The organism is Bacillus sp. PAMC26543 (assembly GCF_014250375.1).
GTDB classification, from domain to species: domain Bacteria; phylum Bacillota; class Bacilli; order Bacillales; family Bacillaceae; genus Bacillus; species Bacillus halotolerans.
On sequence record NZ_CP060193.1, the window covers coordinates 7,501 to 122,843 of the forward strand.

Genomic DNA, 115,343 nt, shown 5'->3' on the forward strand with positions numbered 1-115,343 from the left:
CCAGGTTCGATTGGCATTTCACCCCTACCCACACCTCATCCCCGCACTTTTCAACGTGCGTGGGTTCGGGCCTCCATTCAGTGTTACCTGAACTTCACCCTGGACATGGGTAGATCACCTGGTTTCGGGTCTACGACCACGTACTCATGCGCCCTATTCAGACTCGCTTTCGCTGCGGCTCCGCATCTTCTGCTTAACCTTGCACGGGATCGTAACTCGCCGGTTCATTCTACAAAAGGCACGCCATCACCCGTTAACGGGCTCTGACTACTTGTAGGCACACGGTTTCAGGATCTCTTTCACTCCCCTTCCGGGGTGCTTTTCACCTTTCCCTCACGGTACTGGTTCACTATCGGTCACTAGGGAGTATTTAGCCTTGGGAGATGGTCCTCCCGGATTCCGACGGAATTTCACGTGTTCCGCCGTACTCAGGATCCACTCTGGAGAGAACGAAGTTTTGACTACAGGGCTGTTACCTCCTATGGCGGGCCTTTCCAGACCTCTTCATCTACCTCGTTCCTTTGTAACTCCGTATAGAGTGTCCTACAACCCCAAGAGGCAAGCCTCTTGGTTTGGGCTAATCCCGTTTCGCTCGCCGCTACTCAGGGAATCGCATTTGCTTTCTCTTCCTCCGGGTACTTAGATGTTTCAGTTCCCCGGGTCTGCCTTCTCATATCCTATGAATTCAGATATGGATACCACTCCATTACGAGTGGTGGGTTTCCCCATTCGGAAATCTCCGGATCAAAGCTTGCTTACAGCTCCCCGAAGCATATCGGTGTTCGTCCCGTCCTTCATCGGCTCCTAGTGCCAAGGCATCCACCGTGCGCCCTTTCTAACTTAACCGTTAAAAAGAATCACTATGTGATATCTTGTGTTACTAATTGAATGTGATGTCTACTGTTATCTAGTTTTCAAAGAACACGTTGGTGGAGCCTAGCGGGATCGAACCGCTGACCTCCTGCGTGCAAAGCAGGCGCTCTCCCAGCTGAGCTAAGGCCCCATTTGTATAAGATGGTGGGCCTGAGTGGACTCGAACCACCGACCTCACGCTTATCAGGCGTGCGCTCTAACCAGCTGAGCTACAGGCCCATCTTAACTTATTCAAGGAACAAAGTTCCTTCAAAACTAAACAAGACAGGGAACGTTCTGTTTATAAGACCCAAGGTCTTATATTCCGTAAATATCCTTAGAAAGGAGGTGATCCAGCCGCACCTTCCGATACGGCTACCTTGTTACGACTTCACCCCAATCATCTGTCCCACCTTCGGCGGCTGGCTCCATAAAGGTTACCTCACCGACTTCGGGTGTTACAAACTCTCGTGGTGTGACGGGCGGTGTGTACAAGGCCCGGGAACGTATTCACCGCGGCATGCTGATCCGCGATTACTAGCGATTCCAGCTTCACGCAGTCGAGTTGCAGACTGCGATCCGAACTGAGAACAGATTTGTGGGATTGGCTTAACCTCGCGGTTTCGCTGCCCTTTGTTCTGTCCATTGTAGCACGTGTGTAGCCCAGGTCATAAGGGGCATGATGATTTGACGTCATCCCCACCTTCCTCCGGTTTGTCACCGGCAGTCACCTTAGAGTGCCCAACTGAATGCTGGCAACTAAGATCAAGGGTTGCGCTCGTTGCGGGACTTAACCCAACATCTCACGACACGAGCTGACGACAACCATGCACCACCTGTCACTCTGCCCCCGAAGGGGACGTCCTATCTCTAGGATTGTCAGAGGATGTCAAGACCTGGTAAGGTTCTTCGCGTTGCTTCGAATTAAACCACATGCTCCACCGCTTGTGCGGGCCCCCGTCAATTCCTTTGAGTTTCAGTCTTGCGACCGTACTCCCCAGGCGGAGTGCTTAATGCGTTAGCTGCAGCACTAAGGGGCGGAAACCCCCTAACACTTAGCACTCATCGTTTACGGCGTGGACTACCAGGGTATCTAATCCTGTTCGCTCCCCACGCTTTCGCTCCTCAGCGTCAGTTACAGACCAGAGAGTCGCCTTCGCCACTGGTGTTCCTCCACATCTCTACGCATTTCACCGCTACACGTGGAATTCCACTCTCCTCTTCTGCACTCAAGTTCCCCAGTTTCCAATGACCCTCCCCGGTTGAGCCGGGGGCTTTCACATCAGACTTAAGGAACCGCCTGCGAGCCCTTTACGCCCAATAATTCCGGACAACGCTTGCCACCTACGTATTACCGCGGCTGCTGGCACGTAGTTAGCCGTGGCTTTCTGGTTAGGTACCGTCAAGGTACCGCCCTATTCGAACGGTACTTGTTCTTCCCTAACAACAGAGCTTTACGATCCGAAAACCTTCATCACTCACGCGGCGTTGCTCCGTCAGACTTTCGTCCATTGCGGAAGATTCCCTACTGCTGCCTCCCGTAGGAGTCTGGGCCGTGTCTCAGTCCCAGTGTGGCCGATCACCCTCTCAGGTCGGCTACGCATCGTTGCCTTGGTGAGCCGTTACCTCACCAACTAGCTAATGCGCCGCGGGTCCATCTGTAAGTGGTAGCCGAAGCCACCTTTTATGTTTGAACCATGCGGTTCAAACAAGCATCCGGTATTAGCCCCGGTTTCCCGGAGTTATCCCAGTCTTACAGGCAGGTTACCCACGTGTTACTCACCCGTCCGCCGCTAACATCAGGGAGCAAGCTCCCATCTGTCCGCTCGACTTGCATGTATTAGGCACGCCGCCAGCGTTCGTCCTGAGCCAGGATCAAACTCTCCGATAAAGTAGTTTGACTGACTACGCACATCGCTGTGCGATTTATATTAAAACTTGAATTAACAGGTACGTTTTGTCTTGTTTAGTTTTCAAAGAACTTTGTTGCCGCTCTTTAAGCGACTTTATAATCATAACATTTTACGCCGTTTCCGTCAACAACTTTTTTCGTAATTTCTTTAAAAAGCTTATCCGTCATCAGCGACGTATATTAGAATAACACCCTTACGTCTTAAAGTCAACATATAACATGAATTAAATAATAAAATGCTTAATCACTACTAATGCTGCTATTCCCGGTATGCCCAAGATTCCGCTTATGGCTGTTGTGACAATATTAATCGGCACATGGATGCCGAGGCTGCCTCCGAACATGTTCACACATACCAGCAACAAAGCACCCGCTACACATTTAACAGCAGTTATACCAATCCACTTTAAAGGCTTTGCAGGCGAACCTGATAAAAATAGAAGAACAACTAGTCCTAAAATAATCCCTATAATAAAAATAGGCTCCATGAATCTTCTCATCCCCTTCACTTGTTCTAGTACAAGCTTATGAGAAGATCCAGGAGTTTAGACCACTTACTTCCACCGGCTGATTTTCAAATTCCGCTGTTTCGCTTCCCTCAAGTAAAAAAAATACTTCGCTTCAGCTACCTTCAGCTCGCATAAAACTTCAGCTGATGGTTCAAGGCTTTTTTCAACCAGCTTCTTTTGCCTGTTCCACTCTTCCTTTTGCTTAAAAAGCTGCTCGATTAGTTTTTCATCAAACTCTCTTCTCAATGTTTTCTTGCGAAGAAAACCCATGGATCGCTTTTTCCTCCCTTACAATTCACGTCTTCCTTCAAGTGCCTTAGAAAGAGTGACCTCATCAGCATATTCCAAGTCACCGCCGACGGGCAGTCCGTGGGCAATACGGGAGAGCTTAATACCAGATGGCTTCAAGAGCCTTGATATATACATCGCTGTTGCTTCCCCTTCTATATTAGGGTTTGTTGCGAGAATCACTTCTGTCACTTGATCATCCTGTAATCGTTTTAACAATTCTGGTATTTTTATATCCTCTGGTCCGATGCCGTCCATTGGAGAAATGGCGCCGTGGAGAACATGATACTGGCCGTTGTATTCTTTCATTTTCTCCATAGCAATAACATCCTTAGGGTCTTGCACAACACAGATAATGGACTTATCCCTTCGTGAATCTTCACATATATAACAAGGGTCCTGGTCTGTAATATGCCCGCAAACTGAGCAATATGTCAGATTGCGTTTCGCATTTACCAACGCTTTCGCAAAATCTAATACCACATCTTCTTTCATACCTAGAACAAAAAAAGCCAGACGGACCGCTGTTTTCGGTCCGATCCCTGGCAATTTCATAAAGCTGTCGATCAGCTTTGATATTGGTTCAGGATATTGCATTTTCTTTTATCCCCCTAGAACAAACCTGGCATGTTCATTCCTTTTGTAAATTGACCCATTGTTTCGTTTGTGATCTCGTCAACTTTTTTCAAGGCTTCATTCGTTGCAGCAAGCACTAAGTCCTGGAGCATTTCGATATCTTCCGGGTCAACTACATCTTCTTTAATGATGACATCCAGAATTTCTTTTTGGCCGTTTGCTTTAACTGTTACCATACCGCCGCCTGCAGTTCCTTCAACTACCTGTTCTGCAAGCTCTTCTTGAGCCTTGGCCATATCCTTTTGCATTTTTTGCATTTGTTTCATCATTTTTTGCATATTTCCCATTCCGCCACGCATATTATCCACTCTCTTTCATTTTGTTAGTCTTTTATTTCAATTAAATCCGCTCCGACAAGCTTTTTTGCTTCTGCAATAAGCGGATCTTCTTCAGCCGGCTCATTTGATCCTTCATTTTCCTGCTGATGATCTACTAAAAATTCTTCTCTTATTTTACCCCATTGTGCTTCTGGAACGCCAATCAAATCCATTCTTTTTCCGAGCATAGATTCTAAAATCTGTTCAAGATTAGTCCGGACACCGTTGTTATCCTCGGCGACCATTTTACAATGTATTTCATATTTGAATTTCAGTACAAATGCCGAAGAAGCTGCAGCCACAGGTTCACTGTCATTCAGCAGCGCAGCATGTGATACTTTGTTTTGCTGTTTCAGGTGAGCCAGAAGCTTGCCCCAGCTGCTTCTGAGCTGATCAAGGTCCGTCCTCGTTGCTTCCTTCAAAATTTCATGAATTCTGCCTACCGGCGCTTTGTAATTGGATTTCCCGCCTTTTGGCGCACGCGGCGCTTCTTTTTTCGGACTTTCCGCCGCTGCTTTTACGCCGGTTGTTTTGAGCCGTTCTACTTCTTGCTCAAGCTGCTGGATTTTTTTCATCAGCATATCAACTTCAGGCAGGTCTGCAGCAGCTGGTTGATGAGACGTTTGGCAAATCTTCACCACAGCCACTTCAAAGAAGATGCGGGGATGGTTCGTCCATTTCATTTCCTGGTGACTCTTGTTCAGGATATCAATCATTTCATATATCGCCTGGGTCGGAATTTGTTCACTCAATTCACGGAACGTTTCATCGACTTTTACTTTTTCCAGTACACCCTCTAAGCCAGGAGCTGTTTTGAACAGCAGCATGTCCCTGAAATAGAAAATCATATCCTCTATCAGCTTCGCCGGGTCTTTCCCTTGCTGAAGCAGCTCATTCAATGTTTCCAAAGCTTCAGAAACATGTTTTTCATGCAGAGATTGCGCAAGCTTTCCTATATATAATTGAGAAACTGCTCCGGTAATCAGAAGCGCATCATCAACTTTTAGCTCGTCGCCGCTGAATGAGACTGCCTGATCAAGAAGGCTCAAAGCATCCCTCATACCGCCATCTGCAGCACTCGCAATAATGTCGAGCGCCCCTTCTTCAACCTGCAGCTCTTCAGCATCAACTATTTTGTTCATACGTCCGACAATCGCTTGGGATGTAATTCGCTTGAAGTCAAAACGCTGACATCTGGAGATAATGGTTAAAGGAATTTTGTGCGGTTCTGTTGTTGCTAAAATGAAAATACAATGCTCAGGCGGCTCTTCTAATGTTTTTAATAACGCATTAAAGGCGCCGATAGAAAGCATATGCACCTCATCTATGATATATACCTTATATGTGACGGCCGATGGGGCAAACTTCACTTTGTCGCGGATGTCACGAATTTCATCAACACCATTGTTAGAAGCGGCGTCAATTTCTATGACATCGGATATGGACCCGTTTGTTATCCCTTTACAGGCTGCACATTCGTTACATGGCTCATCAACAGGAGCGTGTTCACAGTTGACAGCTTTGGCAAATATTTTGGCCGCACTGGTTTTTCCCGTACCCCTTGGCCCGGAAAACAGATAAGCATGAGAAAATTTCTTTTGCAAAAGGGCATTTTGAAGCGTTTTTGTAATGTGCTCTTGTCCGACCACATCTTCAAAGCGCTGAGGCCTGAATACTCGATATAAAGCTTGGTAACTCACGGGTGCGCCCTCCTCCGTTATTCATCATTCCCATTATACATGAACCGTGTATCGATTCCAAAAGCTCTTTTACATAACAAAAAACTCACCTAATATTAGGTGAGTTTGAAAATTTGATGATTGATTTACCGTGCACCTTCTGTCGATTCGCTACCCTAAGCGTTACTTAAGCAGTTAGCTCGGCCCAGGCAACCCTGCGGCACATGAGAGGTTTCACTTAATGCTGCTTCCTTCCGGACCTGACATGGTTCATGAATTCCCATTGCGCAGGACCCAAACGTCAACACCACTTACTTAAGGCAGACCTTAAAGTAAACGAACCTCGAGAAGGGATTCGGCCCCGCTAGAGCGGATTGCGGGTACAGGGCACCGCTACCTCCCCGCTTAGCACGGCAAAATAAATATCAAATTTTATGTCGCATCTATGACGATGCACACATAAGTATATCCTTTTCCCCTAAAAATTGCAACCTTACTACTCAGACAAGTTTTTCCTAGAAGCTTTCTTCTTTTTTCTCAGATCTCTGAAAAACGCACTGAGCATTCCTCCGCATTCTTCCTCTAGCACACCGCTCACCACTTCAGCCTGATGATTAAAGCGTTCTTCCTGAAGAAGGTTCATTAACGTGCCTGAACAGCCTCCTTTTGGATCAAATGCGCCAAATACTACTTTCTCCACGCGTGAAAGCACGACGGCTCCGGCACACATCGGACAAGGCTCAAGGGTAACGTAAAGTGTTGCGCCTTCCAGTCTCCATGTTCCAAGTGACTTGCACGCTTCATCAATCACAAGCATTTCCGCATGAGCGATAGACCGCTGCTCTGTTTCTCTTAAATTGTGCGCGCGTGCCACGATTTTATCATTCACAACAAGCACGGCCCCGATCGGCACCTCGCCTTTCGCTTCAGCTTTTTTCGCTTCTTTTATTGCTTCTTTCATATAAAGTTCATCTTGATTCATCAGATTAGCTCTCTTTTCAAAGTTTTTTCCTTACCTAAAAAGGCTACATATTAACTATAACTTAAACAGAAAGGAGACTGTCGATGTCTAAAGCAGACACAGCTCTTCTCATTGTAGACATGATCAATAATTTTGAATTTGATATGGGAGAAAGTCTCGCCAACAAAACAGAAAAAATCGTTCCTCACATTTTATCATTAAAAAAGCACGCAAGACAAAATGACTGGCCGATTATATACATTAATGATCATTACGGGCTTTGGCAAGCGGATATCCAAAATATCCAGCAAGAATGTGAAAACGAGAAAAGCAAGGCCATTATTGAAAAGATATCGCCCGAGGATGCCGACTATTTTTTAATCAAGCCGAAACACTCCGCTTTTTATGAAACAGCCCTCCATACCCTCCTGACTGAATTACAGGTGAAACGCATTGTCTTAACAGGGATAGCCGGAAATATATGCGTGCTGTTTACTGCTAATGATGCTTACATGAGAGAATACAGCATTACAATACCTAAGGACTGCATTGCTTCTAACAGCGATAAGGACAATGAATTCGCTCTAACCATGATGGAAAATGTTCTTTTCGCAGAAATTACAACTGAAGAACAAATTACAGAAAAACAAACATGATTAGCGCTTTCCTTTCATACATTGTAGCGATATGAAAGGAGGCGTTTTTCATTCAAATTTATGTGGTGAAACAAGGAGACACTCTTTCTGCTATCGCTTCACAATACAGAACAACTGCAAACGAAATCACAGAAACGAATGAAATACCGAATCCCGACAGCCTTGTTGTCGGACAAACCATTGTTATTCCAATAGCTGGCCAGTTTTATGATGTTCAACAAGGTGATACCCTGACATCCATCGCACAGCAATTTAATACAACAGCAGCTGAGCTTGCCAGGGTGAACCGCATCCAGTTAAATACCGTACTGCAGATTGGTTTCCGTTTATACATTCCTCCAGTTCCAAAAAGAGACATTGAATCAAGCGCTTATTTGGAGCCACGCGGAAATCAAGTCAGCGAAAATCTCCAGCAGGCGGCCAGAGAAGCATCGCCCTACTTAACGTACCTTGGCGCATTCAGTTTCCAGGCACAGCGTGATGGAACCTTAGTCGCACCGCCTTTAACGAATTTAAGAAGCATTGCAGAGAATCAAGGCACGACATTGATGATGATTATAACGAACCTAGAAAACCAGGCATTCAGCGATGAGCTCGGCCGGATCCTTTTGAACGACGATACTGTGAAAAGAAGACTTTTGAATGAAATAGTCGAGAATGCCAGAAGATATGGCTTCCGTGCTATTCATTTTGACTTTGAATACTTACGGCCCCAGGATAGAGAGGCATATAATCAATTTCTCCGCGAGGCAAGGGATCTTTTTCATCAAGAAGGCTTAGAAATTTCTACGGCGCTTGCCCCTAAAACAAGCGCAACACAGCAGGGCAGATGGTACGAAGCCCATGATTACAGAGCACATGGCCAAATTGTAGACTTTGTTGTCCTCATGACATATGAATGGGGATACAGTGGTGGACCAGCTCAAGCCGTTTCTCCAATAGGACCTGTTCGGAACGTCATTGAATATGCTTTAACCGAAATGCCCGCCAATAAAATTGTCATGGGGCAGAATTTATATGGATATGACTGGACACTTCCTTATACAGCAGGAGGAACTCCGGCAAGAGCAATAAGCCCTCAGCAAGCCATTGTCATAGCCGATCAAAACAATGCCGACATCCAGTATGACCAAACTGCCCAAGCCCCCTTCTTCCGCTATACTGATGCAGAAAACAAAAGGCACGAGGTATGGTTTGAAGACGCCCGTTCGATTCAGGCCAAATTCAATCTGATTAAAGAGCTTAATTTAAGAGGGATCAGCTACTGGAAGCTGGGGCTTTCCTTTCCTCAAAACTGGCTGCTGCTTTCTGATCAATTTCAAGTTGTCAAAAAGACGTTCCGTTAATTTGGAAACGTCTTTTTTTCATAAGGGAATCCAAGGGTTGTGATACAATATGAAGGTCAGCAATTGACGGACGTTTTTTAGAAATAAGGAGGATTCCAATGAATACAGCCCCTTTTATCGCAGTTGAAGGTCCTATCGGGGCAGGAAAAACAACGCTCGCGACGATGCTTTCACAAGAGCTTGGATTCCCTATGATCAGTGAGATTGTTGAGGATAACCCATACCTTGATAAGTTTTATGACAACATAGAGGAATGGAGCTTCCAGCTTGAGATGTTTTTTCTTTGTCACAGGTACAAACAGCTTGAGGATACCAGCCATCACTTTTTAAATGAAGGACAGCCTGTGATAGCTGATTATCATATTTATAAAAATGTGATTTTTGCTGAACGAACGCTGTCTGAACAGCAGCTCAACAAATACAGAAAGATTTTTCATCTTCTTACCGATGATCTTCCTAAGCCAAATTTCATCATTTACATAAAGGCAAGTCTGCCCACATTGTTACACCGCATTGAAAAACGCGGGCGTCCCTTTGAGAAAAAAATTGAAACAAGCTATTTGGAACAGCTGATCGCAGATTATGACATCGCCATCAAGCAGCTGCAGGAAGCAGACCCATATCTTACGGTGTTAACAATAGATGGCGATTCAGAGGATTTCGTTTTGAATAAGAGCGATTTTGAACGTATTGCCGCCCATGTAAAGGAGCTTATAAAATGAAGGAACATCATATCCCTGAGAATTCAATCATTACAGTAGCAGGAACAGTAGGTGTCGGAAAATCTACTTTAACAAGAGCATTGGCTAAACGGCTTGGCTTTAAAACCTCTCTTGAGGAAGTCGATCATAACCCATACTTAGAAAAATTCTATCATGATTTTGAACGCTGGAGCTTCCATCTGCAAATCTACTTCTTAGCTGAACGATTCAAAGAACAGAAAAATATTTTTGAAGCCGGCGGAGGGTTTGTACAGGATCGTTCTATTTATGAGGATACTGGGATTTTTGCAAAAATGCACGCTGACAAAGGGACGATGTCAAAGATTGATTATAAAACCTATACAAGCCTGTTTGAAGCAATGGTCATGACACCGTATTTCCCGCATCCTGATGTGCTGATCTATTTAGAAGGCGATCTGGAAAACATATTAGCCCGGATTGAAGAACGCGGACGTGAAATGGAGCTTCAAACAGATCGGTCTTATTGGGAAGAAATGCACACGCGTTACGAAAACTGGATCAGCGGTTTTAACGCTTGCCCTGTCCTGAAAATCCGTATTGAGGATTATGACTTGAAGAATGATGAAAGTTCTATCGAGAACATTGTTGATCAAATCGCAACTGTCATTCATGAAACGAAAAAAAAGTGAATCTCATGACCTGAGATTCACTTTTTTATGATATTAAAAAATCCGTTGCGAACGATGCAACGGACAAAACAATCTCCAATATATGCTTGAGTTTCATTAGAATTAAAATCAATATGGCGGAGGAAGAGGGATTCGAACCCCCGCGGGCTTTGACACCCCTGTCGGTTTTCAAGACCGATCCCTTCAGCCGGACTTGGGTATTCCTCCGTATCGACAAGACTTACTATATCATGAATGTTTTATGATGGTCAAGCATTTTTGAAAACTTTTTTTGTTTTTATGAAAATGTTTAATTCAAATAGCGAAAAGGCGTGCCTTATCAGGCACACCTTTTCAGCTTTACGCTTTGATGACTTCTCTATTTCCCATATAAGGACGAAGCACTTTTGGTATAATGACGCTTCCGTCTTCCTGCTGATAATTTTCTAAAATAGCGGCAACTGTTCTTCCAACTGCCAAACCTGAACCGTTCAATGTGTGTACATGCTCTGGTTTGCCTTTCGCTTCACGTCTAAAACGAATGTTCGCGCGTCTGGCTTGGAACGCTTCGAAGTTGCTGCAAGAAGAAATTTCACGATATGTGTCTTGGCTCGGAATCCAAACTTCTATATCGTATTTTTTCGCAGCCGTAAATCCTAAATCTCCCGTACACATACTCATTACACGGTATGGAAGTTCCAACAGCTGGAGCACACGCTCAGCCTGGTTTGTTAGTTTTTCTAACTCATCATAAGAATCTTCCGGCTTTACAAACTTCACAAGCTCCACTTTATTAAACTGGTGCTGACGGATTAATCCGCGTGTATCGCGCCCTGCTGAACCAGCTTCTGAACGGAAACAGGCACTGAATGCCGCATAATTAATCGGCAGGCTGTCACCTGACAGAATTTCATCCCGATGCATATTTGTGATCGGCACTTCAGCAGTCGGAATCAAGAAGTAATCCTCTTCCCTGATCTTAAACGCATCCTCTTCGAACTTTGGAAGCTGTCCTGTTCCCGTCATGCTTGCACGGTTTACCATATAAGGCGGGATAACCTCAGTATAGTTATACTCATCCACATGAAGGTCAAGCATAAAGTTATAAAGCGCACGCTCCAAACGAGCACCTAAGCCTTTATAAAACACGAAGCGGCTTCCTGTTACCTTCGCAGCACGTTCAAAATCAAGAATGCCGAGCTCATCAGCAATATCCCAATGCGGTTTTGGCTCATGTGCAAATGAAGGTGTTTCGCCCCATTTCCGGATTTCTACGTTATCATCTTCCGTTTCACCGACTGGCACTGATTCATGCGGAATATTCGGGATTGAAAGAAGAATGGTCTCAAGCGCAGATTCTACTGTTCTTAATTCTTCATCAAGTTTTTTAATTTCCTCGCCGACTTCACGCATTTCTTTAATGATGTGATCCGCGTCTTTTTTCTCGCGTTTCAAAGCAGCTACCTGCTGGGATACTTCATTCCGTTTTCCTTTTAGTTCTTCTACTTTTCCGATAAGCTCTCTTCTTTTATCATCAAGCTCCTCGAACTTATCAAAATCTGTTAAGTCTTCGCCTTTGTGTACAAGCTTTGCTTTAATTTCTTGAAAATTCGCTCTCAGCATTTTCGTATCAAGCATGCGAAACACTCCTTTTTTCATTAAATTCATTGAATTATCGAAAATAAAAAGAGCCCTCATCCCCATGAAAGGGACGAGAGCTCTCGCGTTGCCACCCTGATTGAAAACAAGCCATAGACTTGTTTTCCGCTTTCACACATAACGGTTATCCCGTAAATGCCTACTTCATTCAGCATTTCGCTCAAGGATGGATTCAGACAGCATCTTTCACCGATTCGCACCAACCATCGGCTCTCTTAGAAAGAGAGACTTCCTACTAGTTCCTATCAACGCTTTTCGATCTTTATTTGTGTTTATAATGTACTATAAGTTTCCACAGCTTTCAACTGTTTTATACAAGGGCTTTCTGCTTGTATTCCTCTACCATTTGAACGAACAGCTTTGTCACTCGATGATCCTCTGTCAGCTCCGGATGGAACGAACAGCCTAAGAAATTACCCTGTTTAGCCGCAACAATGCGTCCGTTATGCTCAGAAAGCACTTCAACATTTTCACCGGCTTCCAAGATATGCGGCGCACGGATGAATACACCAGTGAAAGGTTCGTCCAGCCCTTTAATTGTTAAATCAGCTTCAAAGCTGTCAACCTGCCGGCCAAACGAATTCCGTTCAACAACTACATTCAGCAAACCTAAATGAGCGTTATCTGAACCGGCAATTTCCTTTGCTAAAATAATTAAACCGGCACATGTTCCAAACATCGGTTTTCCCTGAGCAGCAAACTCACGCAATGGCTCCATGAATTGATACGTATCAATTAAACGGCGCATTGTCGTGCTTTCTCCGCCCGGCAAAATTAAACCATCAATTTCGTTTAGCTGCTCTGGGCGTTTAATAACAAGTCCAGCTGCACCGCATGCTTCAATTGCATGGATATGCTCTCTTACTGCTCCTTGAAGTCCTAGTACACCTATTGTTAACATGTCGCAGCTCTCCTATATTCTTACCAGCCGCGTTCTTGCATACGCTGTTCTGGAAGTAAATTTGAGATTTCGATCCCTTTCATTGCAGTTCCAAGCTCTTTTGAAAGCTCTGCAATCAATTTATAATCAGTGAAGTGAGTTGTTGCTTCCACAATTGCTTTTGCAAATTTTGCAGGATTGTCTGATTTGAAGATACCAGAACCAACAAATACACCGTCAGCGCCAAGCTGCATCATAAGTGCCGCATCAGCAGGAGTCGCTACGCCGCCAGCCGCAAAGTTAACGACAGGAAGTTTACCGTCTCTTTTAATTTGTTGAAGCAGCTCATAAGGCGCTCCCAAATTTTTCGCTTCAGTCATCAGCTCATCATCGCTCATTGCAACTACTTTGCGTACTTGAGCGTTTACCTTGCGCATATGGCGAACAGCTTCAACGATATTACCAGTTCCAGGCTCACCTTTTGTACGAAGCATAGAAGCGCCTTCAGCAATACGGCGTGTTGCTTCGCCGAGGTCACGGCAGCCGCACACGAAAGGAACTGTATATTCATTTTTATTCAAATGAAATTCTTCGTCAGCCGGAGTCAGAACTTCACTTTCATCAATGTAGTCAACACCCATAGCCTCAAGCACACGCGCTTCAACAATATGTCCGATACGCGCTTTTGCCATTACAGGGATGGATACAGCATTCATTACTTCTTCCACGATTGTAGGGTCTGCCATACGGGCAACTCCTCCAGCCGCACGAATATCAGCTGGTACACGTTCTAGCGCCATTACAGCGACAGCTCCAGCCTCTTCAGCAATTTTCGCTTGTTCCGCATTGATGACGTCCATGATGACGCCGCCTTTTTGCATTTCTGCCATTCCGCGTTTTACACGTTCAGTACCTGTTTGAGCCATTTCTTGGTCCCCCTAATCAAGGTATAGTATATGATTTCTATTACTTATTGTATCCTAGAAATCCAATAATTCATATGGATATAACTTATTTTATTCGGTTTTTAGGGCTTTGAAAATCATTTTTTATTAAAAATTGGGTTTTTTCAGTATATTAAGCGAAAGAGCCCTAACATCAATCAGAGCTCTTTCCATTCATTAAAACCAGCCAGTTACTGTATCAACAATGCTTCCCCAGATACCAGCGAAAAATCCGCCGATGCTGCGCATTGTTAAAACAAACCAGTTTGCTTTATCTACATTTTCTTTCGTCACAAGGTCTACACCTGCCAGGCTGCTGTTAAGGAATCCATAGTCCTTTTCATCACCTGTATATTCCGCAGTCAGTTTCCCAACCTTCGTCCCTTTTTTCACAGGGGCAGTCAAAGTGTCTTTGTTTAAAGTGACTTTTGCTTTGTAATTCTTTTCTTCACCATTTTTGACAGGAAGAGAAAATGCCTTGCTTGTGACAATGCCTACTTCTTTCTCTTTACCTTTATCTACAGAAATGGTTTTATGGCCTTTTACCTGATCGCCTTCAGCATAAATTTCTTTCATAGAGAAATTGTTGAAAGCATAATCAAACATTTTTTTCGTTTCATCGAAACGGCCAGTGTGAATGTTGCCTTTTGCGTTTAACACCACAGTGATGACACGCATTCCGTTTCTTTCAGCAGTTCCTGTGAAACATGAACCCGCAGAGTCAGTAGAACCTGTTTTCAGTCCATCTACAGTTGCACCTTTGTACTCGCTGACTAGACCCTTCAGCATAAAGTTCCAGTTCGGCATGTCCATTTCATCATCTGTACCTTTTCTGAACTTCATTTTTGAGATGCTGGAAGTTTCTAAAATCTCAGGGTAGTCAGTAATCAGGTGATCTGCAAGAATAGCCATATCCTTAGCAGAAACTTCACTTTCTTCATCTACGCTTGTCCCTTCAGGCTGCTTGCCGTGAAGATCTTTGTTTTCAAGACCTGTTGCATTAACAAATTTGTAATTTGTTAATCCCAGTTCTTTTGCTTTTGCATTCATTTTTTCAACGAACTTTGTTTCAGAGCCTGCAATAACTTCTGCAATGGCAATCGCAGCCGCATTTGCAGAATAGATTGCTGTCGCTTGATAAAGTTCTTTTACTGTGTATTTTCCGTCTTTTCGAAGAGGAACGTTTGATAAACTGTTATCTTGGGAAATCTCATACACATAGTCATCAGGCGTATAGGTTTGATCCCATTTTACTTTGCCTTCATCAATTGCTTCTAATAACAGATACTCTGTCATCATCTTTGTCATACTTGCAATTGGCAGTCTTTTCTCTGCGTTTTTGCTGTAAAGAATTTTACCTGAAGAAGCTTCGATCATAATAGCAGCTGATGCGTTGATATCAATTGGATCGCTGGCAGCCTTTGCTTTTGACATTGGAGTCAGGCAAGTTACGGCCAGTGTTAAAACAACCAATGACATCAATAGCTGTTTACATTTCTTGATGTTCAATCGTACGACCTCCGTATTTCATTTTTCTTCATCTATAATTAAGCCGTTAAGGACATTTTCAATGCACAACAGTATAAATTTTATCATAATCGGTATAAAAAAAATAGACAGAGTCAGAGACCCTGTCAAATGTTTTTAATTTGTAACAATTTATTTATGAAATTGTATAGTTCGGTGATTCTTTTGTAATCTGTACATCATGCGGATGACTTTCACGAAGGCCTGCACCAGTCATACGAATGAACTGAGCTTCTTCTCTTAAAGCGCGAAGATCTTTAGATCCGCAATATCCCATACCAGAACGAAGACCGCCGACTAGCTGATAAACTGTTTCTTCAACTGGCCCCTTGTAAGGTGTGCGTCCTTCAATGCCTTCTGGAACGAATTTTTTATTTTCTTCTTGGAAGTAACGGTCTTTACTTCCTTTTTCCATTGCAGCCACAGATCCCATACCGCGGTATACTTTGAATCTTCTGCCTTGGTAGATTTCAGTTTCACCAGGGCTTTCTGACGTACCTGCCAGTAAGCTTCCAAGCATAACAGCATGTCCGCCGGCTGCCAATGCTTTTGCAATATCGCCAGAGAATTTAATTCCGCCGTCTGCGATAATTGTTTTGCCATGTTTTCTTGCTTCAGTCGCACAGTCATAAATCGCTGTGATTTGAGGTACACCAACACCTGCTACCACACGAGTAGTACAAATTGAACCAGGTCCGATTCCTACTTTGACAACATCAGCACCAGCTTCGAAGAGTGCTTTTGTCGCTTCAGCTGTTGCTACGTTTCCAGCAATAATATTTAATTCAGGATACGTTTCACGGATCTTTGTCACTGTGTTTAACACGCCTTGAGAATGCCCGTGTGCTGTATCGATAACAATGACATCCACATTGGCTTCTACAAGCTTTTTCACGCGTGTCATCGTGTCGCCAGTTACACCAACTGCCGCGCCAACGATCAAACGGCCGTGAATGTCTTTAGATGAATTAGGGAACTCGATAACTTTTTCAATGTCTTTAATCGTGATAAGACCTTTTAATTTATTTTGATCATCAACGAGTGGAAGCTTTTCAATTTTATGTTTCTGCAAAATCTTTTCAGCTTCGTCTAAAGTCGTTCCAACCGGTGCAGTGACAAGTTCTTCTTTTGTCATAACATCGCTGATTTTCATTGAGTAATCAGAAATAAAACGAAGGTCGCGGTTCGTGATAATACCGACAAGCTTTTGGTCTTCTTTGTTATCTACAATCGGAACACCGGAAATTCTGTATTTCCCCATCAAATGCTCCGCATCAAAAACTTGGTGATCAGGAGTTAAAAAGAAGGGATTTGTAATAACGCCTCGTTCAGAGCGTTTTACTTTATCAACTTGTTCAGCCTGCTGCTCGATCGACATATTTTTATGAATAATGCCCAAGCCGCCCTGTCTAGCCATTGCAATTGCCATTGCTGATTCTGTTACAGTATCCATACCTGCGCTGATGACAGGAATATTCAGCTTTAACGTCTTTGTAAGTTCAACAGATAAATCCACATCACGCGGAAGTACCTCTGACTTAGCTGGTACAAGCAGTACATCGTCGAACGTTAAGCCTTCTTTTGAAAATTTACTTTCCCACATTAGTAAATCCCCCTCTTTTCGGCAAAATATTATATGTAGATTATCAACAAGCCAAGAGCATGTCAAGGAACCGAAAAAGAGTTGAAATATTTAGATAACGGAAAGGAATTAGAAATACATATGACATATCATGATTGGAAAGACTTAGCGCTATTTTACTCCGTAGAATCAACCCAGAAATTTCTAGAAAAAGTCTATGTCTTAAATGGTGCAGATGAGGCGAAACGGAACTCTTTTAAAAACAGCGAGCGGTTTATTTTCTTCTTGAAGCATGCTGAATCATTTTATAAGCAAGCCTCTTGCTCGCCTTTAGAAATCAAACCGATTCTTTTATTTTACGGGATGTCACAGCTGATCAAAGCCTGTCTCATCACACAGGATCCTCACTACCCAAGCCATACATCAGTTCTCGCACATGGCGTCACAGCGCGTAAAAGAAAGAAGCAAAATTATTGTTTTAGCGATGATGAAGTGAAAATACAACGCAACGGTTTATGTATGCACTTCATGAAACACTTATTTGGTCAATCAGGTATAGAAGATGAACGGTATACTATGAAAAGGTTATTAGCCGCTATTCCAGAGTTAAGTGATATTTTTCAATTTCAGAAAAAGGAACGTTTTATTATAAAGGTTGAGAAGGAAAAGGACATGGTTTCTATACCAGAGGATATCGTGATTCATTATAAGATGTCTGATTCACGATTTATTGAATATATGTCTCACCATTTTAAATGGACCTTTTTGAAAAAAGATAAAGATAACCTGCTGTTCCACCTTTCACGGCAAGACATAAATCCATGGACGTCAATCAGCCTATTATTTGATTTGGACAAAAGACAATATTATATTCCTTCTAAACGAGATCAGTTTCTTAAACTTCCGGAAATAACAATCCATTATTTAATTTTGTACAACATAGGAATGATTGCGAGGTATGAAACAGAATGGTGGTATGAGCTGTTAACGCAGCATGTCAGTGATGATTACGTGTTCATTCAGCAGTTTTTAATGGTAACGGAAAACAAATTTCCTAAATACGTTTTGAAATTCCTGCAGCAATATATATAAACAAAAAACCCAGCTCAATGAGCTGGGTTTTACCCTTGCTTGGCGGCGTCCTACTCTCACAGGGGGAAACCCCCGACTACCATCGGCGCTGAAGAGCTTAACTTCCGTGTTCGGCATGGGAACGGGTGTGACCTCTTCGCTATCGCCACCAAACAATTGAGAGTGTTCTCTCAAAACTAGATAACAGGTGTGACATCATTAGAAATTAGGTTAAGTCCTCGATCGATTAGTATCTGTCAGCTCCATGTGTCGCCACACTTCCACCTCAGACCTATCAACCTGATCATCTTTCAGGGATCTTACTTCCTTGCGGAATGGGAAATCTCATCTTGAGGGGGGCTTCATGCTTAGATGCTTTCAGCACTTATCCCGTCCGCACATAGCTACCCAGCGATGCCCTTGGCAGAACAACTGGTACACCAGCGGTGCGTCCATCCCGGTCCTCTCGTACTAAGGACAGCTCCTCTCAAATTTCCTGCGCCCGCGACGGATAGGGACCGAACTGTCTCACGACGTTCTGAACCCAGCTCGCGTACCGCTTTAATGGGCGAACAGCCCAACCCTTGGGACCGACTACAGCCCCAGGATGCGATGAGCCGACATCGAGGTGCCAAACCTCCCCGTCGATGTGGACTCTTGGGGGAGATAAGCCTGTTATCCCCGGGGTAGCTTTTATCCGTTGAGCGATGGCCCTTCCATGCGGAACCACCGGATCACTAAGCCCGACTTTCGTCCCTGCTCGACTTGTAGGTCTCGCAGTCAAGCTCCCTTGTGCCTTTACACTCTGCGAATGATTTCCAACCATTCTGAGGGAACCTTTGGGCGCCTCCGTTACCTTTTAGGAGGCGACCGCCCCAGTCAAACTGCCCACCTGACACTGTCTCCCCGCCCGATAAGGGCGGCGGGTTAGAAGGTCAATACAGCCAGGGTAGTATCCCACCGATGCCTCCACCGAAGCTGGCGCTCCGGTTTCCAAGGCTCCTACCTATCCTGTACAAGCTGTACCAACATTCAATATCAGGCTGCAGTAAAGCTCCACGGGGTCTTTCCGTCCTGTCGCGGGTAACCTGCATCTTCACAGGTACTATAATTTCACCGAGTCTCTCGTTGAGACAGTGCCCAGATCGTTGCGCCTTTCGTGCGGGTCGGAACTTACCCGACAAGGAATTTCGCTACCTTAGGACCGTTATAGTTACGGCCGCCGTTTACTGGGGCTTCAATTCGCACCTTCGCTTACGCTAAGCGCTCCTCTTAACCTTCCAGCACCGGGCAGGCGTCAGCCCCTATACTTCGCCTTACGGCTTCGCAGAGACCTGTGTTTTTGCTAAACAGTCGCCTGGGCCTATTCACTGCGGCTCTCTCGGGCTTGCACCCTAACAGAGCACCCCTTCTCCCGAAGTTACGGGGTCATTTTGCCGAGTTCCTTAACGAGAGTTCTCTCGATCACCTTAGGATTCTCTCCTCGCCTACCTGTGTCGGTTTGCGGTACGGGCACCTCTCACCTCGCTAGAGGCTTTTCTTGGCAGTGTGGAATCAGGAACTTCGCTACTATATTTCGCTCGCCATCACAGCTCAGCCTTATGGGAAACGGATTTGCCTATTTCCCAGCCTAACTGCTTGGACGCGGATATCCAATACCGCGCTTACCCTATCCTCCTGCGTCCCCCCATTGCTCAAATGGTGAGGAGGTGGTACAGGAATATCAACCTGTTGTCCATCGCCTACGCCTTTCGGCCTCGGCTTAGGTCCCGACTAACCCTGAGCGGACGAGCCTTCCTCAGGAAACCTTAGGCATTCGGTGGAGGGGATTCTCACCCCTCTTTCGCTACTCATACCGGCATTCTCACTTCTAAGCGCTCCACCAGTCCTTCCGGTCTGGCTTCACAGCCCTTAGAACGCTCTCCTACCACTGTTCGAAGAACAGTCCGCAGCTTCGGTGATACGTTTAGCCCCGGTACATTTTCGGCGCAGAGTCACTCGACCAGTGAGCTATTACGCACTCTTTAAATGGTGGCTGCTTCTAAGCCAACATCCTGGTTGTCTAAGCAACTCCACATCCTTTTCCACTTAACGTATACTTTGGGACCTTAGCTGGCGGTCTGGGCTGTTTCCCTTTCGACTACGGATCTTATCACTCGCAGTCTGACTCCCAAGGATAAGTCATTGGCATTCGGAGTTTGACTGAATTCGGTAACCCGGTAGGGGCCCCTAGTCCAATCAGTGCTCTACCTCCAAGACTCTTACCTTGAGGCTAGCCCTAAAGCTATTTCGGAGAGAACCAGCTATCTCCAGGTTCGATTGGCATTTCACCCCTACCCACACCTCATCCCCGCACTTTTCAACGTGCGTGGGTTCGGGCCTCCATTCAGTGTTACCTGAACTTCACCCTGGACATGGGTAGATCACCTGGTTTCGGGTCTACGACCACGTACTCATGCGCCCTATTCAGACTCGCTTTCGCTGCGGCTCCGCATCTTCTGCTTAACCTTGCACGGGATCGTAACTCGCCGGTTCATTCTACAAAAGGCACGCCATCACCCGTTAACGGGCTCTGACTACTTGTAGGCACACGGTTTCAGGATCTCTTTCACTCCCCTTCCGGGGTGCTTTTCACCTTTCCCTCACGGTACTGGTTCACTATCGGTCACTAGGGAGTATTTAGCCTTGGGAGATGGTCCTCCCGGATTCCGACGGAATTTCACGTGTTCCGCCGTACTCAGGATCCACTCTGGAGAGAACGAAGTTTTGACTACAGGGCTGTTACCTCCTATGGCGGGCCTTTCCAGACCTCTTCATCTACCTCGTTCCTTTGTAACTCCGTATAGAGTGTCCTACAACCCCAAGAGGCAAGCCTCTTGGTTTGGGCTAATCCCGTTTCGCTCGCCGCTACTCAGGGAATCGCATTTGCTTTCTCTTCCTCCGGGTACTTAGATGTTTCAGTTCCCCGGGTCTGCCTTCTCATATCCTATGAATTCAGATATGGATACCACTCCATTACGAGTGGTGGGTTTCCCCATTCGGAAATCTCCGGATCAAAGCTTGCTTACAGCTCCCCGAAGCATATCGGTGTTCGTCCCGTCCTTCATCGGCTCCTAGTGCCAAGGCATCCACCGTGCGCCCTTTCTAACTTAACCGTTAAAAAGAATCACTATGTGATATCTTGTGTTACTAATTGAATGTGATGTCTACTGTTATCTAGTTTTCAAAGAACACGTTGGTGGAGCCTAGCGGGATCGAACCGCTGACCTCCTGCGTGCAAAGCAGGCGCTCTCCCAGCTGAGCTAAGGCCCCATTTGTATAAGATGGTGGGCCTGAGTGGACTCGAACCACCGACCTCACGCTTATCAGGCGTGCGCTCTAACCAGCTGAGCTACAGGCCCATCTTAACTTATTCAAGGAACAAAGTTCCTTCAAAACTAAACAAGACAGGGAACGTTCTGTTTATAAGACCCAAGGTCTTATATTCCGTAAATATCCTTAGAAAGGAGGTGATCCAGCCGCACCTTCCGATACGGCTACCTTGTTACGACTTCACCCCAATCATCTGTCCCACCTTCGGCGGCTGGCTCCATAAAGGTTACCTCACCGACTTCGGGTGTTACAAACTCTCGTGGTGTGACGGGCGGTGTGTACAAGGCCCGGGAACGTATTCACCGCGGCATGCTGATCCGCGATTACTAGCGATTCCAGCTTCACGCAGTCGAGTTGCAGACTGCGATCCGAACTGAGAACAGATTTGTGGGATTGGCTTAACCTCGCGGTTTCGCTGCCCTTTGTTCTGTCCATTGTAGCACGTGTGTAGCCCAGGTCATAAGGGGCATGATGATTTGACGTCATCCCCACCTTCCTCCGGTTTGTCACCGGCAGTCACCTTAGAGTGCCCAACTGAATGCTGGCAACTAAGATCAAGGGTTGCGCTCGTTGCGGGACTTAACCCAACATCTCACGACACGAGCTGACGACAACCATGCACCACCTGTCACTCTGCCCCCGAAGGGGACGTCCTATCTCTAGGATTGTCAGAGGATGTCAAGACCTGGTAAGGTTCTTCGCGTTGCTTCGAATTAAACCACATGCTCCACCGCTTGTGCGGGCCCCCGTCAATTCCTTTGAGTTTCAGTCTTGCGACCGTACTCCCCAGGCGGAGTGCTTAATGCGTTAGCTGCAGCACTAAGGGGCGGAAACCCCCTAACACTTAGCACTCATCGTTTACGGCGTGGACTACCAGGGTATCTAATCCTGTTCGCTCCCCACGCTTTCGCTCCTCAGCGTCAGTTACAGACCAGAGAGTCGCCTTCGCCACTGGTGTTCCTCCACATCTCTACGCATTTCACCGCTACACGTGGAATTCCACTCTCCTCTTCTGCACTCAAGTTCCCCAGTTTCCAATGACCCTCCCCGGTTGAGCCGGGGGCTTTCACATCAGACTTAAGGAACCGCCTGCGAGCCCTTTACGCCCAATAATTCCGGACAACGCTTGCCACCTACGTATTACCGCGGCTGCTGGCACGTAGTTAGCCGTGGCTTTCTGGTTAGGTACCGTCAAGGTACCGCCCTATTCGAACGGTACTTGTTCTTCCCTAACAACAGAGCTTTACGATCCGAAAACCTTCATCACTCACGCGGCGTTGCTCCGTCAGACTTTCGTCCATTGCGGAAGATTCCCTACTGCTGCCTCCCGTAGGAGTCTGGGCCGTGTCTCAGTCCCAGTGTGGCCGATCACCCTCTCAGGTCGGCTACGCATCGTTGCCTTGGTGAGCCGTTACCTCACCAACTAGCTAATGCGCCGCGGGTCCATCTGTAAGTGGTAGCCGAAGCCACCTTTTATGCTTGAACCATGCGGTTCAAGCAAGCATCCGGTATTAGCCCCGGTTTCCCGGAGTTATCCCAGTCTTACAGGCAGGTTACCCACGTGTTACTCACCCGTCCGCCGCTAACATCAGGGAGCAAGCTCCCATCTGTCCGCTCGACTTGCATGTATTAGGCACGCCGCCAGCGTTCGTCCTGAGCCAGGATCAAACTCTCCGATAAAGTAGTTTGACTGACTACGCACATCGCTGTGCGATTTATATTAAAACTTGAATTAACAGGTACGTTTTGTCTTGTTTAGTTTTCAAAGAACTTTGTGCGCCTCTCTCGAAGCGACTACTTAATAGTAACATTTTTAGTTAACTAGGTCAACACTTTTTTAAAAAATGTTTTCATCTAGTAATGTCTATGTCTTTTAAAAGACAACAGAAATGATTATACCATAAATCTTCTCACTGTAAAGAGTTTTTGATATAAAAAAGCGCAGCTGGTATAGCTGCGCTTTTTCTTAACTTTCTTGTGTCTCTTCTTGCTCATTTTCTTCATTATCATCGTTTTTCTCAACTAATGCGACTGTGGCCACATGCTCTTGTTCCGCCATTCTGATGAGACGTACACCTTGAGTTACGCGTCCGGTAGTTGAGATATCATTGATATCCATTCTGATCAGTACACCGCTGGCAGTAATAATCATCAGATCCTCTTCACCTTTGGTAGCTTTCACCGCTACTAAATGGCCGTTGTTCTCCGTGATTTTACATGTTTTCAGTCCTTTTCCGCCTCGGCTTTGAGTTCTATATTCTTCAGCCGGAGTTCGTTTACCGTAACCTTTCTCGGTCACGATAAGGACATCAGATTCTTCCTCTAATATTTCCATGCCGACGACAATATCGTCGTCAGTAAGGGTGATGCCTTTTACGCCTGCCGCTGTTCTTCCCATTTCCCTAACATCTGTTTCAGAGAAACGAATCAGCAAGCCGTTTTTCGTTCCGATGATGATTTGTTTTGTGCCGTCAGTAAGCCGGACACCCATTAATTCATCATCTTCACGCAGGCTCAGCGCAATTAAGCCGTTGTTACGGATATTAGCAAACTGAGACAGTGAAGTGCGTTTTGAAACCCCATGTTTTGTTGTGAAGAAGAGATAGAGATCTTCTTCGAATGCAGTGACTGGGATTATTGCGTTAATCCATTCACCTTTTTCTACCTCCAACAGATTGATAATCGGGATTCCCTTAGCGGTTCTACCGTATTCAGGGATTTCATACCCTTTTGAACGATACACTTTCCCTTTGTTGGAGAAGAAGAGAATCGTGTCATGTGTTGAAGTAGAAATCAGATGTTCAACGAAATCATCTTCGTTTGTCCCCATTCCCTGAACGCCTTTTCCTCCGCGCTTTTGACTGCGGTAAGTCGAAGCAGGCAGACGTTTGATATATCCGTTATGCGTCAGAGTGACAACGATGTTTTCTCTTTCGATGAGATCTTCATCTTCAATTGTTTCAAGGCCGGCAGTAACAATCTCAGTGCGTCTTTCATCGTTGAAACGCTCTTTAATTTCTGTGAGCTCTTCACGGATGATCTCAAGCACTTTTTCTTCATTGGCCAAGATTTCTTTAAGCTCTGCAATTAATTTAATAAGGGATTGGTATTCTTCTTCAATCTTTTCTCGTTCCAACCCTGTTAAACGCTGGAGCCTCATGTCTAGAATAGCTTGGGCTTGTTTTTCGGTCAGCGAGAATTGTTCAATTAACCCTGTTCTCGCAATTTCAGCCGTTTGAGAGTTGCGGATAAGGGAAATAACTGCATCAAGATGATCGAGGGCAATCCTTAATCCTTCCAAGATATGCGCTCTTGCCTCTGCTTTACGCAATTCATAAGCAGTACGGCGTCTGATAACGACTTTTTGGTGATCTAGATAATGCACCAGGCATTGCTTTAAATTTAATACCTTCGGCTCACCGTCAACAAGCGCCAGCATGTTAATCCCGAAGGAAGTTTGCAGGGCCGTTTGTTTGTAAAGATTGTTCAGGATAACATGCGCATTGGCATCTCGTCTGATTTCAATGACAATCCGCATACCGTTACGGTCAGATTCATCACGCAAATCAGTTATTCCTTCAATTTTCTTATCTCTGACAAGATCAGCAATCTTCTCAATTAGACGCGCTTTATTCACCTGATAAGGGAGTTCTGTTACTAAAATTCTTTCTTTCCCTGATGAAGTTTCTTCAATTTCTGCTTTTGCCCGAATCGTAATAGAACCTCTTCCGGATTCATATGCCTTGCGAATTCCGCTTCTGCCTAAAATTTGTCCGGCAGTCGGGAAATCCGGTCCAGGAATGAATTCCATCAGCTCTTGGATTGTTATGTCCTTGTTCTCGCTTACGGCAAGCACTCCGTCAATAATTTCTCCAAGCTGGTGCGGCGGTATATTTGTAGCCATTCCGACTGCAATACCGGCTGCTCCATTTACAAGCAGGTTTGGGAATCTTGACGGCATGACAACAGGTTCTCTCTCTGAACCATCATAGTTATCTTGATAATCAATCGTGTCTTTTGTGATGTCTCGCAGAATTTCCATGGCGATCTTAGACATTCTGGCTTCGGTGTACCGCATCGCAGCGGCTGAGTCTCCGTCTACAGAACCAAAGTTTCCGTGACCGTCCACCAGCATATAACGGTAGTTGAAATCCTGCGCCATTCTGACCATAGATTCATATACCGCTGAATCACCGTGAGGATGGTATTTCCCGATAACTTCTCCGACGATACGAGCCGATTTTTTATACGGCTTGTCACTCGTCATGCCTAAATCATTCATCGCGTATAAAATCCGTCTGTGAACCGGTTTTAAACCGTCACGCACATCCGGAAGCGCCCGGGATACGATAACGCTCATCGCATAATCCAAAAAGGACGTGCGCATTTCCTGACTGATATTTATTTCACGAACTTTTGGTGTGTTTTGTTCACTCATTAAAAAACCTCCCTGAAGTATCACATGAAATTATGTGGGAGTAGATTGTCCATTATGATCTTCAATACGATTTCACTATTCTCCATTATATCAATAAACTTATACTTATACACATTAAATTACTAGAATATATAGGTTTTACAAGAATTCCTGCGTCCTGTCCTATTCAGAAAAAAGCCTTATTTCTTATTGGAAATAAGGCTTTGTATTATTAGATATCGAGATTTTTTACGTATCTCGCATTTGCTTCTATGAAATTTCTGCGCGGTTCTACTTTGTCTCCCATCAGCATTTCGAAAGTTTCATCCGCATCCATTGCATCCTCTAGAGTCACCTGCAGAAGCGTTCTTGAGCCCGGGTCCATTGTTGTCTCCCAAAGCTGGGTGGCATTCATTTCACCGAGACCTTTGTAACGCTGCAATCCAGGCTTAGGCGTTTGAGGAAGAGTTTGCAACAGTTCCTCCAGCTGCTTGTCATTGTATGCATATTCAACACGTTTACCCTGCTGGACTTTGTAGAGCGGCGGCTGCGCGATGTACACGTAGCCATTTTCGATAATCTGACGCATATATCTGTAAAAGAACGTCAACAGCAATGTTCTGATGTGTGCGCCGTCAACGTCGGCATCTGTCATAATGACGACTTTGTGATAACGGGCTTTTTCCAAGTTGAAATCTTCCCCGATACCTGTGCCGAGTGCAGTAATCATAGAACGAACTTCGTTGTTAGAAAGAATTTTATCAAGCCTTGCTTTTTCAACGTTTAGGATTTTACCTCTTAGCGGCAAAATGGCTTGGAAATGCCTGTCACGTCCCTGTTTTGCAGATCCTCCGGCAGAGTCACCCTCTACGATATATAACTCGGAGATGCTCGGGTCTTTCGAAGAGCAGTCCGCTAATTTACCGGGAAGGTTTGAAATCTCCAAAGCGCTTTTGCGGCGCGTTAATTCACGCGCTTTTTTCGCAGCCATTCTTGCTCTTGCTGCCATTAAACCTTTGTCAACGATTTTTTTTTGCCGCATCTGGATTTTCCAGCATAAATGTTTCCAACGCCGCAGAAAATAACGTATCTGTGATCGTCCGCGCCTCTGAGTTGCCTAGTTTTGTTTTCGTTTGGCCTTCGAACTGCGGATCCGGGTGTTTGATCGAGATAATCGCGGTAAGCCCTTCTCTCACATCATCTCCGCTTAAGTTTGGATCATTTTCTTTTATGAGTCCTTTTTTTCTGGCGTAATCATTGATGACACGAGTCAGCCCCGTTTTAAAACCGGCTTCGTGGGTACCGCCTTCGTACGTGTTGATATTGTTTGTAAATGAGTAAATATTGCTTGTGTAGCTGTCATTGTATTGCAGAGCGACTTCAACCGTAATGCCGTCCTTTTCGCCTTCAATATAAATCGGCTCTTCATGGACAACTTCTTTGGAGCGGTTTAAATACTCTACATAGCTTTTAATTCCGCCTTCGTAATGATACTCATTTTTGCGCTCTTGGCCTTCACGTTTATCTTCAATCGTGATGTTTACGCCTTTTGTCAAAAAGGCTAATTCGCGAACACGGTTAGCAAGCAGATCATATTCATACTCAGTTGTTTCCGTGAAGATTTCAGGATCTGGAACAAAGTGTGTAGTCGTTCCTGTATGATCCGTTTCGCCAATAACTTCAAGATCAGAAACCGGGACACCGCGGTTATAGACTTGGCGATGGATTTTTCCGTCACGGTGAACAGTCACATCAAGCTCTGTTGATAACGCGTTAACGACCGAGGCACCTACACCGTGCAAACCTCCGGACACTTTATATCCGCTTCCGTCAAATTTTCCGCCGGCGTGAAGCACAGTCATAATGACTTCAACCGCAGGACGACCCATTTTCTCATGAATACCGACTGGAATCCCGCGGCCATTATCAATTACCGTAATGCTGTTGTCTTTTTCAATTTGGATATTGATATCTGTACAATAACCGGCCAGGGCTTCGTCAATACTATTGTCGACAATTTCCCATACCAGATGGTGAAGGCCTTTACTGTTGGTTGAACCGATGTACATCCCCGGTCTTTTACGAACAGCTTCCAATCCTTCTAGTACCTGTATCTGATTTTCATCATAACTATTTTGCTGCTGTTCCATAGCCACGTTATTCACCTACACTTTTCTTAAACAATATATTCGTTATAAAAAATCACTAAGAATCTATTTCAACCATAAATTGCGCACGTTTTTTTAATGTGCTGGAAGATAAGGGAGAGTAATATATATTCTGAACCGTGACTACGATAGATTTGGGTGTGCCGTTTACGGAAGGCACCAGCTTGTGTTTCTGTTTTTCCAGAAATTCTTCAACAATTGGCGACATGTTGGCTTTAAAATCAAAAATGCCAATAATATCGCGTGTTGAAACCACAAAATCATCACCTAAATGAATATACAATTGCCCACCTCATTTCTTCACTTCACTAACGTACCGTTTTGCACACGGAACATACCTGCTTGCCGTAAGGTTTCGTGATCAATGCCATCAACGCTTGTCGTTGTGACAAACGTTTGTACACGGCCCTGGATGGTATGAAGCAAGTGCGATTGGCGATAATCATCCAGCTCACTCAGCACATCATCCAATAGTAAAATGGGATATTCTCCGATTTCTTCATGGATCAGGTCAATCTCAGCCAGCTTAAGGGATAATGCCGTCGTCCGCTGCTGTCCTTGAGACCCATACGTCTGCACATCGCGTCCGTTCACATAGAAAAGAACATCATCCCGATGAGGTCCAGACAGCGTGACGCCGCGCTCGATTTCTTTTTCTCTTAATTTAGAAAACGCTTCTTGATAGCTATCTCCTATTTTCGACAAGTCTTCAGGATCTGATACCTCAAGCGCCGTATGGTACTTCAGCGTCAATTCCTCAAGCCCTCTTGAGATGCCCGAATGGATAGGCTGCGCCCATTTTTCGAGCTGTGCCGTGAACTGCAGACGTTTTACGACGACTTTTGCGGCAACTTCAATAAGCTGATCAGTCAGAACATCAAGCATTGTTCTGTCAGTTTGTTTTCTTGTTTGCAGCTGTTTCAAAAAATGATTTCGCTGGGAAAGAATCTTCTGGTAAAGAGAAAGGTCATACAGGTAGACAGGAGAAACTTGGCCGATTTCCATGTCAAGAAATCTCCGTCTCACTTGAGGGCTTCCCTTTACAAGGTTTAAATCTTCCGGTGCAAACATGATGGTGTTGAGGGCGCCGACATACTGGCTGAGCTTTTGCTGTTCGATATGATTGACCTTGCCCTTTTTACCCTTTTTGGAGATGACGAGCTGCATTGGGATCGCCCCGTTTTGCTTCATCACTCTTCCCTCTATTTTAGCATAGTCTTTGTCCCACCGGATAAGTTCTTTGTCATTTGAAGTCCGATGCGATTTTGCCATGGACAAGACATAGATCGCTTCCATGAGGTTTGTTTTCCCCTGAGCATTTTCTCCAATGATCACATTTACTTTATTTTCAAATTGAAGTTCAGCATGTTCATAGTTGCGGTAAGATGTCAGTTCTAAGTTCTGGATATACAATCAGTGTCACCCGCTTTAATTGACGACTTGAAATGAACCAAATCCTTCAATCTCTACCACATCTCCAACATACAGCTTTCTGCCGCGGCGATTGTCCGGCTCATTGTTCACAAGCACTTCATGCTCGCTCAAAAACCACTTTGCCATGCCGCCTGACTGAATCACATCGGCTAATTTCAGAAATTGCCCGAGTGTAATCATCTCTGTATCAATAGAAATCGGATTTGCCATTATATCGACCTCTTTCAAATATCACTAATATCTAATTGTACTAAAAAAAAACGAATTAGGGAAAGGGAAAACTTGACGGAGCAGATTACGAATAGAAAAGCTGCCGAGCAGGTCGGCAGCCGTATATCGGATTAATAGGTTCTGACAGGGAGGATAAGCTGTACGATTGTTTCATCATTCGGCGTGCGAATTAAGAAAGGTCTCATAGCTCCTGTAAAGCTTACACGTATCTCTGCTCCTTCAAGCACCTTTAATGCATCCAGCATATATTTTGGACTAAATGAGATATTTAATTCCTCACCCTCGATTTGATCCGCAAGAACCGCTTCCACCACTTTTCCGATTTCAGGTGAATTAGAAGAAATCTCAATTGATTCAGCAGGTTTTGCAGAAAGCTTCACCACGTTATTGCGTCCTTCTCTGGCTAATAAAGATGCACGATCAATCGCCTGAAGGAATTCTTTTGTGTTCACAATGATTTCTGTCTTGCTCTCTTGCGGAATAAGGCTGGTTGTATCCGGATAATTTCCATCCAGCAGGCGTGAGAAGAACAAGACGTTTTTTGCTTTAAACAGAACCTGGGTTTCTGTAATGACGATATCTACAAGTTCTTGGTTGTCATCCAAAATCTTGCTGAGTTCAGTTAAGCTCTTACCCGGAATCACGACGTTATAGGATCTGTCTTCTGAAATATCAAGTTTCGCTTTTCTTAAAGCTAAACGGTGGCTATCCGTTGCAGTGCATAATAATTCACTTTTCTCTACTTTCCAGTTTACACCTGTCAAGATAGGGCGTGTTTCTGAGGTGGACACCGCAAACACTGTTTGTCTAATTAGGTTTTTTAATAAATCCGTAGGAATCTGAATCGCATGATGCTCTTCAATCTGCGGCAAGTGAGGATACTCATCAGCATCAAGCCCATTTAGGTTAAATTCGGCTTTTCCAGAGCGGATAATCGTCAGATATTGATTTTGCACTTCGATTTCTACAGTTGCCATCGGGAGTTTTTTTACAATCTCACTAAAGAAGCGGGCCTGTAATACAATGCTGCCTGGCTGTTCAATCGTAACGATTTCTTTATCTCCTTCTTCTTTTGGAATAAAAGACTCGATGGAAATATCTGAATCACTTCCAGTAAAAGATACCCCTTCATCTGAGGCAACGATCTTAATACCGGTCAAAATCGGAATTGTAGTTCTGGATGAAACTGCTTTTAATACATCTTGGACACTTTCAACAAGACGATCTTTCTGAATCGTAAATTTCATTTTTATCCTCCTAACGGATAATGTTTAATATATATATTTTTTTAAAAAAAGTAGTAGAAGTAATAGTAGGGCTTGTGGATTTGTGGATAAGTTGTGAAAAAGACAGGAAACACAGCCTATCCACATGTGGACAGACTGTGCATGACTTTAGAAAAGTTATTCACACTTCTCCCGATTTATCCCCGGCCCTATTATTTAAGCTGTTCCTTAATTTCTTTTACATGCTGCTGAAGCTGTTCATCATCTGCCAGCAGTTTTGAAATTTTTTCATGCGCATGAATAACGGTTGTATGGTCACGTCCTCCGAATTCCTCTCCGATTTTAGGGAGAGAGGAGTCAGTCATTTCTCTCGATAAGTACATAGCGATTTGACGCGGGAATGCTACCGATTTTGTCCGTTTTTTTGCTTTGAAATCCTCAAGCTTAATATTGAATTGCTGGCCTACTACTCTCTGAATTTCTTTTATTGTAATCACTTTCGGTTTTGAGGAAGGAATAATATCTTTTAATGCCTCAGCGGCCAGATCGGCATTAATATCTTTATTAATTAAAGATGAATAAGCAACGACCCTGATTAACGCCCCTTCCAGCTCCCGAATGTTGCTGTCGATTTGATTTGCGATATAAAGCATAACCTCGTTCGGAATATCCAAGCCTTCCGCTTTGGCTTTTTTTCTTAAAATCGCAATTCTCGTTTCTAAATCAGGAGGCGTGATATCTGTAATCAGACCCCATTCAAATCGTGAACGCAATCTGTCTTCAAGTGTCGGAATTTCTTTAGGCGGTCTATCACTTGAAATGACGATTTGTTTGCTTTCTTCGTGCAGCGTGTTAAAAGTATGGAAAAATTCTTCTTGCGTTTGTTCTTTCCCGGCTAAAAATTGAATATCATCTATCAAAAGCACATCAACATTTCGGTAGCGATTGCGAAAATCAACTGCTTTATTATCTCGAATAGAGTTGATGAACTCGTTAGTAAATTTCTCAGAAGACAGATAAACCACTTTGGCAGAAGGATTATGATCTATTACATAATGGCCGATCGCATGCATTAAGTGTGTTTTCCCTAAGCCAACGCCCCCGTAGATAAATAAAGGGTTGTATGCTTTTGCAGGTGCTTCCGCTACTGCCAGGGAAGCAGCGTGAGCGAATCGGTTTCCAGATCCGATGACAAAAGTATCAAAAGTATATTTTGGGTTGAGCATATTTTGAGGAAAATCAGATGTATCTTCTTTTACCGCTTTTTTGACTTGCGGTTTCGGCATAAAGTCTTCGACATCTTGATTTTGAGGAATGACAAACTTAATGCTCAATTCTTCCCCGGTTAATTCATATATAGTATCTGCAATGAGATGCAAGTATCTGGACTCCAGCCAGTCTCTGGCAAATTCATTAGGAGCGGTAATTGTCAATGTATCTCCTTGCAGTGAGTGGGCTTTCGTTGATTTCATCCAAGTCTCGAAACTCGGTTTGCTCAATTTTTTTTCGATTTGAGCAAGGGCTTGGTTCCACAGGTCTAATATATTTTCCATCTTCCGGCACGTCCCTCCTTTTCTAAGAAAATAACGTCTTTTCCTGTTATAGAACACAAAAAAAGAGCAAATGGCGGTAACCATTCGTACACATTAAATGTTGAGAACATATAATATAGTAGATAAATAGCTTTTCGACAAATTTCACAACTTGTGGACAACTTTCTACACATGCTGTGTGAAATCAATCCACAAGTTATCCACAGTTTGTGGATAATGAGTGAAAGCAAGATTAGTAATCAAGAGTTAAAACACAAATATAATACCAAATTAAACGAGAGCTTGCAATGGTTGTCACAATCTTATCCACAAAGCGGACAACCTGTTGAAAAAAATTGTCCACAGGGGTTGGCGGTGTGAAAATGTTGTCGATAACCTTTGTGGATATTGAAAAAAGGGGAAAAAGATATCCACATCGCGTATTTTCAGCTCAGAATGTTATTTGAATCAGGACTTTTTTTTTCGTTAAATTCAGGAATCTGAAAAAATAAGGTTTCGAAAGTCGAGAAGGTATGGTATCCTATTATGGTTGCAAGAAACAAAAGCACTAGTGAAGTTGACAATGAATAGGTAACGCAAATATAATAAGTAAGACTGTCTTTAACAGCTATTCCTCGAGGGAGGTGTCATAAATGAAAAGAACATTCCAACCGAATAACCGTAAACGCAGTAAAGTTCATGGCTTCAGAAGCCGTATGAGTTCAAAAAACGGTCGTCTAGTTTTAGCGCGCCGTCGCCGCAAAGGCAGAAAAGTATTATCAGCTTAGGCCACTGAATAATGTCAGTGGTCTTTTTTCACTTTAAGGGAAAAGATATATGTGATGTGTATGAGCAGGGGGATCTCCCCTGTCTCTGCGTATCTCATTTTCAAATAAAATTAAAAGTTTCTGCCAGCCAGTATCGGAGTGAGTCAATTTGAAGAAGCGAAATCGTTTAAAGAAAAATGAAGATTTTCAAAAAGTGTTCAAGCATGGCACATCAGTAGCGAATCGCCAGTTTGTCTTATATACGCTTGATCAGCCTGAAAACGATGAGCTGCGCGTTGGTCTTTCCGTCAGCAAAAAAATTGGCAATGCAGTAATGCGAAATCGGATAAAACGTTTGATCCGGCAAGCTTTTCTAGAAGAGAGAGACAGACTGAAGCAAAAGGATTACATTATTATCGCTAGAAAACCAGCAAGTCAGCTGACATTTGAGGAAACGAAAAAAAGTCTGCAGCATTTATTCAGGAAGGCCTCATTATATAAGAAAACTTCGTCAAAAAAGTAGATGCCACTGCTTTCTTAAAACTTTTAAAAGCGCTTCCTTTCTGGTTGATCAGAAAAAGACACCATTTAAAACTGAAAGATGCTAAAATACATACAAGTATGTTTTGTAATAAGAGAGTGTAAAGAATGATTATAGGAGGAAATGTTGTTGAAAAGGAGAATATGGTTGCTATTAAGTATGGTCGGCGTATTCATGCTATTGGCTGGATGCTCGAGTGTCAAAGAGCCGATCACTGCAGATAGTCCGCATTTTTGGGACAAGTACGTAGTATTTCCATTGTCTGAGCTCATTACGTATGTTGCGAAATTGACGGGAGACAACTATGGACTGTCAATTATTATTGTTACAATTTTAATCCGTTTATTAATTTTGCCGCTGATGATCAAGCAGCTGAGAAGCTCGAAAGCGATGCAGGCTTTACAGCCGGAAATGCAAAAGCTCAAAGAAAAATACAGCTCAAAGGATCAAAAAACGCAGCAAAAACTTCAGCAGGAAACAATGGCTTTATTTCAAAAGCATGGCGTCAACCCATTGGCAGGGTGTTTCCCGATTTTAATTCAAATGCCGATTTTAATTGGATTCTACCATGCGATCATGAGAACACAGGCGATTTCAGAGCACAGTTTCTTATGGTTTGACTTAGGAGAAAAAGATCCTTTCTATATTCTTCCGATTGTTGCCGGTGTTGCCACTTTCGTACAGCAAAAATTAATGATGGCGGGCAATGCGCAGCAAAATCCGCAAATGGCAATGATGCTTTGGATTATGCCGATTATGATCATTGTGTTTGCGATCAACTTCCCGGCGGCGCTTTCTCTTTATTGGGTAGTCGGTAACTTGTTTATGATTGCGCAAACTTTCCTCATTAAAGGGCCTGATATTAAAAAAGATCCTCAGCCGCAAAAAGCCGGAGGAAAGAAAAAGTGAGGAATGTGACTGCTGCAGGGCGAAATGTCGATGAAGCAGTACAGTCCGGATTACGAGAACTGCAATTAACGAAGGATGAAGTTGAAATTACCGTTATTGAAGAGGGAAACAAAGGTTTTCTTGGTATATTCGGCAAAAAGCCGGCAATCGTGAAGCTGGCTGAAAAATTTGATCCGATTCAGGAAACAAAGATGTATCTTGAAAGAATTGCCGAATCCATTGCCGGAAAGTCTGATGTGACTGTAAAAGAAAGCAAAAAGGCAGTGAGTTTCCATATAACGGGTGAAAAAGCGGCATTGTTAATTGGAAAAAGAGGACAAACCTTAAATGCACTTCAAACTTTGACCCAGCTTGTCCTTAATCGTTATTCAGATCAGTATTTAAATGTGACGGTAGATGCAGAAAACTACCGTTTGAAAAGGAAAGAGACGCTGAGTCAGCTGGCTGTGAGACTGGCAGACCAGGTTTTGAAAACGAAAAAAGATGTTCATTTAGAACCGATGCCGTCCAGTGAAAGAAAAATCATTCATGATGCCCTTTCCAGATATGCAAATCAGCAGATCGAAACGTATTCAATGGGTGAAGGCGAAAATCGCCACCTCGTTATTTCCCAGAAAAGATAACATAAAACCGAAGTCCGGTAAAAATCGGAACTTCGGTTTTTTTGTATAGAAAAATCTATTTTTCCTTGTATTATCAAGCTTTTTCCGTTTAAGTTTTTCCTTTTTAGGTGTATCCTGTTGATAAAAAGGAAGTTCAGGAAATAAAATTAATTGTTATTCACATGTGGATAAGTTAAAGTAATAAGGGATGAATTTCTGAGTCTGTGGATAACACATCTTCCACTTCGAACCAAACTATGTTATCTTTTAGTTTTGGCATAATAAAATATTTTTTTATATAGATGAATGAGAGTATAGAAAAGAGAGGTGAACAACATGGATACAATTGCTGCCATTTCTACACCGATGGGAGAGGGTGCGATTGCTATTGTGCGGCTGAGCGGACCGGAAGCAATCCAGATTGCCGACAGAATGTATAAAGGGCCGAAAGGGAAAACGATCAGTTCGGTCGAATCACACACGATTCATTACGGCCATATTGTAGACAAACGTACGGATCGGGTCGTGGAGGAAGTAATGGTATCGGTGTTAAAAGCACCGAGAACTTTTACACGTGAAGATGTTATAGAAATAAACTGCCACGGGGGAATTGTGACAGTAAACCAAGTGCTCCAGCTCGCCTTAAGAGAGGGAGCGAGACTGGCGGAGCCTGGTGAATTCACGAAACGCGCGTTTTTAAATGGGCGAATCGACCTTTCACAGGCGGAAGCGGTGATGGACTTAATCAGAGCGAAAACGGATCGGGCAATGAACGTCGCTATGAATCAAATGGAAGGGCGTCTCTCTGCTTTGGTGCGCCGTTTACGCGATGATATTTTAGAAACGCTGGCCCATGTTGAGGTAAATATAGATTATCCGGAGTATGATGATGTAGAAGAAATGACACATCAGCTTTTAGTTGAAAAGGCAAGCTCCGTTAAAAAAGAAATTGAGGCGCTGCTTAGAACATCTGAGCAGGGCAAAATTTTGCGGGAAGGTCTTTCTACTGTCATTATCGGCCGTCCGAATGTCGGAAAGTCTTCTCTTCTTAACAGCCTGGTTCATGAGGCAAAAGCTATTGTTACCGATATTCCGGGTACGACACGGGATGTGATTGAGGAATACGTAAATGTAAGAGGTGTTCCGCTTCGTCTTGTTGATACTGCAGGTATTCGTGAAACAGAGGATATTGTTGAACGAATAGGTGTTGAACGCTCTCGTCAGGTTCTGAAGGAAGCAGACCTGATTTTACTTGTGCTTAATTATAGTGAAGAGCTTTCTGAAGAAGACGTAAAGCTTTTTGAAGCCGTTGAGGGAATGGACGTCATCGTCATTATGAATAAGACTGACCTCGAGGCGAAAATTGACATAGAACGTGTACGCGAGCTGGCCAATGGACGTCCTGTTGTAACGACATCTCTTCTAAAAGAAGAAGGCGTTAATGATTTGGAGGAAGCGATTCAATCGCTGTTCTATACAGGTGCTATTGAAAGCGGAGATTTAACGTATGTCAGCAATACACGCCATATTTCAATTTTACAGGAAGCAAAACGCGCCATTGAAGACGCGCTTAGCGGCATCGAACAGGATGTCCCGATCGACATGGTGCAGATTGATCTTACAAGATGCTGGGAGCTTCTGGGCGAAATCATTGGAGACGCTGTCCATGAAAGCTTAATTGATCAGCTCTTTTCACAGTTCTGTTTAGGAAAATAAATAAAGGAGGAACTAGAATCATGGGGTATGAAGCAGGCCAATACGATGTGATAGTGATTGGCGCCGGGCATGCCGGTGTTGAGGCTGCCCTCGCATCAGCACGTCAAGGCGCCAAAACGCTTGTCTTGACCATCAACTTAGATATGGTTGCGTTTATGCCATGTAATCCGTCTGTCGGCGGCCCTGCAAAAGGGATTGTCGTCCGCGAAATTGACGCGCTTGGCGGAGAAATGGGCAGAAATATTGATAAAACGCATATTCAAATGAGAATGCTGAATACAGGAAAAGGTCCTGCTGTCCGTGCGCTGCGTGCGCAAGCAGATAAATTCCAATATCAGCATGAAATGAAAAATACGCTTGAAAAAGAACCAAACTTAACGCTGCTGCAAGGAATTGTAGAACGTCTGATCATTGAAGACGGCGAGTGCCGCGGTGTCATTACACAAACCGGTGCGAATTACCGCGCGAAAGCAGTTGTTATGACGACAGGAACATATTTGAGAGGACGTATCATTCTCGGTGATCTTTCTTACTCAAGCGGTCCGAACAACCAGCAGCCTTCTATTAAGCTTTCTGAGCATTTGGAAGAACTGGGCTTCGACCTTGTTCGTTTTAAAACAGGTACGCCGCCTCGCGTCAAAAGCGACACGATTGATTACAGCAAAACGGAAATTCAGCCTGGTGACGAAGTGCCTCGCGCTTTCTCATATGAAACAGTTGAATATATCACAGATCAGCTTCCTTGCTGGCTGACATATACGAGCCCTGAGACACATGAGATTATTGACAGCAACCTGCACCGTTCACCGATGTATTCCGGTATGATCAAAGGTACAGGTCCGAGATACTGCCCGTCAATTGAAGATAAAGTTGTTCGTTTTAATGATAAACCGCGTCATCAAATTTTCCTTGAGCCAGAAGGCAGAAATACGCAGGAAGTTTATGTTCAAGGTTTGTCTACCAGTCTTCCAGAGGACGTGCAGCAAAGAATGCTTGCAACGATTCCGGGTCTGGAAAACGTTCAAATGATGAGAGCCGGCTATGCGATTGAGTACGATGCGATTGTACCGACTCAGCTATGGCCGACGCTTGAAACGAAAAAAATTACCAATCTCTACACTGCCGGCCAAATTAACGGAACATCCGGTTATGAAGAAGCTGCGGGACAAGGGATTATGGCGGGAATCAATGCAGGACGAAAAGCGCTTGGAAAAGAAGAAGTGATTCTAAGCCGTTCTGACGCCTACATTGGTGTTCTCATTGATGACCTTGTGACGAAAGGGACAAATGAGCCATACCGTCTTTTGACATCTCGCGCTGAATACAGATTGCTTCTTCGGCATGACAATGCAGATCTGCGTCTGACAGAAATCGGCCACCGCATTGGATTGATTTCTGATGAGCGATTTGCGGCTTTTGAGAAGAAAAAAGCGGCGATCGAAGCGGAGAAAAAACGTCTGCATTCTGTGATTATCAAGCCGTCTCCAGAAAATCAAGAATATATCCGTTCTCTTGGCGGAAGCGAATTGAAAGATGGGGTACGCGGCACAGACTTGATGAAACGTCCTGAAATGAACTATGAAACTGTTACAAAACTGGCGCCGCCAGAAGTGCCGGTTCCTCAAGACGTGGCAGAACAAGTAGAAATCCAAGTGAAATATGAAGGATATATTGAAAAATCGCTTCAGCAAGTGGAAAAACTGAAGAAGATGGAAAACAAAAAAATCCCTGATCGAATTGATTATGACGCAATTAAGGGGATTGCAACCGAGGCTCGTCAAAAGCTGAAAAACGTACGGCCTTTGTCTGTTGCCCAAGCTTCCCGTATTTCCGGTGTGAATCCGGCAGACATTTCAATTCTATTGGTATATTTAGAGCAGGGCCGCATTGCGAAGATAGCCGAGTAGAAAGGATGACGGCATGAATATTGAAGAATTCACTTCTGGACTGGCGGAAAAAGGGATCTCCCTTTCTCCTCGTCAGCTGGAGCAATTTGAGCTGTATTACGATATGCTGGTTGAGTGGAATGAAAAAATCAATCTGACTTCGATTACAGAGAAAAAAGAAGTGTATCTGAAGCATTTTTATGATTCCATTACAGCTGCATTTTATGTCGACTTCAATCAGATGAATACGATTTGTGATGTCGGAGCGGGAGCGGGTTTTCCGAGTCTGCCGATTAAAATATGTTTTCCGCACCTTCATGTCACAATCGTAGATTCACTAAACAAACGAATAACGTTTTTAGAAAAGCTGTCTGAAGCTTTACAATTGGAGAATACGACATTTTGCCATGACAGAGCTGAAACATTCGGGCAACGGAAAGACGTAAGGGAAAGCTATGATATCGTGACAGCGCGAGCGGTTGCGAGACTATCTGTTTTAAGCGAGCTTTGTCTGCCTCTGGTTAAGAAAAACGGTTTATTTGTTGCTTTAAAAGCCGCATCTGCTGAAGAAGAATTAAATGCGGGGAAAAAAGCAATCACAACGCTTGGAGGAGAACTTGAGAATACCCATTCCTTTAAGCTGCCTATTGAAGAAAGCGATCGTAATATTATGGTGATACGCAAGATCAAAAATACACCTAAGAAGTATCCAAGAAAACCGGGAACTCCTAATAAATCGCCAATTGAAGGGTAATTTAGACAGCCTGATATGACAATACCATCATATTTTCTTCAAAATTAATGACGGTACAGCAGGAAAAACCATGAGAAAATAGAATTATAAAAATGGCAGTTTTTAAAGGTGGTGTAGGTACATGAAGCATTCATTCTCTCGTTTCTTCGGGCTTGGTGAGAAGGAACAGGAACCGGAGATTGCTGAACATGAGACAAACAAAGAAGAGATTCTGGAAATACCGGTAAATGCTATCGTTCCCAACCGTTTTCAGCCACGCACCATTTTCTCAGATGAAAAAATCAAAGAGTTAGCAATGACCATTCATACACACGGCATTATTCAGCCGATTGTTGTCAGGCATACAGAAGAAGAAGGCCAATACGAACTCATTGCAGGTGAAAGACGCTGGAGAGCGGTGCAATCGCTCGAGTGGGAAAAGATTCCGGCCATTATTAAGGATTTTTCCGACACGGAAACCGCTTCAGTGGCGTTAATTGAAAATTTGCAACGTGAGGAATTGTCTTCGATTGAGGAAGCGCATGCCTACGCAAGGCTCCTTGAGCTTCATGATTTAACACAGGAAGCACTGGCGCAGCGTTTAGGAAAAGGGCAGTCAACGATTGCGAACAAACTGCGGCTATTAAAGCTGCCTCAGCCGGTTCAAGACGCAATCATGGAGAAGAAAATCACAGAGCGTCATGCCAGAGCGCTGATTCCCCTGAAACAGCCTGAGCTCCAAGTCACACTGCTCACAGAGATAATTGAGAAAAGCTTAAATGTAAAGCAGACAGAAGACCGCGTGGTTAAAATGCTGGAGCAAGGCCAGAGAAAACCAAAGCCTAGACGCAAAGCGTTCAGCAGGGATACTAGAATTGCAATGAACACGATTCGCCAGTCACTGTCAATGGTTGAAGACAGCGGCGTAAAATTGAATACGGAAGAAGAGGAATTTGAAGAATATATTCAATTGACGATTCGCATACCAAAATAAAAGCTCTCCTGCTTGTCCAGGAGAGCTTTTTCGCTAAAAGGAAATTAATTACTTTTAATTATGATTGTCATATTAGAATTCTTTTCTTTGAGCTTGTGGATAAATTCTTCCGTGTCTTGTGGAGAAATGACTGCATGTCCCCAGCCTCCCCGATAATAAATCGTAATCGCACGCCGTGAGCCAATAAGCCGAAAACCTGACCACAGCTTCTTTTGCTGAATCACTTTGTCGATTTTTTCGTAAGGAATTTGATGTTTGATCAATCCGGCTTTAATGATCAAACGGTGCTCCTTCAATACATATTTCAGATCAATGAAACTCCAAATGATGAGCACGTTGAAAAGAGTCAGCAGAACAAAAATGATCCAGCCGGATATCCTCATATGTCCCAGCACAAAAGGAACTATGGCATCTGCTTGTATCAGTAATATGAGAAACACAATCATAAGAGTAACGGGTGCATCTCTTTTTGTTTTGTAAACCATATGATCACCGTCCTGTTTGTACTTTCTGCATTGTAACTTCTTCTTTTTTTCTATTAGAAATCCCTTTTTTAAGTCAAAAAAACATATCAGTTTTAGAATTTATAAGAGAAAGCAATAAAGCGCTGATTAAATTTTTCAAATATTCCCTTCTGATAAAAAACAAAATGATGAAAAAAGTGAAACGCTTTAATCTTTTTTTGATAAAATAGAAACATGACAGTACATGTTCATGTGAAAGTAGGTGACATCGTGGGAAAAATCATAGCAATTACGAACCAAAAAGGCGGAGTCGGAAAAACAACGACGTCTGTCAACCTTGGAGCATGCTTAGCTTACATAGGGAAAAGGGTTCTGCTGGTAGATATTGATCCGCAGGGGAATGCAACGAGCGGATTGGGGATTGAAAAAGCCGATGTAGATCAGTGTGTGTACGATATTTTAGTAGATGATGCAGATGTAATAGATATTATTAAAGCAACTTCAGTAGAGAATTTGGATGTGATTCCTGCGACGATACAGCTTGCAGGAGCTGAGATCGAGCTGGTTCCGACAATTTCAAGAGAAGTCAGACTTAAGAGAGCGCTTGAAGCAGTGAAGCAGAATTATGATTATATTATTATTGATTGTCCTCCGTCATTGGGATTGCTGACAATTAACGCGTTGACTGCTTCAGATTCAGTTGTGATTCCTGTACAGTGCGAATACTATGCCTTGGAGGGACTGAGCCAATTATTAAATACAGTACGTCTTGTGCAAAAGCATTTGAATACTGATTTAATGATTGAAGGCGTATTGCTGACGATGCTTGATGCCCGGACAAATCTTGGCATTCAAGTGATTGAAGAGGTAAAAAAATACTTTAGAGATAAAGTATATCAGACTGTTATTCCGCGTAATGTCCGTCTGAGTGAGGCACCGAGTCACGGTAAACCCATCATTTTATACGATCCGCGGTCAAGAGGTGCGGAAGTATATTTAGATTTAGCAAAGGAAGTGGCTGCGAATGGCTAAAGGCCTTGGAAAAGGGATTAATGCGTTGTTTAATCAGGTTGATTTGTCTGAAGAGACAATCGAGGAAATCAAAGTTACCGATTTACGCCCTAATCCTTATCAGCCAAGAAAACACTTTGACGATGAAGCTCTAGCGGAGCTCAAAGAATCTGTGCTGCAGCATGGCATTCTCCAGCCGCTTATCGTTAGAAAATCTTTAAAAGGCTATGATATCGTTGCGGGTGAACGGCGCTTTCGGGCGGCAAAGCTTGCAGGTTTAGAAACAGTTCCAGCGATTGTCCGTGAATTATCAGAGGCGTTAATGAGAGAAATTGCTTTACTGGAAAACCTTCAGCGGGAGGATTTATCACCGCTGGAAGAGGCTCAGGCTTATGACTCTTTGCTCAAACACTTAGATGTCACGCAAGAGCAGCTTGCAAAACGTCTCGGAAAAAGCAGGCCGCATATTGCCAACCATTTAAGATTGCTGACATTGCCTGAGAACATTCAGCAGCTGATTGCGGAAGGCACGCTCTCTATGGGGCATGGCCGCACACTTCTTGGTTTGAAAAATAAAAACAAGCTTGAACCGCTTGTGCAAAAAGTGATTGCAGAACAGCTTAACGTTCGACAGCTTGAGCAGCTGATTCAGCAATTAAATCAGAATGTTCCACGTGAAACAAAGAAAAAAGAGCCTGTAAAAGATGCGATTATCAAAGAACGGGAATCGTATCTCCAAAATTATTTTGGTACAACAGTAAATATTAAGAGACAAAAGAAAAAAGGCAAAATCGAAATTGAGTTTTTCTCCAATGAGGATCTTGAACGGATCTTAGAGCTTTTATCAGAACGAGAATCGTAAATGAAAGAAAACCATCTTCAATAGAGATGGTTTTTTGTTTTATAATCGTCCTGTGAGTCTTTGCAACGGATTAAGCCGTTCCTGCCTCCACTCTGTTCGATCTGTTAAACTCAGTCCTTCAGCAAGAACATTTGCCATATTCATGACCAAGTGAAGCCTTGTATTTTGTAAAACAAAGTACTCCATGAAACCGCTAACATTTACAATTCCATTCACATGGAGATCTCCTACCTCAGGAAGATCCTTCTGTACACCGGCACCAGGCTTTAGTGGGCCATCTCCGATCTGGAATGAACCTACGCTTTTCACACGCCCTAAGCATGCATCCACTGCCACAATAAATGGGTTTTTATGTAATTTGTGAATTTCCATCAATTTGTCCTTCATGTTTACAGCGTGCACAGGATCAGACAGAGTGCCGTAGACGTGGAATCTTGTGAGCTGCATCTGTTTGAGTTTCATTCCTACGAGCGGGCCTAATGAGTCACCAGTTGAACGGTCTGTTCCGATACAAACCACAACAATCGGTCTGCCGGCAGCTTTACGTAAGGATGAAGAAAGAATCGTTTGTATTTGTTTTGCTGCAGCTGTATCTGTATGTGAAACATATTGCTTTACTCGTTCCTGAGAAGAAAAAAGCCCGCCTTTTCGATTCATAGGTTTCACTTCCTTGTAAGGTATCGGAATTGCTAGGGATGTGTTTTTTTGGTATGTAAGGTTGTTTACATTATATCCAGCAGTTAGGTTTTTTATGCTTTCTGTCTGTTTACGGATTTTTGGATACAAAGAGGAAAAGATAGAGGTTATTTACAAGTATTGTGCCGCAGCGCTTCAGGTGAAGCAAGATATGGTCTGCTGTTTTGGTAATGGAGGAATCATTAATATGCGGAACGCCTAATGAAGATTACGATAAGATCGGAATAACTGAATGATTGAAAATGATATCTTGGTGAAGAAGCGTATAAAGGAATGGTAAAGAAAGCGGAGGATCGGATTCTATGTTTTGACTGCCTGTTTAGGCGGCCTTTTTTTATGTGTATTTTGTACTGTATTTTCACATTCAACCATTATTTTTTGTTTTCCTATGAAAATAGGCATTTTTATTATTAGCGCTCTATATAGTAACAATAACGGAAACAAGCTGAACTCTGTACTTATGAGGTGATAATGTTGTGGAGAGCCGGAATGAGGTGGATGCTGCTTATATTAGGCAGCCTGATCGGCGCCGGATATGCAAGCGGTCAGGAGATATGGCAGTTTTTTGGCGCAGAAAGCGGACTGGCTATTGTGCTGTTTACAGTGATGTTCATTTTCTCGTCTTATATTGTGATGAAAATCAGTTTTAAGGTTCAATCCACTCACTTTCTTCCGGTTCTTGAACATTTAATGGGACCGTGGCTGGCGAAAATTTATGATATTCTCATTGTCTTTTATTTATTTTCTACAACCATGGTGATGATCGCCGGAGGCGGAGTGACACTGCAAATGTACAAGCTCCCTTTTTGGTGGGGAATTGCGCTGCTTTGCATCGTGACGGTGTGTTTGTTTTTCTGGGATGTGAAAGGGATTTTATCTGTGAATGGCATTTTAATTCCTATTTTAGTTGCCGGGCTGATGTATGCGTTATTTTCATTTCAGAGCACTCATCACCATACGTGGACGATAGATTTGAGCCGGCAGTATAACTGGCCTGCCAGCATTACGTTTACTTCTTTAAATATTCTTTCGGTTGTCGCGATTTTATCATCTGTCGGGAAAGAAATGAAAGGGCTGGGGGAAGCTAAAATCGCCAGTGTGGCCAGCGGTCTTATTTTTGGCGTGATCTCTTTTGTATATAATGAAACGTTGGTAGAACTGGCTGGTTCCCTTTCTCAATTTGAAATTCCGCTGTTTGCCATTCTGGAGGGTGCCCCTTATCTTCTTTTTTTATGTATGACTGCGGTGCTGTGCCTTGCGATATATACGACGACGGTGGCTGGTTTATTTGGATTATCCAGCCGGCTGATGGCTTTTCTTCACATGCCGAGATGGATGATCGTATTGATTCTGTTAGTGTTGATGGTGCCTTTTACTTCTTTCGGTTTTTCCGATTTAATCGCTTTTTTATATCCTATTTATGGAATGCTGAATCTTTATCTATTAGTTTGTTTGCTGTTATACCCTATTTTAAGTAAATGGAAATAAGAGGATTCCCTTCTTTTTGGGTATGATGATTGCTCTAATGATCAGTTTTTTTGTACAATAGATTCAGCAGTTTATGAAGAGAGGTGAAGGGTCTTGGCGGAAAAAGACTTTGGCCTGAATGATATTGTAGAAATGAAGAAACCGCACCCATGCGGAGCAAACAGATGGAAAATTATACGTATGGGAATGGATATTCGGATTAAATGTGAGGGTTGCTCTCACAGCGTGATGATTCCGAGAAAAGAATTTGAAAGAAAAGTAAAAAAAGTACTGGTCAAGCATGAGGAGCCTACTTCATAAAAAGGCTGACACTCATGCTTTTTCATATAGAAGGTAAGGAGAAGACGGCGATGAGCAAAGTGCATCAGTCAGCATGCCCTCTGAATTGCTGGGACAGCTGCGGTTTTGTGGTGACTGTTGATGACGGAAAGGTAACAAAAGTGGACGGAGATCCAAACCATCCGATTACGGAAGGCAAAATCTGCGGCCGCGGCAGAATGCTAGAGACGAAAACAAATTCGCCTGATCGGCTTCGTTATCCGATGAAAAAACAAAATGGCGAGTTTGTGCGGATTTCCTGGGAGCAGGCTCTTGATGAAATTGCCGATAAACTTCGGGACATTCAGGAGACGTCAGAAACAACAGCAGTTTTGCACAGCCATGATTATGCCAATAACGGTTTGTTAAAAGCGCTAGATCAGCGTTTTTTTAATGCGTATGGCGGTGTGACTGAGATTGTCGGAAGCATTTGCTGGGGCTCGGGTATAGAGGCGCAAAGCTGGGATTTCGGCCGGTCGTATGGGCACGGGCCGCTTGATATTTACAACAGCAAACACGTCGTTGTGTGGGGCAGAAATGTATCAAGGACAAATATGCACCTTTATCACCATTTGCAGCAGGTAAAGAAAAAGGGCGCAACGCTGACGGTGATTGATCCGATTTTTAATCCGACTGCAAAACTGGCTGACCGTTATATTTCTGTAAAGCCGGGAATGGATGGCTGGCTTGCCGCGGCTGTTTTGAAGGTTCTGATTGAGACGGGAAGAACGGATGAGGATTTTATTTCTCAGCATTCTGTCGGGTTTGATGATGTAAAAGAGCTTTTGAGCACGGTTTCTCTCGAGGAGTTTACTGCGAAAACAGAAACTACGATGGAAGAGCTGGAGTTTCTTGCAGGTCTGTATGCGGATGGTCCGGTGTCTACTTTTATGGGGCTTGGTATGCAGCGGTATAAAAATGGCGGCGGGACGATTCGCTGGATTGATGCGCTTGTTGCGGCAAGCGGAAACGTTGGGATTAAAGGCGGCGGCGCAAATTTTGGCAATGTCCAGATTGGTGAAAGTTTTGCAAAAACGAAGCTGACGCTGCCGGAATTAAAAACGAAATCACGTTCTTTTTCAATGATGACACAGGCTGAAGAGATTTTAACCGCTGATGATCCTGCGATCGAGATGATTATCGTGACATGCGGGAACCCGCTGACTCAGGTGCCTAACACAAATAAAGTAAGACAGGCGTTTGAAAAGGTTCCGGTGACAGTAGCGATTGATTCCATCATGACCGATACGGCAAAGCTGTGCGACTATGTTTTGCCGACTGCCACTGTTTTTGAAGAAGAGGATATTTATTATTCCAGTATGTACCATCATTATGTTCAGTATGGGAAGAAGCTGGTGGAACCGCAGGGCGAAGCGAAGTCAGACAGATGGATATGGTCAGAGCTTGCGAAGCGCCTTGGATTTGGAGAGCTTTTTGAACACAGTACTGAAGAACTTTTGGAGATGGGGCTTTCTTCATTGGAGGCAGACGGTGTAACACTTGAGCGCCTGAAAGATAAAGGCCACCTCCCGCTTCCGGTTAAACAGGTGCCGTGGGATGACTTTACGTTTCTGACGCCAAGCGGAAAATTTGAGTTTACCTCGTCTTTAGCTGAAGAAAAAGGATTTAGCGGTGCACTTCAATTGGAAGTGCCTGAGGAGTCTGTTTACCATAACGAAGAACTTGCCGAAAAATACCCTTACACGCTTTTGTCCATTCATCCGCAGCGCTCTAATCATTCACAGCATGTTCCGTTCATCGAGAAGCTTCAGCACATACAGGTCGATATTTCTTCAGATATAGCGGCTGAGCGGGATCTTCAGGATGGAGACGAGGTTGTCATTTTCAATGATCGGGGCCGTTTGAATGGTAAAGTTAAAGTGATGAAACAGGCTCATCCGAAGACGATAAATGTAGATGAAGGCATGTGGGCGGCTTTTGGCGGCTCCGTCAATACGCTGACAAATGATACAAATTCTGATAATCGAATGGGAAGTACGCTTTTTGACTGTTTAGTGGGCTTGAAAAAAGCATAATGAGAGGGTTCAGCAGGCTGAAAATGCTTTTTTGTCAGCTTGTCTTTTCCAGTGAACCTCCTTATAATTGCTCTAGGTTCAAAATACGTTAATGCAATGACGGTTTTATATAGAGGAGATGAAAGAATGGCTTTAACAGCTGGAATTGTCGGTTTGCCGAACGTCGGGAAATCAACATTATTTAACGCAATTACACAGGCCGGTGCCGAATCAGCCAACTACCCGTTCTGTACAATTGATCCGAACGTGGGAATTGTAGAAGTACCGGACGATCGTCTGCAAAAGCTGACTGAGCTTGTCCAACCAAAGAAGACTGTGCCGACTGCTTTTGAATTCACTGATATTGCAGGAATCGTAAAAGGTGCGTCAAAAGGAGAAGGTCTCGGTAACAAATTCCTTTCTCATATTCGCCAAGTTGACGCGATCTGCCACGTTGTCCGTGCTTTTTCTGATGATAATATTACACACGTTTCCGGTAAAGTTGATCCGATTGATGATATCGAAACGATCAATCTTGAGCTGATTCTCGCTGATATGGAAACAGTTGAAAAGCGGATTACACGTGTCAGCAAGCTTGCAAAGCAAAAAGATAAAGAGGCTGTGTTTGAGTTTGACATTTTGTCTAAACTGAAAGAAGCGTTTGAAAATGAAAAGCCTGCTCGTTCTGTTGAGTTTACTGAAGAGCAGCAAAAGCTTGTAAAGCAGCTTCATTTGCTGACGTCAAAGCCTATTTTGTATGTTGCAAACGTAAGTGAAGAGGAAGTGGCTGACCCGTCTGGCAATGAATATGTAGCGAAGATTCGTGAATACGCTGCCGGCGAAAACGCAGAAGTCATCGTCGTTTGTGCGAAGATTGAATCCGAAATCGCTGAGCTTGAAGGCGATGAGAAGCAAATGTTCCTTGAAGAGCTGGGGATTGAAGAGTCAGGTCTTGATCAGCTGATTAAAGCATCTTACTCGCTGCTTGGGCTGGCAACATATTTCACAGCCGGTGAGCAGGAAGTCAGAGCTTGGACATTCAAAAAAGGCATGAAGGCCCCTGAATGCGCTGGAATTATTCATAGTGACTTTGAGCGCGGCTTCATTCGCGCTGAAACGGTTGCTTATGATGATCTTCTTGCGGGCGGCGGCATGGCAGGAGCGAAGGAAGCCGGAAAAGTCCGTCTTGAAGGAAAAGACTACGTGGTAAAAGACGGAGATGTTATTCATTTCCGATTTAATGTATAGGATGCAGTTGTAAAGGGACAAGAGCTTTGGTATAATATAAAATTGTGAGTAATAGAATTATTGCTCCTTGCCCATTACGGGCCGCTTAGTCCAAAAGGAGGTGCAAACAGATGAGAAAGTACGAAGTTATGTACATTATCCGCCCAAACATTGACGATGAGTCTAAAAAAGCAGTTATCGAGCGTTTCAGCAACGTTCTGACTTCTAACGGTGCGGAGATCACTGGAACAAAGGATTGGGGTAAACGTCGTCTAGCTTACGAAATCAACGATTTCCGCGACGGTTTCTACCAAATCGTAAACGTTCAAGCTGATGCTGCGGCAGTTCAAGAATTTGACCGTCTAGCTAAGATCAGTGACGATATCATTCGCCACATTGTTGTTAAAGAAGAAGAATAAGCAATTTTGAAATATATAATGGTAAAAGGTGGTCTTTCTTATGCTTAACCGAGTTGTATTAGTCGGAAGACTGACAAAAGACCCAGAGCTTCGTTATACGCCAAACGGTGCGGCTGTTGCCACGTTTACTCTTGCTGTGAATCGTACATTTACGAACCAGTCTGGAGAACGTGAGGCCGATTTCATTAATTGTGTCACTTGGAGAAGACAAGCCGAAAACGTTGCAAACTTCCTGAAAAAAGGAAGCCTTGCAGGCGTAGATGGCCGTTTACAAACAAGAAACTATGAAAACCAGCAAGGGCAGCGTGTCTTCGTGACCGAGGTCCAAGCTGAAAGTGTTCAATTTCTTGAGCCGAAAAGCGGCGGCGGTTCTGGTTCAGGTGGATACAACGAAGGAAACAGCGGCGGAGGCCAGTACTTTGGCGGAGGCCAAAATGATAATCCATTCGGGGGAAATCAAAACAACCAGAGACGCAATCAGGGGAACAGCTTTAATGATGACCCATTTGCCAACGACGGCAAGCCGATTGACATCTCGGATGATGATCTTCCATTCTAATGAGAATATCGCTAAATTGACAAAGAAAGGAGGGAAATGACAATGGCAGGAGGACGCAGAGGCGGTCGTGCGAAGCGCCGTAAAGTGTGTTATTTCACTTCTAACGGTATCACGCACATCGACTACAAAGATGTAGATCTTCTTAGAAAGTTTGTTTCTGAGCGCGGTAAAATTTTACCACGTCGTGTAACTGGAACAAACGCTAAATACCAACGTAAATTGACTGCAGCGATCAAACGCGCTCGTCAAATGGCTTTACTTCCATACGTAACTGGTGAGTAAGCTGATACGTAAAGAGCAAGGACCTTCGGGTTCTTGCTCTTTTTTATAGGGGGGATGAAACAAATATGAAGCTGATTTCTTGGAATGTAAACGGCCTGCGGGCTGTCATGAGAAAGATGGATTTCTTTTCTTATCTGAAGGAAGAGGATGCAGATATCATATGTCTTCAGGAAACAAAGATACAGGATGGCCAGGTTGATGTTCAGCCTGAAGGCTATCATGTATATTGGAACTATGCAGAGAAAAAAGGATATTCAGGTACGGCTGTTTTTTCAAAACAAAAACCGCTGAACGTCATGTACGGAATCGGAATAGAAGAGCATGATCAAGAGGGCAGAGTGATTTCGCTGGAATTTGAAAACGTGTATGTGATGACCGTTTACACGCCTAATGCAAAAAGAGGGCTGGAACGCATTGATTACCGTTTGCAATGGGAAGAGGCTTTATTAGCGTTTATTCTCGAATTGGACAAGAAAAAACCGGTTATCCTGTGCGGTGATTTAAATGTGGCTCATCAGGAAATTGATTTGAAGAATCCAAAAGCAAACCGGAATAACGCGGGTTTTTCTGATCAAGAAAGAGGAGCATTCACTCGTTTCTTGGAAGCCGGCTTTATCGACTCATTCCGTTATTTATACCCTGATCTGGAAGGCGCTTATTCCTGGTGGTCGTATCGTGCGGGTGCCCGGGACAGAAATATCGGCTGGCGTCTGGATTACTTTATTGTTTCTGAGAGTCTTAAGGGGCAGATTGATGATGCCAAGATATCAGCACACGTCTTGGGTTCCGACCATTGTCCTGTTGAACTTACGATTAATATATGATGTGATAGCAGTAAGGATTGATCCTTACTGTTTTTTTATGATGAAAAAGGAGAAAGAGATGGCAAACATAAAAGAGATTGCGAGATTGGCGAATGTATCTGTTTCGACTGTGTCACGCGTACTGAATCATCATCCGTATGTGTCTGAAGAAAAAAGGAAGCTGGTGCATCAAGTCATGGAGGAATTAGACTACACACCGAATCGAACTGCGATCGACCTCATTCGCGGCAAGACTCAAACGATCGGTGTAATCCTGCCTTACAGCGATCACCCTTGCTTTGATAAAATCGTAAACGGCATCACAAAGGCGGCATTTAGACATGAATATGCAACAACCCTCCTCCCTACCAACTATAACCCCGACATTGAAATCAAATATTTAGAGCTGTTAAGAATGAAAAAAATAGATGGCCTCATTATTACATCACGAGCCAATCACTGGGACAGTATAATAGCCTATCAAGAATATGGACCGATTATCGCTTGTGAAGATACTGGAGACATTGATATTCCTTGTGCTTACAATGACAGAAAAGCAGCCTACATAGAAAGCTTTCGATATCTAAAGAACCGCGGACATGAGAATATCGCTTTTACTTGCGTGAGAAGCGCCGACAAGAGCCCGAGTACGGCGGATAAAGCAGCGGCTTATCAGGCCGTCTATGGAAGCCTGGAGGACCGCCATATGCTGACCGGCTGTAATCATATGGACGACGGAGAGCAGGCGGGTGCGTATTTCTATACAAGCGGCTGGGCTCCAACAGCTATTTATGCAAACAGTGATGAAGTGGCAGCGGGAATTTATGTATTTGCCAAAAAGAAAGACTGGGATGTTGAGATCATTGGAGAAGGACATTCCTCTATCAGCCGTGCCCTCTGTTTCCCATCGCTTGATCTGAATCTTGAGCAGCTGGGCACCACAGCATTTTCGTTATTTTTGCAGGAGCGTCCCAAAGATATAAAAATTCTCCACCAATTCATGAAAAAAGCTTGAACTGAAATGCATTTCATACCTTATAACTTCATTGAAAGACAAAGGAGGAGGAAGAAATGCGTATTGAGCACACGGCCATCTGGGTCAGTGATTTAGAGCGAATGAAGGCTTTTTATGAAACGTACTTTCATGGCAAAGCCAATTCTCTTTATCATAATGAGAAGAAAGATTTTAAATCGTATTTTATGACGTTTGATTCCGGAGCAAGGCTGGAAATCATGAAAAAAGGAGATGTGACTGATCAGCCGTCACAAACGATGACAGGCTGGGCGCATATCGCTTTTTCCACTGGAAGCAAAGAGAATGTTGATGAACTGACAGAAAGGTTAAAGCAGGACGGATTCGCTGTAGTAAGCGGTCCAAGGACGACAGGGGACGGCTACTATGAAAGTGTAATTGAAGATGAGGAAGGAAATCTAATAGAGATTACAATTTAACATCTTGGAGTGAATTGAATGCTGACAGAAAAAGAAAAAATGGCAGCCGGAGAATTATACAATTCGGAAGACCGTGAATTATCACTAGAGCGTAAACATGCGAGAAATCTGATTAAACAATATAACGAATCACCAGAAGATGAGTCAGTGCGAACGGAACTTTTGAAAAATCTGCTGGGTTCGATCGGTGATCAAGTCACCATTTTGCCGACATTCCGCTGTGATTACGGCTATCACATTCATATGGGGGATCGTACATTTGTTAATTTTGACTGTGTCATTCTTGATGTTTGTGAAGTTCGTATAGGACGTGATTGTTTGATTGCTCCAGGGGTGCATATCTACACGGCTGGTCACCCTCTCGACCCGCTTGAAAGGAAGTCGGGGAAGGAGTTCGGTAAGCCTGTTACAATTGGGGATAATGTTTGGATTGGCGGGCGGGCAGTGATAAACCCGGGAGTGACGATCGGCGATAACGCGGTGATTGCTTCGGGTTCCGTAGTGACAAAGGATGTGCCTGCGAATACGGTTGTAGGGGGAAACCCTGCGAGAAAGCTGAAGGAATTGAATTGAAATCAGTGCGGTTAACGCCGCACTGACTTTTTATATCTGCTTGGCATTCGTATTGGGGCCGAAGCAGATTAACAAAATGGAGCATGCGAGCCAGCAGCCGCCTATAAAGAAAAAGACGCTGACATAGCCGAACTGAACGGCGATAAAACCGACGAGCAATGATCCGAAGATGTTCGAAAAGCGCCCGAGCCCATAGGCTAAACCGCTGCCTGACGAGCGATACTCTGTTGGAAAAGGCTCAGATGTATACGCATATAAGTTTGATGTGAAAACCCGTTCCGTAATATTGACGATGAAACCAAACACGATAATCATGATGGGAATGAAGGTCATGCCATATAAAAGACCTGCGATGGCAGTCAGAAACGCACTGGCGGCCAATATCCATTTTCTCTGAAATTTTTCAGAAATCATTGAACCCAGCAATGCGCCCAGCGGAGCGCCGACCGAGTGCAATACGTTATACCATAATGTATTTTCCATCGTGACCCCGTTGCTTTTTAGCAGGCTGGGGACCCAAGAGGCAAAGCCATAGAATCCAAAGGTTTCAAAAATCCATACCGCGGATAACACAATGGTTATTTTCAGGTTTCTCCCCTTTAATAATCCCGCGTAACCCGCATGTTGTACCTGTCCGCTTGCGGTTTGCGGCGCCGGAGCAGGAAGCGGGCCTTTTTCTTTTTCAACGCTTGCTTCAATCCTTTTCAGGATGGCATCGGCTTTTTCATATTCACCGCGATTTTCATGCCAGCGGGGTGATTCCTCCAGCCGCCGAATAAAGAAAAAATAAATAAGACCAACAGCGCCCCATACAAAGACAAGTCTCCATCCCCAAGAGCCGAGCGGAATGACAAAGGCTGATACGATATTGGTGATCGGAACGCCAATCAATCCGATCATGGCACAGAAAGAAATATATTTTCCGCGAACACTTGAAGGGAAAAATTCTGCTAAATAGCTATTGGTGATGACCATGGCAGCTGCGACGCCAAACCCAGTGAGGAAACGAAACGCCATTAAGGATGGGATGTCCCATGCCGCGGCATTACATAACGATGCGATTGAAAAAACGAAGACAAATAGGTTCAAGGCTTTTTTTCGGCCGATTTGATCTGAAAGCCGTCCCCCAAGTGATGCTCCCAAAAACATGCCTAAAAACGAAGCAGCCGTTACATTGGCAATGGTTGAAAGCTGGATGCCCCAATGCTCGATCAGTGCCGGCGCTACATTGCTGAGGGTAAATAAATCCGCAAGATCAAAGAAGTAAACAATGCCGAGAGCGGTTAATACTTGGAAGTGGACACGTGAAATCGGGAGGCGGTCTAAACGGTTTGCCGCGTTTGAAAAAGGATGTGTATGTTTCTGTTTGACGCCCGTATTCATAAAAAACCCCCTTTTTTAATAGCGGGAGAAAGACTGAACATTCCCCTCTTGGCATTATTATAAGTATCTTGATTCATTGGGGACAGAGTTCAAATCACTAGATGGAAGAACTAAATTCACACTTTTCGCCTTAATTTTGCTTAAAAGATTTCCAAAACAGTAGATTAGTAGACCAAATTATGCAAATATATAGTAATATTCTCGTTGAAAGGAAGAGTCATAGAAGGAATGAATTCATTTATCCGTCCTCTAGAAGGAAACAATACATTGTGGAGATATTTTTTCTCCTTTTTGGTGATGGTTGGCTTATTCTTTTTTGGAAGCATTGTTTATGTCTTTATGATGTTATTGACTGCACTTTTAAGTCCACATATCGCGTTTGATGTGGATACAGGTATGTTAACCGATTCTTTGGCTGATCTGTTTTTAACTCATATCGTTTATGTATTTGCGATCCCAGGGGTTTGGCTGGCGGTTCGCTTTATCTTGAAACGCCCGTTTCGGTCAGTCATTACACCGCATGCAAAAATCAGCTGGCGCAGCATTTTCTTTGGCTTTATCGCTTATTACTTGCTGATGGCTGTGGTTCAGGGGATTGATTATGCGATTCATCCGGCGAAATACACTTTTCAGGATTTTGACGCCTCACGTTTTCTGTGGCTGCTTGTGGCATCTCTGTTATTGGTGCCGCTCCAGACTTCTGCGGAAGAACTGTTTTTCAGGGGATTTTTATTGCAGGCTTTTGGAAAAGTGATAAAGAATCCTTTTCTATTGACGCTGATTGTCGGCGGTCTATTTGGGGCTGTACACTTTGGCAATCCTGAAATGAGTAATGGCGCTTTTTGGGCAGGCATTGAGTATGTAACAATTGGGATTCTTTTAACGTATTATACGGTCAAAACAGGCAGCCTTGAAATTTCACTTGGTGTGCATGCCGCGAATAATATGTTTTTATGTCTTTTTATTACTGAAAAAAACAGTGTATATGGAGATATTCCTTCATTATTTGCCATCACACGGGGAAATCCGATGTGGGAGACTTTCTTTACGGTTGTCGTTAATCTTTTCTTTGCGTTTATCGTTGTACAATACCATAAGAGATCAAAAAGAAAGCAGCAAGGCGTTTAATCCCTGCTGCTTTTTAATGTTTGTAAGGCTTCTTCGATGTCTGTTGTCGGCTGCTGGCAGGCGAAATTTTCACAAATATACACGGTTGTTTGATCGTCTATGATGCGATACTCAGCCGCGAATGGCGCAATGTCTTTGCACTGGTCGGGATGTTCTGCCACCAGGATGGAATCGTTGGGATTAAAGGCCTTTTGAAGCGCGCTTGTGATCTGTTTTCTGTCTGGATCGTTCGGGCGCCCGAAAATCACAATTTCCTTTTTAGGATTCATCTGTTTTAACACACTTTGCATAAAGAAAGAGTGGCCGCTTGGGTATGCCTCGATTTCAGGCTTGAACACGGAGAACATCGTTTCGGCTTTTTCAATCAGCGAAAAATCGCCTGTGACTTGCCCGAGGCGCAGGAGCTGAACGGCTGCCACACTGTTTCCTGAAGGCACGGCGCCATCGTACACTTCTTTTTCTCTGACAATTAACGCTTCTGCGTCGTGTCCGGTAAAGTAGAACCCCCCATGCTCCTCGTCCCAAAACAAATCGATCATATCGTCTGACAGCTTCTTCGCTTTTTCTAAATATGATAGATCAAACGAGGCTTCATAGAGGTCGAGATAAGCCCATAAGAGAAAGGCATAATCGTCGATAAATCCTTTGTTTTTCACTTCGCCGTCACGATACCGAACCATCACCCGGCCGTCGATGATTACATTGTTTTCAATAAAGGTGATAGCGTCTTCAGCCAAGGTGAGGTATTGGGGTTCCTGGAATACCCTTGCCGCTTTAGCGAGACCCGCAATCATTAGTGCGTTCCATGACGTCAGCACCTTATCATCAACATGCGGATATGTTCTTTCTTCACGCGTCTTTAACAGCTTCAGTCTTGCATCTTCAAGCTTGCGGCTGAGCTCTTCGTCGGTTAAGCCGCTATCCGCTTTGATTTGTTCCCGCTTGGTGTGAATGAGGTTGGGAATGTTTTTGCCCTCAAAGTTTCCTTTTTCTGTGATGTCATACACGTTGCAATACAGCGTGCCGAGATCCTCTCCGAGCGTCTTCAAGATCTCTTCTTTTGACCACACGTAGTATTTTCCTTCTTCGCCTTCTGTATCCGCGTCTAAAGCGGAGAAAAAGCTCCCGTCTTCATGGGTCATTTCCCGTTGAATGAATGTAATGATCTGCTCACAAATCTCTTTGTAACGGCTGTTTTGCGTGACTTGATAAGCTTCAGTATAAGCTGTCAGCAGGAGCGCATTGTCATACAGCATTTTTTCAAAGTGAGGGACGAGCCACTCATCATCGGTCGAATAGCGGGCAAACCCATAGCCGATATGGTCATAGATGCCTCCATTTGCCATGCTGTCCAGTGTTTTCGTGACGTTGTACAAAGCGTTTTCCTGCCCCGTCGTGTGATAATAACGAAGAAAATACATGAGCATATGAGGCATAGGAAATTTCGGCGCCTGTCCGAAGCCGCCGTAGATTGTATCGAAACCATTGGCAAGCTGCTGGAATGTCCGGTGGATCGCTGATTCGCTCAACCCCTCGCTTGTTTTAGCTGCTGTTTTTGTCTGTAAATGTTTAGCGGCGTTTTCTGCAATATCCTCGACATGCTCACGATCGTTCGCAAACGTTTCTGAAAGATGCTCAAGCACATCCACAAAACCCGGACGATTATATTTACTCGTCTTCGGAAAATATGTACCCGCGTAAAACGGCTTCTGATCAGGCGTGATAAACACATTCAGCGGCCAGCCGCCCTGTCCGGTCATCAGCTGGCAGATTCTCATATAAACAGAATCAACATCAGGGCGCTCTTCCCGATCCACTTTAATCGCAACAAAACGTTCGTTAAGAAGGCGGGCGATTTCCTCGTCCTCGAAGCTTTCATGAGCCATGACGTGGCACCAATGGCAAGTTGAATAGCCGATGCTGACCAGAACCGGCTTGTTTTCGCGTTTTGCTTTTTCGAAGGCTTCTTCTCCCCAAGGGAACCAGTCGACTGGATTATAAGCGTGTTGAAGCAAATAAGGGGATTTCTCTGCGATTAATCTATTGGGCTTATTGTTAGTGGGCATTGGATCACCTTCTTTCATTTGATATATGTAGATTAAAATACATTCGTTAATATAACACTTTTTTTGAATTTTAATTCTTTTAACGTTTGAGCTTATTTATATGATCTGCCCAACTATCCGATATTTCATGCCCCATTGGTTCAAACTGTTTTCCGATATCGCATAACAGTTTATATGTTTCTGACTCTAACTTTTTAAGACGTTTTGTATGAGTACCATTTAATGCATTTTTTTCAGCATATTTTTCGTATTTTTGTTGTAACTGTATAGCGTTTTTGATGTATTTGGTGTTTTTTGTTCCTACTTTATCTAATAGGTCAGCATAGCTTAAAGTCGTGTATGCAAAATTTAACCCTTCCATTTTTAAAAGTAAGTAATACAGTTTAGTAAATAATAAAATGCCTTCGATTTTCTTTTTTATATTCGGTGAGTAAACACCTATTTCTTTACTTATCTTAATGTAGTCTGTTATGAATATGTCACACAATTTTATAGTTTTATCTATCGAGAGAAACTGCTTGCCTAATTTGTTAGTTGATTTGATATCCTGGTATTGCATTATTAACTCTAGATTCGCATATTTGAGGTTATCACCTATTAAAGAAAATGCTTCTAAGAATAATTTTTCGGGATTAAAATAATCATCTTCGTCTGCGAAATCTTCTTCATCCTTATAGTTGAAAATGATATCAGTTTGCTTATCGATTTCTTTGTAAAGATAGTTTGTTACATGATGAATTGTAGGAGAATACAGGTTTTGAAAACTTTCTTTTTTCTGTTTAAGGTCTTCCCTTTTTTGAGAGTAACGATGAGAAAAAACTTGTCCTAAAAAAGCGGCGGTGAGTGTGCCGGCAACTGTAAAAACGGTTCCCCATTGAATACCCCAATCAAGCCCAACAAGCCAATTCATACTGTAGTACCCCATTTCTGATTTTATGAATTTATAATTGTTAATCTGTTTCGGTTTATTGCTATATTTGGTGAAAGAAGATTCATATGTCTTACTTTATGTTCCACAATGGGTACAGGGAGTTGAAAAAAAGAGGCTATTTGATTTAGTGTCCAGTTTTGAAATTGTGACGCTTCATTGGTCAGAACATAATCAGGTAAAAGTAATTTAGTTGCAAAGATGTTCGCCTGATGTTCTAACTTCTCACCTAGAACTAAAGAGCAGTTTTCCATTTTGAATGTGTTTAAGCTTTTATGGAGAAAGTAATGCCCTAGTTCATGAGCAATTATGATTCTGGTGTTTTGGTATTTTTGGTTTACCTGTATTAAATAATGATGATGTTTTTTGCAATATTGAAGAAAGCCTTTGATGCGACCTAAATTACTTTTTAAGATTGAAATGTTGAGATTGTCGCATATTTCGTAGACATCGTTTGTTCCGTGTTCCTGAATCACTCTTTCTTTTTCATTGCGTCAACGTATTTCATTCCATTGATTAATGCTTGTTTGATTAAACGAGCAGTTTCCTCATCAATATCCTCGTCCTTCATAAAAAGGAGAGTTTCTTCATTTTTTAATTCTTCAATAGCTTCATTTAATGTTTCATCCAGCTTGGACATATTCTTTCGTTTACGTCCTAATAGATAATCCGTTGATACATCGTATAAATTACTTAGCTTTGAAAGGGTTATTGTATCAGGGTCTCTGTAATCTCTCTCATAATTAGAGAAATTGTTTCTCGTATCACATAAAATGTATGGAGATATTGAAGAATTTGGTTTTGAAGTGGCAGAGGTAATTCAATAAAAAGGTGATACTACAAGATCATCGAAATATTATAAAGAAGTGATCTTAGCCAAAAACCAAATTCAAAAAGGAGAGATGATTAGTGAAACTCAAATTAATGGCCTTATCAATGATAGTCATACTGGGCTTGAGCGCAGCAGGATTAAATAATGTTGATTTAGCAAACGGTAATAAAGTATTTAATTTAGCTGATAGAGTTGAGACATAATAAAAAAGAGAAGTGAACGGTTATAAAGTTCACTTCTTTTTTTTATGCTCAATCAATTTTGATTTCATCATATCCTTTATTACCTATAGGGTGGTACTTTTTATCTTTATGATAAAAGACTTCAATTCATTGTTAGAGGAGTAGACCATGTGTTTACTCCTCTATTTATGTGTTAATTTTAACTGTGAAGATGGGGTTTCTTAACACGTCGATCTTTGTAATAATAACTTATTAATTAAAGGTTCAAAAATCCTATAAATGACATATCCGATTAGAGCACCAATGGTGTTTGAAATAATATCATCTATATCAGAGAAACGGTTAGGAAAACCGTAAAAGGAGTTTTGAATAAACTGAATAAGCTCTATTGAAAAAGAAAACAGAAATGAAATGCATAATATGCTTTTCCAGTTGAATTTTTTTGAAAAGGTAAGTGGTAATAAAAAACCTAAAGGCATTAACATTATAAAATTACCACAGGCCTGAAACAAAGTAGATTCAAAGCTAGGAGTCCCATATTGAGTAAAAACTTCTTTAAGAGTATTGAAAGGAATAAGATTGATTAAGGGATCTCCCTTAAAAAGGATTCTGCCACTTTCCATAGCCTCTTTTTGAATCAAAATCGGGAATAATGTTAATCTTAGTACGAAAAGAAAGTATATGTATAATGTGATATTGAATATTAATTTCTCAATATTATACTTTTTCCGCAACATAAAAATAAAGTATGGGATATACAAAACTGTAAAAATAACACCCACTAGCATATTAAATCTAAGCAATAATCAGCACCTCATTGTGAATCATTTATTTTTAATTGTACCATCTCCTTTTAATCTAACATGATCTGCACCTTTTTCAAAGATGAGATAATATTTGCCTTTGGCTGATACTTTCCAAGTAGCTGAATTACTAATGCGTTTATTTGCTCCAGCGTACTGATTTTTTGAAGAGTAGTACTTATCGATGGCCCAATCTTTGGATTCTACCAACTGAACAGTATATTTGATTTTACTAGAATAATCTGTATAAGCAGATGTCTTAAGAACGACATTTCCTTTTTTAAGATAGTGGTAATTACCAGTCTTATCACCACTTAGATAGCGTCGGGTTAAATCAAAATCTACAACTCCAGACTTAGCCAATGCGATAGGAGACAAAATACCTAGTGATAATGCTAAGGTGAACACAATTGATATAACTTTTTTCATTATAAGAAAATCCTCCCTTTTTAAATTCATGACTTATTATATGGCGTATAGAAAAAAAAGTAAATATTTTTTATATAATATTCCAAATGACCCTCTATTTGAACTAATTTATATTTTTTGAAAATAACAGTTTCGGAGAGCTATGTGTTTCTCTTTTTTAAGTCTCATAGTATCGCTGTAACCGAAAAAAAAAAACAAAAAGGAGTAGGTATAATGGATTTGTTTAAAAACGGATAAGTAAATGATTATCCTAGCCTTTTTTCCAAATTTTAGTACAATAGAGGTATTCAAAATAAATGGGGAGGCAATCACGTGGTTAGTAAGTTAGAGATAGATTCTTTAGTTGAACGTTTAAAAAGCGATGCTTCAGACCATAAAGGTGAAGATGTACATAGTTGAGGTCTATATGGATACTTAAAACAGCTTTTAGAAGATAATGTTTTAAGTCATCCAGCTGCAATTGGTTCAGCAAAACGAGCAGTTACTGAAGATATTAATTCATTAAGCGATGCTCAGTTAAAAGCATTAGCACTTGATATGTTAAACAATGATCTATATATGGATAAGTGCCCCAATGAATGGTGTGGTGAAGAAATAGCATGGGGCGATATGAGTATTGCGTTATGGGAAGGACAATGTTATCACTGTGTAAATCAGCAAGAAAAAGTTGAACATGAATAGTAATCAGCAAGCCCTTAATTAAGGGCTTGTTTTTATTCAGCCCAATCAATTTTGATTTCACGATATTCTCTATTTCCAATAGGATGGTACCATATTATCTTTTAATAAAAGACATCAATTCATTATTAAGCTGCGACTCATCTAATTCTGACCAATTATCGAGAAAGTGATCTAAGTATTCGATGAAAGATTCCTTGTATTTTATCTTATCTTCTTTTGTTGTTTCCTTTAATTTGGTTAATTCTTTTTGAAGATTATCCAATTCAATTGATCGGATAGTTCTTCTCTCCTTAAAGTCATTGAGACTTATTAAGTCTTCCTCTAATTGAAGTTGGAGCATTTGTAATGCTTTTTCGACTTTTTTAATTTGTTGTTCAATGCTTTGTATTTCAATAGCAGTCTGATCAATGGTTTCATTTTCATCTTTTAGTTTTTCGATTTCTAACTGTATTTGATCCTTTTTCATTTTTATATTGTTAATGATTAATTCCATCATCGTATTATATTGTTTTTCGCCATTGATACATTTTTCGCCAAGTGGGTTTCTTTTTCTACATGATTGAATTAATCTCATGTTATTTCGATTCGAACGTATAGTAACTGAGTGAGTTCTTCCGCATAAACCGCATACAATTAAAGAGGATAATCCTTGTTTTCTCATTTTGGCTCTAGGGTTAAGTAATTTTCGTTTATCTAAAGCTTTGTTTGCTTTGTCCCATGTATCTTCGTCTATAATACAGGGTTTAACAGCGTCTTTAACAACAATCCACTGATCTTGTGGTCTTATTTTTCACTGTGTTTTATTTCTTCCTTTCAACCGATTAGCAACAGTCCATCCTTTGTATATCTCGGATCTAATCATTCTGACAATGCTCTGACCGTGAAAAAACTTCCCATTTTTTGTTCTGTATCCCAATTTATTTAGTTTTACTGCTATATTATCAGCACCTATGCCATCAATAGTCATTTGAAATGCAAGCTTTACAGCTTTTGCTTTTTCTACATCAATTTCCAATTTTCTTTCTAATCGGTTATAAATATATCCGTAGTTGGGTGTGCCATTTGACCAGCGGCCCATTTTTGCAAAATGTTTTTTAATTTAATATACCAGAAGTTAAGACCCGTCATCATTTGTCTGTGAGGTATTCCATAATCAAAATCAAGGGCTATAAACCCTTGATAGATCCATTATTTCACCTTTGAACTATAAAGATGGGTCTTCAATCGTAATGCTTTAACACGATTGCTGAATTATGTCCTCCAAAACCAAAAGAATTTGATAGCCCATATTTCAATGGAATGTGTCTCGCTTCTGATACAACATCTAAGTCGCAATCTGGATCTTGATTCTCTACATTAATAGTTGGAGGAATAATTCCTTGTCTCAAACTTTCCACTAAAGCAATTGCTTCAACTCCGCCAGCAGCACCAAGCATGTGCCCAGTCATTGACTTGTTAGCAGTTGTTGGAAGTTTACATGAATGTTCACCAAATAATTTCTTAATAGCTAGAACTTCAGAACGATCACCTACTTGTGTACTTGTTGCATGAGCACTAATAACATCAATTTCACCTGTTGATATATTTGCACTTCTCAATGCTTTTTTCATGGCTAAGTAGGCACCCTTACCTTCTGGGTGTGATGCTACCATATGATGAGCATCTGAACTAGCTCCGTACCCCACTACTTCACATAATATCGGCGCATCTCTAAGAATAGCGTTTTCTAATGATTCTAATACTAAGATACCTGCGCCTTCACTCATAACAAAGCCATCTCTATCTGTATCGAACGGACGGCTGGCTCGATTTGGATCTTGGTTTCTTGTAGATAGTGCATGGGCGTTTCCAAAACTAGCCAAAGATATCTGTGTGATTGCAGCTTCTGCTCCACCGGCAAATATAATATCTGCTTCATCATTTCGGATAGCATTGAAAGCTTCACCAATAGAGGTGTTCCCGATTGAACAGGCTGTGACTGGTGATAATGATGGTCCTTGTGCTCCTAATTTTATGCTTATTTGGGCCGCAGCTGCATTTGAAATCATCATTGGTACAAGGCTAGGGCTTACTCTCGCGGGACCTCGTTTATTTAATACATTCACATTATCAACAAGCGATTGTATGCCTCCGATTCCTGAACCAACATATACCCCTAAACGTTCAAGATCAACATTATCTAACTGTAATTGTGAATGTTCTAATGCTTGTTCGGCTGCTGCTAAGGCAAACTGACTAAAACGATCTAATCGTTTTGCTTCTTTTCTCCCCAATATTTCACCTGCATCGAAATCACGAACGATTCCGGCTATCTTTGTTTTATAATCAGCAGTATCAAAAGAATCAATGAGAGATATTCCCGAGTGTCCTTTAACTAGTTGATTCCAAAAGCTGTTTACATCATTTCCTAGTGGAGAAATAACTCCCATTCCAGTAATGACAACTCTTTTCATGATCATTCCCTCCTCGTTTTTATTAACTTTAGCTATTGTGTTATCCTATTACAAGTTGTTGTTTATCCTAGTATAATTAATACTATTTTAAAGGGAGATCTTAATGAAACCTGAAACAAGACTTCAAGCTTTATCAGAATTTCTAAAGAACCAACGTTCGAAAATTACTCCCCAAATGGTTGGTTTACCTGTAGGAACCCGCAGAAGAACACCAGGACTAAGAAGAGAAGAAGTGGCTCAACTAGCCGGTGTAAGTCTTACTTGGTATACATGGTTAGAACAAGGCAGAGATATAAAAGTATCTACTTCGGTATTAGATGCTATTTCTCGAGCATTACAATTAAATAACGATGAAAGGAGATATTTGTATGCTCTAGCGTTAGAGGAAGGAGTGAAACAACCCTTTATAAATGAGAAGGAGAAGGAAATCAGTCCGGCTTTAGTAAAAATGTTGCAGGAACTTCGTTATTGCCCAACGATTATATCAGATAGAAGAAGCCAGATTGTTGGGTGGAATCAAGCAGCAGCTAATGTATTTTTGGATTTTGAACAAATCATCCCGGCAGAAAGGAATATAATACGCTTACTATTCGCAAGAAAGGAATTTAAAAGTTTAGCAGTGAATTGGGAGCATTTTGTTAGAGGATATATTGCAATATTTAGAACGTATTATGGACAGTATGTGGCTGATGACTGGTATGAGCAATTTATACAAGAAATGGAACAGGCATATCCCGAGTTTCGTAAAATTTGGAATGAAAATGAGATAAGCTCTGCTCCTGAAGTATTAATTGAGTTTCGTCATGCTAAGGTAGGTAAAATGTTGTTTAATCTTACTTCATTACAGGTGCATGGGGATACTGATTTAAGATGCAGCGTCTATACTCCAGTTGAGGATACTGAAACTGAGCTTAAGTTAAAACGTTTAATTGAAGGCTAGCTATGAGAAATTCACTTCCTAATGTGCATTAAATGACAATGTTCTTTAGAATAGCCAAGGTTAGCTATACCCAATAGATACGAGAACCGGCTTATTTTCACGTTTTGCTTTTTCGAAGGCTTCTTCTCCCCACGGGTACCAGTCTACTGGGTGGTGGGCGTGTTGAAGCAAATACGGTGATTACTCAGCGATTAATCTATTGGGTTTATTGTTATTTGGCATGGGATCACCTTCTCTCTACAGAGTCAGGAAAAATGTAGAACGTGATTGGGAATATGTGAAGAAGGGAAACAAAAGGGACTACTAAAGTACAAATTTCAACTTTAAAAATTTTAAAGTGCATTATATGGTAGGCCAAATACAACTCCTGAATGATATAAAGATTATGTTCTCTTAATTTGCCGAATGAAAAGCAGATTTTGCATTATAAAAAAACATACCAAATAAAGAATATTGGTATGTTTTTATTTTCTGTATATATCATTTGAAAAATCCTTATAGTTACTCATCATGTGTGCGATTACTTTAATTGTTTGCTTTCATAAAGAACCTTCAATTCCTCTTCATTGATCGTAAAACTTATTCTTTTTTTAAGATCGGTATCCAAATTTCACTTTTAAAAGAAGGGGATGTTATATCTTTATGCTCGTTCCACAGTATTTCTGGACCTTCTATTTGTTCATAATTTGACGATGGAAACCATTCAGAATAAATGCGTCCCCATACTTCTTGCAGTGTATCCGGAAATGGTCCGATTGCTTCGAATACAGCCCATGTTGAGGCAGGAACTTCAAGCTGTGAGAGGTTATTTGGACACTGTTTCGTTGTGGCTGCGCCAATATAGTGATCAAGCTCTCCTTTCTCCTCTGTCCGGCCTTCAGAAAAGTTCGTGGAAGCACTAATGAGTCCCACAGGCGCTACATTAGAAAGCTTTTTAAGTGTATTTATTGCTTCTTCATCTAAACTTTCCCACATGGATGCAATTTCCGGATTAACCCCTTTGAAAATAAGAGGAACTCTTTTTTTAATGCCAACGATGCGAAATGCTTCTTTTTCTTCAATGCGATAGTTCATTTCACTTCCTCCTTTGATTGATAACTGGAAGGTCATACGTGGATAAGCTTTAAGTGAATGGCCATTACGTCTGGCTTTTGATGGTTTTATGCCATGCAAATTTTGGAATGCCCGTGCAAAAGAATCTGGTGAGTTATATCCGTACTTTATTGCAATGTCAATAACTTTTACATTGCTGTCTTTAAGCTCAAAAGCTGCAAGAGTAAGACGTCTGCGACGAATATATTCGGATAATGAAATACCAGAAAGGAAGGAAAACATCCTTTTAAAATGATATTCAGAGCAGAATGCAAGCTTTGCTACTTCTTTAACATCAATATCATTATTGAGGTTTTCTTCAATATACTTTAATGCTTTATTCATACTTTTAAGCAAATCCATTTATTTGACCTCCTTTAACAAAAGAATAACAGGGGTGAAATGTTTCTACCCGACATTCCGTGCACAGTTTTGCAGGTTAATTGTAGATTAAGGATTTAAAATGGTAATCCAAATACATGAATAATTAAAATGACAATAGGCGGAATCAACAGTGATGGCAGGAGGTTCAAAGTTTTAAATTTTTTAATTCTCAGAATACTTAACCCTGAACTAAGGATTAATACACCGCCGACAATTGTTATTTCATTGATAAGGTCTGTATTTAATGCACTTTCCATTAATTTTGCAAATAAATATATTGAGCCTTGCCAGGTAAATAATACAACCGCAGATGCTGCTATTCCAAAACCAAATGTGGAAGCGAGAACAATGGAAGTGATCCCATCTAATATACCGTTTGTTAGAAGATAAGTATAATCTTCATGCAGAGCAGCGTTAACAGGGCCTAATATTGACAACGAGCCTATACAATATAATAAGATTGCAGTTGATAAACCTTCGGCTAAATTGCTTTTAGAAAACTTGTTGACTAAATTGTTAAATCTTAATTCTAGATTTATGCTCTGACCAATCAATCCCCCAATAGCTAAACTGACAATAAAAAGAATTGGGTATTTACTAGAAGGCAAATGCTGTGTAAAGGCGTTGATCCCTAATCCAACTGCGGCGAATCCCATTGCCTGCATAAGTATTTCTTGGTACTCATCTTTCATACCTTTTTTGAATATACCTCCAATTAAGCTTCCTGCAATGATCATAACTGTGTTAAAAATTGTTCCAAACATAGGCTATCTCCTCCAATAATAGTTCCTTTCAAAAAAATAAACCCTCAAGTTACTTGAGGGTCAAGTGTATGTAACAGCCATTAATTAAATTTATTTGATTGGCAAAAGTATTTCAGTCACATAATTGTCTGGATTATTAGTTACCCCATAATCAATCAGTGTTATTTCGATTGAGTCGCCAGCCAATTCATAATGATGCTTTTTCATATATGTAAGTAACATTTCGTAGTATTGTGCTGCTTCTGAATGTGACCCTTTAAATCTAATTTGCAGATATTCTCTTGAGGGGAAAGTGATTTCAGGCGAAGTTATTTCATCGTCATCTTCCAGCACCATAAATATACTGGAATATCGGTCAAACTGATTTGATTTTATATTTGTTGCTGAAATGGATAATCCTACTTTTCCTAAAAATAGATCTTTGTGGACTTTAAACTTAGTTCTCAATTCTGTTACCGGATACTCAATATCTTGACCAAGAATAAATTCATGTTGTAAATACGCCACACGCAGTTCAGGAAGTTTGATTTTTGAAATTTCTTCTAGCGGCATATTAACTGCGTCTTCCATTTGTTTAATGCGGCGAGAGATCTTTCTCTCAATGCGTGCCAATTCCCTCTTTTTTCGGTCGATTTCAGTTTGCTGGTCTTTCAGCAAGTGAATCAGAGTATCTACCTCAAGAGAATCATAAAAATCAAGTAGTTTATTTATTGGCAAACCTAATGTTCTCAGGTACTTGATTGTACTCAATCTTTCAAATTGTTGTGTAGAATAATATCTGTAGTTATTATGTTCGTCTGTAAATTCTGGTTTTAAGAGACCAATTTCATCATAATACCTAAGAGTAGGTATGTTTACATTGAATAACTTAGATACTTCTCCAATAGAGAAAAATTCCTTCATCCTAACAACCTCTCTGTTATTAAAGCGTGTTTAGTGACTGTTTATGTAAATCCACATTATATATGATGCAGTAACCCTAAAGGTAAAGTTTTCCCTATATAGACGGCCATAATCAAGATTGAGTTGATAAATATTATATCTATTCTTTATTTGATTTGAGTAGAAATAAGAAGGAGTGATATTCGTTACAATTCAGGTAATAGCACACCTAGACAATTTTAAAGTTTTTGCCCTTGGTCTTAAAAAATATATAAAACACAGGATGAGTTCTAAATTCTTTACCGATCGTTCTTAAATTTGATATACTTAACACATGTTAGGTCTAACTGTTTTCTTCTCAAATGAGAATGATCGTTCTTTAATTATTTAAGAATAGGGAGAGATGAATGATATAAAGTTATTTTGCCCTAGTGCATCAATGATTCTCAGTACTTTATCAGTGTTAATAGATGATACGTTATAAGGTGGGATTACATGGCTAGAAATAAAGAATTTGATGAAAAATTAGCATTAATAAAAGCGATGGAGCTTTTCTGGGAACAGGGTTATGAAAAAACATCCATGCAAGATTTGGTGGACCATATGGGGGTTCACCGCAGAAGTATCTATGATACTTTTGGTGACAAACATACTTTATTTATGAGAGCTTTAAGTCACTTTGTAGAAGTAATGGAAATGAGAATGAAGAATGAGGTGAAAGCTGATTTAACGGTTAAGCAGACTATAAGAAAAATATTTGAAATGGTTATTGATCCAGAAGAAAATCTGCCAAAAGGATGTTTAGCTGTTAATACAGCAGTTGAATTATCCCTGCTAGATGAAGAAGTAGCTAAGAAAATTAAAGAGATTTTTATAAATACGGAAGCCTTATTATTTGATCTGCTAAAACATGGTCAAGAAAAAGGAGAAATTCCTAAACACTATAACATCAAAGGGCTTTCTCAATTTATTCATAATTCACTCGTAGGGGTACGAGTATTAGCAAAAACGACAAATGATAAGGAAAAATTTGAAGCCATTATCGATTTGACTTTGTCAACGCTAGACTGAGATATATTTTGTGATATGGAGAATTAATAAAAAAATATGTTTTTGAGGAGAGAATCATATGAAGTACACAGTTATTACAGGAGCAAGCTCAGGCATAGGATATGAGACAGCATTAGCGTTTGCTGCTCGCGGCAAAAACTTAATTATTGTAGCTAGAAGATTAGATAAATTAGAAGAGCTTAAATCAACAATTCACAATATTAATTCTGATTTGGATGTTATTATTCGTACAAGTGACTTATCTGTCACAGATCAGGCATATACACTGTATGACAATTTAAAGGAATATCAAATTGAGACTTGGATTAATAATGCCGGGCTTGGTGAATCCTCTTCTGTCACAGATCAGAATTTAGAGAAAGTGGAAACCATGTTGCGTGTCAACGTAGAATCCTTAACGATTCTTTCTACACTATTTGTACGTGATTATTCTGATGTAGAAGGAACTCAGTTAATTAACGTATCATCGGCACTCGGGTATGCAATTGCTGTTGGCAGTATTACGTATTCTGCATCTAAATACTTTGTTAGTGCATTTACAGAAGGGCTTGCAAAAGAACTGGAACGCAAAGGTGCGAAAATGAAGGTGAAAGTTTTAGCACCAGCAATCACGGAAACAGAATTCATGAAAAATGCATCTGATACGATAGAATTTGATTACAAAACAAATATCCCGATGTACCACACAGTTGAGCAAGTGGCGAGTTTTATGATGGAGCTTTATGATCGTAATCAAGCAGTAGGTATTGTAGACGAAAACTATGAATTTAAATTAAGAGATCAAATCTATCCGATTCTAGAAATGTAATATTTAACCTATATAACGATACTCTATATCACTGCCACTTGGAGGATGAGAAACATTTGTTTACAGAAGCGGTTTTAAAAAATTTAATCATTTGAGAATGATCGTTCTAAAAATGACTAATGTTAATGAATAAATAGGAAATGTAGTGAACTCTTTATGGTTTAGGTGGCGGGTTAAAATAGGAATAAGATTCCCCTCCGCCTAAACGATTATACAAAAAGGCAAAGACCCAATATATGTAATATGATAGAGGATGCTGATAAAAAATGAAAACACTCATGAAAGCAGCTCAGATCACCAAGTACTCAAAAAATATCTATGCCCAAATCAATGACATTCCAATTCCAGAAACCGGTGAAAATGAAGTTTTGGTAAAGGTCAAAGCTGCGGCGGTCAATCCACTCGAAATGTTAATTATTACAGGCAGCGTGAAACTGATTCAAGATTATGAATTCCCATTAACGCTTGGTAATGAATTGACAGGAGTTATCGAAAAAGTCGGAAAAAACGTGACAGAATTTCACGTAGGAGATGCCATCTATACACGTCTCCCGCTCGAAAAAATTGGTGCTTTTGCGGAATATGCCGCAATTGACGCTGCTGCAATTGCACCCATGCCAAAAAATTTGTCTTACGTGGAAGCCGCTGCTGCACCACTGGCTGGACTCACAGCGTATCAAGGTCTGCATGAAGAACTTGAGGCACAGTCAGGTAAATCTGTTTTCATTCCAGGTGGATCAGGCAGCTTTGGCCAAATGGCTGTACCAATCGCAAAGGCAATGGGCCTAAATGTCATTGTAAGTGGCAGCTCAGAAGCGCGCGAACGCACTTTGGAAATGGGTGCAGACCAATATTTGGATTATACAATAGAAAACTATGTTGACTTGTTGTCGAATGTGGATTACGTGATGGATACACTGGGACCTAAAGAATTTGACAGTGAATTGAGTATTATCAAACCGGGCGGAAGATTGCTCTCTCTCCGTACAGGCCCAAATAAACGTTTCGGAAAAGACCAAAATTTCCCGTTGTGGAAACAAATGCTATTTTCCCTTGCTGGTGCAAAGTTTGACCGCAAAGCCAAGAAACAAAACGTAGAATACCATTTTATCTTCGTTCGTTCTGACGGCGTACAACTTAAAGAGATTACCAAAATCATTGAAGAAAACAACATTGTTCCAGCAATTCATCCAACACGATTTACCATAGACAATGTAAACGAAGCGCTAAAACTAGTCGCAAATGGACGACCAAAAGGGAAAGTGATTATTCAATTTTAAGGGGAATATGAAGAAAGCAGTCAAAAAGTTGAGATCATTTATGTAAAGGATTTTGAAACAAACCGCGAGTTCTGCCGATTAAGAAATGGAAAAGATAAAAAGCCAGGTCAGATCATAGAAAAACTTCAGCAAGCCGGAGTCTTGTCTCAGTAATGGTAAGACATGGAGAACTAGCCATTTCAATTGTTTCTTATAAAAAATGTTGGAATGAAATTGAGACAGGTGCTTACTTTAACAGACATATCACCAATGACACGTTATTGCCCATAAAAAAAGAAGCGACAACTAAGGCAGCTTCTTTTTTTATTTCTTCAAAACTTAACAACTTTAAACTCTGTTAGTAGCCGATATCTTGTGAAGCATTTATAGGCTTTATTTTAAAAAACATTTAGTTCTGAAAAATTTGAGGTATATCGCAGCACATCAACCAAAAACTCTTCAAAATGCAGGACAAAATGAGTCATGTTTCCGAACGAAAGGTTTTTCCTATTTCTTTTCCTAAACCAAAATAGTGTCTGAAATTATAAATAAGCGGACTCCATTTTAAAGGGTCAATGTGGTTGTCGTTCAATATGATCTTTTCCTCGGCATGAAAATGTAAAGCTTGTGTTTCCACAATCGCAAATGATGGTTCGTAATCTGGTATCCGAATATGTTTCACTTCTGCTTCTATTTGGATAGGGCATTCTTTAATCCTTGTTGGTGCTACTGTCATTGATGGTAAAGGTGTTAACCCTGCCGCTTCGTATTTCTCTTTTTTGTAAGTAAACCCGAGCTGTTTCTTCAAAGGCGGGATATTCTTTTTTCCGCTAAAAGACGAAATTCTTTCAACGTTTTTCCATAAATCGGGGCTGGGCAAGTTAATGACACATTCTTTGTGTCTCTTTATATTTTCAATAGCTTTTCCTCCTAGTCCTACTCCCAGAACAATATAGTTTCCAAGCGCCCAAGAGGAAGACATCGGACTAATATTGGTGGTTCCATCTTCATTCAAAGTGGAAAGAAGGAATGTTGACGTGCCATAGTACATAATGTTTGGTTTGATTTCTTTAAAATGAAGGGTGTCTTGTTTTTCACTGTTCAACGCTTAATGCCTCCTAATCATTATTTATTCATATTGTAAAGGTTTAACATTTCAACTATCATCGAAATATGAATGTAAGGAGGAGAATGATGAATCCTAATATTGCAAAGGTTGCTTCGTTACTATCTGACCCCACGCGTTCTTCTATTCTTTTGACCCTTATGGATGGAAGAATACACCCTGCTGGAGAGCTTGCATATTTCGCTAAAATCAAGCCTCAAACTGCGAGCTTTCACCTGCAAAAATTACTTGAAGCACAGCTCATCAGTGTAGAGAAGCATGGAAGACATCGGTATTATAAATTGGCTAGCGCCGATGCTGCAAAAGTGATAGAACAATTGCTCAGTATTTCGCCTGATTCAAAAGTGAAGTCTTTCAATGATTCAAAAGAAAAAAGTGATTTACACTTTGCCCGTACCTGTTATGATCATCTGGCTGGTTATATCGGCGTGCAAGTGACACATTCATTAGTCGAGCAGGGCTTCTTACGAAAAACGGATTTACACTTTGAGGTCACTTCAGAAGGCTCTTTGTTTTTAAAGGATTTTGGAGTCGACGAAGAAAAACAAAGAAATAAGAGGAGAGCTTTTGCGCTTTGCTGTTTAGATTGGAGCGAGCGGCAGCATCATTTAGCAGGCGCTTTGGGACATGCATTATTAGACAGGATGCTAGAACTGCAATGGATTGTGCGTATGCCTAAAACTAGAGCTATTAAGGTTACACAAAGCGGAAAAGCTGCATTTGAGAAATACTTTAAATTGAGTATCTAAGATTTTGAATGGAAAACATACTTCCTCCATCAAAAGTGGAGAAAGCAGATGGGTGCCATATTCATATGAGTAGCGGAACGCAAAGTGATAAAGTGGCTTATCTCCTTATGTTTCGAGACGTAAAGCCTGTGATGTCTTCACCACACCATCTGTTTTCCGTTCCCTTAGCTGCAACGTCAGCATCCTTTGTGTGATACCCGGTATTGATCTTTTCAGTTCATTAAACCTGACCGGTTGATGAGACAGGGTATCGATGATGATTCCTTTCCATTTTCAGCCAACAATGTGTAAAGCCATTTACAAAAATATTCAAAGGAAGTGGTTTGCTTGAACTTAATACAAATATCAGAACATGTCTATCAGTGTGAATTTGAACTCGATATACCGATTCATATCCCAGTTCATATTTGGTTTATTAAAGATGGTGATGATGTTTATATCATTGATACAGGAATAGAACGTTTCGCAGATGCTCAAATAAAGGCAGCGTTAGCAATTGGTCATCCCAAAGCCATTCTGCTTACCCATGGCCATAGTGATCATATTCAAGGTGCAGCAAAATGGTTAGAGAAGTTTGACATTCCTATTTATGCCCATCAAAAAGAACTGATTTATATAAATGGAGAAGCGCCTTATCCGAACAAAAATGACGTCGAAAACACAAGGGTAGCACATACTGTCCGGCCGCTGACGGAGCATACACTTACTCATTTGCCGATACAATACTATGTAACACCCGGACATTCTCCGGGGCATGTTATCTACCATCATGAAATTGATAACATTTTATTATCGGGAGACCTTTTTATTACAAGTAAGGAGGAGCTGCACCCGCCTATCAGAAAATTCAGCGTCGATATGAATGAGAATATAGATAGCGGCGCAATCATAGATGAAATCAAACCAACTCTTATCTGCTCTTCGCATGGACAAAGCATTCTTTATAACGAAGAACTGTATAAAAGGTATGTTTTAAAATATAGAGATTAAAGAAAGTTTGTAACAGTAAATATGAATTGGTTGGGGAGAAGAGTGAGACTATTTTGAGTATCGTTTTTAGAAGGAATAAGTCCCTCAAAACATACCAAACACTCGGTATGTTTTGGGAGATTTAAAGATACTCTGATATTTCGACGAGGTTCTGATCGGGATCTCGAATATAAACAGAGATAATCGGGCCAAGGGCGCCGGTTCTTTTTACAGGTCCTTGCTCTATATTGACATTCATTTTCGTGAGATGTTCTACTACTTTATTGATAGGTTCATCAGTGATAAAACACAAATCCGCAGATCCCGGTAATGGGTGCTGTGCCTTAGGTTCGAATTCATGACCGGCCTCATGCAAGTTTATTTTTTGATTGCCAAAACGCAATGCTTTTCTGCCTGAACCAAACGTTTCTTCCTGCATTCCCAAAACAGAGGTGTAGAAGCGGATTGTCTCCTGAAGGCTTTTTACCGTTAACACCAAATGATCAAGTCGTTTTATCATTCACGATCCCTCCTGCAAAGTATACATTTCACTAAATCTATTATTAATCCTGCATAGCTGCTTTCGTATCAGATGAGATTAACTAAAGAAAGATACTTACCGCAGAATAAATGAGCAGCAAGCACATGATGACTCGAAATGCCTTATCGTGTTTTTCAAAAAGCTTTTTAAAAACAGAGCCGAACCCTGACCATAGCAGCAGGGCGAACCAGCCCAGAAAAATGGCCAATGAGAGATAAAAAATAATTGATGTCATTGAATGCTGAAACGGCAGTATAAAAGCACTCATCAATGTTAAGAAGAACAAAACGCTTTTGATATTGATGATCTGGAAGATGAAACCGGATAAAAAAGAAGAGTGCGTATCTCCGGAATCCTTCTTTGAGCCTTTGGCGAAACCGATCTGCCAGGCCAAATAGAGCAAATAGACTGCACCAGCTATTTTGAAGTAGGGCTCAACAAAAGGAATCCAATTGTATACACCTATTGTGAATATACCGCTGAGAATCCCCAGTGCTGCAAAGCCCGATAAGATGCCGCTATTAAAACGCCACGAACCGATAAAGCCAAACCTTCGCGCTTCATTCATCATTAAGATGTTACTTGGGCCGGGCGTAATGGATGTCAAAATCACATACGAAAGAAAAGCTATAATACTCATTGAATCACCTTCATTTACTAATGTCATATTGGGCAGTTTTTATTGTATGATAGTCATATCTATAAATAAAATTGAAATATAAAAAAGCATTATCATTTTTTTCGATAGAAGGAGAAATCGTATGGAGATCAGACATCTTGTCACGTTCCAGGCCATTGTAGAAATGGGAAGTTACACGGGAGCTGCTGCTAAGCTGGGTTATACGCAATCCACGATCACCACTCATATCCAAGCGCTTGAGCAGGAGATCGGCGGCGCTTTATTTTCGTATGAAAAAAGAAATCTAAAGCTGACTCATTTAGGCAGAGAATTAATCCCTTTGGCAGAAGATTTACTTTCTGCCCACGACCAGATCAAGAATATGAAGAGTGTTCATGAAATCAACGGAGTATTAAAGGTAGCCGCACCTGAGTCTTTAACGATTTCTAGACTAGGGCCAATCATAAGGGAATTTTCACTGAAATATCCTCATGTGAAGATTATATTAAGCAATGGGACATGCGGGGAAAACCAGGTAGATTTATTGAGCGGACGGGTGGATATTGCTTTTATGGTCTATCCAGCAATTAGCCCGGACAAATGCATTCATTATACTTTAACTGAGGAGAGGATTGTCCTTGTGGGCAGTCATGACGGACCGGATCATTTTGATGATTATAAACAAGATATCAGCGGCCATTTTTTTATCACAAATGAAGAAGGCTGCAGCTATCGATCAATGTTTGAAAGGTATCTTGTTAAGCATGACATCTGCAACGTTCAAACAATGGAGCTGTGGAGTATCGAAGCGATCAAACAAACGGTCATGAGCGGGCTTGGCTTTTCTGTTTTACCTTATGTGACAGTGAAAGAAGAGGTGGAAAGCGGTAAGCTGAAAATCCTTGGTCATTCTGAAGCATTCGATCCGCTGTATTCCCATATGCTGATCAAAAAGAAAAAATGGCCATTGCCGGCAGCAAAGGCTTTTGCTGAACTTGTTTTACATCCGTTTCGTGAATCTGAACAGGAGTCTCTCGTTGGTATGTCCGGTGAATAGACAGGATGTTGGAAAAGGAGGAGTTGGTACGCTCACTCCTTTTCATATTAGTCATCCATCAAACTGCGGCTGAAACCTTGGGTTTTACAAACTTTACGAAAATGCCCCGGACTAAAGGGCCCATTATTAATAATTGCAATGGGTAGGCTAAAATAAAGTTTTTCAGAACGATCATAAGGTAAGCGCTGAATAGGCTGTTCTCGTTAAGTCCATTCGACAAAGCTGCCGTGATTAATCCGAAAACAGACATGCAAAGTACCATACCAACCACCATACAAGTCGACATGGCAAGGACCATATATAATTTCTTAGACTTGTCGAACGGCATTTTGAATGTCATTTTTCTTGCGAGCGGACCGACTAAAAGTAAATCTAACAGTAACGCTACAATAAATCCAATGATCATCTCAAAAGCTGTAACCCATGAAAAATCACGAATGGCTCCGTTGATCACTGCATTGTAAATCGACATGACGCAGACCATCCCAAAGCACATCATCACGCCAAAGATAAGGCCTTCTTTTTTATTTGCTGGCATACAATCAATCCTTCTCTCAATAATCGGTGATTAGTATACCAATGAATCACACATGCTCATAAGTGACAAATTTGTGAACAATTTATTGGCTGGAATCGTCTTCTTTTGTCATCAGCACATGCGGAATGCCATCCAATATAAATTCCTCTGATGCTGTCTGATAGCCGAGCTTTTCATAAAAGCCTGCTGCCTGTGTCTGACCGTGCAGTTTACATGTATAAATGCTTTTTTCTTTCACAATGCGTTCTAACTCATCGACAATCACTTTCCCCAACCCGAATTTGCGATAGGGCTTCAGAATACAGATTCTTTCCAGTTTGCCCGCGTGATCAACGATACGCACACGCGCTGTGCCGACCGGCTGTTGTTCATGGTAAACCAGAATGTGCTGGCAATCCCCATGGAGTGTATCGAACTCATCGAACTCGTCGGAAACTGGACAGCCTTGTTCCTCAACAAATACTGTCTTTCTGATGTCAAACGCTGTATGTAAATCATGTTCTGTCGTTATTCTCTTCACATTCATGATTGATCCTCCTCTTTATCAGAAAAATGGCTGATGACATACTGTTTAAAGGTCTCTGCCACCGGGGATAAAAATCTGCCTTCTATCCAGGCGATTCCTATGACGCGCTGACATTCCGGCCAGCTGACACGAATTTTTGTGATTTTGCTTTGGTCTAACCCTTTAAGATCGGGCAGAATGGATATGCCAAGACCGGCTGCCACAAAACCTGCCGCAGTGGCTGCTTCTTCACCCTCAAACATAATGTTCGGTTGAATGTCCGCTTTCTCAAACAATTCATCAACCGTCATGCGAAGCGCATATCCTTTTTTCAATAAAATGAAACGCTCATCGGCGACTTCGGTCAGTGCAATGCTTTCTCGATGAGATAACGGATGGTTGTTTGGCACAAATACAAACAGTTCTTCGCTCCATAATTGTATCCAGCGGATCAGCTTTTCAGGCTTGATGGAGGCAAGGAGACAGAGATCCAGATCTCCGGATTTTAATCGTTCAAGCAGCCAATATGAATGGTTTTGCTTCAGCTGGAAGGTAATGTCGGGATATTTCTGCTGAAAGCTGCCGATTAAATCGGGAACCAGCGTTGTTCCTAATGTATGTAAAAAACCGAGAGACACTTCGCCTTGGTCAGGCTGTAACAAAGCTTGGATTTCTTCTTTCCCTTCGGTATATTCCTTCATCATGGCATGAACGCGTCTTAAAAATATTTCTCCGTATTTGTTTAGTTTAATCGAACGTCCTTGCCTGTCGAATAGCGGGACGCCTAAATGGTGTTCGAGTCTGGCGATTGAGCGTGAAAGCGCAGGCTGTGTGATCGACAGACTTTGTGCCGCCTTCGTGACGTGCTCCATGCGGGCCAGTGTTTGAAAATATTCAAATTGTTCCCATTCCAAATCGTCAACACCTCCTACATTACATTTAAGCATGAATTGGATATTTATTATGCATTATACAACATATATCAACGGTGCTAAGATAAATGTATAAACAGACTCGAGGATGTTTGAAATCGCAAGAAATAAAGGATGGGTGTTTATGGAGTGCAGTCTTCAACAAAATGGTGAGGGGCAGATAAAGTCCCGATGACATACATTCAAAAAGGCACACCGGTTTTTCGTAAAATTACGTTTGCTTTCTTTGCTGCAGGTTTTAATACATTTGCCATTCTGTATTGTGTACAGCCGCTTATGGAGGAATTTACGCGGGAGTTTCATGTGACCCCTACAACAGCGAGTCTTTCTTTATCTGCTACAACAATGCTCTTAGCTGTCAGCATGCTTGTTTTCGGTTCGTTGTCAGAGGTATGGGGACGTAAGCCGATTATGGCTGTATCCATGCTGGCCGCATCCGTTCTCTGTCTGGCGTCGGCCTTCAGCCCGAATTTTCATACGCTGCTCGTATTGAGAACCATTCAAGGGATTGCGCTCGCTGGTCTCCCTTCGATTGCGATGGCTTATCTTGGAGAAGAAATTGAACCCGGAAGCCTTGGGTCGGCGATGGGGCTGTATATCAGCGGAAACGCGATCGGCGCCGTTTTTGGAAGGATTGTTTCAGGGCTCTTGAGTGAGTACTTTACTTGGCATATAGCGATGGGGTCAATTGGTGTGATCAGTTTGATAGCGAGTATGATATTTTTTATGAATTTGCCTCAATCGACCCATTTTACGCCGAGAAAACTTGAGATCGGTCAGTTGGGAATGTCTTTAATCAGCCACTTGAAGGACCGGAAACTGTTAAGCTTGTTCTTCATTGGTTTTTTGCTTCTCGGAAGCAATGTTGCATTGTTCAACTACATTGCGTATGTGCTGTTAGCGCCGCCGTATTCCTTTAACAAAGCGATTGTCAGCTGGATATTTATTGTGATGATTGTCGGGATTTTCAGCTCGTCTTTTATTGGAAGAATGGTCGATCAATACGGTTATCATAAAATACTGATGATGAATATTTTTATCGTGCTCGCAGGTGCATTATTAACGTTAAACGGCGTATTAGCAGTAAAAATTCTGGGGATTGCCCTTTTTACCTTTGGTTTCTTTGGAGGGCATTCAGTCGCCAGCAGCTGGGTTGGACGGAGAGCCCTGCATAACAAGGCGCAGGCCTCATCGCTGTATTTGTTCTTTTATTACGCAGGTTCAAGTATCTGCGGAACAGTCGGCGGCGTGTTTTGGTCTGCTTTTCATTGGCTGGGTGTCGTCGGTATGATCACGTTCATGCTGCTGTTTGCCTTCGTGCTGTCGGTATTTCTGGCAAGGAGTGAAAACGTGTCAGGCAGCACGCTATGACTGATTTGACATGTCCTGAGGTGCAGGCAGTAAATTGAAATGATGGTGACAAAAAAAGGACCTCTGGCGGGTCCTTTTCTTATTGGCTGTTGTTCCAATGGGCCGGGATCTTTAAAGTAGGCGGAAGCTTTGTGCGGGGATTGCCTTTTGCAGCGTTCACTTGTGCCTGCGTTAGAAAAATGCTTCCTGTCAGGTCAGCTCCGCTTAAATCAGCATCTCTGAGATCAGCGCCGATGAAATCTGTCATTCTCATATCAGAATGTCTCAGGTCGGCTGCTATGAGCAGTGCTCCTCTGAAGTTTGCTCCTCTTAGATCAAGCCCTTTCAGTTTCGCGCCGATCAGGGCGCTTCCCCGGCTGATTTTTTTCGGGAGTTTTTGATTGCGGGCTTGGGCACGCACCAGCTCACTCGTTTTTAACAGCCATTCATTAACCTCAGCTCTATGCTCGGACACATGTAGGTTCAGCAGGTTTTCCGCGCTGAGCCTGGTGAGTTTGTCCGTCTTTTCGAAACAAGCCCGCAGCTCACGGTGAATCGGCTTGGCTGCCTCTATAGAAAGAGCTTCATGTAAATACCAAAGCATCTCATGCAGCTGCTGCATAATTGGAAAAACGTCAAACATCTCTTTCGCGGATTCCGGGTTTTTTCGCCAATCCTTTCCCTCATAAGTAATTTGGGATACCTTTTGACCGGCGCCAAAGCATTCATAAGCTGAGCAGCCTCGAAATCCTTTTTCTCTAAGAGCTTCATGTATGGCACATTGATAGTTTGATTCTAAGTTGCGGCAAGGCGTTCCGCCATCTTTATCAAAAGCAAAATCGGCCGATTTCGCATAAGGCAAGGCAACACAGCACAGGCCAAAACAATGTTGGCAATCTGCGCTTATATCATGCTGTCTATTGTTATGTAATGTGAATTCCACAGACAATATCGTTCACCCCTTCACTCGGGAACTTTGTAAAATATAGGTTTTGTTCGTGCTGTTTGCATTATATAGGAAATAGGTATACTTTTCATTTTATTTTTTCATGATCAACCCCTCAAACAATGTATAATATATCCAACCGTGATGATGGGGAGGGAACTTTTTGGAACAGCAAATAAAAGAGATCATTGCTGCTTGTGATGCGGCAATCCGGAACGAAGATTTTGATACACTGATGAATTACTATACAGAGGATGCCATTTTAGTTGTGAAGCCTGGCATGATCGCACGCGGTAAAGAAGAAATCAAAAAAGCGTTTATTGCGATCGCAAATTATTTCAATCATCAGCTTGTCCCGACACAAGGGGAAATGGTCATTTTGGAAGCAGGCGACACTGCTCTGGTCCTTTCTCAAACGCTGCTTGAATCGGATAAAAAGGATTCCGAGTATGCGATGGAAAGAAGGGCGACCTATGTGTTTAAGAAGAATATGCAAGGTGAGTGGCTTTGTGCAATTGATAATTCATATGGTACGGATTTAATTTAGTTTATAGTGCTTAGACATTCTGAAACAAGACGGGCTGCATGTGATCTGCTGTGTCCTTTTCCTGCATATAATGATTCATGAAGGTGAATAGGAAAGGGTGAATTCAATTGAATCCATACAACAGCAGAATGGCACCTTATTGGGTTTATCATGGCGGAGAATCAACGCTTTACCAGTATCCATATGTCTATAGGCAGCCCGGTTTCTCGCGCGCCATTATTACTGCAGCGCGGGGTGATGTGACGGGAGATGGAGTCGCTGATGAAGTCTTCCTTACTGGCAATCAAACGTCAGGCAGTCCGCTATGGAGAAATATCACTTTGGTGATACGTGACGGCAAAACACATCAGGAACGGCAAATCCAGCTTCATAACAATATCGGATACAATCCGTCACTTTTTCTGGCTGATGTGACAGGCAATAAAACGGAAGATGTGGCTGTTGTAATCGATACCGGGGGAAGCGGAGGCTCTATCTATGCATATGTATTTGCCTATATGAACCGGCAGTTCAGGCAGATTTTCAATTCGGATTCTTTTAATGATGAATTCAAGTACAGTGTGAGCTATCTAAATCAATATAAAGCGAGCGTGGTCAGTCAACGCCAGCATGAACAATATATACTGGATCTTACTTACAAAGGCAGAGACTATTTGAATGAAATTTATACGAATCAGGGTGTTTTAAAAGCGCCGATAGAAGGCTGGGTTAATCCTTTATCCGGCTTGTATCCGGTTGATTTCAACAGAGACGGCGTATACGAATTGCTGGCGTATCAGCGGATCGCCGGAAGGTATAACGCCGACTCATTGGGATATGTTCAAACCGTATTGAAATGGAACGGGCGGAATTTTGGCGTTGACCGGCAGAATGTATCGATTGTTGGCGGAGCCGCAACTTGAGCAGAGGGAATGCGTTAGTGGCAAAGACTCACGCTACAGGTGTTCTGCAACGACGGTCAGATAATAAGATAAACCGGTTTGCTGCTCTTCTAACATTCCTCGATGAAAATCATCCTGCATAAAAAAACGCGTTTGTTTTACGTAATCTTCTTTGCTTGTCGGATGTCCGTTTTGAGTCAGGAACGTAATATGATTCATGACATGCTCTTGCACGGCAGGGTCATGATACGTCACGCCGCTTCTTAAAAAATCAGCCATTCCATCAAGAAAATGTTTTGCCTCTATCGCCATCTTGTTCATTTCATCTACATTGATAGCGTGGGCATCTACTTCAAAATCGTAATGCTCTTTTAAATGGTCATTTTGTTCCGCTAAAGATTGTTTCCATTCGTCAGCGGTTTCAAATCCTTTAAACATTACCTTATGATCCATGTTCTCACCTTTTCTTGTGTATTCTAAAGACGTATTGACCGTTTGAACGAAGCGCTGGTACTTTTTAATTTTCTTTTCAAACAGCTTTTTTTGCTTTTCTAATGTGCCAGTTCTGTCAGCATCCTCAACTAATAACCTTTTTATTTCTGACAAAGGAATATCTAATTCTTTGTAAAAAAGGATTTCCTGCAGTCTTTTTAGCTCGTCGGCACCATAGTACCGATATCCGGCTTCGCTGATTTCTTTTGGGACCAGCAAGCCGATTTTGTGGTAGTGATAAAGCGTTTTGATTGTCACGTTCGCAATGTGCGACAATTCTTTTACTGTTACCTTCACAACTCAATTCCTCCTTCCTCTATCACTATGAGGCCTTACCTTTGGTTGGAGTCAAGAATAAAAATGATGTTATTTTTGCCCGGAGAGAATGGGATATAGCCCCAGAGAAAGCTGTTTTATGATCAAAGAAAAGAGTGCTTGCACACAAGCACTCTTTACTCCAACTTAATTCTTTTCACATCTCCTAGCACAAATACGTAAAAAATCAGCCCAAGCAGCAATACAAAACCGGCAACCAGAAAGCTGAGCGTAAAGGAACCTGTCACATCAAACAAATATCCCGTGAGTGAAGCGGCGATTATGCCTCCGAATAGGTTGTTTGCCAGATTTACCATGGAACTCAGCATGGAAACGGAGCCAATCGGGGCCAGTTCTGCGGAGATGGACCAGCCGACCGGAGCCGTTGCAGAAACGCCGGCGAGGCCGATTGAAATGCAGATAATTGCAACGGTAATATTATTCGTCAAAATGGAGCCCAAAAAGAAAAAGCCGAAGCTCATCCCTACAATGATCACGGTTCGGTACACCTTGGTGTTGGAATAGCCTTTTTTGATAAGGTAATCGACGAGCCAGCCGCCGACCACAATGCCGGAAATGGTTGAGATCAGCCACGGCACGGCGGTGAATAAACCGGATGACATGAGATCCATTCCGTATGTATGCTTAAAGAAAGTCGGAAGCCATGTAAGCAGCAGGTTGAATGTATAGCCGTACCCCGTAAATCCGATCATTAAGCCCCATACTTTACGGTTGGAAAACAGTGCTTTTAAAAGCGGGACCGTTTTATAGGGGATTTGTTCTGTTGTGATTGTATTGTGTTTCTGAATATAGTTTAATTCGCTTTTGGAAATGCGTTTGTGCCGTTCGGGCTGCTCATAGTACTGCCAGAAAAAGATGGTAAACAGCACATTGATGCATCCGATCGTTAAAAAGGCGACCCGCCAGTCAAATGTTGTGACGAGAAAGGCGACCAGCGGCGCTCCGATTACGTTTGAAAATTTGGCGGCTGAATCAAACAGTGAGTTCGCCAGACCCCGTTCACTTGGAGGAAACCATAGAGCGGTTGCTTTGGAAGCGGCGGGGAACGCCGATGCGCTTGTCAGCCCAATGAGAAATCGGAACACATATAAGAGCAGTTTTCCTTGTAAAAAAGCGAGAATGATCGTTAAAATGCTCCAAACCGTCATTCCGATTCTTGTGACCCAGGCCACGCCAAACCTGTCCAATAAACTTCCGACGGGCAGCTGCATCAGTGTGTACGAATATGTGTAAATCGAAAACACAATGCCGAGTTCAGTTGCTGTGAGGTGAAACGAATCTTGTATCGCCGGGGCAGCTACAGAAATGGCCACTCGATCAAAATAATTAAGAATGATAATGCCGCTCAGTAACGAAGATATATACCATCTGGTATGCCCGGGCCGTTTCACGCGCTCTTGACTCATGATGAAAACCTCCTCTGTCATAGCATGATCTCCGGATGTAAATACCATTCAAATTTTAATTACCACAGCTCTCTTTTATGTAAACGGACAGCAGGAATTTGACTGGAAAAGCCCATTGCTTTAGAATGAAAGTAATAAAAATGAACACTCCAAAGGGGAGTAGCTTTCACAGTAAAGTCGTCATTACGGGACAAGGTGTCCTCGGCTTTGCTGGCAATTTGATTGTTAGCGAGACCTTTGCCAAATCTGATTTGGTGAAGGTCTTTTTGTTTCTGAACTTCACCAAATCGGTGGAGTTTTTTCATTTTTATCAAAAAAGGGAGAGGAGATTCACTATGTCTAAGCTGAAGAAATGGCTGAAACGTGAATTGGTGAAGAAGGGGCTGCCATTAGCGAAAGAGAAATTGATTCCGATCTTAAAAGAAAAAATGAAGAAGAAACGATAAGGGGGCAAACAATGAAGAAAATGGTTCTGACGGTTTTGGCCGGCGCGGGTCTTTTGGGGGCAGGCGGATGCGGAATACTGGATCAGGTGAATGACGGGCTGGATTATACAAATGAAGCGTCAGCTTATGTGGAAAAGGTGAAGACGTTTGCAGAGGAAGCGCCTGCATTGGCTGAGGAAGCTGTAAATGACACTGAGGCGAAAGAAAAACTAGAGACACAGCTTGAGTCCATTCAAAAGGCAGCGGCTGATTTTAATGAATTAACACCGCCTGATGCCGCAGCGGAGCTTCACAACACCCTGCAGGAGCATAACGACACATTGCAAAAAAGTGCGGAAGACGTCTTGCAGCAAGTGGAAGAAGGAAAGGTATCGCTTGAGGAATTGGAGCAATCCGAATTGGTCCAAAACGCTAAGCAAATTACTGATGTGATGGGGCAAATTGAAAAGCTTGGCGAATAAGAAAAAGCATCCCGGGAGGGGACTGACCCCCGTTTTTGAGACAGGGATCAAAACACCTTTTATACAGCCAATTGCCGATAGCTTATCGGTGATTGGCTGTTTAGTTTCGTTTGAATACGAATGTTGTTATAATAATAAATGTATTCTTTGACAGTGCGTTCTACGATGGCGGTCGTGGTTCGATTAATGCTGTTAAGATAGAACGTTTCAGACTTTAGTGAGGAATAAAACGATTCGATGGAGGCATTATCAGCGGGCGTCCCTTTGCGGGACATGCTCATGGTAATGCCTTTTGTTTTAACAGCTTTCTGATACTCATAAGATGTATACACAGATCCTTGGTCACTATGTAACACGCAGTTCTGAGGCAGTGTTGGCAGCTGATCAAGTGTGTTTAAGACAAAGTCTGTGTCCTGCTTATCTCCAATCGTGAAAGCAATCACTTCTCCATTGTATACATCCAATATACTGGAAAGGTACAATTGTTTCTGTCCATAAGGCAAATACGTGATATCCGTTACTAGTTTTTCAAGAGGATGATCGGACTGAAAGTTCCGATCTAATATATTATCAACCACGGCATATGGCTGCCCATTCTTCTTGCGCTTTTTCACCTTAACCCGGCACTGCCACTGATTTTTCTGCATGATACGCTGAACCGTTTTATAGTTAATACGCATTCCCTTTTTTAATATAGCTGTAATTTTTCGATATCCATATCGATACTTGTGCTCTCGGCACAACGTGCCGATTTGTTTTTCCAAATGGCACTTGGGATGATCTTTCATCAGGTTCTTCTTCCAACGATAATAAGATGCTCGTGAAATACCTAAATGAACACAGATATTCTGTACGGTCATTGTGCTGTGCAATACTTCTACAAGTTCGACTGACGTTTGGCTATCAACTTCCTTTCCAATTCGTTGTACTTTTTTAGAACTTCATTCTGTTGTCTCAGATAACGGTTCTCTGCCTGCAGTTTCTCTAATTCGGAAGAATACTCCGGACCTTTTCCGTAAGTGTATTGCTTACCAACAGGCTGTTCAAATCGATGTGTATCCCCAGCCTTATGCCATCTAACCCATGTCTGAACCTGCGTCTTATTCTTGATATTCAATTCCTGCATGATCTCTTTCATAGGTACGCCTGCCAATCTCATTTCTACAGCCTTCTGTTTGACTTCAATCGGATAACTCACTCTTGTTCCCATACAAAAAACACCTCCAAGTCTTATTTAAGGATAACAACTATCCGTTTTCAAACTTGAAGGTGTTTTTTATTTGTCTCATCTTATGGGGTCAGTCCCGAGCGGGATGCTTTTTTATTATTCTGCAATCGCGTCTGTTAACACAGGAACGACTTGTTTTTTACGAGAAACAACGCCTTTAAGAAGGGCTGTATTGTTTTCTAATGTGACGTTGAATGCTTTTTCCACTTTGTCCGCTTCGTTACCGATTGCAAGTGCAAGTGAATCGTTTTCTAAGATGTCTGTGATCACAAGAAGGAACAGATCAAGGTTCTTCTCAGCCACAACTTTAGAAATCACTGCTTCTAACTCAGCTTGGCGCTTTCTCACATCTTCAATATCCACTGTGTTGACTTGTGCGATTTCGACTTTTTTGCTGCCGAGTGTGAATTCTTTTGCATCAAGAGAAATCAGCTCTTCAACTGTTTTTTTGCTTAAGTCAGCGCCGGCTTTCAGCATGTTTAAGCCGTATTCTTCAGCATCTACGCCAGCGATTTCAGCAAGTTCTTTTGCTGCCGCTACGTCTTGATCAGTGCAAGTTGGAGATTTGAATAACAGAGAGTCAGAAATGATAGCAGACAGCATAAGGCCGGCAATTTCTTTCTCGATTGTTACGTTATTTTCTTTGTACATTTTGTTTAAGATTGTAGCAGTACAGCCGACAGGCTCAGCACGATAGTAAAGCGGCTCAGCTGTTTCGAAGTTTGCGATTCTGTGGTGGTCGATGACTTCAAGAACCTGAACGTCTTCAATATCCTTGATGCTTTGCTGGCGTTCGTTGTGGTCAACAAGGATAACGCCGTTCACTTCGTTTGCAGCTGTTTCTACAAGACGAGGGCTTTCTTGTTTGAAGTAATCTAGCGCGTATTGTGTTTCGCCGTTGACTTGTCCAAGTCTGACAGGCTCAGCGTTGAAACCGAGTTTGTTTTTTAAATCAGCGTAAGCAATAGCAGAGCAAATCGTATCTGTGTCTGGATTTTGGTGTCCGAAAATAAGTATTTTTTCCATGATAACTCCTTATCCTTTTTTAGGTAGTGTAAACATTCTTTTTATAGTTTAACACGTCTTGCTGCGGGTGTAATCATGCAAACCCTTAAAAATTGATGTGAATAAAAAGCATTTTTTTTGAGTGGAAGAGGAAAGGTGTGTAAAATACTGGGTAGGTCAGTTGCAAAATGATCTGTAGTATCAAAAAAGGTACTATTGGAGGGTCGAACATGAGCCGAAAAAATAATATTTATCCGAACAAAGAAGGCTGTCCAGTTGAATTTACACTAGATGTCATTGGCGGAAAGTGGAAAGGAATCCTTTTTTATCACATGATAGATGGCAAGAAACGGTTCAATGAGTTTCGCAAAATCTGCCCGAGTATTACCCAATGAATGCTGACCCTGCAGCTTCGGGAGCTTGAAGCGGATGGCATTGTTCATCGCGAAGTTTATCACCAGGTGCCGCCCAAGGTCGAGTATTCTTTGACAGAATTCGGGCGAACGCTTGAGCCGATTGTATTGCAAATGAAAGAATGGGGTGACGCCAACCGAGAAGTACTGGAGGCGCGTCGTTCGAACAGTTTATTAAAAGAACAGCAGAAGTAGCAGCAAAGGGAGAGCCTTTGCTGCTTCTTTTATTTCATCGAAATGGCTTTATTGGCGTTTCTGACGTCATTTTTTAACAGATCAGAAAGGTTGTAAGATGGGTAGTATCCATGCTGATACATGTATTGATAAACCTGCGCATGCAACTTAATGGCAGCGTTTAGCTGTTTGACAAGTACGGTTCTTAATTGAGGTGTTGCTGTTTCTGTAATTGCAATGGCATAGCTGCGGACAGATGTTTTGGCAAAGCCGAGCAGGTCACCGCTGTAAAATGGATTATCCGCGCGCTCTTCTTCTTCATCATCGCGAGGCATCGGCGCCTGAGGGAAGAACGGGAGAAGCTCTTTTAAGTTTTGCTCAACGGCCTGAATGGACACGCTATAAAGCTGTCTGAGCTGAGGATCTCTAACTTCTCTAATCATTTTCTTCAGTTTAATGAGCCCGTTTGCCTGAAAAGCAACCAGCTCATGCATCTCTAATGTTTCATGCCAAGCCAACGTTCTGCGTTCATCCATGTAACAAATCTCCTTTATCAATCAGATTCTGTATCAGCATATGCCCAACGTTCAATGTTGTTCATGATGTTTTGAAGTTTTTAAAAAGGGAAATTCACCTTATATAGGCTACGGGTTGAGAACATCCAAAAAGAGGTGAAACACGATGTGGGACATGATAAAGAACTTTTTCTTGTTTAGCAGCGGCGTTCTGCAAGCAACAACCCTTTTACTTGTGATTTTAATATTTGTGTATGTCAGAAAAACGAAGAAGAAAAACAAAGAATCTTCTGGTTTTATGGATGATAAAGAATAAGAAGTGATGGGCATTCTTTTAAAGAATGTCTTTTCGTTTGCAATGTTTCACATGAAACATTGGCGTCATTTTACTTGCGATTTGGACTTATGTTAAAATATAAAAGTAATTTTAGAGATGATATGAAAACATTGGTGCAAAACATGTTGCGGCGATGAAAAAAAGAGCAGTCGTTTATGCTGCTCTTTTCTATTCGTATGTTCAGTATGATACGAGGTGACTAAGTGAAACAAACAAGAGCATTAATGGAAGGTGCTATTTTAATCAGTTTGTTTGCGATCATCACACTGTTGGTCGTTTATGTTCCATTGATTGGAACAATTCTGTTATTTGCACTGCCGCTGCCTATGATCCTTTATACGATCAGACACGGATTGAAATTAGGATTATGGATGGGCGCTGTCAGTCTTCCTGTTGTCTTTATTGTCGGGTCCTTTAACGGACTTATTGTAGCTTTTATGTCAGCTTGTGCGGGCATTGTCATGGGGCATTTTTTCAAAAAAAGAGAACCCGGTCATGCTATTATTTCGGGTGCCCTTATTTATATGCTTTGTATCGTGTTCTATTTTGTGATAAGCATTCAGTTTTTGGGTATCAATATCATTGATGAAGCAATGACACAATACCGGCAATCACTCGATATCGTTGAATCCGTTTTGAAACAATCGGGTAATGCTGAAGAGCTTGAGAAACAAATGAAACTGATGGAAGAACAATTGAGTACGGTTCAATATCTTTTTCCAACAGCTATCGTGATGGTAGGAGCCATTTTTTCTTTCCTCAGTTACCTTATCGCTAAGCCGCTCTTAAGGCGATTCTCCCCCGATATTCCTAGTCTAAAGCCTTTTAGAGAGTTGAAGTTTCCGCAAAGTGTTGTAGTGCTGTATTTGTTGATTGTCATTCTTTCATTTCTGCCTTTAGAAAAAGGCCAAATGCTGTACTCTATCGCTTTAAATGGGGAGTTTATACTCGGGTTTCTTATTTTTATCCAGGGTTTATCATTTATCTTTTTCTATTGCCATAAGAAAAAATATCCGAAGGCAGTCGCCGTCATTGCAGTCATTCTTGGTTTTCTGCATCCGATTTTTATGGCAGCCATTCGCATTTTAGGCGTTATGGACATGGGCTTTAACATAAGGAATAAGGTGAAGTGAATATGAGTTGTACTCACATGGTGGGGAGTGATAGAAATGCCAAGCTTTTATGAAAAACCGCTGTTTCGGTATCCCATCTATGCATTGATTGCTTTGTCAATCATTACAATCCTCATCAGCTTTTATTTTAACTGGATCATAGGAACCGTCGAAGTGTTGCTGCTTGCAGTTATACTGTTTTTTATAAAACGCGCGGATTCTCTTATTCGAAAAGAGATTGACGCTTATATTTCTACGTTATCCTACAGGTTGAAAAAAGTCGGTGAAGAGGCATTGATGGAAATGCCGATCGGCATCATGCTTTTTAATGATCAATACTATATAGAATGGGCAAATCCGTTTCTCTCTTCTTGCTTTAATGAAAGTACTTTAGTGGGGAGATCACTTTATGATACGTGTGAATCAGTTGTGCCGCTCATCAAACAAGAGGTAGAATCGGAAACGGTTACATTGAATGACCGAAAATTTAAAGTGGTCATCAAACGGGATGAGCGTCTGCTTTATTTCTTCGATGTGACGGAACAGATACAGATTGAAAAGCAATATGAAAATGAAAGAACTGTGCTGGCCTATATTTTCCTTGATAACTATGATGATGTGACGCAAGGATTAGACGACCAGACGAGAAGCACGATGAACAGCCAAGTGACATCTTTGCTCAACGCTTGGGCGCAGGAGTATGGAATATTCCTGAAAAGGACTTCATCAGAACGTTTCATCGCTGTGCTTAATGAACACATTTTAACCGAACTTGAAAATTCGAAGTTTTCGATTCTGGATGAGGTACGGGAAAAAACTTCATTTGACGGCGTTGCGCTGACCTTAAGCGTTGGTGTCGGAGCTTCGGTCTCATCGCTGAAAGAGCTTGGCGATTTGGCGCAATCCAGTCTGGACTTAGCACTGGGCCGCGGCGGAGACCAGGTAGCCATTAAGCTGCCAAACGGAAAAGTGAAGTTTTACGGCGGTAAAACGAACCCGATGGAGAAGCGAACAAGGGTGCGCGCCCGCGTGATTTCTCATGCTTTAAAGGAAATCGTTTCTGAAAGCAGCAATGTGATTATCATGGGTCACAAATTCCCCGACATGGATTCTATCGGCGCGGCGATCGGGATATTAAAGGTGTCACAGGCAAATAACAAAGATGGATTTATTGTGATTGATCCGAATCAAATCGGTTCAAGTGTGCAGCGCTTGATTGAGGAAATTAAAAAATATGAAGATCTGTGGTCAAGGTTCATTACGCCTGAAGAAGCGATGGAAATTGCCAATGACGACACGCTGCTTGTCATCGTGGATACACATAAGCCGTCGCTTGTCATGGAAGAACGGCTGGTAAACAAAATTGAACATATTGTGGTCATCGACCATCACCGCAGAGGCGAAGAATTTATCAGAGACCCGTTGCTCGTCTATATGGAGCCGTACGCTTCATCAACAGCGGAATTGGTGACAGAGCTGCTTGAGTATCAGCCGAAGCGCTTAAAAATCAATATGATTGAAGCAACCGCCCTATTAGCTGGTATAATAGTGGATACAAAGAGCTTTTCACTCCGCACTGGCTCGCGGACCTTTGATGCAGCTTCATATTTAAGAGCGAAAGGCGCCGATACGGTGCTTGTGCAGAAGTTCCTCAAAGAAACCGTTGATTCCTATATTAAACGGGCGAAGCTGATCCAGCATACGGCCCTCTATAAAGAGAACATCGCGATTGCGTCTCTGCCTGAGAATGAGGATGAATATTTCGATCAAGTGCTGATTGCGCAGGCTGCGGATTCACTGCTGTCGATGAGCGAGGTTGAGGCTTCATTTGCGGTAGCAAGACGTGATGAACAAACTGTTTGTATCAGTGCGCGGTCTCTTGGCGATGTGAATGTTCAGATCATCATGGAGGCGCTGGAAGGCGGAGGACATTTAACAAATGCGGCGACTCAGTTATCCGGCATTTCAGTAACAGAAGCGCTGGAGCGGCTGAAGGGCGCCATAGATGAGTATTTTGAGGGAGGCGTACAAAGATGAAGGTTATTTTCTTACAAGATGTAAAAGGAAAAGGAAAAAAAGGTGAAGTGAAAAACGTAGCAGACGGTTATGCGCATAACTTTCTGATTAAAAAAGGCCTCGCGGTTGAAGCGAACGCGTCAAACATCAGTGTACTAAACGGTCAAAAGCAGAAAGAGAAAAAAGAAGCCATCGCAGAGCTTGAGCAGGCAAAGAGCTTAAAAGAAACATTAGAAAAACTGACTGTTGAGCTCAGCGCGAAATCAGGTGAAGGCGGCCGTTTGTTCGGCTCTGTCACAAGCAAGCAAATTACTGAACAGCTTCAAAAAGACCATAACATTAAAGTGGATAAGCGGAAGCTGGAACTGCCGGACGGCATTCGCGCGTTAGGTTATACAAACGTTCCTGTGAAATTGCATCCTGAGGTGCAGGCTGTGTTAAAGGTACATGTGAAAGAAGAAGCTTAATAGAAAAGAGGCTTGGATTGATCCAAGCCTCTTTTTTTATTCTGCGAGATAAAGGGTTTGCTGGCTTTCTCCGCCAGGTCCACCTTTCATGCCTTGCTGGCTGCTTGTGCTGCTCGAGGAACTGCTGTACTCGTCAGAAGATATTTCTTGACCGTGTTTCTTGATCCAAGAAACGAGTTCAGTATTGCCTGAGTTAGTTTCTGACAGCAGGAAGTATTTCACTTTGCCTTCTTTGACTAGTTTTTTCAGATCAGAGACAGTCAGAATCGGATCTGTGCCGTTGAAGCCGCCGAGTGCCATGACAGATTCATCTGTATCGATGATATATGGCGCAGCCGTTACGGTTGTTAACGTAGCGAATAAATACTCTTCGCCGGTATTATGCTCTCTCAGATAAGACAGGAGACCGGTGTCCATTTCTGAGGAGAACATGTTTCCTCCGTTTGCCGAGCTTTTAAGCTGCGGGCCGGATTCAGGAAGAACGCTGTTGCCCCCGTATAAAAGCGGCGTTGCTGACCAGTAGATTGGTGCGAGGAGCAGCACACATAAGCTGACAATGATTAGCTGTTTGCTGCTTTTGAGCATGAGCAGAGCAATGGTGGTGCCGAGTCCTGCGAGTCCGAGTACATACATCCAACCACTGCCGATTTGGCTTGTATAAGCACTCAAAATATACACTTGGAATGCGGCTGTAATGAAGACGGCCGCTGGCAGCAGGCAGCTTGTCCAATCTTTATTGTTTTTGTATAGGCGGTACATTGTATACCATCCGATACCGGAAAGTGCGGCAATCGGCGGTGCCAGCATAATCAAGTAATACTGGTGGAAGAATCCCGCGATGCTGAAGAAACCTGCCACAGGTACAAGCCATGCTGTCCAGAATAGCGTTTCTTTCAATTCTGCCGCCTGACCACGGCGATCACGGCACCAGCTGACAATTACACCAAGTAATCCGATCAATGCGAATGGAAGCATCCAGCTGATCTGGCCGGAAAGAGCAGATTGGAAGAGACGAAGCGGTCCTGCATCACCTGTGCCGAACATGTTCATGCTTTTTCCGCCGCCCCCGCCGGGTCCTCCATTCCCTGGTCCGCCTGTTGGAGGTGTGCCTCCTCCATTGGAAGCGCCGCTTTGTCCAGAAGGCGGCTGAGGAGCCTGTGCATTGCCCCCGAAGGAACCGGTGCTGTTTTGATTTCCATCTGCCTTGCTGTTTCCGTTCTCAGATGAAGAGGTTCCATCAGATGATTCATTGTGATTTGGCGCTTGCCTTGTGCCATTATTCTGCATGTTATCGCCGCCTGCGGCATTCATATCACCGCGTGCAAGGCCGGTGGTTTGCCCAAGCAGCCGCTCTGTGCCGTTATATCCGAAGGCGAGTTCTAACACAGAGTTTGTCTGGCTGCTTCCGATATACGGCCGGCTGGAGGAGGATGTTGAATCCACAATAACCGCCCATGAGAGCGATATACCGGTTAGGAGGATAAGAGACAGAATCAGCGATCCTGTTTTTTTCTTTAGTGAAATCCGAGAAGCAATCAGGTAGAATAACACAAATGCAGGCAATACCATAAAGGCTTGCATCATTTTCATATTAAATGCAAGGCCGATCAGGCCAAAAGCTGTCAGGAGCCAAACGAGCTTGCCTTGTTTGGCCGCCCGAAGCAGGCATGATGAACCAAGCAATAAGGTAAAGACAAGCATGCTGTCAATGTTGTTTGTACGGCTGACGGCGACTGCGATCGGTGTCAGCGCCATGACAAGCGCGGCGGCGCGGGCCGCTCCAATCCCAAATGTCGGTTTGATCATTCTGTACAGAAGGAATACCGATCCAACCCCGGCGAGAGCCTGAGGAATGATGACACTCCACGTATGAACACCAAAGATCAGCGCGAAGATCGTTTGAATCCATAAAACAACAGGCGGCTTATCAACTGTTACAAATCCGGAAGGGTCAAATGACGCATAGAAGAAATTGTGGAAGCTTTGCGTCATGCTTTTCACCGCTGCCAGATAGTATTGGTTCGCAACGTCATCCTGCCAAATGTGATAGGTGTTGAGAAAAGCCGCTGCAAGCAAAATAACAATAAGGACTGTGTCGAAACGTTTGGTTTTCATCGTTTTTCACCTCTTTATAATGTCTTATTGTAAAAAACAAATATGAAAAACTTATGAATAAACCATAAAGATTCAAAGAATGTCTGACAGTTTTTCCATAAAAAAAGAGGCGGAGACATCTTCCCCGCCCTTTTTCTACGCTGAATTTCTCTTTCTCTCTGTCTGAAGGACGTATCGATCGCGTCCAGCCCCAAGTCCTGCTGTTCCCATGACGATTAAAGCAGCAATAAGAAGCACAATCGGCATTGTCCATGAATGTGTCTGGTCAAAGAGATACCCGACAAAGATCGGTCCGACGGCTGCAAGAAGGTAGCCGAATGACTGTGACATGCCTGACAGCGCTGCAGCCTGATACGCATTTTCACTGCGGAGCCCAATGAGAGTGAGTGCCAGACTAATGCTGGAGCCTTGTCCGATACCGATAATCACCATCCAGATGGCAAGCATGGCATGGCTGCCGCCCGTTAATAATCCGCATAGACCGATCAGATAGACTGCGGTCAGCGCTGCAACGATCCCGCGCTGATGTTTCACGCGGTCAGCTAAAACCGGTGTCAGAAAAGTGGAAGGCAGACTCGCAAATTGCATGAGTGATACAAGCCATCCGGCGGTTGACGTATCAATCCCGTGTGAACGGAGAATCTCAGGAAACCAGGCGATACTGCTGTAAAATAAAAATGATTGCAGGCCCATGAAGATGGTGACGAACCATGCCACTTTGGAAGCCCAAATCGGACTGGTTTTAAGCTGCGGCGTCTGGTTGGACGCATCCCGATGTCGGAGCTGAGGTATCCAAATCAGCAAGGCTAGAAATGCTAAGCCTCCCCATAAAAGAAATCCCTGTTTCCATCCGCCATCCAACTGGGACGCTAAAGGAACGCTGATACCTGATGCTAAAGCAGCGAATATATTCATAGATGTCGTATACAGGCTGATCATGAGCCCTGGCTTTTCAGGGTATTTATGTTTGATTAAGCTTGGCAAAAGTACGTTTCCGATCGCAATTCCGATTCCGATGAGTGCCGTTCCGAAAAACAAAGCGGGGGTATAGCCGGCAGATCGAATCAAAACACCGATAAACAGTATCAGGAGACCAAGCCATAAGGTTCGCTCATTTCCGAGGCGCCGTCCGAGCTTAGGCGCGAGCGGAGAAAGAACGGCAAACGAAAGCAGCGGCAGTGCGGTCAAAAAACCCGCTGCCCCATTGGACATGTGCAGCTCGGTCCTGATGGAGCTGATGACCGGCCCGACTGAAGTGATTGCGGGTCTTAAGTTAAACGCGATAAAGATAATACCGGCAATCAGCCAAAACGATTGGATTTTTTTATTTTGTGGATGTGGCAAAGCAGTTACTCCTCTTTTCTAACATATACTTAATATCATTCCGATACATGTAAGCAAGTATGCGAGTGCAGTTATGATTTGTCCTCTTTCTGCAATTCAGCCATTTTGGCAAGCAGAATATGTTGAGGCATATGCATGATCTGTTCAAGCGGCAGATTCAAAGACTCTGCAAGCTTTTGTGCAGTTTCAGCAGAAATTTGCAAAGGTCTCACAAAGATCCCTCCTCTCTTTTGTCCATTGTACAAGAATCAGATGTGAAACGTAAGAAGATATCACAAAGGGATGGTGCATTCGGAAAATGCCCCTTATAAAAGAGATAAGGAGGGTTCATCATGAACAAACCGTTATCATTATTAAAACAAATGCTGTATGAGCATCAGATAGACACAGAGAAAAATGTCACATTGGAAGAATATATTGCATTGCGGCATAAGCTTCAGGAGCTGATGGGGAAATTTGCTTCCTTTGAAGAGTGGGAGCTGTATCAAAAGGCGGCGGATCTTATGATGCGTATTGGATTCAAATGGATGGAATAGCGTGTCGTACCCGCTAAAAAAAGCCCCGCGGCAGCGAAGGCTTTCAGTTTGTTAGAAAGAGAGTTCGTCTTCCACATTTTTATGCTGGTCATAAATCACAAGCTTTGCCGGGCTGTTCTCTTTGGCTACCTGCTTCGCTTTTTCAATAGCGGCGTCTTTTGAGGTGTATAAAGCTGTAGGCGCCACATTCTCCACTTTGATAAACCAGCCGTCCGCATCGACGTTGGGTGTTACGGCGTATTTTTTCAGCATCATTCATTCCTCCCTCAAGTTTTATCAGTTTTTTTCCCAGCCTGGCACTGTCCGAAACTATCCAATCTGCTGACTGAAAAAAATGGGAAACAAAGAATTTTTCTATTTTTTTTCTGGATAAATGGTAAAATGGAGTTTGGAGATTTTTTAATGAGAGGACGGTGCTTAGCATGACAGACCTTCTGAATGATCGGCTGCCGCCGCAAAATATAGAAGCCGAACAAGCCGTGTTAGGCGCTATTTTTTTACAGCCGTCTGCTTTAACACTGGCTTCAGAGGTATTGATTCCAGATGATTTCTATAGAATGTCCCACCAAAAAATTTATAATGCGATGCTGGTGCTCGGAGACCGCGGTGAACCGGTTGATTTAGTTACGGTGACGTCAGAGCTTGCCAACACGGACCTGCTGGAAGAAGTGGGAGGCATATCGTATCTGACTGATATCGCAAACTCGGTGCCGACAGCGGCTAACATAGAATATTACGCAAAGATCGTTGAGGAAAAATCAATTCTTCGCCGGTTAATCAGAACAGCGACAACCATCGCTCAGGACGGATATACCCGCGAGGACGAGGTCGAAGATTTACTCAGTGAAGCGGAAAAAACGATTATGGAAGTGGCGCAGCGCAAAAATACAAGCGCCTTTCAAAATATCAAGGATGTCCTTGTCCAAACATATGATAATATCGAACAGCTTCACAATCGAAAAGGCGATATTACCGGGATTCCGACAGGGTTTTCTGAGCTTGATCGGATGACTGCCGGATTCCAGCGAAATGACTTGATTATTGTGGCTGCCCGTCCGTCAGTAGGGAAAACGGCCTTTGCCTTGAATATCGCGCAAAACGTAGCGACGAAGACCGACGAGAGTGTAGCCATTTTCAGTCTTGAGATGGGTGCCGAGCAGCTCGTTATGCGTATGCTTTGTGCCGAGGGAAATATCAATGCCCAAAACCTTCGTACAGGAAATCTGACAGAAGAGGATTGGGGAAAGCTGACGATGGCGATGGGAAGCCTGTCCAACAGCGGAATTTATATCGATGACACACCGGGTATCCGTGTCAGTGAAATCCGTGCCAAATGCCGCCGTTTGAAGCAGGAAAGCGGTCTTGGCATGATTTTGATCGATTACCTGCAATTGATCCAGGGAAGCGGCCGTTCAAAAGATAACCGTCAGCAGGAAGTATCAGAAATTTCCCGTGAACTGAAATCGATCGCCAGAGAGCTTCAAGTCCCTGTTATCGCGCTTTCTCAGCTTTCGCGTGGCGTTGAGCAGCGTCAGGATAAACGTCCGATGATGTCTGATATCCGTGAATCAGGAAGTATTGAGCAGGATGCAGATATTGTCGCGTTCCTTTATCGTGATGACTACTATGACAAAGAAACTGAGAACAAAAACATTATCGAAATCATTATTGCCAAACAGCGTAACGGCCCGGTAGGAACCGTGTCTCTTGCGTTCGTAAAAGAATACAATAAATTCGTCAACCTGGAACGGCGTTTTGACGACGCAGGTGTTCCGCCCGGTGCGTAAACCCCAAGAGCTTCTTCTTGGGGTTTTTTTCATCCAAAAGACGGAGGAGAAACCAGCCACTTAGCTGATGTAAAAATGAAAGCGTTTTAATAAAATGAGACAAAAAGGAGAGGGTAACAATGAGAAAGCGTTTTTCACAATTTCATGCCGCACAAATTAGGATAGCAAGACCTACGGGCCGGCTTGATCAGATCATTCGCTTTTATGAAGAAGGGCTGGGCTTAAAACGAATTGGTGAATTTCATCAGCATAATGGGTTTGACGGGGTCATGTTTGGCCTCCCGCATACCGATTACCACTTGGAATTCACCCAGCATGACGAGGAAAGAACAGCCCCCGTTCCCCACCCAGACAGCCTGCTCGTCTTTTATGTGCCGAGCGAAGAAGAAATCAAAGCCATCACTGCAAAATTAAAAAGCATGGGCTATCAGGAGGCTGAACCTGAGAACCCGTACTGGAGTCATGGAGGGGTGACGATAGAGGATCCAGACGGCTGTCGGATCGTGTTCATGAACACAAAAGGGATTTCAGGCAAGTGATTCTTTCTTCTGCTAAAGGATAAAAGTTTCATGAGCTTTTCAAGGAAAATCTTTAAGAAAACGCTTCTAAAGCCAATTAAAGCGAACGAATTTGGAATTACAAGAATTTAATGTTCGGATTTACAATTGACTTTCTGTTTCTTCACTGATAAACTTGATTTGTTTGAATAGAATCGTTTTTGAAAGGTTAACGGAGGTGCACGGACATGTCTTCAGTAGTTGTAGTAGGTACGCAATGGGGCGATGAAGGGAAAGGTAAAATCACAGATTTCCTGTCAGAAAATGCAGAAGTGATCGCCCGTTATCAAGGCGGAAATAACGCAGGGCACACAATCAAGTTTGACGGAGTCACATACAAGCTTCACTTAATCCCGTCTGGAATTTTCTATAAAGATAAGACGTGTGTGATCGGAAACGGAATGGTTGTAGATCCAAAAGCATTAGTCACAGAGCTTGCGTATCTTCATGAGCGCAACGTCAGTACAGATAACCTGAGAATCAGCAACAGAGCTCACGTCATTCTGCCGTATCATTTGAAGTTGGATGAAGTGGAAGAAGAGCGAAAAGGAGCAAACAAGATCGGCACAACGAAAAAAGGAATCGGCCCTGCTTATATGGATAAAGCAGCCCGAATCGGCATTCGTATCGCAGACTTGTTGGATCGTGACGCGTTTGCGGAGAAACTCGAACGCAATCTTGAAGAAAAAAACCGTCTGCTTGAGAAAATGTACGAGACAGAAGGATTTAAAATAGAAGATATCTTAGATGAGTATTATGAGTACGGACAGCAGATTAAGAAATATGTCTGCGATACATCCGTTGTTTTAAATGATGCGCTTGATGAAGGCCGCCGCGTGTTATTTGAAGGCGCACAAGGGGTTATGCTTGATATCGATCAAGGAACATACCCATTTGTTACGTCATCTAACCCGGTTGCCGGCGGTGTCACCATCGGTTCAGGTGTCGGCCCGACAAAAATAAAGCACGTAGTAGGTGTCTCAAAAGCCTATACGACTCGTGTCGGCGATGGTCCTTTCCCGACTGAGCTGAAAGACGAAATCGGCGATCGAATCCGTGAAGTCGGACGTGAATACGGAACAACAACAGGCCGCCCGCGCCGTGTCGGCTGGTTTGACAGTGTCGTTGTCCGCCACGCCCGCCGTGTCAGCGGAATCACAGATCTTTCATTGAACTCAATTGACGTGTTAACAGGTATTGAAACACTGAAAATTTGTGTGGCTTACCGTTACAAAGGAGAAGTCATCGAAGAGTTCCCTGCAAGCCTTAAAGCACTTGCAGAATGTGAACCGGTTTATGAAGAAATGCCAGGCTGGACTGAGGATATCACAGGTGCGAAGAGCCTCAGCGAGCTTCCGGAAAACGCGCGCCACTATCTTGAGCGTGTGTCTCAGCTGACAGGCATTCCGCTTTCTATTTTCTCTGTCGGTCCAGACCGTTCACAGACAAATGTCCTTCGCAGCGTGTACCGTGCGAACTAAGCAGAATACCCGCAAGCCCCTGTTTTCAGGGGCTTGTTTTTTGTTTGAAAACTGCAGATAAGTTGGTCTGAGAAAAAAATATGAAAAAAAACCAAAAAAGTTATTGCCACTTCTATTTGTTCGTGATATTATAAATCTCGTTGTTACGGAAACTGCTTCAATAGAGTACAAGATGAGAACTTGATCCAAGTCGTTTGCTCTATGAAAAATCCGGCATCTTAAGAGCCATTAGCTCAGTTGGTAGAGCATCTGACTTTTAATCAGAGGGTCGAAGGTTCGAGTCCTTCATGGCTCACCATTTTTGTGAAGGCCCGTTGGTCAAGCGGTTAAGACACCGCCCTTTCACGGCGGTAACACGGGTTCGAATCCCGTACGGGTCATTGATTTACTTTAGCGTTATTGCTAAATTCCTTATTTGTCTGCGAGAGCTGACACGACAGCTCTCCAGACAAATTACTGTAAGGTCCGGTAGTTCAGTTGGTTAGAATGCCTGCCTGTCACGCAGGAGGTCGCGGGTTCGAGTCCCGTCCGGACCGCCATTTTACTTTACTTAGTAGAGAAAAATAAATCATTTGGCTCGGTAGCTCAGTTGGTAGAGCAACGGACTGAAAATCCGTGTGTCGGCGGTTCGATTCCGTCCCGAGCCACTTACCAAACGCATCTGCAATCGTAGGTGCGTTTTTTCTTTATAAAAAAGATAAACATGCGGAGTGTTATAATAGAAGAAAAAGGGAGAACCGGCCCTGCGGCCGGTTCAAAGAAGAAGACGTCAATGAAATGACGCACGCAGGTGAGGGGAGGTTTCATTTAAGTTATCTTTTTTAAGAAAAGTTGAAAAACATGACAAAAGATAGACAACTGGTGGATGAAGGTGAAAAATGTGTTTTTTTCTAAACCTTTATTTTTTTTATCTTTTGACCTTAAACCGTTATAATAGACAAGGACCCATTGTTCTATTTGGGCCATAAGTGATGTAACGAATGTGATATAGATGAAATGAAGACCATTCGGCAGGAGGAAATCAAAAATGATGGATAAAAAGATCCTTGTAGTAGATGATGAAAAACCGATTGCAGATATATTAGAATTTAACTTAAGAAAAGAGGGCTATGAAGTGCATTGCGCCTATGACGGAAATGAAGCCGTTGAAATGGTGGAAGAGCTTCAGCCTGATTTAATTCTTTTAGATATTATGCTTCCGAATAAAGACGGCGTTGAAGTATGCCGTGAAGTCAGAAAGAAATACGATATGCCTATCATTATGCTGACGGCTAAGGATTCAGAAATTGATAAGGTCATCGGGCTTGAAATCGGCGCGGATGACTATGTTACGAAACCATTCAGCACACGAGAGCTTTTAGCCCGTGTGAAAGCGAACTTGCGCCGCCAGCTGACAACAGCGCCAGCGGAGGAAGAATCATCTTCCAACGACATTCATATCGGCTCCCTCGTGATCTTCCCTGACGCGTATGTAGTGTCAAAACGAGATGAAACGATCGAATTAACCCATCGTGAATTCGAATTGCTGCATTACCTGGCAAAACACATCGGACAAGTCATGACACGTGAGCATTTGCTGCAAACAGTATGGGGCTACGATTACTTTGGGGATGTCAGAACGGTTGACGTAACAGTGCGCCGCCTTCGTGAAAAAATTGAGGACAACCCGAGCCATCCAAATTGGATTGTCACACGCCGCGGCGTCGGTTATTACTTGAGAAACCCAGAACAGGACTAATGCCCAATGAATAAGGTTGGTTTTTTTCGGTCGATCCAATTTAAGATTACCTTGATTTATGTGCTTTTGATTATCATCGCGATGCAAGTCATTGGTGTGTATTTTGTCAATCAGGTAGAGAAGTCGCTGATTACCTCTTATGAACAATCGCTTAATCAGCGAATCGACAACCTTTCTTATTATATTGAGCAGGAATATAAGAGTGATAATGACAGCACCGTCATTAAGGATGATGTCAGCCGTATTTTGAATGATTTCACGAAGAGTGATGAGATTCGGGAAATTACTTTTGTTGATAAAAGCTATGAAGTGGTTGGCTCTTCAAGGCCATATGGAGAAGAAGTTGCAGGGAAACAAACGACGGATCTCATTTTCAAAAGAATTTTTTCTACTAAACAGTCTTATTCGAGAAAATATTATGATCCGAAAAGCAAAATAAGAGTCCTCATTTCCGCAAAGCCCGTTACCACTGAAAACCAAGAGGTTGTCGGAGCGATTTATGTGGTAGCGAGCATGGAAGATGTCTTTGGCCAAATGAAGACCATCAACACAATACTGGCCTCCGGCACTGGTTTGGCCCTCGTTTTGACAGCCCTTCTCGGTATTTTTCTAGCCAGAACCATTACCCACCCGCTTTCAGATATGAGGAAACAGGCAATGGAGCTTGCGAAAGGGAATTTCTCCAGGAAGGTTAGAAAGTATGGTCATGATGAAATTGGACAGCTCGCCACAACGTTTAATCACTTAACGAGAGAGCTTGAAGATGCACAGGCAATGACAGAGGGTGAACGCAGAAAGCTTTCCTCTGTTATTGCCTATATGACGGATGGCGTTATTGCCACAAACCGAAACGGCGCGATTATTCTCTTGAACAGCCCGGCGCTGGAGCTGCTGAACGTTTCACGTGAAACAGCCTTAGAAATGCCGATTACAAGCCTGCTGGGGATTCAAGAGAATTATACTTTTGAAGATTTAGTCGAACAGCAGGACTCTATGCTGCTCGAAATTGAGCGCGACGATGAATTGACAGTGCTTCGTGTCAATTTCTCCGTGATTCAAAGGGAGCATGGCAAAATCGACGGTTTAATTGCTGTCATTTACGATGTAACCGAGCAGGAGAAAATTGACCAGGAGCGCAGAGAGTTTGTAGCGAATGTATCACACGAGCTGCGGACGCCGCTTACGACCATGCGCAGTTATTTAGAGGCATTAGCGGAAGGCGCGTGGGAAAATAAAGACATTGCACCGCGTTTCTTAATGGTGACGCAGAATGAAACAGAGCGGATGATTCGGCTTGTAAACGATTTGCTTCAGCTTTCTAAATTTGACAGCAAGGATTATCAATTTAATCGTGAGTGGATTCAAATCGTCCGATTTATGTCGCTCATTATTGATCGTTTTGAAATGACGAAGGAACAGCATGTGGAATTTATCCGCAATCTGCCGGACAGAAACCTGTATGTGGAGATTGACCAGGATAAAATTACGCAGGTGCTCGATAATATTATTTCCAACGCTTTAAAATATTCACCTGAAGGCGGACATGTCACCTTCTCAATTGACGTAAATGAAGAGGAAGAACTTCTCTATATCAGCGTTAAGGATGAAGGGATCGGGATTCCGAAAAAGGATGTCGAAAAAGTCTTTGACCGCTTCTACAGGGTTGATAAAGCGAGAACGAGAAAGCTCGGCGGGACCGGTCTGGGACTTGCCATTGCCAGGGAAATGGTTCAGGCGCACGGCGGAGATATTTGGGCAGACAGTGTAGAAGGAAAAGGCACAACGATAACTTTTACTCTTCCATATAAAGAGGAACAAGAGGATGATTGGGATGAAGCGTGAAAATATAAAAACAATATTACTTACGGTACTCGTCGTCATCAGTCTTGTTTTTACATGGAGCATATGGACATTTCAGCCTAATTTTTCTGAAGACTCGTCATCAGCAGAGTCTACGGTGCGTGAGAAGCATAAAATTGAAAAAAATATCCAAAAGCTGTCTGAAACGGTAAAACCGCGGGAAATGTTTATTCATGATGACGGTGCTCATTATAAGGTCGATGATGAAACGCTTTATGATGAAGTCTGGTCAGATTTGCCGCATTGGGATGTAAAAGGCATTAAAGATATATCGGATCAATATGATAAGGCCGGATTTAAGAGCTGGTTTTATGGAAGAGGCGGTTCTGCTGCCAAGCTTGATCTGCAATTCAGTGACACGATACCTATTGATATTATTCAAACGCTGTTTAAATGGTCCAATCAATCGTTTGAATACAGCTCGTTTGATCATATTATGATCCCATTCGATGAAACAAAAACGAATAAGAAGATTTATTTGGTATCTTACAGCAAGCAGCTTATTCTGGAAGTGACGGTTGAATCAGCAAACTACCGGAATATCATGAACGATTTAAAAAACAAAGAATCAAATATGCCTGCGTACAGCTTGTTCTCGATCGGCACAAAGAAAGAGTTTTTGCTTCCGAACAAATCGCTTACGATGGATAAAAAGGAATTTGTCACGGAATCAATTAAAACAAACACTTTTAAACAAGCGCTGTTCAGCGATCCGAGCATTGTAAGAGAAGATTCGAATTATAATAACAGAAATGTACTGACGGACGGCATCAGCCGTTTAGATGTCAGCCTGACCCAGCGGCAGGTTCAATTCCAGCAGCGTAATTTAGTGCAGAGCACTTCGTATCAAACAGGTGAATTAATCAAAAAGAGCCAGAAGTACCTAGAGGATACAGGAAGCTGGACGGATCACTATCAATTTTTTAATATCAACGACAGCCAGCAGCTGAGCTTCTATATCTTTATGGATCAGCTCCCGGTCATTAACAGCATGTCTAAACCGTTTGGCGGAACTTCGGCAATCACCGTCCAATGGGCCAATGACGATATTCTCAGCTATAAACGGCCGAACTACAGTCTTGGAACGAATCCGATTAAAACAAGTGAGACACAGCTGATGAGCGGCAGGGAAGTGAGGGCCCTTCTGTCCAAACAAACGGCGTATGATACGGACAAAATTGATCAGATTTTCCCTGCGTATCAGATGATATCAACATCAACCAACGATGATCCTCTTGTTGAGCTTGAACCGGTTTGGGCTATGAAAATAAACGGAAAAATGGTGCCGATTACGAAGGAATTATTGACGAAGGAGGGGGCAGACAATGGAGTGGAATAAGACAAAAACAATCTTCATCGTTGCCTTCCTCATTTTAGATATTTTCTTAGGCTATCAGTTTTTTGAGAAGCGATCTAATAGTAAAGAATATGAAGTCATTAAAAATGATGTAGAGCATGACATGAAGGCAGACCATATCACGTATGAAGGTCTGGATAAAGAAGCGATAGAAGGCTATCGGATCACAGCGAATCAAAAAGTCTTCACGAAGGATGATATTGAATCACTCAAGGATCAAAAGCCTATGATGGATATGCATAGTGATGATCATAAAGTAACGAACTTAAAGATGAAGTTTACGAGCCCGATTGCCCTTTCAAAGAAAAACATAGAGGACGATGCACAGGCGCTTGTGTCTTCTAAAATTCAAGATGGTGAAAAATATAAGCTTTGGAAGGTGGATAAATCTAAAAAAGAAATCATTTACTTCCAAACGTATGAAGGTCATTACATTTATCAGAAGACTGACAACTCCTCTAATATGATCGGACAAGTGATTTTGCACTTAAACGATAAAAACGAGGTTGTGTCATACGAGCAGTCGACGCTTGAAACCTTTAAACAGATTCAGAAGGAAAACTTAATTACTGAGCTTGATGCGGTTGAATTATTGTACTATCAAAATCAATTAAAAGAATACTGCACCATAAAGAGTGTGAAATTCGGCTATGTGGCGCAATATCCGCTGACAAGCACGCAGGTGCTGGCTCCGGTATGGAGAGTTACGGTGGAGTATGATAAAAAAGTGAACGGCGAGAAAAAGAAAGTGCAAGAGTATTTTACTGTGAATGCTTTGGAGAGTACGATTTTAGATACAGACCAATCAAAATAATGGAGTGAACTGAAATGAGCTTGCAATTTAGCGTTCTTGCGAGCGGGAGTACGGGAAATGCGTTTTATCTGGAAACAGAGGATCACGCGTTTTTAGTGGACGCCGGTTTGAGCGGGAAAGCCATGGACGGATTAATGGCGCAAATCGGACGTAAGCTGGATGATGTGGACGGCATTTTTGTGACGCATGAGCATAGTGACCATATTAAAGGCCTCGGCGTCATCGCCAGAAAGTACAAGCTTCCGATCTATGCGAACGAGAAGACGTGGAAGGCGATGGAGAACCAGATCGGCAAAATTGATACCGATCAAAAGTTTGAGTTTCCGATGGAGACGGTGAAGTCGTTTGGCGGACTTGATGTAGAATCGTTTGGCGTCTCTCACGATGCGGCAGAGCCCATGTTTTATGTATTTCATTGTAATGGGCGCAAGCTCGCTTTAATGACAGATACAGGGTATGTCAGCGACCGGATGAAGGGCATTATCCGCTCGGCGAATGTGTTCGTTTTTGAAAGCAATCATGATGTCGGCATGCTGCAAATGGGAAGATACCCTTGGAGCATTAAGCGGCGGATTTTAAGTGACGTCGGGCACGTTTCAAATGAAGACGCTGCGTTGGCGATGACTGATGTCATCGGCGACGAGACGTCTCGTATCTACCTCGCTCATTTGAGTCAGGACAACAATATGAAAGAGCTGGCCAGAATGTCTGTCCAGCAGACATTGGCTTCTAAAGGATTTGTGACAGGCGAAACATTTGATTTGTTTGATACCGATCCGAAAAAGGCTACTCCGCTTTGCGCTGTATAATTTTTTCTTGTGTAACATGACTATTATAGGAGTTTCTAATCCACAATATAACCATATCAACGTTCTCTGAAAGGATGGAATATGGTGGATTACGAGCGTGAGGAAGAACATAATACTCCTGAACAGCCGAAGAGAAGCAAAAAAGGTTATTTTCTTTCAAGCCTGATCGGGGTGATTGTCGGCGCTGTATTGATGGCGTTTATTATGCCGTACCTTTCAAATGAGGGGTTTGATACGGGCGAGGCGGATCAGCAGCAGACCAACGGCCGGGAATCAATTCGAACAGTGAATGTCAGTGTGAACAACGCTGTCACTCAGATTGTCAGCAATGTGTCGCCGGCTGTTGTCGGTGTCGTAAACATTCAAAAAACAGATATTTGGGGAGAAAGTGGTGAGGCTGGGAGCGGCTCAGGCGTCATCTATAAGAAAAATGACAACTCTGCTTATGTCGTGACCAATCATCATGTGATCGAGGGCGCTTCCCAAATTGAAATCAGTTTAAAAGACGGTTCGCGCGTGTCTGCTGAGCTTGTCGGCAGCGACCAGCTGATGGATCTTGCCGTTTTGCGGGTGAAAAGCGATAAAATCAAAGCTGTCGCTGATTTTGGCAATTCAGATAAAGTGAAATCAGGTGAACCGGTGATTGCGATCGGCAATCCGTTAGGCCTTGAATTTGCAGGTTCTGTCACACAGGGCGTCATATCGGGAACAGAGAGGGCGATTCCGGTAGATTCCAATGATGACGGTCAGCCTGACTGGAATGCAGAGGTGCTGCAAACCGATGCGGCCATTAACCCGGGGAACAGCGGCGGAGCTTTGTTGAATATGGACGGAAAAGTCATTGGCATCAATTCAATGAAAATCGCGGAGTCAGCGGTTGAAGGGATTGGCCTGTCCATTCCATCTAAGCTTGTGATCCCGGTGATAGAGGATTTAGAGAAATACGGCAAAGTGAAGCGTCCGTTCCTTGGAATTGAAATGAAATCGTTAAGCGATATTGCAAGCTACCATTGGGATGAAACACTGAAGCTTCCTAAACATGTGACCAATGGAGCGGTGATAATGGGTGTAGATGCCTTTTCACCTGCCGGAAAAGCGGGACTCAAGGAGCTGGATGTCATCACTGAATTTGACGGGCAAAAAATAAATGATATTGTGGATCTTCGGAAGCGGCTTTATCAGAAAAGAGTCGGTGATCGGGTGAAGGTGACGTTTTACCGCGGCGGAAAAGAAAAATCTGTTGAAGTGAAGCTGTCCTCCGCAGATCAGTTAGGAAGTTAATAAAAGCAGTCTGGCACTGATGCCAGGCTGTTTTTTTATGCGAAAAAACGGAACGGGGGTTACGTCCGTTCCGTTTCTAAAAGGATAGATCGAATATGAAGAAAAATACATGGATGTTACACGTGAAACAGCATGTAAGGGCTTGTGAGCTGCAAATACTTCCGTTTTCTTTTGACAACGTAGAAGATTTCCCGGTACCTTTGTATTTGTGACCGCAATGCTATGTGCTTTTGCTTTTGTGATGGTTTCTGAACCTGATGCTTCATTACTTTCATGCTGCTCTGGACATTGAAGGTATGAAGTTTGCCATCTTCTCCAAGCGCTTTAATGACATAGACGTATACACCGTCCACTTTCTTCATTTGAGCTGATTGAACAGTCCCTTGGTATTTCCTCCTTATCATCAGATGTAAACTGAAGTGAAAAGTGAAATCGGAAGAGGAACGGTTTTTCTGATCCGGCTCTCCTCGGGTAATTAAGATTGTTATTTTGCGTGCAGAGAAAACTTCTTCAGCCGGTATTGCAGGCTTTGTCTGCTGATGCCGAGCTCCTGAGCGGTTTTTGAAATGTTATGGCCGTGTTTTCTAAGGATGTTTTCGATCACATATTTTTCGAAGCTCTCCATTTTTTCTTTCAAATCAGCGGCGGGCTGATGCCCTGCGGGTTCCGGCTTCGAGATGTCTGCCGGCTTGATTTTCATGCGGTATTGATATGGCAGATGGTTGGCCGTAATCGTTTGTTCATCTGTCATGAAATTCATCGCGCCCTCGATCATATGCTCAAGCTCGCGAATATTTCCCGGCCAATCATAGGATAAGAAAAATTGCTTCACATCTTCACTAATATGTTCGACATTCATTTGAAACAGGTGGTTGTTTTTCTGGATGAACTCTGACGCGAGAAGCAAAATGTCCTCTTTGCGTTCCCGAAGCGGCGGGATGATCAGTGTCACGACGCTCAGCCTGTAATACAAGTCCTTGCGCATTCGTTCACCCGCAATGGCATCAATCGGGTCTTCGTTCATCGTGGCGATAATGCGCACGTCAATCGGTGTATCCTTGGTCGAACCAATGCGTCTGATTTTCCGTTCTTGCAGGGCGCGCAGCAATTTTGCCTGCAAGCTCAAATTCAGTGAGTTGATTTCATCTAACAGAAGTGTGCCGCCATGGGCTTGCTCAAACAAGCCAGGCTGGTCAACGGCACCTGTAAACGCGCCTTTTTTCGTACCGAACAGGATGCTTTCCACCAGGCTGTCAGGCAGAGCCGCACAGTTTTGAGAAATGAACGGGCCGCTTGATCGGTCGCTGCCGTTATGGATACTTTGTGCGAACAGTTCTTTTCCCGTGCCGGTTTCACCTGCGAGTAGAACCGAGGAAGACGTGCGGGTCGCCCGCTTGGCATTTTCGATGACATCCTGAATCGCCGGACTGGTGCCGAGAATGCTGTCAAATGTGTAAGTCGCGTTTCCTTTTTTATGCATATTCTCTCTGATCAGGCGTTCCAGCTTTGTCACGTCCTTGGCAATTTCGACAGCGCCTTTGATGTTGCCGTCTTGGACGATCGGATATGTATGATTGATTGTCGTAATTTCCTGGCCTTTATTATTGAAATAGCTCTGCTTTACATTTTTGATCGTTTTGCCTTCCTGAAGGGCTTGCACAAGTGTGCTGTCCTGCTGCTTCGAAAACATAAATACATCCATCAGGTTTTTATTTAAGACGTCCTGCTTCTCCATATCTTCAATTTGCATCATTTTGTTGTTATAAACAATCGTGTTTCCATGCTCGTCCACCACGTGCAGGCCGACATCAATTTCATCCAAAATGCTCTGAAACACTAATGTGAGGAATTCGCTGTCTTTGACCAAAGTATAAACCTCCCTCATTTATTTTCTTAATATTGCTTCTATTTTATAAAAGAATGGAGAGGATATGCAAAAGAATTTTGCACTATATGAAAATCCTGCTCGAAATATCTGAATATTTTTGCACCCTTGCCTCGAATATTGTAGAAAATACACGAATGTGCGAGTTGGCACGAAACTTGCATTTATAAAAAGGGAAAGCAGGATATTGTGTTGAAACAGAAAACAAGGGGGAATTCAAATATGCCAGCTTTATCAAAATCCAAAGAAATTATTGATCAGACGTCTCATTACGGTGCCAACAATTATCATCCGCTGCCGATTGTTATTTCTGAAGCGCTGGGTGCTTGGGTAAAGGACCCGGAAGGCAATGAATATATGGATATGCTGAGTGCTTATTCTGCGGTGAATCAGGGGCACAGACATCCGAAGATCATTCAGGCGTTAAAGGATCAGGCTGATAAAATCACGCTGACGTCTCGCGCGTTTCACAACGATCAGCTCGGACCGTTTTACGAAAAGGCGGCTAAGCTGACGGGCAAAGAAATGATTCTGCCGATGAATACGGGGGCTGAAGCGGTTGAGTCTGCGGTGAAAGCAGCGAGACGCTGGGCTTATGAAGTGAAGGGCGTGGCGGACAATCAGGCGGAGATCATTGCGTGCGTCGGAAATTTCCATGGCCGGACGATGCTGGCGGTTTCTCTTTCTTCTGAAGAAGAGTATAAAAGAGGGTTCGGCCCGATGCTTCCGGGAATCAAACTAATCCCTTACGGAGATGCGGAAGCGCTGCGCCAGGCGATTACGCCAAACACAGCGGCATTCTTATTTGAACCGATTCAAGGCGAAGCGGGCATTGTGATTCCGCCTGAAGGATTTTTGCAGGAAGCGGCGGCAATTTGTAAGGAAGAAAATGTGCTGTTGATTGCCGATGAAATTCAGACGGGTCTCGGACGTACAGGCAAGACATTCGCTTGTAACTGGGATGGCATTGTTCCTGATATGTACATTTTGGGGAAAGCGCTTGGCGGCGGTGTGTTCCCGATCTCATGCATTGCGGCGGACCGCGACGTTTTAGGCGTGTTTAACCCGGGCTCACACGGCTCCACATTTGGCGGAAATCCGCTGGCATGTGCGGTGTCCATCGCCTCACTGGAAGTGCTGGAAGATGAAAAGCTGGCGGAGCGTTCTCTTGAGCTTGGCGAGTATTTTAAACAAGAGCTGGAGAGCATTGATAACCCAATCATTAAAGAAGTCCGCGGCAGAGGGCTGTTTATCGGTGTGGAACTGACGGAAGCGGCGCGTCCATATTGTGAGCGTTTAAAAGATGAAGGACTTTTATGCAAGGAAACGCATGATACCGTCATTCGTTTTGCACCGCCATTAATCATTTCCAAAAAGGATTTGGATTGGGCGATTGAAAAAATTAAGCATGTGCTGCAAAAGGCATAAATCCGCATCATGGCGGGATATTCACTTCGTTTGTATAAATTTACAACAGAAAAATTAGCACTCCCTATTTGCTCAGCTACAGTATTTTAGTATAATGTATCTTTATGAGAAGAAGTGAATTTTATATTAAATAGATAGAGACTCTTTGGACAGCAAACTGGGATACGCACCATGTAGATGTTCCAGCTTAGATCCAATACAAGTTGCTGAAGGGGTGCAGAATGTGAATACGAACCAAGATAACGGAAATCAGCTCCAGCGGACAATGAAATCTCGCCACTTGTTTATGATTTCATTGGGCGGAGTGATCGGAACCGGTTTCTTCCTGGGAACCGGGTTTACCATTAACCAAGCGGGACCGCTCGGCGCGGTTCTGTCTTATTTAGTGGGCGGCTTTATCATGTTTTTGACCATGCTCTGCTTAGGGGAGCTTGCGGTCGCCTTTCCTGTATCGGGGTCCTTCCAGACCTATGCGACAAAATTTATCAGCCCGGCCTTTGGGTTTGCGTTCGGCTGGCTGTACTGGCTCGGCTGGGCAGTTACATGCGCAATAGAATTTTTGTCAGCGGGGCAGCTGATGCTCCGCTGGTTTCCGCACGTTGATGTCTGGATTTGGTGTCTGGTCTTTGCGGCCCTAATGTTTACCTTAAATGCAATAACCGCGAAAGCCTTTGCAGAATCTGAATTTTGGTTTTCCGGCATTAAAATATTGATTATCCTTTTATTTATTATTCTCGGCGGAGCCGCTATGTTCGGCTTCATTGACCTAAAAGGCGGAGAGCAAGCGCCGTTTCTGACGCATTTTTATGAAGATGGGTTATTCCCGAACGGCATAAAGGCAATATTGATAACGATGATTACCGTGAACTTCGCATTCCAGGGAACTGAGCTGATCGGGGTTGCAGCCGGAGAAAGTGAAAACCCTGAAAAAACGATTCCGCGGTCCATCAAACAGACAGTATGGAGAACACTTGTCTTCTTTGTTCTTTCAATCATTGTCATTGCCGGCATGATTCCGTGGAAACAGGCGGGTGTTGTGGAAAGTCCGTTTGTTGCCGTATTTGAGCAAATCGGAATTCCATATGCAGCTGATATCATGAACTTTGTTATTTTAATTGCACTGCTATCCGTTGCAAACTCAGGTTTATACGCATCGACTCGTATCCTGTACGCGATGGCGAATGAAGGACAGGCCTTCAAAGCGCTCGGCAAAACAAATAAAAGAGGTGTGCCGCTGAACGCGTTAATTGTAACGATGGCTGTGGCCTGCCTGTCGCTTCTGTCAAAAGTAGCGGCGGCCGAAACCGTGTATATGGTGCTTCTATCCTTGGCGGGCATGAGCGCGCAAGTCGGCTGGATCGCGATATCGCTTTCCCAAATCAGGTTCAGACGAAAATATATCCGTGAAGGCGGCAAGATAGAAGATCTGAAATTTAAAACACCGCTATATCCGGTGCTTCCGCTGATCGGCCTGACGTTAAATACAGTCGTTCTCATCAGTCTCGCGTTTGATCCGGAGCAGCGTATCGCGCTGTATTGCGGAGTACCGTTTATGGTCATTTGCTACATCATTTATCATGTCGTCATTAAAAAACGCAAGCAGGCAAATCGTCAGCTAGAGCTTTAAAAACGTTGTCCGTAAGTCATCTTTGTTAGAACCCGCATAAGGACATTATCTTATATGTTGAGGTGGAATCACAGATGGATAAAACGATTTCGGTTATTGGAATGCCAATGGATTTAGGACAAGCACGACGCGGAGTGGACATGGGACCAAGTGCCATCCGGTATGCCCATCTGATTGAGAGGCTGTCAGAAATGGGTTATACGGTTGAAGATCTCGGTGACATTCCGATCAGCCGTGAAAAGATCAAAAACGATGAAGAACTGAAAAACCTTAATTCCGTACTGGCAGGAAACGAAAAGCTCGCTCAAAAGGTGAACACCGTAATTGAAGAGAAAAAATTCCCGCTTGTTCTTGGCGGCGATCACAGTATCGCGATCGGCACGCTAGCAGGTACAGCGAAGCATTACGATAAGCTCGGCGTCATCTGGTATGACGCGCACGGTGACCTGAATACGCTTGAAACATCACCTTCAGGCAATATTCACGGCATGCCGCTTGCCGTCAGCCTCGGTATCGGACACGAGTCACTGGTGAACCTTGAAGGGTATGCGCCTAAAATCAAACCGGAAAATGTCGTCATTATCGGCGCCCGGTCACTTGATGAAGGAGAGCGCCAGTATATTAAGGAAAGCGGCATGAAGGTGTACACCATGCACGAAATCGACCGCCTCGGCATGACAAAGGTGATCGAAGAAACCCTCGATTATTTATCAGACTGCGACGGCGTCCATCTCAGCCTCGATCTGGACGGACTTGATCCAAACGACGCACCGGGTGTCGGAACCCCTGTCGTCGGCGGCATCAGCTACCGCGAAAGCCACCTGGCTATGGAAATGCTGTATGATGCAGGCATCATTACCTCAGCTGAATTTGTTGAGGTCAACCCGATCCTCGATCATGAAAACAAAACCGGAAGAACAGCGGTAGAGCTAGTAGAATCCCTGCTAGGTAAGAAATTGCTGTAGACATGTGAAAACCCCCGCATCCCAGCGGGGGTTTTCTTTATTATCCAATCATTTTCTCAGCGACTTTCATCTCTTGTGAGTGTGATTGATGATCTGCAATAAACCAGCCGGATAAAATCACTGCTGCAACGCCTGCGCCAATTAGAAACTTTTTCATTTACATAACCTCCGTTTGTTTAATGAGTTCCTCAATCTGTATCGCTTCATAAAAAAAGTGGGCAGCTTCTTTATAAAGCTCATTTTCCCTATACCGTTCGCCAGCCAAAATGGAAAGTTCTCTTACACTGTCGTATTCTCTTTCCGACATCAACACATCCATATGTTCTTTGCATAAGTGAAACGTTTCCGCATGACCTCCTTCTGCGTAAATGGCATATAACATATCAATTTTCGCCTCACATATTTTATTCGGCTCAGTATTTAATTTTTCCTTCAATTTTTGGTAATAAGCTAGGGCCTGTTCTTTCTTTTCAATCTTAAACAGCTCTCGTATCAGCAAGTAAACAGAATGATAGTAATAGGCAGATCGGGCGTACTCTTCGTTCTGTAAAGCCTCTTCTAATTTTGAGATGGCCTTGTCTGATTTACCGCTTTGGGCATGGAGAAGTCCAAAGTTATGTAAAAGCTGGGCCTCAAAAAAATGATCCTCTAATTCTCTCGTCATGCGAATGGCTTCATCCAAATAAGTTTCCGCCTCTTCAAACTGGTTCATCTCGGTAAAATTGCCTGACATCGTAATTAATGCGGAGGCGAGTTTCTTTTTGTAATCCGTTTCTTCTCTGAACGTTTTGACCGCTTGCCGTGTATGGTTGAGAGACACCATATTTTGTCCCAGCTTATAATAGAGCTTGCCGACCTTCAGATGAAATTCGGCTTTTTCGATCGGATCGGGGATGTTGCTGAGATACTGCTCCGCTTCTTTATAGAGCCCGATGGCAATTTCGTAATGATTTTTATAGGCTTCATACATGCCTTCAAACAGAAAAAAGTAATATTTCAGCATGTCTGACGTAGCATTCATATGAGGAGACTCCTCATGCTCAAAGCCCAGCCCTCTCGCTTCATGAAGCAATACTTTATGGCGCAATTCTAATAAGGAGAAGTAGGCAAGCACCTCCTGATCCTCTTCCATATCATCCAATAAAGGCTTCACTTCTTCAAAGATACGGGCGGACTCTTCAACTTCATGTTTCTTGATCGCAAGGTACCAATCGTTGAGCATGTTAGCGATTTCTGCGGGTGCAATCTTATTCATTTGAAACTCCCTTCTCTATTCATTTATCAATCTATTTGCTTATCTTGATAGTAACACCTCTTTCTATTTTATGTAAAATCCTCTAGTCAATAAATAAAGGAGAAGCTATATGACCATCACGCTAACCCCCATGCAGATCGAAGAATTTCGATCCTATCTGACATACACGACAAAGCATTATGCAAGAGAAAAGGTAAAGGCAGGATCGTGGCTCCCTGATGAGGCCATGCTTTTGTCCAAACAGACTTTTTCTGATTTGCTGCCGAATGGGCTGCAAACGCATCATCACCATTTGTGGAGTATCATCCTGAACGGAAAGGAAACGGCTGGCTGGCTCTGGATTCACGCAGAACCGGAACACCCGCAGCAGGAAGCGTTTATTTA

The 115,343-nt window shown here is 42.7% G+C and carries 108 protein-coding genes, 9 tRNA genes, 5 rRNA genes, 1 other RNA gene, 5 pseudogenes and 1 other annotated feature (2 of these 129 only partly in view); of the genes and pseudogenes, 63 read left to right on the forward strand and 65 right to left on the reverse strand.

All coding sequences use genetic code 11. The features are described 5' to 3' along the window. The 11 genes from H7F27_RS00045 to tadA all read right to left on the reverse strand — a co-directional run. Positions 1 to 846, reverse strand: a 23S ribosomal RNA gene (locus H7F27_RS00045); it reaches 2,082 nt to the left of the window's first position. 81 nt (positions 847 to 927) lie between these two features. Next, positions 928 to 1,003 (reverse strand) — tRNA-Ala (locus tag H7F27_RS00050). Positions 1,004 to 1,015: 12 nt separating this feature from the next. Then, a tRNA-Ile gene (locus tag H7F27_RS00055) sits at positions 1,016 to 1,092 on the reverse strand. A gap of 101 nt (positions 1,093 to 1,193) precedes the next feature. Beyond that, positions 1,194 to 2,743: ribosomal RNA gene (locus tag H7F27_RS00060) — 16S ribosomal RNA — on the reverse strand. Together the 16S and 23S rRNA genes with 2 tRNA genes alongside form the textbook arrangement of a ribosomal RNA operon. Before the next feature lie 245 nt (positions 2,744 to 2,988). Continuing rightward, positions 2,989 to 3,252, reverse strand: a complete 264-nt coding sequence (gene bofA / locus H7F27_RS00065) for a sigma-K factor-processing regulator BofA (protein ID WP_024123600.1) — start codon at positions 3,250 to 3,252, stop codon at positions 2,989 to 2,991. A 66-nt stretch (positions 3,253 to 3,318) separates the two neighbouring features. Beyond that, on the reverse strand, positions 3,319 to 3,543 hold the full coding sequence (locus H7F27_RS00070; RefSeq protein ID WP_024123599.1) for a YaaL family protein: 225 nt from the start codon (positions 3,541 to 3,543) through the stop codon (positions 3,319 to 3,321). Positions 3,544 to 3,561: 18 nt separating this feature from the next. Beyond that, on the reverse strand, positions 3,562 to 4,158 hold the full coding sequence (gene recR, locus H7F27_RS00075) for a recombination protein RecR (RefSeq protein WP_024123598.1): 597 nt from the start codon (positions 4,156 to 4,158) through the stop codon (positions 3,562 to 3,564). A gap of 14 nt (positions 4,159 to 4,172) precedes the next feature. Then, on the reverse strand, positions 4,173 to 4,496 hold the full coding sequence (locus tag H7F27_RS00080; protein WP_014112282.1) for a YbaB/EbfC family nucleoid-associated protein: 324 nt from the start codon (positions 4,494 to 4,496) through the stop codon (positions 4,173 to 4,175). A 23-nt stretch (positions 4,497 to 4,519) separates the two neighbouring features. Continuing rightward, positions 4,520 to 6,214 (reverse strand): DNA polymerase III subunit gamma/tau, encoded by a 1,695-nt coding sequence (dnaX, locus tag H7F27_RS00085; RefSeq protein ID WP_024123597.1) that lies wholly within the window; start codon positions 6,212 to 6,214, stop codon positions 4,520 to 4,522. Positions 6,215 to 6,342: 128 nt separating this feature from the next. After that, positions 6,343 to 6,607: signal recognition particle sRNA large type (gene ffs, locus H7F27_RS00090), an RNA gene on the reverse strand. Positions 6,608 to 6,689: 82 nt separating this feature from the next. After that, a complete protein-coding gene (gene tadA / locus H7F27_RS00095) occupies positions 6,690 to 7,175 on the reverse strand; it encodes a tRNA adenosine(34) deaminase TadA (protein ID WP_024123596.1) in 486 nt (161 codons plus the stop codon). Between the two features lie 83 nt (positions 7,176 to 7,258). On the opposite strand from tadA, the gene H7F27_RS00100 reads away from it, so the two are divergent. From H7F27_RS00100 to dck, 4 genes are all read left to right on the forward strand, one after another. Next, entirely contained in the window at positions 7,259 to 7,810 is a 552-nt protein-coding gene (locus H7F27_RS00100) for a cysteine hydrolase family protein (RefSeq protein ID WP_010332741.1), read from the forward strand. Between the two features lie 62 nt (positions 7,811 to 7,872). Next, a complete protein-coding gene (locus tag H7F27_RS00105) occupies positions 7,873 to 9,156 on the forward strand; it encodes a glycosyl hydrolase family 18 protein (RefSeq protein ID WP_103672612.1) in 1,284 nt (427 codons plus the stop codon). 98 nt (positions 9,157 to 9,254) lie between these two features. Beyond that, positions 9,255 to 9,878 (forward strand): deoxyguanosine kinase, encoded by a 624-nt coding sequence (gene dgk / locus H7F27_RS00110; RefSeq protein ID WP_105955735.1) that lies wholly within the window; start codon positions 9,255 to 9,257, stop codon positions 9,876 to 9,878. Then, positions 9,875 to 10,528: a deoxyadenosine/deoxycytidine kinase gene (gene dck / locus H7F27_RS00115; RefSeq protein WP_024123592.1), complete on the forward strand. Its 654-nt coding sequence runs from the start codon at positions 9,875 to 9,877 to the stop codon at positions 10,526 to 10,528. The genes dgk and dck overlap by 4 nt, the downstream gene beginning before the upstream one ends. Positions 10,529 to 10,642: 114 nt before the next feature. Here dck and H7F27_RS00120 read toward each other — a convergent pair. The 6 genes from H7F27_RS00120 to guaB all read right to left on the reverse strand — a co-directional run bounded on the left by H7F27_RS00120 (position 10,643) and on the right by guaB (position 17,120). Further along, a tRNA-Ser gene (locus H7F27_RS00120) sits at positions 10,643 to 10,735 on the reverse strand. Positions 10,736 to 10,867: 132 nt separating this feature from the next. Beyond that, on the reverse strand, positions 10,868 to 12,145 hold the full coding sequence (serS, locus tag H7F27_RS00125; protein ID WP_024123591.1) for a serine--tRNA ligase: 1,278 nt from the start codon (positions 12,143 to 12,145) through the stop codon (positions 10,868 to 10,870). Between the two features lie 66 nt (positions 12,146 to 12,211). After that, positions 12,212 to 12,424 (reverse strand) — a binding site (T-box leader). Between the two features lie 52 nt (positions 12,425 to 12,476). Beyond that, positions 12,477 to 13,067, reverse strand: coding sequence for a pyridoxal 5'-phosphate synthase glutaminase subunit PdxT (pdxT, locus tag H7F27_RS00130; protein ID WP_024123590.1), 591 nt, complete (start codon positions 13,065 to 13,067; stop codon positions 12,477 to 12,479). Between the two features lie 20 nt (positions 13,068 to 13,087). Further along, entirely contained in the window at positions 13,088 to 13,972 is an 885-nt protein-coding gene (pdxS, locus tag H7F27_RS00135) for a pyridoxal 5'-phosphate synthase lyase subunit PdxS (protein WP_024123589.1), read from the reverse strand. A 195-nt stretch (positions 13,973 to 14,167) separates the two neighbouring features. Continuing rightward, the gene (gene dacA, locus H7F27_RS00140; RefSeq protein ID WP_024123588.1) at positions 14,168 to 15,499 is read right to left on the reverse strand and encodes a D-alanyl-D-alanine carboxypeptidase; all 1,332 of its coding nucleotides are present in this window, start codon (positions 15,497 to 15,499) and stop codon (positions 14,168 to 14,170) included. A gap of 154 nt (positions 15,500 to 15,653) precedes the next feature. Further along, positions 15,654 to 17,120 (reverse strand): IMP dehydrogenase, encoded by a 1,467-nt coding sequence (gene guaB / locus H7F27_RS00145; RefSeq protein ID WP_024123587.1) that lies wholly within the window; start codon positions 17,118 to 17,120, stop codon positions 15,654 to 15,656. Between the two features lie 120 nt (positions 17,121 to 17,240). On the opposite strand from guaB, the gene H7F27_RS00150 reads away from it, so the two are divergent. Beyond that, on the forward strand, positions 17,241 to 18,191 hold the full coding sequence (locus H7F27_RS00150; protein ID WP_185848919.1) for a YaaC family protein: 951 nt from the start codon (positions 17,241 to 17,243) through the stop codon (positions 18,189 to 18,191). Positions 18,192 to 18,228: 37 nt separating this feature from the next. Here the strand turns inward: H7F27_RS00150 and rrf are convergent. The 12 genes and pseudogenes from rrf to dnaA form a co-directional block, all read right to left on the reverse strand. Further along, positions 18,229 to 18,344: ribosomal RNA gene (gene rrf, locus H7F27_RS00155) — 5S ribosomal RNA — on the reverse strand. A gap of 53 nt (positions 18,345 to 18,397) precedes the next feature. Continuing rightward, positions 18,398 to 21,325: ribosomal RNA gene (locus tag H7F27_RS00160) — 23S ribosomal RNA — on the reverse strand. Positions 21,326 to 21,406: 81 nt separating this feature from the next. Beyond that, positions 21,407 to 21,482: transfer RNA gene (locus H7F27_RS00165), tRNA-Ala, on the reverse strand. 12 nt (positions 21,483 to 21,494) lie between these two features. Then, positions 21,495 to 21,571, reverse strand: a tRNA-Ile gene (locus H7F27_RS00170). A gap of 101 nt (positions 21,572 to 21,672) precedes the next feature. Beyond that, a 16S ribosomal RNA gene (locus H7F27_RS00175) occupies positions 21,673 to 23,222 on the reverse strand. Positions 23,223 to 23,508: 286 nt separating this feature from the next. Further along, positions 23,509 to 25,980: a DNA topoisomerase (ATP-hydrolyzing) subunit A gene (gene gyrA, locus H7F27_RS00180; protein WP_024123585.1), complete on the reverse strand. Its 2,472-nt coding sequence runs from the start codon at positions 25,978 to 25,980 to the stop codon at positions 23,509 to 23,511. 211 nt (positions 25,981 to 26,191) lie between these two features. After that, positions 26,192 to 28,109, reverse strand: a pseudogene (gene gyrB, locus H7F27_RS00185) (DNA topoisomerase (ATP-hydrolyzing) subunit B). 55 nt (positions 28,110 to 28,164) lie between these two features. After that, positions 28,165 to 28,410: an extracellular matrix regulator RemB gene (gene remB, locus H7F27_RS00190; protein ID WP_024123583.1), complete on the reverse strand. Its 246-nt coding sequence runs from the start codon at positions 28,408 to 28,410 to the stop codon at positions 28,165 to 28,167. Between the two features lie 17 nt (positions 28,411 to 28,427). Continuing rightward, positions 28,428 to 29,540, reverse strand: a complete 1,113-nt coding sequence (gene recF / locus H7F27_RS00195; protein WP_024123582.1) for a DNA replication/repair protein RecF — start codon at positions 29,538 to 29,540, stop codon at positions 28,428 to 28,430. A 15-nt stretch (positions 29,541 to 29,555) separates the two neighbouring features. Beyond that, positions 29,556 to 29,771 (reverse strand): ribosome maturation protein RlbA, encoded by a 216-nt coding sequence (gene rlbA, locus H7F27_RS00200; protein ID WP_003219264.1) that lies wholly within the window; start codon positions 29,769 to 29,771, stop codon positions 29,556 to 29,558. A gap of 131 nt (positions 29,772 to 29,902) precedes the next feature. Continuing rightward, positions 29,903 to 31,039 carry a DNA polymerase III subunit beta gene (dnaN, locus tag H7F27_RS00205; RefSeq protein WP_024123581.1) on the reverse strand — a complete coding sequence of 379 codons (1,137 nt, stop codon included), beginning with the start codon at positions 31,037 to 31,039 and terminating at the stop codon, positions 29,903 to 29,905. Between the two features lie 191 nt (positions 31,040 to 31,230). Then, the gene (gene dnaA, locus H7F27_RS00210) at positions 31,231 to 32,571 is read right to left on the reverse strand and encodes a chromosomal replication initiator protein DnaA (RefSeq protein WP_003242674.1); all 1,341 of its coding nucleotides are present in this window, start codon (positions 32,569 to 32,571) and stop codon (positions 31,231 to 31,233) included. A 632-nt stretch (positions 32,572 to 33,203) separates the two neighbouring features. On the opposite strand from dnaA, the gene rpmH reads away from it, so the two are divergent. From rpmH to noc, 8 genes are all read left to right on the forward strand, one after another. Further along, positions 33,204 to 33,338, forward strand: coding sequence for a 50S ribosomal protein L34 (rpmH, locus tag H7F27_RS00215; protein ID WP_003178075.1), 135 nt, complete (start codon positions 33,204 to 33,206; stop codon positions 33,336 to 33,338). Between the two features lie 148 nt (positions 33,339 to 33,486). Further along, complete coding sequence (gene rnpA / locus H7F27_RS00220) at positions 33,487 to 33,840, forward strand: ribonuclease P protein component (RefSeq protein ID WP_024123579.1); 354 nt, start codon at positions 33,487 to 33,489, stop codon at positions 33,838 to 33,840. Positions 33,841 to 33,981: 141 nt separating this feature from the next. Continuing rightward, positions 33,982 to 34,767: a YidC family membrane integrase SpoIIIJ gene (gene spoIIIJ / locus H7F27_RS00225; RefSeq protein WP_081638392.1), complete on the forward strand. Its 786-nt coding sequence runs from the start codon at positions 33,982 to 33,984 to the stop codon at positions 34,765 to 34,767. Beyond that, complete coding sequence (gene jag / locus H7F27_RS00230) at positions 34,764 to 35,390, forward strand: RNA-binding cell elongation regulator Jag/EloR (protein ID WP_024123578.1); 627 nt, start codon at positions 34,764 to 34,766, stop codon at positions 35,388 to 35,390. The genes spoIIIJ and jag overlap by 4 nt, the downstream gene beginning before the upstream one ends. A 315-nt stretch (positions 35,391 to 35,705) precedes the next feature. Further along, on the forward strand, positions 35,706 to 37,085 hold the full coding sequence (gene mnmE / locus H7F27_RS00235; RefSeq protein WP_024123577.1) for a tRNA uridine-5-carboxymethylaminomethyl(34) synthesis GTPase MnmE: 1,380 nt from the start codon (positions 35,706 to 35,708) through the stop codon (positions 37,083 to 37,085). A gap of 20 nt (positions 37,086 to 37,105) precedes the next feature. Continuing rightward, positions 37,106 to 38,992, forward strand: coding sequence for a tRNA uridine-5-carboxymethylaminomethyl(34) synthesis enzyme MnmG (gene mnmG, locus H7F27_RS00240; RefSeq protein WP_101859620.1), 1,887 nt, complete (start codon positions 37,106 to 37,108; stop codon positions 38,990 to 38,992). 13 nt (positions 38,993 to 39,005) lie between these two features. Next, positions 39,006 to 39,725: a 16S rRNA (guanine(527)-N(7))-methyltransferase RsmG gene (gene rsmG / locus H7F27_RS00245; protein WP_024123575.1), complete on the forward strand. Its 720-nt coding sequence runs from the start codon at positions 39,006 to 39,008 to the stop codon at positions 39,723 to 39,725. Between the two features lie 121 nt (positions 39,726 to 39,846). Then, positions 39,847 to 40,698, forward strand: coding sequence for a nucleoid occlusion protein (gene noc / locus H7F27_RS00250; RefSeq protein ID WP_003219249.1), 852 nt, complete (start codon positions 39,847 to 39,849; stop codon positions 40,696 to 40,698). Between the two features lie 44 nt (positions 40,699 to 40,742). On the opposite strand, the gene H7F27_RS00255 is transcribed toward noc, so the two are convergent. Further along, the gene (locus H7F27_RS00255; RefSeq protein WP_185848364.1) at positions 40,743 to 41,183 is read right to left on the reverse strand and encodes a PH domain-containing protein; all 441 of its coding nucleotides are present in this window, start codon (positions 41,181 to 41,183) and stop codon (positions 40,743 to 40,745) included. Positions 41,184 to 41,432: 249 nt separating this feature from the next. Here H7F27_RS00255 and soj point away from each other — a divergent pair, with 249 nt between their 5' ends. Together soj and spo0J are read left to right on the forward strand one after the other, a co-directional pair. Further along, positions 41,433 to 42,194 (forward strand): sporulation initiation inhibitor protein Soj, encoded by a 762-nt coding sequence (gene soj, locus H7F27_RS00260; protein ID WP_010332665.1) that lies wholly within the window; start codon positions 41,433 to 41,435, stop codon positions 42,192 to 42,194. Next, a complete protein-coding gene (gene spo0J, locus H7F27_RS00265; protein ID WP_024123572.1) occupies positions 42,187 to 43,035 on the forward strand; it encodes a stage 0 sporulation protein Spo0J in 849 nt (282 codons plus the stop codon). Before soj ends, spo0J begins: the two co-directional genes overlap by 8 nt. A gap of 39 nt (positions 43,036 to 43,074) precedes the next feature. On the opposite strand, the gene yyaC is transcribed toward spo0J, so the two are convergent. Beyond that, positions 43,075 to 43,692, reverse strand: coding sequence for a spore protease YyaC (yyaC, locus tag H7F27_RS00270; protein WP_024123571.1), 618 nt, complete (start codon positions 43,690 to 43,692; stop codon positions 43,075 to 43,077). A gap of 510 nt (positions 43,693 to 44,202) precedes the next feature. On the opposite strand from yyaC, the gene H7F27_RS00275 reads away from it, so the two are divergent. The 11 genes from H7F27_RS00275 to H7F27_RS00325 all read left to right on the forward strand — a co-directional run bounded on the left by H7F27_RS00275 (position 44,203) and on the right by H7F27_RS00325 (position 52,867). After that, complete coding sequence (locus H7F27_RS00275) at positions 44,203 to 45,219, forward strand: YkvI family membrane protein (protein WP_049809975.1); 1,017 nt, start codon at positions 44,203 to 44,205, stop codon at positions 45,217 to 45,219. 93 nt (positions 45,220 to 45,312) lie between these two features. Then, positions 45,313 to 45,519, forward strand: coding sequence for a DUF951 domain-containing protein (locus tag H7F27_RS00280; protein ID WP_185848365.1), 207 nt, complete (start codon positions 45,313 to 45,315; stop codon positions 45,517 to 45,519). 50 nt (positions 45,520 to 45,569) lie between these two features. Further along, positions 45,570 to 47,573 (forward strand): molybdopterin-dependent oxidoreductase, encoded by a 2,004-nt coding sequence (locus H7F27_RS00285; protein ID WP_185848366.1) that lies wholly within the window; start codon positions 45,570 to 45,572, stop codon positions 47,571 to 47,573. 126 nt (positions 47,574 to 47,699) lie between these two features. Beyond that, positions 47,700 to 48,800, forward strand: coding sequence for a redox-regulated ATPase YchF (ychF, locus tag H7F27_RS00290; RefSeq protein ID WP_101865112.1), 1,101 nt, complete (start codon positions 47,700 to 47,702; stop codon positions 48,798 to 48,800). A 110-nt stretch (positions 48,801 to 48,910) separates the two neighbouring features. Continuing rightward, the gene (rpsF, locus tag H7F27_RS00295; RefSeq protein ID WP_010332658.1) at positions 48,911 to 49,198 is read left to right on the forward strand and encodes a 30S ribosomal protein S6; all 288 of its coding nucleotides are present in this window, start codon (positions 48,911 to 48,913) and stop codon (positions 49,196 to 49,198) included. Positions 49,199 to 49,238: 40 nt separating this feature from the next. Next, positions 49,239 to 49,757, forward strand: coding sequence for a single-stranded DNA-binding protein SsbA (ssbA, locus tag H7F27_RS00300; protein WP_010332657.1), 519 nt, complete (start codon positions 49,239 to 49,241; stop codon positions 49,755 to 49,757). 42 nt (positions 49,758 to 49,799) lie between these two features. Continuing rightward, on the forward strand, positions 49,800 to 50,039 hold the full coding sequence (gene rpsR, locus H7F27_RS00305; protein WP_010332656.1) for a 30S ribosomal protein S18: 240 nt from the start codon (positions 49,800 to 49,802) through the stop codon (positions 50,037 to 50,039). Positions 50,040 to 50,104: 65 nt separating this feature from the next. After that, positions 50,105 to 50,863 (forward strand): exodeoxyribonuclease III, encoded by a 759-nt coding sequence (gene xth / locus H7F27_RS00310; RefSeq protein WP_185848367.1) that lies wholly within the window; start codon positions 50,105 to 50,107, stop codon positions 50,861 to 50,863. Between the two features lie 58 nt (positions 50,864 to 50,921). After that, positions 50,922 to 51,857 (forward strand): transcriptional regulator CcpB, encoded by a 936-nt coding sequence (locus tag H7F27_RS00315; protein ID WP_185848368.1) that lies wholly within the window; start codon positions 50,922 to 50,924, stop codon positions 51,855 to 51,857. 56 nt (positions 51,858 to 51,913) lie between these two features. Next, entirely contained in the window at positions 51,914 to 52,294 is a 381-nt protein-coding gene (locus tag H7F27_RS00320; RefSeq protein WP_059335345.1) for a VOC family protein, read from the forward strand. Between the two features lie 18 nt (positions 52,295 to 52,312). Next, entirely contained in the window at positions 52,313 to 52,867 is a 555-nt protein-coding gene (locus H7F27_RS00325) for a maltose acetyltransferase domain-containing protein (RefSeq protein ID WP_059292117.1), read from the forward strand. A gap of 30 nt (positions 52,868 to 52,897) precedes the next feature. Here H7F27_RS00325 and H7F27_RS00330 read toward each other — a convergent pair whose 3' ends face one another. Continuing rightward, positions 52,898 to 54,250: an MFS transporter gene (locus tag H7F27_RS00330; protein WP_185848369.1), complete on the reverse strand. Its 1,353-nt coding sequence runs from the start codon at positions 54,248 to 54,250 to the stop codon at positions 52,898 to 52,900. 228 nt (positions 54,251 to 54,478) lie between these two features. On the opposite strand from H7F27_RS00330, the gene H7F27_RS00335 reads away from it, so the two are divergent. Then, positions 54,479 to 55,378: a CPBP family intramembrane glutamic endopeptidase gene (locus H7F27_RS00335; RefSeq protein WP_185848370.1), complete on the forward strand. Its 900-nt coding sequence runs from the start codon at positions 54,479 to 54,481 to the stop codon at positions 55,376 to 55,378. Here H7F27_RS00335 and H7F27_RS00340 read toward each other — a convergent pair. From H7F27_RS00340 to H7F27_RS21055, 4 genes are all read right to left on the reverse strand, one after another. Next, positions 55,375 to 57,444: a thioredoxin domain-containing protein gene (locus tag H7F27_RS00340; protein WP_185848371.1), complete on the reverse strand. Its 2,070-nt coding sequence runs from the start codon at positions 57,442 to 57,444 to the stop codon at positions 55,375 to 55,377. The two genes, H7F27_RS00335 and H7F27_RS00340, sit on opposite strands and share 4 nt — an antisense overlap. A 79-nt stretch (positions 57,445 to 57,523) precedes the next feature. Beyond that, a complete protein-coding gene (locus H7F27_RS00345) occupies positions 57,524 to 58,354 on the reverse strand; it encodes a hypothetical protein (protein WP_185848372.1) in 831 nt (276 codons plus the stop codon). Between the two features lie 23 nt (positions 58,355 to 58,377). Beyond that, positions 58,378 to 58,848: an ImmA/IrrE family metallo-endopeptidase gene (locus H7F27_RS00350; RefSeq protein ID WP_185848373.1), complete on the reverse strand. Its 471-nt coding sequence runs from the start codon at positions 58,846 to 58,848 to the stop codon at positions 58,378 to 58,380. Next, positions 58,845 to 59,012: a hypothetical protein gene (locus H7F27_RS21055; RefSeq protein ID WP_313770542.1), complete on the reverse strand. Its 168-nt coding sequence runs from the start codon at positions 59,010 to 59,012 to the stop codon at positions 58,845 to 58,847. The genes H7F27_RS00350 and H7F27_RS21055 overlap by 4 nt, the downstream gene beginning before the upstream one ends. A gap of 269 nt (positions 59,013 to 59,281) precedes the next feature. Here H7F27_RS21055 and H7F27_RS20730 point away from each other — a divergent pair, with 269 nt between their 5' ends. Then, entirely contained in the window at positions 59,282 to 59,407 is a 126-nt protein-coding gene (locus H7F27_RS20730) for a hypothetical protein (protein ID WP_260627300.1), read from the forward strand. 200 nt (positions 59,408 to 59,607) lie between these two features. Here the strand turns inward: H7F27_RS20730 and H7F27_RS00360 are convergent, their stop codons facing one another. The 5 genes from H7F27_RS00360 to fabF all read right to left on the reverse strand — a co-directional run bounded on the left by H7F27_RS00360 (position 59,608) and on the right by fabF (position 63,752). After that, positions 59,608 to 60,174 carry a VanZ family protein gene (locus H7F27_RS00360; RefSeq protein WP_313770543.1) on the reverse strand — a complete coding sequence of 189 codons (567 nt, stop codon included), beginning with the start codon at positions 60,172 to 60,174 and terminating at the stop codon, positions 59,608 to 59,610. A 36-nt stretch (positions 60,175 to 60,210) separates the two neighbouring features. Further along, entirely contained in the window at positions 60,211 to 60,618 is a 408-nt protein-coding gene (locus tag H7F27_RS00365) for a hypothetical protein (RefSeq protein ID WP_185848375.1), read from the reverse strand. 775 nt (positions 60,619 to 61,393) lie between these two features. Then, positions 61,394 to 61,960: a recombinase zinc ribbon domain-containing protein gene (locus tag H7F27_RS00370; protein WP_185848376.1), complete on the reverse strand. Its 567-nt coding sequence runs from the start codon at positions 61,958 to 61,960 to the stop codon at positions 61,394 to 61,396. A gap of 129 nt (positions 61,961 to 62,089) precedes the next feature. Then, complete coding sequence (locus tag H7F27_RS00375) at positions 62,090 to 62,314, reverse strand: recombinase family protein (RefSeq protein WP_185848377.1); 225 nt, start codon at positions 62,312 to 62,314, stop codon at positions 62,090 to 62,092. 205 nt (positions 62,315 to 62,519) lie between these two features. After that, the gene (fabF, locus tag H7F27_RS00380) at positions 62,520 to 63,752 is read right to left on the reverse strand and encodes a beta-ketoacyl-ACP synthase II (protein ID WP_185848378.1); all 1,233 of its coding nucleotides are present in this window, start codon (positions 63,750 to 63,752) and stop codon (positions 62,520 to 62,522) included. A 103-nt stretch (positions 63,753 to 63,855) separates the two neighbouring features. On the opposite strand from fabF, the gene H7F27_RS00385 reads away from it, so the two are divergent. Then, entirely contained in the window at positions 63,856 to 64,692 is an 837-nt protein-coding gene (locus tag H7F27_RS00385; RefSeq protein WP_095712554.1) for a helix-turn-helix transcriptional regulator, read from the forward strand. 63 nt (positions 64,693 to 64,755) lie between these two features. Here the strand turns inward: H7F27_RS00385 and H7F27_RS00390 are convergent. Beyond that, positions 64,756 to 64,863 (reverse strand): annotated as a pseudogene (locus tag H7F27_RS00390) (DUF255 domain-containing protein); the annotation flags it as partial. Positions 64,864 to 64,918: 55 nt separating this feature from the next. Here H7F27_RS00390 and H7F27_RS00395 point away from each other — a divergent pair. Beyond that, positions 64,919 to 64,999 (forward strand): annotated as a pseudogene (locus H7F27_RS00395) (MarR family transcriptional regulator); the annotation flags it as partial. 272 nt (positions 65,000 to 65,271) lie between these two features. Here the strand turns inward: H7F27_RS00395 and H7F27_RS00400 are convergent. The 3 genes from H7F27_RS00400 to H7F27_RS00410 form a co-directional block, all read right to left on the reverse strand. Further along, positions 65,272 to 66,147, reverse strand: coding sequence for an AraC family transcriptional regulator (locus H7F27_RS00400; RefSeq protein ID WP_185848379.1), 876 nt, complete (start codon positions 66,145 to 66,147; stop codon positions 65,272 to 65,274). A 95-nt stretch (positions 66,148 to 66,242) separates the two neighbouring features. Then, on the reverse strand, positions 66,243 to 66,932 hold the full coding sequence (locus H7F27_RS00405) for a DUF554 domain-containing protein (RefSeq protein WP_185848380.1): 690 nt from the start codon (positions 66,930 to 66,932) through the stop codon (positions 66,243 to 66,245). 90 nt (positions 66,933 to 67,022) lie between these two features. Then, on the reverse strand, positions 67,023 to 67,835 hold the full coding sequence (locus H7F27_RS00410) for a MerR family transcriptional regulator (RefSeq protein ID WP_185848381.1): 813 nt from the start codon (positions 67,833 to 67,835) through the stop codon (positions 67,023 to 67,025). 474 nt (positions 67,836 to 68,309) lie between these two features. On the opposite strand from H7F27_RS00410, the gene H7F27_RS00415 reads away from it, so the two are divergent. From H7F27_RS00415 to H7F27_RS00425, 3 genes are all read left to right on the forward strand, one after another. Then, positions 68,310 to 68,885 (forward strand): TetR/AcrR family transcriptional regulator, encoded by a 576-nt coding sequence (locus H7F27_RS00415; protein ID WP_024123547.1) that lies wholly within the window; start codon positions 68,310 to 68,312, stop codon positions 68,883 to 68,885. Positions 68,886 to 68,943: 58 nt separating this feature from the next. Further along, positions 68,944 to 69,693 carry an SDR family NAD(P)-dependent oxidoreductase gene (locus tag H7F27_RS00420; RefSeq protein ID WP_103672078.1) on the forward strand — a complete coding sequence of 250 codons (750 nt, stop codon included), beginning with the start codon at positions 68,944 to 68,946 and terminating at the stop codon, positions 69,691 to 69,693. A gap of 266 nt (positions 69,694 to 69,959) precedes the next feature. Then, on the forward strand, positions 69,960 to 70,973 hold the full coding sequence (locus H7F27_RS00425) for an NADP-dependent oxidoreductase (RefSeq protein WP_185848382.1): 1,014 nt from the start codon (positions 69,960 to 69,962) through the stop codon (positions 70,971 to 70,973). Positions 70,974 to 71,433: 460 nt separating this feature from the next. On the opposite strand, the gene H7F27_RS00430 is transcribed toward H7F27_RS00425, so the two are convergent. After that, on the reverse strand, positions 71,434 to 72,057 hold the full coding sequence (locus H7F27_RS00430) for a flavin reductase family protein (protein ID WP_024123544.1): 624 nt from the start codon (positions 72,055 to 72,057) through the stop codon (positions 71,434 to 71,436). An 89-nt stretch (positions 72,058 to 72,146) separates the two neighbouring features. Here H7F27_RS00430 and H7F27_RS00435 point away from each other — a divergent pair, with 89 nt between their 5' ends. Beyond that, positions 72,147 to 72,827 carry an ArsR/SmtB family transcription factor gene (locus tag H7F27_RS00435; protein WP_024123543.1) on the forward strand — a complete coding sequence of 227 codons (681 nt, stop codon included), beginning with the start codon at positions 72,147 to 72,149 and terminating at the stop codon, positions 72,825 to 72,827. A gap of 105 nt (positions 72,828 to 72,932) precedes the next feature. Here the strand turns inward: H7F27_RS00435 and H7F27_RS00440 are convergent. Continuing rightward, positions 72,933 to 73,124, reverse strand: a pseudogene (locus H7F27_RS00440) (winged helix-turn-helix transcriptional regulator). A 30-nt stretch (positions 73,125 to 73,154) separates the two neighbouring features. Between H7F27_RS00440 and H7F27_RS00445 the strand changes: the two are divergent. Further along, positions 73,155 to 73,817, forward strand: coding sequence for an MBL fold metallo-hydrolase (locus H7F27_RS00445; protein ID WP_101859640.1), 663 nt, complete (start codon positions 73,155 to 73,157; stop codon positions 73,815 to 73,817). A 121-nt stretch (positions 73,818 to 73,938) separates the two neighbouring features. On the opposite strand, the gene H7F27_RS00450 is transcribed toward H7F27_RS00445, so the two are convergent. Together H7F27_RS00450 and H7F27_RS00455 are read right to left on the reverse strand one after the other, a co-directional pair. Continuing rightward, on the reverse strand, positions 73,939 to 74,316 hold the full coding sequence (locus H7F27_RS00450) for a VOC family protein (RefSeq protein WP_024123541.1): 378 nt from the start codon (positions 74,314 to 74,316) through the stop codon (positions 73,939 to 73,941). An 82-nt stretch (positions 74,317 to 74,398) separates the two neighbouring features. Continuing rightward, entirely contained in the window at positions 74,399 to 74,977 is a 579-nt protein-coding gene (locus H7F27_RS00455) for a LysE family translocator (protein ID WP_185848383.1), read from the reverse strand. A 121-nt stretch (positions 74,978 to 75,098) separates the two neighbouring features. Between H7F27_RS00455 and H7F27_RS00460 the strand changes: the two genes are divergently transcribed. Next, positions 75,099 to 76,013, forward strand: a complete 915-nt coding sequence (locus H7F27_RS00460; protein WP_185848384.1) for a LysR family transcriptional regulator — start codon at positions 75,099 to 75,101, stop codon at positions 76,011 to 76,013. 58 nt (positions 76,014 to 76,071) lie between these two features. On the opposite strand, the gene H7F27_RS00465 is transcribed toward H7F27_RS00460, so the two are convergent. The 3 genes from H7F27_RS00465 to H7F27_RS00475 all read right to left on the reverse strand — a co-directional run bounded on the left by H7F27_RS00465 (position 76,072) and on the right by H7F27_RS00475 (position 77,970). Continuing rightward, on the reverse strand, positions 76,072 to 76,551 hold the full coding sequence (locus tag H7F27_RS00465) for a DUF2798 domain-containing protein (protein ID WP_101859643.1): 480 nt from the start codon (positions 76,549 to 76,551) through the stop codon (positions 76,072 to 76,074). Positions 76,552 to 76,633: 82 nt separating this feature from the next. Continuing rightward, the gene (locus H7F27_RS00470) at positions 76,634 to 77,077 is read right to left on the reverse strand and encodes a GNAT family N-acetyltransferase (RefSeq protein WP_101865089.1); all 444 of its coding nucleotides are present in this window, start codon (positions 77,075 to 77,077) and stop codon (positions 76,634 to 76,636) included. Further along, complete coding sequence (locus tag H7F27_RS00475; protein WP_101859645.1) at positions 77,074 to 77,970, reverse strand: LysR family transcriptional regulator; 897 nt, start codon at positions 77,968 to 77,970, stop codon at positions 77,074 to 77,076. Before H7F27_RS00475 ends, H7F27_RS00470 begins: the two co-directional genes overlap by 4 nt. Before the next feature lie 189 nt (positions 77,971 to 78,159). On the opposite strand from H7F27_RS00475, the gene H7F27_RS00480 reads away from it, so the two are divergent. Beyond that, on the forward strand, positions 78,160 to 79,359 hold the full coding sequence (locus tag H7F27_RS00480) for an MFS transporter (RefSeq protein ID WP_185848385.1): 1,200 nt from the start codon (positions 78,160 to 78,162) through the stop codon (positions 79,357 to 79,359). Between the two features lie 79 nt (positions 79,360 to 79,438). On the opposite strand, the gene H7F27_RS00485 is transcribed toward H7F27_RS00480, so the two are convergent. Continuing rightward, a complete protein-coding gene (locus tag H7F27_RS00485; RefSeq protein WP_103672073.1) occupies positions 79,439 to 80,287 on the reverse strand; it encodes a pentapeptide repeat-containing protein in 849 nt (282 codons plus the stop codon). 160 nt (positions 80,288 to 80,447) lie between these two features. Between H7F27_RS00485 and H7F27_RS00490 the strand changes: the two genes are divergently transcribed. Both H7F27_RS00490 and H7F27_RS00495 read left to right on the forward strand, forming a co-directional pair. Continuing rightward, positions 80,448 to 80,831 carry a YybH family protein gene (locus H7F27_RS00490; RefSeq protein WP_095712571.1) on the forward strand — a complete coding sequence of 128 codons (384 nt, stop codon included), beginning with the start codon at positions 80,448 to 80,450 and terminating at the stop codon, positions 80,829 to 80,831. Positions 80,832 to 80,938: 107 nt separating this feature from the next. Further along, positions 80,939 to 81,733, forward strand: a complete 795-nt coding sequence (locus tag H7F27_RS00495) for a hypothetical protein (RefSeq protein ID WP_024123533.1) — start codon at positions 80,939 to 80,941, stop codon at positions 81,731 to 81,733. A gap of 33 nt (positions 81,734 to 81,766) precedes the next feature. Here H7F27_RS00495 and H7F27_RS00500 read toward each other — a convergent pair whose 3' ends face one another. Then, positions 81,767 to 82,501 carry a MerR family transcriptional regulator gene (locus tag H7F27_RS00500; RefSeq protein WP_185848386.1) on the reverse strand — a complete coding sequence of 245 codons (735 nt, stop codon included), beginning with the start codon at positions 82,499 to 82,501 and terminating at the stop codon, positions 81,767 to 81,769. A 155-nt stretch (positions 82,502 to 82,656) separates the two neighbouring features. Next, positions 82,657 to 83,967, reverse strand: coding sequence for an MFS transporter (locus H7F27_RS00505; RefSeq protein ID WP_038954331.1), 1,311 nt, complete (start codon positions 83,965 to 83,967; stop codon positions 82,657 to 82,659). Between the two features lie 436 nt (positions 83,968 to 84,403). Between H7F27_RS00505 and H7F27_RS00510 the strand changes: the two genes are divergently transcribed. Continuing rightward, complete coding sequence (locus H7F27_RS00510) at positions 84,404 to 84,853, forward strand: DUF6376 family protein (RefSeq protein ID WP_185848387.1); 450 nt, start codon at positions 84,404 to 84,406, stop codon at positions 84,851 to 84,853. Between the two features lie 59 nt (positions 84,854 to 84,912). On the opposite strand, the gene H7F27_RS00515 is transcribed toward H7F27_RS00510, so the two are convergent. Next, positions 84,913 to 86,063, reverse strand: a protein-coding gene (locus H7F27_RS00515) for an IS3 family transposase (protein ID WP_185848388.1) whose coding sequence is annotated in 2 segments (ribosomal slippage) — positions 84,913 to 85,790 and positions 85,790 to 86,063 — 1,152 coding nt in all. Because the reading frame shifts where the segments join, the coding sequence is not laid out codon by codon here. A 114-nt stretch (positions 86,064 to 86,177) separates the two neighbouring features. Then, the gene (locus H7F27_RS00520) at positions 86,178 to 87,107 is read right to left on the reverse strand and encodes a manganese-dependent inorganic pyrophosphatase (RefSeq protein ID WP_010332614.1); all 930 of its coding nucleotides are present in this window, start codon (positions 87,105 to 87,107) and stop codon (positions 86,178 to 86,180) included. A 209-nt stretch (positions 87,108 to 87,316) separates the two neighbouring features. Here H7F27_RS00520 and H7F27_RS00525 point away from each other — a divergent pair. Further along, positions 87,317 to 87,694 (forward strand): annotated as a pseudogene (locus tag H7F27_RS00525) (winged helix-turn-helix transcriptional regulator). 29 nt (positions 87,695 to 87,723) lie between these two features. Here the strand turns inward: H7F27_RS00525 and H7F27_RS00530 are convergent. Next, positions 87,724 to 88,209: a spore coat protein gene (locus H7F27_RS00530; RefSeq protein WP_024123527.1), complete on the reverse strand. Its 486-nt coding sequence runs from the start codon at positions 88,207 to 88,209 to the stop codon at positions 87,724 to 87,726. 145 nt (positions 88,210 to 88,354) lie between these two features. Here H7F27_RS00530 and H7F27_RS00535 point away from each other — a divergent pair, with 145 nt between their 5' ends. From H7F27_RS00535 to rplI, 4 genes are all read left to right on the forward strand, one after another. Further along, complete coding sequence (locus H7F27_RS00535) at positions 88,355 to 88,504, forward strand: hypothetical protein (protein WP_010332611.1); 150 nt, start codon at positions 88,355 to 88,357, stop codon at positions 88,502 to 88,504. Between the two features lie 224 nt (positions 88,505 to 88,728). Further along, positions 88,729 to 89,658, forward strand: a complete 930-nt coding sequence (locus tag H7F27_RS00540; protein ID WP_024123526.1) for a YybS family protein — start codon at positions 88,729 to 88,731, stop codon at positions 89,656 to 89,658. 36 nt (positions 89,659 to 89,694) lie between these two features. Beyond that, the gene (gene gdpP, locus H7F27_RS00545; protein ID WP_024123525.1) at positions 89,695 to 91,674 is read left to right on the forward strand and encodes a cyclic-di-AMP phosphodiesterase GdpP; all 1,980 of its coding nucleotides are present in this window, start codon (positions 89,695 to 89,697) and stop codon (positions 91,672 to 91,674) included. After that, positions 91,671 to 92,120 carry a 50S ribosomal protein L9 gene (rplI, locus tag H7F27_RS00550; protein WP_010332608.1) on the forward strand — a complete coding sequence of 150 codons (450 nt, stop codon included), beginning with the start codon at positions 91,671 to 91,673 and terminating at the stop codon, positions 92,118 to 92,120. Before gdpP ends, rplI begins: the two co-directional genes overlap by 4 nt. A gap of 36 nt (positions 92,121 to 92,156) precedes the next feature. On the opposite strand, the gene H7F27_RS00555 is transcribed toward rplI, so the two are convergent. From H7F27_RS00555 to H7F27_RS00565, 3 genes are all read right to left on the reverse strand, one after another. Beyond that, positions 92,157 to 94,235 carry an ArnT family glycosyltransferase gene (locus H7F27_RS00555; RefSeq protein WP_185848389.1) on the reverse strand — a complete coding sequence of 693 codons (2,079 nt, stop codon included), beginning with the start codon at positions 94,233 to 94,235 and terminating at the stop codon, positions 92,157 to 92,159. A gap of 135 nt (positions 94,236 to 94,370) precedes the next feature. Beyond that, entirely contained in the window at positions 94,371 to 95,579 is a 1,209-nt protein-coding gene (locus H7F27_RS00560) for a CynX/NimT family MFS transporter (protein WP_106019883.1), read from the reverse strand. Between the two features lie 71 nt (positions 95,580 to 95,650). After that, the gene (locus H7F27_RS00565; protein WP_003242786.1) at positions 95,651 to 95,791 is read right to left on the reverse strand and encodes a YycC family protein; all 141 of its coding nucleotides are present in this window, start codon (positions 95,789 to 95,791) and stop codon (positions 95,651 to 95,653) included. A 120-nt stretch (positions 95,792 to 95,911) separates the two neighbouring features. Here H7F27_RS00565 and H7F27_RS00570 point away from each other — a divergent pair, with 120 nt between their 5' ends. Then, on the forward strand, positions 95,912 to 96,115 hold the full coding sequence (locus H7F27_RS00570; protein WP_101859652.1) for a hypothetical protein: 204 nt from the start codon (positions 95,912 to 95,914) through the stop codon (positions 96,113 to 96,115). Between the two features lie 51 nt (positions 96,116 to 96,166). On the opposite strand, the gene H7F27_RS00575 is transcribed toward H7F27_RS00570, so the two are convergent. Next, entirely contained in the window at positions 96,167 to 96,367 is a 201-nt protein-coding gene (locus H7F27_RS00575; RefSeq protein ID WP_038954329.1) for a DUF2188 domain-containing protein, read from the reverse strand. A gap of 170 nt (positions 96,368 to 96,537) precedes the next feature. Between H7F27_RS00575 and dnaB the strand changes: the two genes are divergently transcribed. From dnaB to htrC, 13 genes are all read left to right on the forward strand, one after another. Beyond that, the gene (gene dnaB, locus H7F27_RS00580) at positions 96,538 to 97,902 is read left to right on the forward strand and encodes a replicative DNA helicase (RefSeq protein WP_010332602.1); all 1,365 of its coding nucleotides are present in this window, start codon (positions 96,538 to 96,540) and stop codon (positions 97,900 to 97,902) included. Between the two features lie 119 nt (positions 97,903 to 98,021). Beyond that, positions 98,022 to 98,441 carry a VOC family protein gene (locus tag H7F27_RS00585; RefSeq protein WP_103672069.1) on the forward strand — a complete coding sequence of 140 codons (420 nt, stop codon included), beginning with the start codon at positions 98,022 to 98,024 and terminating at the stop codon, positions 98,439 to 98,441. A 206-nt stretch (positions 98,442 to 98,647) separates the two neighbouring features. After that, positions 98,648 to 99,940, forward strand: coding sequence for an adenylosuccinate synthase (purA, locus tag H7F27_RS00590; RefSeq protein WP_095712580.1), 1,293 nt, complete (start codon positions 98,648 to 98,650; stop codon positions 99,938 to 99,940). Between the two features lie 222 nt (positions 99,941 to 100,162). Beyond that, positions 100,163 to 100,238, forward strand: a tRNA-Lys gene (locus H7F27_RS00595). Between the two features lie 10 nt (positions 100,239 to 100,248). Beyond that, positions 100,249 to 100,320: transfer RNA gene (locus H7F27_RS00600), tRNA-Glu, on the forward strand. Positions 100,321 to 100,402: 82 nt separating this feature from the next. After that, a tRNA-Asp gene (locus tag H7F27_RS00605) sits at positions 100,403 to 100,479 on the forward strand. A 35-nt stretch (positions 100,480 to 100,514) separates the two neighbouring features. Beyond that, positions 100,515 to 100,587 (forward strand) — tRNA-Phe (locus H7F27_RS00610). A gap of 383 nt (positions 100,588 to 100,970) precedes the next feature. Beyond that, positions 100,971 to 101,678 (forward strand): cell wall metabolism DNA-binding response regulator WalR, encoded by a 708-nt coding sequence (gene walR, locus H7F27_RS00615; protein ID WP_010332599.1) that lies wholly within the window; start codon positions 100,971 to 100,973, stop codon positions 101,676 to 101,678. A gap of 6 nt (positions 101,679 to 101,684) precedes the next feature. Continuing rightward, positions 101,685 to 103,520, forward strand: coding sequence for a cell wall metabolism sensor histidine kinase WalK (gene walK, locus H7F27_RS00620; RefSeq protein WP_010332598.1), 1,836 nt, complete (start codon positions 101,685 to 101,687; stop codon positions 103,518 to 103,520). After that, positions 103,510 to 104,877 (forward strand): two-component system activity regulator YycH, encoded by a 1,368-nt coding sequence (gene yycH, locus H7F27_RS00625; protein WP_103672095.1) that lies wholly within the window; start codon positions 103,510 to 103,512, stop codon positions 104,875 to 104,877. Before walK ends, yycH begins: the two co-directional genes overlap by 11 nt. After that, a complete protein-coding gene (locus H7F27_RS00630; protein WP_185848390.1) occupies positions 104,864 to 105,709 on the forward strand; it encodes a two-component system regulatory protein YycI in 846 nt (281 codons plus the stop codon). Before yycH ends, H7F27_RS00630 begins: the two co-directional genes overlap by 14 nt. A gap of 14 nt (positions 105,710 to 105,723) precedes the next feature. Further along, positions 105,724 to 106,518, forward strand: coding sequence for an MBL fold metallo-hydrolase (locus H7F27_RS00635; RefSeq protein WP_024123515.1), 795 nt, complete (start codon positions 105,724 to 105,726; stop codon positions 106,516 to 106,518). An 81-nt stretch (positions 106,519 to 106,599) separates the two neighbouring features. Further along, the gene (htrC, locus tag H7F27_RS00640) at positions 106,600 to 107,799 is read left to right on the forward strand and encodes a serine protease HtrC (RefSeq protein ID WP_106019881.1); all 1,200 of its coding nucleotides are present in this window, start codon (positions 106,600 to 106,602) and stop codon (positions 107,797 to 107,799) included. Positions 107,800 to 108,283: 484 nt separating this feature from the next. Here htrC and rocR read toward each other — a convergent pair whose 3' ends face one another. Further along, positions 108,284 to 109,666, reverse strand: a complete 1,383-nt coding sequence (gene rocR / locus H7F27_RS00645; RefSeq protein WP_024123512.1) for an arginine utilization regulatory protein RocR — start codon at positions 109,664 to 109,666, stop codon at positions 108,284 to 108,286. Between the two features lie 240 nt (positions 109,667 to 109,906). Here rocR and rocD point away from each other — a divergent pair, with 240 nt between their 5' ends. The 3 genes from rocD (at position 109,907) to rocF (ending at position 113,704) form a co-directional block, all read left to right on the forward strand. Next, positions 109,907 to 111,112, forward strand: a complete 1,206-nt coding sequence (gene rocD, locus H7F27_RS00650; RefSeq protein ID WP_185848391.1) for an ornithine aminotransferase — start codon at positions 109,907 to 109,909, stop codon at positions 111,110 to 111,112. A 223-nt stretch (positions 111,113 to 111,335) separates the two neighbouring features. Continuing rightward, complete coding sequence (locus H7F27_RS00655; RefSeq protein WP_095712589.1) at positions 111,336 to 112,739, forward strand: amino acid permease; 1,404 nt, start codon at positions 111,336 to 111,338, stop codon at positions 112,737 to 112,739. A gap of 74 nt (positions 112,740 to 112,813) precedes the next feature. Then, positions 112,814 to 113,704: an arginase gene (gene rocF / locus H7F27_RS00660; protein WP_127696238.1), complete on the forward strand. Its 891-nt coding sequence runs from the start codon at positions 112,814 to 112,816 to the stop codon at positions 113,702 to 113,704. A gap of 40 nt (positions 113,705 to 113,744) precedes the next feature. Here the strand turns inward: rocF and H7F27_RS00665 are convergent, their stop codons facing one another. Both H7F27_RS00665 and H7F27_RS00670 read right to left on the reverse strand, forming a co-directional pair. Continuing rightward, positions 113,745 to 113,861 (reverse strand): Phr family secreted Rap phosphatase inhibitor, encoded by a 117-nt coding sequence (locus tag H7F27_RS00665; protein ID WP_010332587.1) that lies wholly within the window; start codon positions 113,859 to 113,861, stop codon positions 113,745 to 113,747. Then, complete coding sequence (locus H7F27_RS00670; RefSeq protein WP_024123508.1) at positions 113,862 to 114,959, reverse strand: response regulator aspartate phosphatase RapG; 1,098 nt, start codon at positions 114,957 to 114,959, stop codon at positions 113,862 to 113,864. A 109-nt stretch (positions 114,960 to 115,068) separates the two neighbouring features. Here H7F27_RS00670 and H7F27_RS00675 point away from each other — a divergent pair, with 109 nt between their 5' ends. Continuing rightward, on the forward strand, positions 115,069 to 115,343 hold the 5' portion of the coding sequence (locus tag H7F27_RS00675) for a GNAT family N-acetyltransferase (protein WP_101859657.1). Its footprint extends 196 nt past the window's final position; 275 of the gene's 471 nt are visible here — the first part of the coding sequence; the start codon lies at positions 115,069 to 115,071; its stop codon lies beyond the right edge, outside the window.

What these genes read in the sequence shown, in the direction of transcription:
- yycH (WP_103672095.1), top strand. Translation starts at nt 103,510, where the DNA reads ATGAAGCGTGAAAATATAAAAACAATATTACTTACGGTACTCGTCGTC.
- H7F27_RS00665 (WP_010332587.1), bottom strand. Translation starts at nt 113,861, where the DNA reads ATGAAAAAGTTTCTAATTGGCGCAGGCGTTGCAGCAGTGATTTTATCC.
- H7F27_RS00510 (WP_185848387.1), top strand. Translation starts at nt 84,404, where the DNA reads ATGAAGAAAATGGTTCTGACGGTTTTGGCCGGCGCGGGTCTTTTGGGG.
- pdxS (WP_024123589.1), bottom strand. Translation starts at nt 13,972, where the DNA reads ATGGCTCAAACAGGTACTGAACGTGTAAAACGCGGAATGGCAGAAATG.
- H7F27_RS00480 (WP_185848385.1), top strand. Translation starts at nt 78,160, where the DNA reads ATGACATACATTCAAAAAGGCACACCGGTTTTTCGTAAAATTACGTTT.
- tadA (WP_024123596.1), bottom strand. Translation starts at nt 7,175, where the DNA reads ATGAATCAAGATGAACTTTATATGAAAGAAGCAATAAAAGAAGCGAAA.
- dnaA (WP_003242674.1), bottom strand. Translation starts at nt 32,571, where the DNA reads ATGGAAAATATATTAGACCTGTGGAACCAAGCCCTTGCTCAAATCGAA.
- H7F27_RS00415 (WP_024123547.1), top strand. Translation starts at nt 68,310, where the DNA reads ATGGCTAGAAATAAAGAATTTGATGAAAAATTAGCATTAATAAAAGCG.
- H7F27_RS00400 (WP_185848379.1), bottom strand. Translation starts at nt 66,147, where the DNA reads ATGGATTTGCTTAAAAGTATGAATAAAGCATTAAAGTATATTGAAGAA.
- H7F27_RS00320 (WP_059335345.1), top strand. Translation starts at nt 51,914, where the DNA reads ATGCGTATTGAGCACACGGCCATCTGGGTCAGTGATTTAGAGCGAATG.
- H7F27_RS00505 (WP_038954331.1), bottom strand. Translation starts at nt 83,967, where the DNA reads ATGACAGAGGAGGTTTTCATCATGAGTCAAGAGCGCGTGAAACGGCCC.
- gdpP (WP_024123525.1), top strand. Translation starts at nt 89,695, where the DNA reads ATGCCAAGCTTTTATGAAAAACCGCTGTTTCGGTATCCCATCTATGCA.
- H7F27_RS00340 (WP_185848371.1), bottom strand. Translation starts at nt 57,444, where the DNA reads ATGCCCACTAACAATAAGCCCAATAGATTAATCGCAGAGAAATCCCCT.
- H7F27_RS00420 (WP_103672078.1), top strand. Translation starts at nt 68,944, where the DNA reads ATGAAGTACACAGTTATTACAGGAGCAAGCTCAGGCATAGGATATGAG.
- H7F27_RS00365 (WP_185848375.1), bottom strand. Translation starts at nt 60,618, where the DNA reads ATGAAAAAAGTTATATCAATTGTGTTCACCTTAGCATTATCACTAGGT.
- rlbA (WP_003219264.1), bottom strand. Translation starts at nt 29,771, where the DNA reads ATGGCAAATCCGATTTCTATTGATACAGAGATGATTACACTCGGGCAA.
- H7F27_RS00635 (WP_024123515.1), top strand. Translation starts at nt 105,724, where the DNA reads ATGAGCTTGCAATTTAGCGTTCTTGCGAGCGGGAGTACGGGAAATGCG.
- rpsR (WP_010332656.1), top strand. Translation starts at nt 49,800, where the DNA reads ATGGCAGGAGGACGCAGAGGCGGTCGTGCGAAGCGCCGTAAAGTGTGT.
- rpsF (WP_010332658.1), top strand. Translation starts at nt 48,911, where the DNA reads ATGAGAAAGTACGAAGTTATGTACATTATCCGCCCAAACATTGACGAT.
- H7F27_RS00455 (WP_185848383.1), bottom strand. Translation starts at nt 74,977, where the DNA reads ATGAGTATTATAGCTTTTCTTTCGTATGTGATTTTGACATCCATTACG.
- H7F27_RS00275 (WP_049809975.1), top strand. Translation starts at nt 44,203, where the DNA reads ATGTTGTGGAGAGCCGGAATGAGGTGGATGCTGCTTATATTAGGCAGC.
- spo0J (WP_024123572.1), top strand. Translation starts at nt 42,187, where the DNA reads ATGGCTAAAGGCCTTGGAAAAGGGATTAATGCGTTGTTTAATCAGGTT.
- H7F27_RS00410 (WP_185848381.1), bottom strand. Translation starts at nt 67,835, where the DNA reads ATGAAGGAATTTTTCTCTATTGGAGAAGTATCTAAGTTATTCAATGTA.
- H7F27_RS00325 (WP_059292117.1), top strand. Translation starts at nt 52,313, where the DNA reads ATGCTGACAGAAAAAGAAAAAATGGCAGCCGGAGAATTATACAATTCG.
- bofA (WP_024123600.1), bottom strand. Translation starts at nt 3,252, where the DNA reads ATGGAGCCTATTTTTATTATAGGGATTATTTTAGGACTAGTTGTTCTT.
- H7F27_RS00070 (WP_024123599.1), bottom strand. Translation starts at nt 3,543, where the DNA reads ATGGGTTTTCTTCGCAAGAAAACATTGAGAAGAGAGTTTGATGAAAAA.
- rsmG (WP_024123575.1), top strand. Translation starts at nt 39,006, where the DNA reads ATGAATATTGAAGAATTCACTTCTGGACTGGCGGAAAAAGGGATCTCC.
- gyrA (WP_024123585.1), bottom strand. Translation starts at nt 25,980, where the DNA reads ATGAGTGAACAAAACACACCAAAAGTTCGTGAAATAAATATCAGTCAG.
- H7F27_RS00570 (WP_101859652.1), top strand. Translation starts at nt 95,912, where the DNA reads ATGAACAAACCGTTATCATTATTAAAACAAATGCTGTATGAGCATCAG.
- serS (WP_024123591.1), bottom strand. Translation starts at nt 12,145, where the DNA reads ATGCTTGATACGAAAATGCTGAGAGCGAATTTTCAAGAAATTAAAGCA.
- H7F27_RS00100 (WP_010332741.1), top strand. Translation starts at nt 7,259, where the DNA reads ATGTCTAAAGCAGACACAGCTCTTCTCATTGTAGACATGATCAATAAT.
- H7F27_RS00425 (WP_185848382.1), top strand. Translation starts at nt 69,960, where the DNA reads ATGAAAACACTCATGAAAGCAGCTCAGATCACCAAGTACTCAAAAAAT.
- H7F27_RS00405 (WP_185848380.1), bottom strand. Translation starts at nt 66,932, where the DNA reads ATGTTTGGAACAATTTTTAACACAGTTATGATCATTGCAGGAAGCTTA.
- walK (WP_010332598.1), top strand. Translation starts at nt 101,685, where the DNA reads ATGAATAAGGTTGGTTTTTTTCGGTCGATCCAATTTAAGATTACCTTG.
- rocF (WP_127696238.1), top strand. Translation starts at nt 112,814, where the DNA reads ATGGATAAAACGATTTCGGTTATTGGAATGCCAATGGATTTAGGACAA.
- H7F27_RS00465 (WP_101859643.1), bottom strand. Translation starts at nt 76,551, where the DNA reads ATGCCAGCAAATAAAAAAGAAGGCCTTATCTTTGGCGTGATGATGTGC.
- rplI (WP_010332608.1), top strand. Translation starts at nt 91,671, where the DNA reads ATGAAGGTTATTTTCTTACAAGATGTAAAAGGAAAAGGAAAAAAAGGT.
- noc (WP_003219249.1), top strand. Translation starts at nt 39,847, where the DNA reads ATGAAGCATTCATTCTCTCGTTTCTTCGGGCTTGGTGAGAAGGAACAG.
- ssbA (WP_010332657.1), top strand. Translation starts at nt 49,239, where the DNA reads ATGCTTAACCGAGTTGTATTAGTCGGAAGACTGACAAAAGACCCAGAG.
- spoIIIJ (WP_081638392.1), top strand. Translation starts at nt 33,982, where the DNA reads ATGTTGTTGAAAAGGAGAATATGGTTGCTATTAAGTATGGTCGGCGTA.
- H7F27_RS00575 (WP_038954329.1), bottom strand. Translation starts at nt 96,367, where the DNA reads ATGCTGAAAAAATACGCCGTAACACCCAACGTCGATGCGGACGGCTGG.
- ychF (WP_101865112.1), top strand. Translation starts at nt 47,700, where the DNA reads ATGGCTTTAACAGCTGGAATTGTCGGTTTGCCGAACGTCGGGAAATCA.
- H7F27_RS21055 (WP_313770542.1), bottom strand. Translation starts at nt 59,012, where the DNA reads ATGTCCAAGCTGGATGAAACATTAAATGAAGCTATTGAAGAATTAAAA.
- purA (WP_095712580.1), top strand. Translation starts at nt 98,648, where the DNA reads ATGTCTTCAGTAGTTGTAGTAGGTACGCAATGGGGCGATGAAGGGAAA.
- H7F27_RS00330 (WP_185848369.1), bottom strand. Translation starts at nt 54,250, where the DNA reads ATGAATACGGGCGTCAAACAGAAACATACACATCCTTTTTCAAACGCG.
- fabF (WP_185848378.1), bottom strand. Translation starts at nt 63,752, where the DNA reads ATGAAAAGAGTTGTCATTACTGGAATGGGAGTTATTTCTCCACTAGGA.
- mnmG (WP_101859620.1), top strand. Translation starts at nt 37,106, where the DNA reads ATGGGGTATGAAGCAGGCCAATACGATGTGATAGTGATTGGCGCCGGG.
- xth (WP_185848367.1), top strand. Translation starts at nt 50,105, where the DNA reads ATGAAGCTGATTTCTTGGAATGTAAACGGCCTGCGGGCTGTCATGAGA.
- H7F27_RS00285 (WP_185848366.1), top strand. Translation starts at nt 45,570, where the DNA reads ATGAGCAAAGTGCATCAGTCAGCATGCCCTCTGAATTGCTGGGACAGC.
- H7F27_RS00435 (WP_024123543.1), top strand. Translation starts at nt 72,147, where the DNA reads ATGAATCCTAATATTGCAAAGGTTGCTTCGTTACTATCTGACCCCACG.
- H7F27_RS00450 (WP_024123541.1), bottom strand. Translation starts at nt 74,316, where the DNA reads ATGATAAAACGACTTGATCATTTGGTGTTAACGGTAAAAAGCCTTCAG.
- H7F27_RS00370 (WP_185848376.1), bottom strand. Translation starts at nt 61,960, where the DNA reads ATGAGAAAACAAGGATTATCCTCTTTAATTGTATGCGGTTTATGCGGA.
- dnaN (WP_024123581.1), bottom strand. Translation starts at nt 31,039, where the DNA reads ATGAAATTTACGATTCAGAAAGATCGTCTTGTTGAAAGTGTCCAAGAT.
- H7F27_RS00585 (WP_103672069.1), top strand. Translation starts at nt 98,022, where the DNA reads ATGAGAAAGCGTTTTTCACAATTTCATGCCGCACAAATTAGGATAGCA.
- dnaB (WP_010332602.1), top strand. Translation starts at nt 96,538, where the DNA reads ATGACAGACCTTCTGAATGATCGGCTGCCGCCGCAAAATATAGAAGCC.
- walR (WP_010332599.1), top strand. Translation starts at nt 100,971, where the DNA reads ATGGATAAAAAGATCCTTGTAGTAGATGATGAAAAACCGATTGCAGAT.
- H7F27_RS00335 (WP_185848370.1), top strand. Translation starts at nt 54,479, where the DNA reads ATGAATTCATTTATCCGTCCTCTAGAAGGAAACAATACATTGTGGAGA.
- H7F27_RS00080 (WP_014112282.1), bottom strand. Translation starts at nt 4,496, where the DNA reads ATGCGTGGCGGAATGGGAAATATGCAAAAAATGATGAAACAAATGCAA.
- H7F27_RS00520 (WP_010332614.1), bottom strand. Translation starts at nt 87,107, where the DNA reads ATGGAAAAAATACTTATTTTCGGACACCAAAATCCAGACACAGATACG.
- H7F27_RS00630 (WP_185848390.1), top strand. Translation starts at nt 104,864, where the DNA reads ATGGAGTGGAATAAGACAAAAACAATCTTCATCGTTGCCTTCCTCATT.
- rpmH (WP_003178075.1), top strand. Translation starts at nt 33,204, where the DNA reads ATGAAAAGAACATTCCAACCGAATAACCGTAAACGCAGTAAAGTTCAT.
- pdxT (WP_024123590.1), bottom strand. Translation starts at nt 13,067, where the DNA reads ATGTTAACAATAGGTGTACTAGGACTTCAAGGAGCAGTAAGAGAGCAT.
- H7F27_RS00460 (WP_185848384.1), top strand. Translation starts at nt 75,099, where the DNA reads ATGGAGATCAGACATCTTGTCACGTTCCAGGCCATTGTAGAAATGGGA.
- mnmE (WP_024123577.1), top strand. Translation starts at nt 35,706, where the DNA reads ATGGATACAATTGCTGCCATTTCTACACCGATGGGAGAGGGTGCGATT.
- H7F27_RS00150 (WP_185848919.1), top strand. Translation starts at nt 17,241, where the DNA reads ATGACATATCATGATTGGAAAGACTTAGCGCTATTTTACTCCGTAGAA.
- H7F27_RS00315 (WP_185848368.1), top strand. Translation starts at nt 50,922, where the DNA reads ATGGCAAACATAAAAGAGATTGCGAGATTGGCGAATGTATCTGTTTCG.
- H7F27_RS00360 (WP_313770543.1), bottom strand. Translation starts at nt 60,174, where the DNA reads ATGCTAGTGGGTGTTATTTTTACAGTTTTGTATATCCCATACTTTATT.
- htrC (WP_106019881.1), top strand. Translation starts at nt 106,600, where the DNA reads ATGGTGGATTACGAGCGTGAGGAAGAACATAATACTCCTGAACAGCCG.
- yyaC (WP_024123571.1), bottom strand. Translation starts at nt 43,692, where the DNA reads ATGAATCGAAAAGGCGGGCTTTTTTCTTCTCAGGAACGAGTAAAGCAA.
- guaB (WP_024123587.1), bottom strand. Translation starts at nt 17,120, where the DNA reads ATGTGGGAAAGTAAATTTTCAAAAGAAGGCTTAACGTTCGACGATGTA.
- H7F27_RS00670 (WP_024123508.1), bottom strand. Translation starts at nt 114,959, where the DNA reads ATGAATAAGATTGCACCCGCAGAAATCGCTAACATGCTCAACGATTGG.
- H7F27_RS00255 (WP_185848364.1), bottom strand. Translation starts at nt 41,183, where the DNA reads ATGGTTTACAAAACAAAAAGAGATGCACCCGTTACTCTTATGATTGTG.
- H7F27_RS00345 (WP_185848372.1), bottom strand. Translation starts at nt 58,354, where the DNA reads ATGAATTGGCTTGTTGGGCTTGATTGGGGTATTCAATGGGGAACCGTT.
- H7F27_RS00555 (WP_185848389.1), bottom strand. Translation starts at nt 94,235, where the DNA reads ATGAAAACCAAACGTTTCGACACAGTCCTTATTGTTATTTTGCTTGCA.
- dgk (WP_105955735.1), top strand. Translation starts at nt 9,255, where the DNA reads ATGAATACAGCCCCTTTTATCGCAGTTGAAGGTCCTATCGGGGCAGGA.
- dck (WP_024123592.1), top strand. Translation starts at nt 9,875, where the DNA reads ATGAAGGAACATCATATCCCTGAGAATTCAATCATTACAGTAGCAGGA.
- recR (WP_024123598.1), bottom strand. Translation starts at nt 4,158, where the DNA reads ATGCAATATCCTGAACCAATATCAAAGCTGATCGACAGCTTTATGAAA.
- H7F27_RS00385 (WP_095712554.1), top strand. Translation starts at nt 63,856, where the DNA reads ATGAAACCTGAAACAAGACTTCAAGCTTTATCAGAATTTCTAAAGAAC.
- rocD (WP_185848391.1), top strand. Translation starts at nt 109,907, where the DNA reads ATGCCAGCTTTATCAAAATCCAAAGAAATTATTGATCAGACGTCTCAT.
- H7F27_RS00530 (WP_024123527.1), bottom strand. Translation starts at nt 88,209, where the DNA reads ATGGATGAACGCAGAACGTTGGCTTGGCATGAAACATTAGAGATGCAT.
- H7F27_RS00535 (WP_010332611.1), top strand. Translation starts at nt 88,355, where the DNA reads ATGTGGGACATGATAAAGAACTTTTTCTTGTTTAGCAGCGGCGTTCTG.
- H7F27_RS00470 (WP_101865089.1), bottom strand. Translation starts at nt 77,077, where the DNA reads ATGAATGTGAAGAGAATAACGACAGAACATGATTTACATACAGCGTTT.